This window comes from Arenibacterium sp. CAU 1754, assembly GCF_054482635.1.
On the sequence record NZ_JBTLRG010000001.1, the window covers coordinates 1056063 to 1168952 of the forward strand.

The 112890-nt window shown below is 62.0% G+C and carries 109 protein-coding genes, 2 tRNA genes, 3 pseudogenes and 1 riboswitch (2 of these 115 running past the window's edge); of the genes and pseudogenes, 55 read left to right on the forward strand and 59 right to left on the reverse strand.

All coding sequences use genetic code 11. From position 1 onward, the window contains the following. The 6 genes in view from ACXYMO_RS05085 to ACXYMO_RS05110 are tightly spaced (at most 32 nt apart) and all read left to right on the forward strand, a layout consistent with a single transcriptional unit that may run on beyond the window. Positions 1–656: the end of a UxaA family hydrolase gene (locus ACXYMO_RS05085; RefSeq protein ID WP_458877570.1), read on the forward strand. Its footprint begins 835 nt before the window's first position; only the last 656 of its 1491 coding nucleotides appear in the window; its start codon lies off the left edge, out of view; the stop codon is at positions 654–656. Positions 657–688: 32 nt separating this feature from the next. Continuing rightward, positions 689–1753: a Gfo/Idh/MocA family protein gene (locus tag ACXYMO_RS05090; protein ID WP_458877571.1), complete on the forward strand. Its 1065-nt coding sequence runs from the start codon at positions 689–691 to the stop codon at positions 1751–1753. An 11-nt stretch (positions 1754–1764) separates the two neighbouring features. Beyond that, entirely contained in the window at positions 1765–2658 is an 894-nt protein-coding gene (locus ACXYMO_RS05095; protein ID WP_458877572.1) for an NAD(P)-dependent oxidoreductase, read from the forward strand. Then, positions 2655–3377 (forward strand): SDR family oxidoreductase, encoded by a 723-nt coding sequence (locus tag ACXYMO_RS05100; RefSeq protein WP_458877573.1) that lies wholly within the window; start codon positions 2655–2657, stop codon positions 3375–3377. The genes ACXYMO_RS05095 and ACXYMO_RS05100 overlap by 4 nt, the downstream gene beginning before the upstream one ends. Before the next feature lie 3 nt (positions 3378–3380). Continuing rightward, positions 3381–4289, forward strand: a complete 909-nt coding sequence (locus tag ACXYMO_RS05105) for a DMT family transporter (RefSeq protein ID WP_458877574.1) — start codon at positions 3381–3383, stop codon at positions 4287–4289. Between the two features lie 15 nt (positions 4290–4304). Next, positions 4305–5393, forward strand: coding sequence for a mandelate racemase/muconate lactonizing enzyme family protein (locus ACXYMO_RS05110; protein ID WP_458877576.1), 1089 nt, complete (start codon positions 4305–4307; stop codon positions 5391–5393). Between the two features lie 12 nt (positions 5394–5405). On the opposite strand, the gene ACXYMO_RS05115 is transcribed toward ACXYMO_RS05110, so the two are convergent. Together ACXYMO_RS05115 and ACXYMO_RS05120 are read right to left on the reverse strand one after the other, a co-directional pair. Further along, positions 5406–6140 carry an SDR family oxidoreductase gene (locus ACXYMO_RS05115; RefSeq protein WP_458877577.1) on the reverse strand — a complete coding sequence of 245 codons (735 nt, stop codon included), beginning with the start codon at positions 6138–6140 and terminating at the stop codon, positions 5406–5408. A gap of 72 nt (positions 6141–6212) precedes the next feature. Continuing rightward, complete coding sequence (locus ACXYMO_RS05120; protein ID WP_458877578.1) at positions 6213–7994, reverse strand: IlvD/Edd family dehydratase; 1782 nt, start codon at positions 7992–7994, stop codon at positions 6213–6215. A gap of 120 nt (positions 7995–8114) precedes the next feature. Between ACXYMO_RS05120 and ACXYMO_RS05125 the strand changes: the two genes are divergently transcribed. The 4 genes from ACXYMO_RS05125 to ACXYMO_RS05140 are packed head-to-tail and all read left to right on the forward strand — an operon-like array spanning position 8115 to position 10352. Beyond that, positions 8115–8597, forward strand: a complete 483-nt coding sequence (locus ACXYMO_RS05125) for a hypothetical protein (protein ID WP_458877579.1) — start codon at positions 8115–8117, stop codon at positions 8595–8597. Further along, positions 8594–9307, forward strand: a complete 714-nt coding sequence (locus ACXYMO_RS05130) for an AzlC family ABC transporter permease (protein WP_458877580.1) — start codon at positions 8594–8596, stop codon at positions 9305–9307. The genes ACXYMO_RS05125 and ACXYMO_RS05130 overlap by 4 nt, the downstream gene beginning before the upstream one ends. Next, complete coding sequence (locus ACXYMO_RS05135; protein WP_458877581.1) at positions 9304–9633, forward strand: AzlD domain-containing protein; 330 nt, start codon at positions 9304–9306, stop codon at positions 9631–9633. Before ACXYMO_RS05130 ends, ACXYMO_RS05135 begins: the two co-directional genes overlap by 4 nt. Positions 9634–9650: 17 nt before the next feature. Beyond that, on the forward strand, positions 9651–10352 hold the full coding sequence (locus tag ACXYMO_RS05140; RefSeq protein ID WP_458877582.1) for an RraA family protein: 702 nt from the start codon (positions 9651–9653) through the stop codon (positions 10350–10352). Here the strand turns inward: ACXYMO_RS05140 and ACXYMO_RS05145 are convergent. Genes ACXYMO_RS05145 through ACXYMO_RS05155 form a run of 3 tightly spaced genes read right to left on the reverse strand, consistent with a single transcriptional unit; the run spans position 10349 to position 12953 of the window. Next, positions 10349–11245 (reverse strand): phytanoyl-CoA dioxygenase family protein, encoded by an 897-nt coding sequence (locus ACXYMO_RS05145; RefSeq protein WP_458877583.1) that lies wholly within the window; start codon positions 11243–11245, stop codon positions 10349–10351. The genes ACXYMO_RS05140 and ACXYMO_RS05145 overlap by 4 nt on opposite strands. Before the next feature lie 10 nt (positions 11246–11255). Continuing rightward, positions 11256–12179 carry an NAD(P)-dependent oxidoreductase gene (locus ACXYMO_RS05150; RefSeq protein WP_458877584.1) on the reverse strand — a complete coding sequence of 308 codons (924 nt, stop codon included), beginning with the start codon at positions 12177–12179 and terminating at the stop codon, positions 11256–11258. A gap of 12 nt (positions 12180–12191) precedes the next feature. Next, the gene (locus ACXYMO_RS05155) at positions 12192–12953 is read right to left on the reverse strand and encodes an SDR family oxidoreductase (protein WP_458877585.1); all 762 of its coding nucleotides are present in this window, start codon (positions 12951–12953) and stop codon (positions 12192–12194) included. Positions 12954–13072: 119 nt separating this feature from the next. Here ACXYMO_RS05155 and ACXYMO_RS05160 point away from each other — a divergent pair, with 119 nt between their 5' ends. From ACXYMO_RS05160 to ACXYMO_RS05185, 6 genes are read left to right on the forward strand one after another with little or no spacing between them, the layout of a single operon-like run. Continuing rightward, complete coding sequence (locus tag ACXYMO_RS05160; RefSeq protein ID WP_458877586.1) at positions 13073–14110, forward strand: L-idonate 5-dehydrogenase; 1038 nt, start codon at positions 13073–13075, stop codon at positions 14108–14110. Continuing rightward, complete coding sequence (locus ACXYMO_RS05165) at positions 14104–14706, forward strand: LysE family translocator (RefSeq protein WP_458877587.1); 603 nt, start codon at positions 14104–14106, stop codon at positions 14704–14706. Before ACXYMO_RS05160 ends, ACXYMO_RS05165 begins: the two co-directional genes overlap by 7 nt. Positions 14707–14751: 45 nt before the next feature. Next, positions 14752–15669, forward strand: a complete 918-nt coding sequence (locus ACXYMO_RS05170) for a dihydrodipicolinate synthase family protein (RefSeq protein WP_458877588.1) — start codon at positions 14752–14754, stop codon at positions 15667–15669. Continuing rightward, the gene (locus ACXYMO_RS05175) at positions 15657–17045 is read left to right on the forward strand and encodes an FAD-binding oxidoreductase (RefSeq protein ID WP_458877589.1); all 1389 of its coding nucleotides are present in this window, start codon (positions 15657–15659) and stop codon (positions 17043–17045) included. The genes ACXYMO_RS05170 and ACXYMO_RS05175 overlap by 13 nt, the downstream gene beginning before the upstream one ends. A 9-nt stretch (positions 17046–17054) precedes the next feature. Next, positions 17055–18206: a fumarylacetoacetate hydrolase family protein gene (locus ACXYMO_RS05180; protein ID WP_458877590.1), complete on the forward strand. Its 1152-nt coding sequence runs from the start codon at positions 17055–17057 to the stop codon at positions 18204–18206. A gap of 37 nt (positions 18207–18243) precedes the next feature. Further along, positions 18244–19173, forward strand: coding sequence for a sugar kinase (locus ACXYMO_RS05185; protein ID WP_458877591.1), 930 nt, complete (start codon positions 18244–18246; stop codon positions 19171–19173). Between the two features lie 30 nt (positions 19174–19203). On the opposite strand, the gene ACXYMO_RS05190 is transcribed toward ACXYMO_RS05185, so the two are convergent. From ACXYMO_RS05190 to ACXYMO_RS05235, 10 genes are all read right to left on the reverse strand, one after another. Continuing rightward, complete coding sequence (locus ACXYMO_RS05190; RefSeq protein WP_458877592.1) at positions 19204–20142, reverse strand: 2-hydroxyacid dehydrogenase; 939 nt, start codon at positions 20140–20142, stop codon at positions 19204–19206. Positions 20143–20226: 84 nt separating this feature from the next. Continuing rightward, positions 20227–21066, reverse strand: coding sequence for a phosphogluconate dehydrogenase C-terminal domain-containing protein (locus ACXYMO_RS05195; RefSeq protein ID WP_458877593.1), 840 nt, complete (start codon positions 21064–21066; stop codon positions 20227–20229). 15 nt (positions 21067–21081) lie between these two features. Beyond that, positions 21082–22440 carry a four-carbon acid sugar kinase family protein gene (locus ACXYMO_RS05200; RefSeq protein ID WP_458877594.1) on the reverse strand — a complete coding sequence of 453 codons (1359 nt, stop codon included), beginning with the start codon at positions 22438–22440 and terminating at the stop codon, positions 21082–21084. Then, entirely contained in the window at positions 22437–23684 is a 1248-nt protein-coding gene (locus ACXYMO_RS05205; protein WP_458877595.1) for a ribulose-bisphosphate carboxylase large subunit family protein, read from the reverse strand. Before ACXYMO_RS05205 ends, ACXYMO_RS05200 begins: the two co-directional genes overlap by 4 nt. Further along, a complete protein-coding gene (gene nanR / locus ACXYMO_RS05210; protein ID WP_458877596.1) occupies positions 23681–24397 on the reverse strand; it encodes a transcriptional regulator NanR in 717 nt (238 codons plus the stop codon). Before nanR ends, ACXYMO_RS05205 begins: the two co-directional genes overlap by 4 nt. Positions 24398–24486: 89 nt before the next feature. Beyond that, a complete protein-coding gene (locus tag ACXYMO_RS05215; RefSeq protein ID WP_458877597.1) occupies positions 24487–25251 on the reverse strand; it encodes a hydroxypyruvate isomerase family protein in 765 nt (254 codons plus the stop codon). Next, positions 25248–25898, reverse strand: coding sequence for a 3-oxo-tetronate 4-phosphate decarboxylase (otnC, locus tag ACXYMO_RS05220; RefSeq protein WP_458877598.1), 651 nt, complete (start codon positions 25896–25898; stop codon positions 25248–25250). Before otnC ends, ACXYMO_RS05215 begins: the two co-directional genes overlap by 4 nt. After that, complete coding sequence (gene otnK, locus ACXYMO_RS05225; protein ID WP_458877599.1) at positions 25895–27178, reverse strand: 3-oxo-tetronate kinase; 1284 nt, start codon at positions 27176–27178, stop codon at positions 25895–25897. The genes otnC and otnK overlap by 4 nt, the downstream gene beginning before the upstream one ends. Before the next feature lie 43 nt (positions 27179–27221). Continuing rightward, the gene (gene ltnD / locus ACXYMO_RS05230; protein WP_458877600.1) at positions 27222–28127 is read right to left on the reverse strand and encodes an L-threonate dehydrogenase; all 906 of its coding nucleotides are present in this window, start codon (positions 28125–28127) and stop codon (positions 27222–27224) included. A 207-nt stretch (positions 28128–28334) separates the two neighbouring features. Further along, positions 28335–28424, reverse strand: a tRNA-Ser gene (locus ACXYMO_RS05235). Positions 28425–28629: 205 nt separating this feature from the next. Between ACXYMO_RS05235 and ACXYMO_RS05240 the strand changes: the two genes are divergently transcribed. From ACXYMO_RS05240 to ACXYMO_RS05270, 7 genes are all read left to right on the forward strand, one after another. Further along, a complete protein-coding gene (locus tag ACXYMO_RS05240) occupies positions 28630–29724 on the forward strand; it encodes an SPOR domain-containing protein (RefSeq protein WP_458877601.1) in 1095 nt (364 codons plus the stop codon). Next, positions 29708–30907: a D-alanyl-D-alanine carboxypeptidase family protein gene (locus ACXYMO_RS05245; protein WP_458877602.1), complete on the forward strand. Its 1200-nt coding sequence runs from the start codon at positions 29708–29710 to the stop codon at positions 30905–30907. Before ACXYMO_RS05240 ends, ACXYMO_RS05245 begins: the two co-directional genes overlap by 17 nt. Then, positions 30904–31539, forward strand: coding sequence for a dTMP kinase (gene tmk, locus ACXYMO_RS05250; RefSeq protein WP_458877603.1), 636 nt, complete (start codon positions 30904–30906; stop codon positions 31537–31539). The genes ACXYMO_RS05245 and tmk overlap by 4 nt, the downstream gene beginning before the upstream one ends. Then, the gene (locus ACXYMO_RS05255; RefSeq protein WP_458877604.1) at positions 31536–32648 is read left to right on the forward strand and encodes a DNA polymerase III subunit delta'; all 1113 of its coding nucleotides are present in this window, start codon (positions 31536–31538) and stop codon (positions 32646–32648) included. The genes tmk and ACXYMO_RS05255 overlap by 4 nt, the downstream gene beginning before the upstream one ends. Before the next feature lie 18 nt (positions 32649–32666). After that, positions 32667–33476 (forward strand): TatD family hydrolase, encoded by an 810-nt coding sequence (locus ACXYMO_RS05260; protein WP_458877605.1) that lies wholly within the window; start codon positions 32667–32669, stop codon positions 33474–33476. Then, complete coding sequence (locus ACXYMO_RS05265) at positions 33476–34279, forward strand: MBL fold metallo-hydrolase (protein ID WP_458877606.1); 804 nt, start codon at positions 33476–33478, stop codon at positions 34277–34279. Before ACXYMO_RS05260 ends, ACXYMO_RS05265 begins: the two co-directional genes overlap by 1 nt. A 76-nt stretch (positions 34280–34355) precedes the next feature. Then, positions 34356–35288 (forward strand): AEC family transporter, encoded by a 933-nt coding sequence (locus ACXYMO_RS05270; RefSeq protein ID WP_458877892.1) that lies wholly within the window; start codon positions 34356–34358, stop codon positions 35286–35288. Between the two features lie 105 nt (positions 35289–35393). Here ACXYMO_RS05270 and ACXYMO_RS05275 read toward each other — a convergent pair whose 3' ends face one another. The 3 genes from ACXYMO_RS05275 to ACXYMO_RS05285 all read right to left on the reverse strand — a co-directional run bounded on the left by ACXYMO_RS05275 (position 35394) and on the right by ACXYMO_RS05285 (position 40163). Then, positions 35394–38609 (reverse strand): efflux RND transporter permease subunit, encoded by a 3216-nt coding sequence (locus tag ACXYMO_RS05275; protein ID WP_458877607.1) that lies wholly within the window; start codon positions 38607–38609, stop codon positions 35394–35396. Further along, complete coding sequence (locus ACXYMO_RS05280) at positions 38602–39579, reverse strand: efflux RND transporter periplasmic adaptor subunit (protein ID WP_458877893.1); 978 nt, start codon at positions 39577–39579, stop codon at positions 38602–38604. The genes ACXYMO_RS05275 and ACXYMO_RS05280 overlap by 8 nt, the downstream gene beginning before the upstream one ends. A 173-nt stretch (positions 39580–39752) precedes the next feature. Beyond that, on the reverse strand, positions 39753–40163 hold the full coding sequence (locus ACXYMO_RS05285) for a LysR substrate-binding domain-containing protein (protein WP_458877608.1): 411 nt from the start codon (positions 40161–40163) through the stop codon (positions 39753–39755). Between ACXYMO_RS05285 and ACXYMO_RS05290 the strand changes: the two are divergent. The 9 genes and pseudogenes from ACXYMO_RS05290 to ACXYMO_RS05330 form a co-directional block, all read left to right on the forward strand. Further along, a pseudogene (locus ACXYMO_RS05290) lies at positions 40087–40326 on the forward strand (fructose-1,6-bisphosphate aldolase); the annotation flags it as partial. The gene ACXYMO_RS05285 and the pseudogene ACXYMO_RS05290 sit on opposite strands and share 77 nt — an antisense overlap. 23 nt (positions 40327–40349) lie before the next feature. Continuing rightward, the gene (locus tag ACXYMO_RS05295) at positions 40350–41816 is read left to right on the forward strand and encodes a form I ribulose bisphosphate carboxylase large subunit (RefSeq protein ID WP_458877609.1); all 1467 of its coding nucleotides are present in this window, start codon (positions 40350–40352) and stop codon (positions 41814–41816) included. Positions 41817–41828: 12 nt separating this feature from the next. Further along, positions 41829–42218: a ribulose bisphosphate carboxylase small subunit gene (locus tag ACXYMO_RS05300; RefSeq protein WP_458877610.1), complete on the forward strand. Its 390-nt coding sequence runs from the start codon at positions 41829–41831 to the stop codon at positions 42216–42218. Between the two features lie 73 nt (positions 42219–42291). Beyond that, entirely contained in the window at positions 42292–43224 is a 933-nt protein-coding gene (gene cbbX, locus ACXYMO_RS05305) for a CbbX protein (protein ID WP_458877611.1), read from the forward strand. A gap of 195 nt (positions 43225–43419) precedes the next feature. Further along, positions 43420–44118, forward strand: a complete 699-nt coding sequence (gene rpe, locus ACXYMO_RS05310) for a ribulose-phosphate 3-epimerase (protein ID WP_458877612.1) — start codon at positions 43420–43422, stop codon at positions 44116–44118. 19 nt (positions 44119–44137) lie between these two features. Then, on the forward strand, positions 44138–44695 hold the full coding sequence (locus ACXYMO_RS05315) for a thioredoxin family protein (protein ID WP_458877613.1): 558 nt from the start codon (positions 44138–44140) through the stop codon (positions 44693–44695). Beyond that, entirely contained in the window at positions 44692–45342 is a 651-nt protein-coding gene (gph, locus tag ACXYMO_RS05320; RefSeq protein WP_458877614.1) for a phosphoglycolate phosphatase, read from the forward strand. Before ACXYMO_RS05315 ends, gph begins: the two co-directional genes overlap by 4 nt. Further along, positions 45339–46031 carry an HAD family hydrolase gene (locus ACXYMO_RS05325; RefSeq protein WP_458877615.1) on the forward strand — a complete coding sequence of 231 codons (693 nt, stop codon included), beginning with the start codon at positions 45339–45341 and terminating at the stop codon, positions 46029–46031. Before gph ends, ACXYMO_RS05325 begins: the two co-directional genes overlap by 4 nt. Positions 46032–46125: 94 nt before the next feature. Further along, positions 46126–46608 carry a type II 3-dehydroquinate dehydratase gene (locus tag ACXYMO_RS05330; protein WP_458877616.1) on the forward strand — a complete coding sequence of 161 codons (483 nt, stop codon included), beginning with the start codon at positions 46126–46128 and terminating at the stop codon, positions 46606–46608. Between the two features lie 60 nt (positions 46609–46668). Here ACXYMO_RS05330 and ACXYMO_RS05335 read toward each other — a convergent pair. After that, positions 46669–46755: transfer RNA gene (locus tag ACXYMO_RS05335), tRNA-Leu, on the reverse strand. A 171-nt stretch (positions 46756–46926) separates the two neighbouring features. On the opposite strand from ACXYMO_RS05335, the gene ACXYMO_RS05340 reads away from it, so the two are divergent. Continuing rightward, complete coding sequence (locus ACXYMO_RS05340; RefSeq protein ID WP_458877617.1) at positions 46927–47601, forward strand: DsbA family oxidoreductase; 675 nt, start codon at positions 46927–46929, stop codon at positions 47599–47601. A gap of 34 nt (positions 47602–47635) precedes the next feature. Then, positions 47636–48301 (forward strand): annotated as a pseudogene (gene lipB / locus ACXYMO_RS05345) (lipoyl(octanoyl) transferase LipB); the annotation flags it as partial. Between the two features lie 64 nt (positions 48302–48365). Here lipB and ACXYMO_RS05350 read toward each other — a convergent pair. From ACXYMO_RS05350 to ACXYMO_RS05360, 3 genes are all read right to left on the reverse strand, one after another. Then, positions 48366–48737, reverse strand: a complete 372-nt coding sequence (locus ACXYMO_RS05350) for a hypothetical protein (RefSeq protein WP_458877618.1) — start codon at positions 48735–48737, stop codon at positions 48366–48368. A 111-nt stretch (positions 48738–48848) separates the two neighbouring features. Continuing rightward, positions 48849–50630: a bifunctional helix-turn-helix transcriptional regulator/alpha/beta hydrolase gene (locus ACXYMO_RS05355; RefSeq protein WP_458877619.1), complete on the reverse strand. Its 1782-nt coding sequence runs from the start codon at positions 50628–50630 to the stop codon at positions 48849–48851. A 199-nt stretch (positions 50631–50829) separates the two neighbouring features. After that, on the reverse strand, positions 50830–51768 hold the full coding sequence (locus ACXYMO_RS05360; RefSeq protein ID WP_458877620.1) for a cation diffusion facilitator family transporter: 939 nt from the start codon (positions 51766–51768) through the stop codon (positions 50830–50832). Between the two features lie 73 nt (positions 51769–51841). Between ACXYMO_RS05360 and ACXYMO_RS05365 the strand changes: the two genes are divergently transcribed. Beyond that, positions 51842–52270: a MerR family transcriptional regulator gene (locus ACXYMO_RS05365; protein ID WP_458877621.1), complete on the forward strand. Its 429-nt coding sequence runs from the start codon at positions 51842–51844 to the stop codon at positions 52268–52270. An 18-nt stretch (positions 52271–52288) separates the two neighbouring features. On the opposite strand, the gene ACXYMO_RS05370 is transcribed toward ACXYMO_RS05365, so the two are convergent. After that, positions 52289–52633, reverse strand: a complete 345-nt coding sequence (locus ACXYMO_RS05370) for a hypothetical protein (RefSeq protein WP_458877622.1) — start codon at positions 52631–52633, stop codon at positions 52289–52291. A gap of 271 nt (positions 52634–52904) precedes the next feature. After that, positions 52905–53321, reverse strand: coding sequence for an HIT family protein (locus ACXYMO_RS05375; protein ID WP_458877623.1), 417 nt, complete (start codon positions 53319–53321; stop codon positions 52905–52907). A 273-nt stretch (positions 53322–53594) separates the two neighbouring features. On the opposite strand from ACXYMO_RS05375, the gene ctaD reads away from it, so the two are divergent. The 3 genes from ctaD (at position 53595) to ACXYMO_RS05390 (ending at position 56390) form a co-directional block, all read left to right on the forward strand. After that, complete coding sequence (gene ctaD / locus ACXYMO_RS05380) at positions 53595–55268, forward strand: cytochrome c oxidase subunit I (RefSeq protein ID WP_458877624.1); 1674 nt, start codon at positions 53595–53597, stop codon at positions 55266–55268. A 75-nt stretch (positions 55269–55343) separates the two neighbouring features. Next, positions 55344–55895, forward strand: coding sequence for a hypothetical protein (locus ACXYMO_RS05385; RefSeq protein WP_458877625.1), 552 nt, complete (start codon positions 55344–55346; stop codon positions 55893–55895). Positions 55896–55910: 15 nt separating this feature from the next. Next, entirely contained in the window at positions 55911–56390 is a 480-nt protein-coding gene (locus ACXYMO_RS05390) for a DUF2244 domain-containing protein (RefSeq protein WP_458877626.1), read from the forward strand. A gap of 17 nt (positions 56391–56407) precedes the next feature. On the opposite strand, the gene ACXYMO_RS05395 is transcribed toward ACXYMO_RS05390, so the two are convergent. Continuing rightward, positions 56408–56875, reverse strand: coding sequence for a GatB/YqeY domain-containing protein (locus tag ACXYMO_RS05395; RefSeq protein WP_458877627.1), 468 nt, complete (start codon positions 56873–56875; stop codon positions 56408–56410). 188 nt (positions 56876–57063) lie between these two features. Here ACXYMO_RS05395 and carA point away from each other — a divergent pair, with 188 nt between their 5' ends. Together carA and ACXYMO_RS05405 are read left to right on the forward strand one after the other, a co-directional pair. Then, positions 57064–58227: a glutamine-hydrolyzing carbamoyl-phosphate synthase small subunit gene (carA, locus tag ACXYMO_RS05400; protein WP_458877628.1), complete on the forward strand. Its 1164-nt coding sequence runs from the start codon at positions 57064–57066 to the stop codon at positions 58225–58227. Between the two features lie 98 nt (positions 58228–58325). Further along, positions 58326–60215, forward strand: coding sequence for a glycosyltransferase family 2 protein (locus ACXYMO_RS05405; protein WP_458877629.1), 1890 nt, complete (start codon positions 58326–58328; stop codon positions 60213–60215). Here the strand turns inward: ACXYMO_RS05405 and ACXYMO_RS05410 are convergent, their stop codons facing one another. Beyond that, complete coding sequence (locus ACXYMO_RS05410) at positions 60216–60869, reverse strand: GntR family transcriptional regulator (protein WP_458877630.1); 654 nt, start codon at positions 60867–60869, stop codon at positions 60216–60218. 102 nt (positions 60870–60971) lie between these two features. Here ACXYMO_RS05410 and ACXYMO_RS05415 point away from each other — a divergent pair, with 102 nt between their 5' ends. Further along, the gene (locus tag ACXYMO_RS05415; protein ID WP_458877631.1) at positions 60972–61616 is read left to right on the forward strand and encodes a pyrimidine 5'-nucleotidase; all 645 of its coding nucleotides are present in this window, start codon (positions 60972–60974) and stop codon (positions 61614–61616) included. A gap of 70 nt (positions 61617–61686) precedes the next feature. Then, positions 61687–62883 (forward strand): UbiH/UbiF family hydroxylase, encoded by a 1197-nt coding sequence (locus ACXYMO_RS05420; protein WP_458877632.1) that lies wholly within the window; start codon positions 61687–61689, stop codon positions 62881–62883. Between the two features lie 10 nt (positions 62884–62893). Here the strand turns inward: ACXYMO_RS05420 and ACXYMO_RS05425 are convergent, their stop codons facing one another. Next, positions 62894–64021: an aminotransferase class V-fold PLP-dependent enzyme gene (locus ACXYMO_RS05425; protein ID WP_458877633.1), complete on the reverse strand. Its 1128-nt coding sequence runs from the start codon at positions 64019–64021 to the stop codon at positions 62894–62896. A gap of 200 nt (positions 64022–64221) precedes the next feature. Here ACXYMO_RS05425 and ACXYMO_RS05430 point away from each other — a divergent pair, with 200 nt between their 5' ends. Both ACXYMO_RS05430 and ACXYMO_RS05435 read left to right on the forward strand, forming a co-directional pair. Beyond that, positions 64222–65319, forward strand: coding sequence for a Hint domain-containing protein (locus ACXYMO_RS05430; protein ID WP_458877634.1), 1098 nt, complete (start codon positions 64222–64224; stop codon positions 65317–65319). Between the two features lie 432 nt (positions 65320–65751). Beyond that, on the forward strand, positions 65752–66975 hold the full coding sequence (locus ACXYMO_RS05435; RefSeq protein WP_458877635.1) for a Hint domain-containing protein: 1224 nt from the start codon (positions 65752–65754) through the stop codon (positions 66973–66975). Here the strand turns inward: ACXYMO_RS05435 and ACXYMO_RS05440 are convergent. Further along, on the reverse strand, positions 66896–67354 hold the full coding sequence (locus ACXYMO_RS05440; protein ID WP_458877636.1) for an Lrp/AsnC family transcriptional regulator: 459 nt from the start codon (positions 67352–67354) through the stop codon (positions 66896–66898). The two genes, ACXYMO_RS05435 and ACXYMO_RS05440, sit on opposite strands and share 80 nt — an antisense overlap. After that, positions 67351–67806 carry an Lrp/AsnC family transcriptional regulator gene (locus ACXYMO_RS05445; protein ID WP_458877638.1) on the reverse strand — a complete coding sequence of 152 codons (456 nt, stop codon included), beginning with the start codon at positions 67804–67806 and terminating at the stop codon, positions 67351–67353. Before ACXYMO_RS05445 ends, ACXYMO_RS05440 begins: the two co-directional genes overlap by 4 nt. Positions 67807–67937: 131 nt before the next feature. Here ACXYMO_RS05445 and ilvC point away from each other — a divergent pair, with 131 nt between their 5' ends. The 3 genes from ilvC to ACXYMO_RS05460 all read left to right on the forward strand — a co-directional run bounded on the left by ilvC (position 67938) and on the right by ACXYMO_RS05460 (position 70677). Continuing rightward, positions 67938–68960 carry a ketol-acid reductoisomerase gene (gene ilvC, locus ACXYMO_RS05450; RefSeq protein ID WP_458877639.1) on the forward strand — a complete coding sequence of 341 codons (1023 nt, stop codon included), beginning with the start codon at positions 67938–67940 and terminating at the stop codon, positions 68958–68960. Positions 68961–69059: 99 nt separating this feature from the next. After that, entirely contained in the window at positions 69060–69971 is a 912-nt protein-coding gene (locus tag ACXYMO_RS05455) for a DMT family transporter (protein ID WP_458877640.1), read from the forward strand. A 148-nt stretch (positions 69972–70119) separates the two neighbouring features. Continuing rightward, on the forward strand, positions 70120–70677 hold the full coding sequence (locus ACXYMO_RS05460) for a VPLPA-CTERM sorting domain-containing protein (RefSeq protein ID WP_458877641.1): 558 nt from the start codon (positions 70120–70122) through the stop codon (positions 70675–70677). A 75-nt stretch (positions 70678–70752) separates the two neighbouring features. Here the strand turns inward: ACXYMO_RS05460 and glmM are convergent, their stop codons facing one another. From glmM to ACXYMO_RS05505, 9 genes are all read right to left on the reverse strand, one after another. Continuing rightward, positions 70753–72093 (reverse strand): phosphoglucosamine mutase, encoded by a 1341-nt coding sequence (glmM, locus tag ACXYMO_RS05465; RefSeq protein WP_458877642.1) that lies wholly within the window; start codon positions 72091–72093, stop codon positions 70753–70755. A gap of 13 nt (positions 72094–72106) precedes the next feature. After that, a complete protein-coding gene (gene folP / locus ACXYMO_RS05470; protein ID WP_458877643.1) occupies positions 72107–73105 on the reverse strand; it encodes a dihydropteroate synthase in 999 nt (332 codons plus the stop codon). Further along, positions 73102–74022 carry a dihydroneopterin aldolase gene (locus tag ACXYMO_RS05475; RefSeq protein ID WP_458877644.1) on the reverse strand — a complete coding sequence of 307 codons (921 nt, stop codon included), beginning with the start codon at positions 74020–74022 and terminating at the stop codon, positions 73102–73104. Before ACXYMO_RS05475 ends, folP begins: the two co-directional genes overlap by 4 nt. 100 nt (positions 74023–74122) lie before the next feature. Beyond that, positions 74123–75499 (reverse strand): multicopper oxidase family protein, encoded by a 1377-nt coding sequence (locus tag ACXYMO_RS05480; RefSeq protein ID WP_458877645.1) that lies wholly within the window; start codon positions 75497–75499, stop codon positions 74123–74125. A 61-nt stretch (positions 75500–75560) separates the two neighbouring features. Next, entirely contained in the window at positions 75561–76205 is a 645-nt protein-coding gene (locus ACXYMO_RS05485) for a cell wall hydrolase (protein ID WP_458877646.1), read from the reverse strand. A gap of 126 nt (positions 76206–76331) precedes the next feature. After that, positions 76332–78881, reverse strand: coding sequence for a putative PEP-binding protein (locus ACXYMO_RS05490; protein WP_458877894.1), 2550 nt, complete (start codon positions 78879–78881; stop codon positions 76332–76334). A 153-nt stretch (positions 78882–79034) separates the two neighbouring features. Beyond that, on the reverse strand, positions 79035–81281 hold the full coding sequence (gene glyS / locus ACXYMO_RS05495) for a glycine--tRNA ligase subunit beta (protein WP_458877647.1): 2247 nt from the start codon (positions 81279–81281) through the stop codon (positions 79035–79037). Further along, positions 81281–81820 carry a DUF6446 family protein gene (locus ACXYMO_RS05500; protein ID WP_458877648.1) on the reverse strand — a complete coding sequence of 180 codons (540 nt, stop codon included), beginning with the start codon at positions 81818–81820 and terminating at the stop codon, positions 81281–81283. Before ACXYMO_RS05500 ends, glyS begins: the two co-directional genes overlap by 1 nt. Then, positions 81817–82746 carry a glycine--tRNA ligase subunit alpha gene (locus ACXYMO_RS05505; RefSeq protein ID WP_458877649.1) on the reverse strand — a complete coding sequence of 310 codons (930 nt, stop codon included), beginning with the start codon at positions 82744–82746 and terminating at the stop codon, positions 81817–81819. Before ACXYMO_RS05505 ends, ACXYMO_RS05500 begins: the two co-directional genes overlap by 4 nt. 209 nt (positions 82747–82955) lie before the next feature. Between ACXYMO_RS05505 and ACXYMO_RS05510 the strand changes: the two genes are divergently transcribed. Continuing rightward, positions 82956–84716, forward strand: a complete 1761-nt coding sequence (locus ACXYMO_RS05510; RefSeq protein WP_458877650.1) for a serine protease — start codon at positions 82956–82958, stop codon at positions 84714–84716. 125 nt (positions 84717–84841) lie between these two features. Here the strand turns inward: ACXYMO_RS05510 and ACXYMO_RS05515 are convergent, their stop codons facing one another. The 6 genes from ACXYMO_RS05515 to metZ form a co-directional block, all read right to left on the reverse strand. After that, positions 84842–86428: a 5-guanidino-2-oxopentanoate decarboxylase gene (locus ACXYMO_RS05515; RefSeq protein WP_458877651.1), complete on the reverse strand. Its 1587-nt coding sequence runs from the start codon at positions 86426–86428 to the stop codon at positions 84842–84844. Beyond that, a complete protein-coding gene (locus ACXYMO_RS05520; RefSeq protein ID WP_458877652.1) occupies positions 86428–87876 on the reverse strand; it encodes a TrkH family potassium uptake protein in 1449 nt (482 codons plus the stop codon). Before ACXYMO_RS05520 ends, ACXYMO_RS05515 begins: the two co-directional genes overlap by 1 nt. A 62-nt stretch (positions 87877–87938) precedes the next feature. Beyond that, on the reverse strand, positions 87939–88694 hold the full coding sequence (locus ACXYMO_RS05525; protein ID WP_458877653.1) for a hypothetical protein: 756 nt from the start codon (positions 88692–88694) through the stop codon (positions 87939–87941). Between the two features lie 143 nt (positions 88695–88837). Next, positions 88838–89632, reverse strand: a complete 795-nt coding sequence (locus ACXYMO_RS05530) for a hypothetical protein (protein WP_458877654.1) — start codon at positions 89630–89632, stop codon at positions 88838–88840. 132 nt (positions 89633–89764) lie between these two features. Further along, the gene (gene folE2 / locus ACXYMO_RS05535; RefSeq protein WP_458877655.1) at positions 89765–90868 is read right to left on the reverse strand and encodes a GTP cyclohydrolase FolE2; all 1104 of its coding nucleotides are present in this window, start codon (positions 90866–90868) and stop codon (positions 89765–89767) included. A 209-nt stretch (positions 90869–91077) separates the two neighbouring features. Continuing rightward, the gene (metZ, locus tag ACXYMO_RS05540; protein ID WP_458877656.1) at positions 91078–92268 is read right to left on the reverse strand and encodes an O-succinylhomoserine sulfhydrylase; all 1191 of its coding nucleotides are present in this window, start codon (positions 92266–92268) and stop codon (positions 91078–91080) included. A gap of 61 nt (positions 92269–92329) precedes the next feature. After that, positions 92330–92406, reverse strand: a riboswitch (SAM riboswitch). Positions 92407–92551: 145 nt separating this feature from the next. On the opposite strand from metZ, the pseudogene ACXYMO_RS05545 reads away from it, so the two are divergent. Continuing rightward, positions 92552–93255, forward strand: a pseudogene (locus ACXYMO_RS05545) (glutathione S-transferase N-terminal domain-containing protein). An 18-nt stretch (positions 93256–93273) separates the two neighbouring features. Here the strand turns inward: ACXYMO_RS05545 and ACXYMO_RS05550 are convergent. The 3 genes from ACXYMO_RS05550 to ACXYMO_RS05560 all read right to left on the reverse strand — a co-directional run bounded on the left by ACXYMO_RS05550 (position 93274) and on the right by ACXYMO_RS05560 (position 95518). Beyond that, positions 93274–93759, reverse strand: a complete 486-nt coding sequence (locus ACXYMO_RS05550) for a hypothetical protein (protein WP_458877657.1) — start codon at positions 93757–93759, stop codon at positions 93274–93276. Positions 93760–93995: 236 nt separating this feature from the next. Further along, the gene (locus ACXYMO_RS05555) at positions 93996–94607 is read right to left on the reverse strand and encodes an inner membrane-spanning protein YciB (protein WP_458877658.1); all 612 of its coding nucleotides are present in this window, start codon (positions 94605–94607) and stop codon (positions 93996–93998) included. A gap of 8 nt (positions 94608–94615) precedes the next feature. Further along, positions 94616–95518: an EamA family transporter gene (locus ACXYMO_RS05560; RefSeq protein ID WP_458877659.1), complete on the reverse strand. Its 903-nt coding sequence runs from the start codon at positions 95516–95518 to the stop codon at positions 94616–94618. Between the two features lie 42 nt (positions 95519–95560). On the opposite strand from ACXYMO_RS05560, the gene ACXYMO_RS05565 reads away from it, so the two are divergent. Next, complete coding sequence (locus ACXYMO_RS05565) at positions 95561–95734, forward strand: hypothetical protein (RefSeq protein WP_458877660.1); 174 nt, start codon at positions 95561–95563, stop codon at positions 95732–95734. A 20-nt stretch (positions 95735–95754) separates the two neighbouring features. Here the strand turns inward: ACXYMO_RS05565 and ftsY are convergent, their stop codons facing one another. The 3 genes from ftsY to ACXYMO_RS05580 are packed head-to-tail and all read right to left on the reverse strand — an operon-like array spanning position 95755 to position 99542. Next, a complete protein-coding gene (ftsY, locus tag ACXYMO_RS05570) occupies positions 95755–97164 on the reverse strand; it encodes a signal recognition particle-docking protein FtsY (protein WP_458877661.1) in 1410 nt (469 codons plus the stop codon). Between the two features lie 48 nt (positions 97165–97212). Continuing rightward, the gene (locus ACXYMO_RS05575) at positions 97213–97860 is read right to left on the reverse strand and encodes a lysoplasmalogenase (RefSeq protein WP_458877662.1); all 648 of its coding nucleotides are present in this window, start codon (positions 97858–97860) and stop codon (positions 97213–97215) included. After that, the gene (locus tag ACXYMO_RS05580; protein ID WP_458877663.1) at positions 97857–99542 is read right to left on the reverse strand and encodes an NAD(P)H-dependent oxidoreductase subunit E; all 1686 of its coding nucleotides are present in this window, start codon (positions 99540–99542) and stop codon (positions 97857–97859) included. Before ACXYMO_RS05580 ends, ACXYMO_RS05575 begins: the two co-directional genes overlap by 4 nt. 221 nt (positions 99543–99763) lie before the next feature. Here ACXYMO_RS05580 and ACXYMO_RS05585 point away from each other — a divergent pair, with 221 nt between their 5' ends. Beyond that, the gene (locus ACXYMO_RS05585) at positions 99764–100894 is read left to right on the forward strand and encodes an alkane 1-monooxygenase (RefSeq protein ID WP_458877664.1); all 1131 of its coding nucleotides are present in this window, start codon (positions 99764–99766) and stop codon (positions 100892–100894) included. Then, complete coding sequence (locus tag ACXYMO_RS05590; protein WP_458877665.1) at positions 100884–101216, forward strand: hypothetical protein; 333 nt, start codon at positions 100884–100886, stop codon at positions 101214–101216. Before ACXYMO_RS05585 ends, ACXYMO_RS05590 begins: the two co-directional genes overlap by 11 nt. Positions 101217–101223: 7 nt before the next feature. Here the strand turns inward: ACXYMO_RS05590 and xseA are convergent, their stop codons facing one another. Next, positions 101224–102783 carry an exodeoxyribonuclease VII large subunit gene (xseA, locus tag ACXYMO_RS05595; RefSeq protein ID WP_458877666.1) on the reverse strand — a complete coding sequence of 520 codons (1560 nt, stop codon included), beginning with the start codon at positions 102781–102783 and terminating at the stop codon, positions 101224–101226. Positions 102784–102866: 83 nt separating this feature from the next. On the opposite strand from xseA, the gene purD reads away from it, so the two are divergent. Next, positions 102867–104138, forward strand: a complete 1272-nt coding sequence (gene purD / locus ACXYMO_RS05600; protein ID WP_458877667.1) for a phosphoribosylamine--glycine ligase — start codon at positions 102867–102869, stop codon at positions 104136–104138. 1 nt (position 104139) lies between these two features. Here the strand turns inward: purD and ACXYMO_RS05605 are convergent, their stop codons facing one another. After that, complete coding sequence (locus tag ACXYMO_RS05605) at positions 104140–105006, reverse strand: FG-GAP repeat domain-containing protein (protein WP_458877668.1); 867 nt, start codon at positions 105004–105006, stop codon at positions 104140–104142. Beyond that, the gene (locus ACXYMO_RS05610; protein WP_458877669.1) at positions 105006–105329 is read right to left on the reverse strand and encodes a 2Fe-2S iron-sulfur cluster-binding protein; all 324 of its coding nucleotides are present in this window, start codon (positions 105327–105329) and stop codon (positions 105006–105008) included. Before ACXYMO_RS05610 ends, ACXYMO_RS05605 begins: the two co-directional genes overlap by 1 nt. A 127-nt stretch (positions 105330–105456) precedes the next feature. On the opposite strand from ACXYMO_RS05610, the gene ACXYMO_RS05615 reads away from it, so the two are divergent. Next, positions 105457–105819, forward strand: a complete 363-nt coding sequence (locus tag ACXYMO_RS05615) for an OB-fold nucleic acid binding domain-containing protein (protein WP_458877670.1) — start codon at positions 105457–105459, stop codon at positions 105817–105819. 110 nt (positions 105820–105929) lie between these two features. Continuing rightward, the gene (locus tag ACXYMO_RS05620; protein ID WP_458877671.1) at positions 105930–106601 is read left to right on the forward strand and encodes a Crp/Fnr family transcriptional regulator; all 672 of its coding nucleotides are present in this window, start codon (positions 105930–105932) and stop codon (positions 106599–106601) included. Between the two features lie 454 nt (positions 106602–107055). On the opposite strand, the gene ACXYMO_RS05625 is transcribed toward ACXYMO_RS05620, so the two are convergent. The 6 genes from ACXYMO_RS05625 to rpiA all read right to left on the reverse strand — a co-directional run. Next, positions 107056–108489: a Do family serine endopeptidase gene (locus tag ACXYMO_RS05625; RefSeq protein ID WP_458877895.1), complete on the reverse strand. Its 1434-nt coding sequence runs from the start codon at positions 108487–108489 to the stop codon at positions 107056–107058. 233 nt (positions 108490–108722) lie between these two features. Beyond that, positions 108723–108917 carry a DUF2065 domain-containing protein gene (locus ACXYMO_RS05630; RefSeq protein ID WP_458877672.1) on the reverse strand — a complete coding sequence of 65 codons (195 nt, stop codon included), beginning with the start codon at positions 108915–108917 and terminating at the stop codon, positions 108723–108725. Positions 108918–108926: 9 nt separating this feature from the next. Next, positions 108927–109808 (reverse strand): protease modulator HflC, encoded by an 882-nt coding sequence (gene hflC, locus ACXYMO_RS05635; RefSeq protein WP_458877673.1) that lies wholly within the window; start codon positions 109806–109808, stop codon positions 108927–108929. After that, entirely contained in the window at positions 109808–110968 is a 1161-nt protein-coding gene (gene hflK, locus ACXYMO_RS05640; protein WP_458877674.1) for an FtsH protease activity modulator HflK, read from the reverse strand. The genes hflC and hflK overlap by 1 nt, the downstream gene beginning before the upstream one ends. Positions 110969–111038: 70 nt before the next feature. Beyond that, the gene (gor, locus tag ACXYMO_RS05645; protein WP_458877675.1) at positions 111039–112400 is read right to left on the reverse strand and encodes a glutathione-disulfide reductase; all 1362 of its coding nucleotides are present in this window, start codon (positions 112398–112400) and stop codon (positions 111039–111041) included. Positions 112401–112436: 36 nt separating this feature from the next. After that, on the reverse strand, positions 112437–112890 hold the 3' portion of the coding sequence (rpiA, locus tag ACXYMO_RS05650) for a ribose-5-phosphate isomerase RpiA (RefSeq protein WP_458877676.1). 335 nt of this gene lie beyond the right edge of the window; the window shows 454 of its 789 coding nt (coding positions 336–789); its start codon lies beyond the right edge, outside the window; it ends in the stop codon at positions 112437–112439.

The following is a 112890-nucleotide window of genomic DNA, read 5'->3' on the forward strand; positions in this document are numbered from 1 at the left end:
CCTGTGATCTTCTGGTCGCGCAGGGCGGAACCGGCGTTCTGGCCGAAACGCCCGAGATTTATGGCGCCGAACACCTGCTGACCGCCCGCGCCGCCACCCGCGAGGTGGGCGACAAGCTGATTGATCTGATCCACTGGTGGGAAGATTACACCGCCCGCAACAAGGGATCGATGGACAACAACCCCTCGCCCGGGAACAAGGCGGGCGGGTTGACCACCATCCTTGAAAAGTCGCTGGGCGCAGCGGCCAAGGGCGGCACGACCCCGCTGAACGGTGTCTATAAATACGCCGAACCGGTCACGGCCAGGGGGTTCACCTTCATGGACAGTCCCGGCTATGACCCGGCCAGCGTCACGGGACAGATCGCGTCGGGCTGCAACCTTGTGTGTTTCACCACGGGGCGCGGATCGGCCTTTGGGGCGAAACCCTCGCCGTCGATGAAGGTCGCGACCAACACCGAAATGTACACCCGCCTGAGCGACGACATGGACGTGAACGCCGGACGCATCCTGAGCGACGGCGCCAGCGTCGAAGAGGTCGGGCGCGAGATATACGATATGTGGCTGCGCATGGCCTCGGGCGAGCAATCGAAATCCGAACAGCAGGGGCTGGGCGATTACGAATTTGTCCCCTGGCAAATCGGCGCGGTGATGTAGTCGGCCCTGATGACACGACTGGAGCCTTGTGAATGACATCTCCCCTTCCCTTATGCGTGATAGGTGGCGGATCAATCGGAATGCGCCATGTCGAAGTCTCCCAGGCCTCCGGGCGCATTCACCTGACGGCCGTTGTCGAACCCGCGCCGCAGCGCCGTGCCGAACTGGTGGCGATGGGCCTCCCCGCCGTGGCCGATATCGATGCCGTGCCACGGGACACCCGCGCGTGCATCATCGCCACCCCGACCCAGGATCACCATGCCACCACCCTGCGCGCGCTCGAGCGGGGGTGGGCCGCAATCGTTGAAAAACCCACCGCCGCGACGCTGGATGAGGCCCGCGCGCTGGTCAGCGCGGCCAAGGACAAGGGCCTGCCCCTGTTCACCGGCCATCACAGGCGCTGCCATCCCTTCAGCCTTGCCGCCCGCCAGGAAATTTCCCAGCTGGGCGATCTGGTGGGGATTCAGGGCCTTTGGTCTGTCCGCAAGCATGACAGCTATTACGATGTCGACTGGCGCCGCCAGCCCGGTGCCGGTCCGCTGATGAGCAACCTCACCCATGAAATCGATCTTCTGCGCTTTCTCGTCGGCGAAATGACCGAGGTTTCGGCGCTAATTTCCTCCGCCCGGCGCGGGTTTGTCATCGAAGATACCGCCGCGCTGGCCTTTCGCTTTGACAACGGCGCCCTGGGGTCTTTCCTGATTTCGGATACCGGCGCCTCGCCCTGGAGCTTTGAGGCCGCCAGTTCCGAAAACCCTGCCATCGCCGCCTCTGGACAGGATTACATCCGCATCGTCGGCACGGCCGGCGCGCTTGAATTTCCGTCCCTGACCCGCTGGGGCCGCTCGGCCCCCGGCGAAATCGAATGGAGCACGCCGCTGTCCCGCGTGGCCGGGCCCGCGTTCGACCGGGTCGATCCGCTGCTGGAACAGGTCAATCGTTTTGCCCAGGTTGCAGGCGGCGGTTCGGACGATGTTCTGTGCACCGGCGCGGACGGCATTGCGGCCATGGAAATGACACTGGCCGCAGCTCTGTCAGGGCAAACCGGACGACCTGTCCTGGCGGGCGAGGTGCCCGGCGATTATCGCGGCGCATGAAAGGAAAAAAGATGAGCAAACCAACAATCGGCTTTATCGGACTGGGCCTGATGGGCCGGGCCATGGCGGAATGCCTGCAAAAGGCGGGGTATGCGGTGACCGGGCTGGGCCATCGTGATCGGACGGGCGTCGAGGCGGTTGTCGAGCGCGGCGGGAGCGAGGCCAAGACAGCCCGCGACCTGACCCGCGATTGCGACATCGTCATGATCTGCGTCGGCACCTCGGATCAGGTCGAAAGCCGCGTTTTTGGCGAAGACGGCGTTCTGGCAGCCGCCAAGGAAGGTCAGATCATCATTGATTTCGGCACCTCGCTGCCCGCCTCGACGCTGAAGGTCGGCGCGGCACTGGGTGACAAGGGCGCGATTTATCTGGATGCGCCGCTGGGGCGGACCCCTGCCCATGCCAAGGATGGGTTGCTCAACATCATGTGCGCGGGGGACCGCACCGCTTATGACCGGGTGAAACCTGTTCTGGATGTGCTGGGCGAAAACGTGTTTCATCTCGGAAAGCTGGGCAATGGGCACACCATCAAGCTGATCAACAACTATTTCGCCATGACCACCGCCTGCGCGATGGCCGAGGCCTTTGCCATGGCCGGGGCCGCCGGGATCGAACGCCAGGCCCTGTACAAGGTCATGGCGGCAGGCCCCAACCATTCGGGCATGATGGATTTCGTGCGCAACTTTGCCGTCGAGGGCCAGATCGATCTGGCCTTTTCGGTAGAAAACGCCGCCAAGGATGTCGGCTATTACCGGACGATGGCCGCCGATCTGGGCAAGGTCAGCCGCATGTCCGGTGCCGCCGATGCGACCCTGCGCGAAGTTCGCGATGACGGTCAGGGCGATTTGATGGTGCCCGAACTGGTTACTTGGATGGAAGAACACCTTGGGAGTGAACAGAAATGAGAGTGAAGGGTAAACGGGCCTTCGTGACCGCAGCCGGACAAGGGATCGGGCGGGCCTCGGCCGAGGCTTTGACCCGCGAAGGTGCGCATGTGATTGCCACCGATCTTAACGGTGACTTGCTGGCCGGGATCGACACCGCCGAAAGTTTCGCGCTGGATGTGCTGGACAAGGACGCGCTGACCAAGGCGGTTCATGATGCGGCACCTGACATCCTGGTGAACTGTGCCGGGTTCGTGCACGCGGGAACGATTCAGGACGCCAGCGACGAAGATTTCGACTTTGCCATGAACCTGAACGTCAGATCCCAGTTCCACGCCATTCAGGCAGCGCTGCCCGGCATGCTGGACCGCGGCGCCGGGGCGATCGTCAACATCGCCTCGGTCGCATCATCGCTGATCGGCGTGCCCAACCGGTTTGTCTATGGCACCTCCAAGGCGGCGGTGATCGGGCTGACAAAATCGGTTGCGCGCGATTTCGTCACCACCGGTGTTCGCTGCAACTGTATCGCGCCCGGCACGGTGGACAGCCCATCGCTGCACGACCGTCTGCACGCAACGGGAGACTACGAACAGGCGATGAAGGACTTTGTTGCCCGCCAACCGATGGGCCGGCTGGGAACGGCCCAGGAAATGGCCGACCTCGTGGTATATCTGGCCAGCGACGAAAGCCGCTATATGACCGGACAGTGTGTCACCATCGACGGCGGGATGACGTTGTAACCGATGGGAAGCGGTGTTCTTCCCCGCGAGGACAGAACCGCCGCCGGCGTCATGCTGATGGCGCTGGCGGTCGTCTTTTTCACCTGTATCGACACCTCGGCCAAATGGCTCAACATTGCCGAGTTTCCGGTCCTTCAGATCGTCTTTGCCCGCTATGCCGGGCATTTCATCTACGCACTTGTGCTTTATGTCCCGCAAGAGGGGCTTGCCACGTTCCGCTCCAACGCGCCGGTCAAACAGCTCATGCGCTCATCCTTTCTGTTCATCGGCACGATATTCAACTTTCAGGCGCTCAAGTTCCTGCCGATCACAATCACCACAACCATTGCCTTTGCCGGGCCGATCGTCGTGACCCTGCTGGCCATTCCCCTGCTGGGTGAAAAGGTCGGGCTGCGCCGCTTGTTGGCCGTCTGCACCGGGTTTCTGGGCGTGGTGGTCGTGGTGCAACCCTGGGGGGCCGAATTTCATCCGGCCATGTTCTACAGCTTGGCCACCCTGCTCTTTGCATCGATGTATTTCATCATGACCCGGATGCTGGCCGGGATCGAAAGCAACGCGACGCAACAGGTCTGGTCCAGTGCCCTTGCGACGATGGTTCTGGCGCCGTTTGCGTTCAACGTCTGGGTGATGCCGGAAACGGCCACGCAATGGGCCGTTCTGATGCTGATCGGGGCCTTTGGCGCGCTAGGGCATATCTGTGCGACGACCGCCCACCGCTGGGCCGATGCCTCCATCCTGGCGCCGATCATCTACAGCCAGATTTTCCTGGCGGCGGTGGCCGGTATCCTGATCTTTTCGACTTACCCGACAATCTGGACGCTGGGGGGCGGCATGATCATCATCGCGTCGGGCCTCTACATCTGGAACCGCGAACGTGGACTGCGGCGCCGCGCTCCGAATTTCGTTCGCTAGCCACAGGAGCCGGTCATGAGCAAGATCACATCAATTCAAGTCGAAGCCTTCAAGCTTCCGTTAAAGGAAGTACTCGTCGATGCGATGCACGGAGATCACACGCATTTCGAACTGATCACGGTGCAAATTCTGACGGCGTCGGGCGTCACCGGAACAGGGTACACCTATACAGGCGGCAAGGGTGGCCAGGCAATCAAGGCCATGCTTGAAACCGATCTCGTGCCCTTTCTGATCGGAAAGGACGCCAGCGAAATCAAAACTCTTTACGAAGCAATGTTCTGGCACGTGCATTACGTGGGCCGCGGCGGCATTGCGTCTTTTGCCATTTCAGCGCTCGATATCGGACTATGGGACATTCGGTGCCGCACGATGGGTCTCCCACTTTGGAAAGTGGTGGGCGGGGCCTCGGATCAATGCCGCGCCTACCGTGGGGGCATTGATCTGGGCTATTCGCTGCCCAGGCTGCTTGAAAGCATCCAGGGCTACCTGAGCGAAGGGTTCAACGGGGTCAAGATCAAGGTCGGCCACAGCGACCTGAACACCGATTTCGAACGTGCCCGTGCCGTCCGTGATCTGATCGGACCGGACGTCGCCTTTATGGTGGACGCCAACTATGCTCTGAACATCGAGAGAGCCACAGAGGCGGCACGCGGTTTTCAGGAGTTCGACATTTTATGGTTTGAAGAGCCCACCAACCCGGACGACTATCTGGGATATGGACAGATCGCACGCGAGACCGGCTGCCCCTTGGCAATGGGCGAGAACCTTCACACGATTTACGAGTTTCAGCACGCTTTTCGGGATGCCAACCTGTCGTTCATACAGCCGGATTCATCCAATTGCGGCGGCATCAGCGGATGGCTCCAGGTCGCGAAACTGTCACGGGATCATGATATTCCAGTCTGCAGCCACGGCATGCAGGAATTGCACGTCAGCCTTGTTTCAGCGCAGCCCAATGCCGGTTGGCTTGAGGTCCACAGCTTTCCGATCGACGACTATACCCACCGTCCACTGGTGATCCGGGACCACATGGCCGTGGCACCCGCGACGCCGGGCACCGGGGTTGAATTTGACTGGGACAAAATTCGCCAGTCCTGCCTGTAGTCGGCCTGTGCGTTAACCGCGCCCGATAAAGGGCATGTTGGTTGCCATCACGGTCATGAACTGCACATTCGCGCCCAGCGGCAGGGACGCCATATGCAAAACCGAACTGGCCACGTGTTTGACGTCCATCACCGGTTCTATTGCTATTGATCCGTCGGCCTGTGGCATGCCGGTTGTCATCGACTGGGCCATGTCTGTCAGCGCGTTGCCGATGTCGATCTGCCCGCAGGCAATGTTGAACGGCCGCCCGTCCAGCGACGTGGTCCGGGTCAGGCCGGTGATCGCGTGTTTTGACACGGTATAGGCCACCGACCCCCAGCGCGGCACATAGGCCGAAACCGACCCGTTGTTGATGATCCGTCCGCCTTGCGGGTTCTGATGGCGCATCACGTGAAACGCAGCGCGCGCGCAGATGAAGCTGCCCGTCACGTTGATGTCGATCAGGTTGCGCCACTGGCCGACGTCAACCTCGTCAACGGGCGCGCCCTTCATGCTGACACCCGCGTTGTTGAACAGGGCATCCACGCGCCCCCAGGTATCGCGCGCCTTGGCAAATGCGGCATCGACCTGCGCCTCGTCAGTCACGTCACACGGCAGGATCAGAGCATCACCGTGCCCATCGGCGGTTTCCTCGAGCGTCTCGGCCCGGCGCCCGATCAGGCCGACGGTCCACCCCGCCTCAAGAAAGGCATGGGCAGTCGCGCGCCCCACGCCGCTCCCGGCGCCAGTGATGATAATGCTGTTCATCCGTCTTTCTCCCGAATTCAGGCGTCGCTCCGCTCGCCCACAGGGCGCTGTCAGATGGCAGGCGACCGTTTCCTAGTGGTTGTCGCGCGGCAGGTCCTTGCCTACCTTCTGATAGGCTGTCGCCAGTTCCAGACATCCACCATCTGCCAACTGGCCCACGTGCTTGCGATAGATTTCTTGCCAAGGCGTCTGGCTGACGATTTCCGGCGGTGTCCAGGCGGCTTTTCGGGCCTCCCATTCCGCGTCCGGGACCAGCGCATTGATGACAGAGCTGTTCAAATCCAACCGCACCGTGTCGCCGGTTTTGAGATAGGCCAATCCGCCGCCCACGACGCTTTCGGGCGAGGCGTTGAGGATCGAGGGGCTTTCGGATGTGCCGGACTGACGCCCATCGCCAACGGTGGGCAGATGGTTGACCCCCTGCCGGATCACGGCGTCGGGCGGCTGCATGTTCACCACCTCGGCCGAGCCGGGATAGCCGACACAGCCAACACCGCGGATGAACAGAATGGTCTTGGCGTCGATCTCAAGGCTGGGGTCATTGATGCGGTCGTGGTAGTCCTCGGGACCCTCGAAGACCACGGCGCGCGCTTCGTAGACGCCCTCGTTGCCGGGTTCCGACAGGAACCGCTCCTGAAAGTCCTTGGAGATCACGCTGGTTTTCATCAGGGCGCTGTCAAACAGGTTGCCCGACAGAACCTTGAACCCTGCGTTCTTGCGCATCGGGTCATCATAGGTGGTGATGACCTTGAGATCTTCGCTTTCGACGCCGTTCAGGTTTTCGCCCATGGTTTTGCCGGTGGCGGTCATGACGCCCTCGTGCAGGCGGCCCGCCTTTTGCAGCTCGCCCATCACAGCCGGAACGCCGCCCGCGCGGAAAAAGCTTTCGCCCAGGTATTCGCCCGCTGGCTGCATGTTCACCATCAGCGGCACGTCAAAGCCAATAGTTTCCCAGTCCTTGACGTTCAGATCGACGCCGATGTGGCGCGCGATGGCCTGAAGATGCGGCGGTGCGTTGGTTGATCCTCCGATCGCACTGTTGACGACGATCGCGTTTTCGAACGCCTCGCGCGTCAGGATGTCTGATGGTTTCAGGTCATCATAAACCATCCCGACAATCCGCTTGCCGGTTTCATAGGCCATCGTCATGCGTTCGCGGAACGGGGCCGGGATCGCCGAGTTCCCGGTCAGCGACATGCCCAGCGCCTCGGCCATGGCGTTCATCGTGCTCGCGGTGCCCATGGTGTTGCAATGGCCCAAGCTGGGGGCCGAGGAACAGACACGGCTCATGAATTCGTCATAATCGATTTCGCCCGAGGCCAAGAGGCGGCGGCTTTGCCAGACGATCATGCCCGAACCTGCGCGTTCGCCCTTCCACCAGCCGTCCAGCATGGGACCGCCGTTCAGCGCAATGGCAGGCAGGTCGACAGTCGCCGCGCCCATCAGCATGGCCGGGGTCGTCTTGTCACAGCCCGTGGTCAAAACGACCCCGTCGATCGGATAGCCGTGCAACACCTCGACAAGGCTGAGATAGGCAAGGTTGCGATCCAGCGCCGCGGTCGGCCGCTTGCCGGTTTCCTGGATCGGGTGGACCGGGAATTCCATCGGAATGCCGCCCGCCTCGCGAATGCCGGCCTTGATCCGGTCCATCAGGAACACGTGGATCTTGTTGCAGGGGGCGATGTCGCTGCCGGTCTGGGCGATCCCGATCACCGGGCGTTCGGATTGCAATTCCTCACGCGAATATTCCTGGTTCTGATACCGCTCGACATAGAGGGCAGTCATGCCAGGATTGTTGGGATTGTCGAACCACTCTTGCGAGCGGAAACGCTTGTTGGCCCGGGTATCCGACATCTTTATCCTCCCTGAGATCTTATTGGCGCAGCAGCACGAACACGACGCCCCTTGTGACACCATTTCAATTTGGTATACCAAATGCAAGGGCAAAGAGCGCCCGGTCTGGGAGGACTGTTCATGATCAATCGTAAGCTTCTGGCAGGGCTCGCTTTTGCGACCGCCCCCCTTGCGATACCGTGTTGGGCCGGGGTTGATCTGGCTACGGCCGATGCTTGCATCGTACAAAGCACCGAGTCGGGCCAAAACCCGGCCGCCTGCATTGATGACGCCCATGCCGCGTGTCAAAGTGCCCCGTCCGACACGCCCGCTGTCGCCACTCTGTGCTATGTCGAAGCCAAGACCGCGTGGACCCAAGGCATCAAAACGGTGATGGCCGACGTGACAGCCAAGGCGCCTGAAACCATTGCCACCATCGCGAGGATCGAGGTCAAATACGACATCCTTGCCAACCTGGTGCAATGCGACCGTATCGAGGAACTGGCGCTGGCCGCCAGCGGCGCCCCCGAACAGGATATCGTGCTTCAGAAATCGCGCTGTACCGCTGCCGCGTCGGGCCTTGCTTATGTGCGGCTGAAGTGGCGCGCCGGTCAGCTGCCATGACACCGCGCCGGGCCTTTTGGCGCGGGTATGTCGATTGCGCCCCCTTCATCCTGATCGTCGCCCCCTATTCCGCGCTGTTCGGCGTCGTGGCGCGCGATGCCGGTCTGGACGTTGTGCAGACCATGTCGATGTCGGTACTGGTCATCGCCGGGGCCTCGCAATTCACGGCCCTTGCGCTGTTGCAGGATCAGGCACCGGTGTTCATCGCCCTGTTCACCGCGCTGGCCGTGAACCTGCGCATGGCGATGTATTCCGCCGCGCTGGTGCCGCATGTGGGCCACGCCCGGTTCGGCCTGCGCGCGCTGATGGCCTATCTGATGGTCGATCAGGCCTTTGCCGTGGCCGTGCGCACCTATGAGGACCGCCCCGATATGTCCCCGGCGGCCAAGGTCGCCTATTACTTTGGCTGCATGGCGCTGATTTGTCCGTTCTGGTACGGGTTTACCTTTGTCGGGGCCGTGGTGGGCCAGACCATTCCGGCGTCCTTCTCTCTCGATTTCGCGGTGCCGGTCTGTTTCATCGCGCTGACCGCGCCGCTGATCAGATCCGCCGCGCATATGGCGGCGGCGCTGGTGTCGCTGGTCGCGGCGATTGCCTTTGCCTGGGTGCCCTGGTCGCTGGGGCTGATCATCGCCGCCCTTCTGGGCATCGTGGCCGGGGCGCAGAGTGAACTTTTCCTCGCCCGCCGCGCGCAAAGGGCAGCGTCATGATTTCGGATACGACATTCTGGGTCCTGACCGTGTTGCTGGGGATCGGGACCTTTGCGATCCGGTTTTCCTTTCTCGGTTTGCTTGGGGGGCGTGAACTGCCCGACTGGGCCGTCCTGCATCTGAAATACGTGGGCGTTGCCGTGTTCCCCGCGCTGATCGCGCCGCTGTTGCTGTGGCCCGATGCGACGGGCGGGCAGACCGACCCGATCCGCCTGTTCGCGGCTGGCGCGGCCTTTGTCGCCGGTCTGCGCCTGTCGGTGATCTGGGCCATCGTCGCGGGCATGGGAACGCTTTATGCCCTGCAATACCTGTTCACCTTAGTCTGACCTTTGGGAGACCCGATATGATCAAAGAACCCCCGGTGCTAACACTGCGCACCACTTTTCCCCGCCCCACCGCCAATCAGATCGCGGCCTTTACCGATGTGCCGACCGGCTTTGTCTGTGACGCGATGGGCGGACAAGGCGCACTGGACAGCGCGATCCAACCCATCGGTGGCGGGCGTGATATCGACTGTCGTGCCGTGGGTCCTGCCCTTGTCGCCGACAATGGCCCGGCCGAAATCCTCGCGACCATGGGCGCGCTGCATGTCCTGCGACCGGGTGACATCGTCGTGGCCGCCGTGCACGGGCATCGCAATTGTTCGGCCTCGGGCGATCAGTTCTGCGGCATGCTGAAAAACAAGGGCGCCGCCGGGTTCGTTACCGATGGGGAAATGCGCGACTATGACGGCATCGTCGCGGTCGGCCTGCCCGCCTGGTGCACGGGTCTCAACCCCAACTCCCCCTATTCCAACGGTCCGGCCAGGGTGGGGTTCGATGCGGTTGTCGGTGGCCGCCAGATCAACAGCGGCGATCTGATCGTGGCGGACCGCAACGGCGTGGTCGTGGTGCCATTTGACGACATCGACAGAGTGATTGCCCGGTTGGAGGAGGTGAAGACGCTCGAAGGCGACCTGGAGGCCAAAGTCGCCAAAGGCTTCTGCGAGGTGGCCGCCATTCAGGACATGATCGACGATGGCCGCGCCGTGGTGATCGAGGACTAGCCCTTGGAAAAGGCGCTTTTGGCGCCTGCGCTTTCCTGTGTTCGAAAGATCGACCCGGTGTCGGGCGCGGGCGGCAGCGGCATGCGCACCGGCACGTTTTCAAGACGCGGTTCCAGACAGGGCGCGCCGGTGATGACGCGCTCTTGCAGGTCCTCCCAGAACCCGCGCTGACCCAGCGCATGGATATAGGACGACGCGCCAAGGATCGGCCAGGCATCCGCCGCCGCGCATTCGTAAAACAGGATCAGGCGGTTGCGGTCGCTCAGGTTCGGGGCCGATCCGTGCAGGATGCGGACGTGGTGTACGGTCATGCTGCCGGCCTTGCCGGTCAGCGTCACGGCCTTGTCCGGTTCGAACAGCGGATCGTCCGGATCGATGGCCCCCGCGAAAAAGCCGTTGGCCTGATGGCTCAGAACCGGCCCCTTGTGGGTCCCGGGGATGACCATCAGGGGGCCGTTTTGCGCATCCACTTCCTCGAGCATCAGGCCAAACGCCAAGAGGCTGTCGTTCGTGGCCGGATAAAACGCCCAGTCCTGATGCCATTCCACCGCGCGTCCGCCCCCCGGTGCCTTGGTGTTGAGCTTGGATGTGATCAGGTTCGTATCCGGCCCCAGCAACCCGGTCAGCACCTCGGTCATTTTGGACTCTCTGAGAACCTCCCAGAAATACGGGTTCCGTTTATGGGGCAGCTTGATCCGCGTCAGGCGCGGCGCCGCGGCGCTGTGACCGGCATCAAGGTCATAGACCTCGTCGCTTTCGCTCACCTGCCGCGATGCATCGATCAGCCCATAGGTAATGTCGCGCAGGCGCGCCAGTTGCTCGGGCGTCACGGCATCCTCGATCATGAGATAGCCGTGTTCGTCGAAAAACCGCTTTTGTGCCGCGCTCAGCATGGCCGCCCCCTTATTTAGCGCCTTTCCTGACTTCTTCTTCCATGTCCATGCCGTTCAACCGGGCCACATGATCGGTGAGCGAGGGGACATAATCATCCGCATGGCCGGTTGCCTCGACATGCGCGAAATAGTGCCGCGCCGAGGCGGCCATGATATTCACCACACCGGCATCTGCGGCCATCGCGTTGACGTATTTCAAATCCTTGTTCGCATTGGCGATCGAGAATTTATGCACATCCAGTTCCCGGCCCACCGCATAGCGCATGAAGGTTTCAAAGAACCCGTTGCTCAGCCGGCTGGAGCCGATCACCTGGTTGAACTGCTGCGGCGTGATCCCCGCCGCCGCGCCAAGGTTGACCGCCTCGGCAAAAAGCGAGGCATAGCCCATCGAGATGAAGTTCATCAAAAGCTTCATCTTGTGGCCGTTCCCGGTGGGGCCCACGTGGTTGATGTTGCCCGCCCAGCATTCGATCACCGGCATCACCTTGGCCACGATGGCATCGTCCCCGCCCACCATGGAATCGAGCGTGCCCTCTTCGGCCTCTTTCGGGGTGCGCCCCAATGGCGCGTCAACCAGATGTCCCCCCTTGGCGGCCAGGTCCTCGGCCAGGGCAAGGGTCGATGTGGGGTCGGCCGTTGTCGTGTCGATCACGATCAAACCGTCCCGCGCGCCTGCCAGGATGCCGTCGGGCGCGCGAAAGATCGCTTCGACCTGTGGGGAATTGGACAGGCAGATGTGGATGATATCGCAGGTTTCGGCCATGGCCTTGGCGGTCGGGGCCTCTTGTGCGCCCATTCCCACCAGGCTGTCGACCGGCGTGCGGTTGCGGTGCCCTTTGACCCACAACGGATAACCGCCTTGCAGGATGTTCTTGGCCATACCGTGGCCCATGAAACCGACACCGATAAACCCTACGACTGGTTTGTCGCCCATAACCGTTCTCCCTCAGAGACTTGCTGAAATACCGCCATCCACAAAAAGCGTATGACCGTTCACGAAACTCGACGCATTCGAGGCCAGAAAGACGCAGGCGCCCACCAGTTCCTCGATCTGGCCCCAGCGCCCGGCCGGAGTGCGTTTTTCCAACCATGCGGAAAATTCCAGGTCGCTGACCAGTGCGGCGTTCAGCGGCGTATCGAAATAGCCCGGCGCAATGGCGTTGCAGTTCAACCCGTGTTTGGCCCAGTCGGTCGCCATGCCCTTGGTCAGGTTGCCGATGGCCCCCTTGGACGCGGTATAGGGCGCAATCCCTGGGCGGGCCAAAGCGGTCTGAACGCTGGCTATGTTGATGATCTTGCCCGCACCGCGCCCGATCATATGGCGCGCGACCGCCTGCCCGACATAGAAGGCCGAATAGACATTGGTGCGCATCAGCCGATCAAACGCGTCGGCCGGGAAATCCTCAAGCGGGGCACGATGCTGCATGCCCGCGTTATTGACCAGAATGTCGATGGGACCATTCTGTGTCTCGTATCCGTCAATCGCGGCTTTGACCGCTTTGTCATCTGTCACGTCAAATACCAGGGTTTCGACATCGAACCCCTCGGCGCGCAGCGTATCCGCCGCCTCGGCCAGCCGATCCCGGTTGCGCGCGTTCAGAACCAGCCTGGCCCCTGCCTGCCCCAGCCCGCGCGCAAGGCCAAACCCGATACCCATGGATGAACCGGTCACCAATGCGGTGCGGCCGGCCAGATTGAATGATTGCATATCACCTCCCAGAACGCGGGTGTCAGAGTTGACAACGCCCTGCAAACCCGCCTTGATAAAAATGGTATACCATTCTAGGGGCATTGCAAGTCAAACCCCCTGCCGGAAGGATTCAGCCTATGAAAGCTCTTTACGCACATGCGGCACATGATCTGCGCCTGGCTGATTGCGCGCCCGGCACGCCGGGTCCGGGACAGGTGCGCATCACGCTGGAACGCGGCGGTATCTGCGGGTCGGACTTGCATTATTACAACCACGGCGGGTTCGGCGCGGTGCGGCTGCGCGAACCGATGATACTGGGCCACGAGGTTGCGGGGCGTGTTTCTGAACTGGGCGACGGCGTCAGCGATCTGGCCGTGGGCGACTTGGTCGCCATCTCGCCCTCGCGCCCCTGCGGCCACTGCACGGAATGCCTGCGCGGATTGCCCAACCAATGCCTGAACATGCGGTTTTACGGCTCGGCCATGCCCTTTCCCCACATTCAGGGGGCCTTTCGCGAAGGTCTGATTGCCGACGCGTCGCAATGCGTGCGCGCAAATGGCCTGTCCGCGGCCGAGGCGGCAATGGCCGAACCCCTGTCCGTGGCCCTTCATGCGGTGCGCCGGGCCGGTGAAATGCTGGGGCGGAGTGTTCTGGTCACCGGGTGCGGCCCGATCGGCATTCTGGTCATTCTGGCCGCGCGGCGGGCCGGGGCGGCAGAAATCATCGCCACCGACATTGCCGACACCGTTCTGGAAATTGCCCGTGCTGCCGGGGCGGACCGGGCGCTCAACACTGCTGCCGATCCCCACGCGCTGGCCCCCTATACCAATGACAAGGGCACGCTGGATGTGTTGTTTGAATGCTCGGGCGCCCAGCCTGCGCTGGTATCAGGCATCGCCACCTTGCGACCGCAAGGAAAGATCATCCAACTGGGCCTGTCGGGCGACATGAGCCTGCCGATGATGCAGATCACGGCAAAGGAGCTATCGCTTATGGGGTCTTTCCGCTTTCACGAGGAATTCGCCATTGCGGTGCGGATGATGGAACAGGGGCTGATAGACGTGAAACCGCTGATCACCCACAGCTTTCCGCTGGCCGATTATGAAACCGCCTTTGCCACAGCCGGTGACAGGTCGCGTGCGATGAAGGTCCAGCTGGAGTTTGGTGCATGCTGACCTTTGCCGCGGCGGTTCTGTTCCTAATCATCACGCCCGGCCCAGGCGTGATGACCACCGCCGGGTTTGGCGCGGCCTATGGGTTCCGCCCCTCGCTGAAATACGTGCTGGGCCTGTTCCTGGGCACCAACCTTGTGATGCTGGCCGTGGTCAGCGGACTGGCCGCCATCGTTCTGGCCATCCCGTGGCTGCGCACCGCGCTCATGATCGGCTCGGTCGGGTACTTGCTGTATCTCGCCGCGCGCATCGCCTTTGCGGGGTCGAAAATATCCTTCATCGCGGCCACCACCGCGCCCGGCGTTCTTGGCGGCATCCTGTTGCAGGCGATCAACCCCAAGGCTTACGCGGTCAATACCTCGCTGATGACGGGGTTCAATTTCGCACCCGACAACCTGGTGTTTGAAATCCTGTCCAAGGCCCTGATCATGAACGCCATCTGGATCCCGATTCACCTGACCTGGCTTTGGGCCGGGGTGGCGCTGCACCGGCTTGACCTGTCCGAGCGTACACAGCGGTCGATCAACATGCTGATGGCCCTGTCGATGCTGGGAGTCGTGGCCCTGGCGATCTGGTCCGCATCCGGGATAGCAAAATGAAGCCCTCTCTTTCCTTTTCGGCAACCATACGGACATGACGTTCACATGACTGACCACACCTATTCGGGCATCTGGCCCGTCGCGCCAACCCCGTTCAACGACGACGGCAGCCTTGACCTTGATGGTATGAAACGCGTTCTGGACTGCATGATCGACCAAGGCGTCGACGGCATCTGCATTCTTGCCAATTTCTCCGAACAGTTCCTGATTTCCGATGCCGAGCGGGACACCCTGACCCGCCTGTCGCTAGAGCATGTGGCCGGGCGCGTGCCGGTGATCGTGACGATCAGCCACTATGCCACGCCCATCGTGGTCGAGCGGGCGAAACTGGTGAAATCGCTGGGCGCCGATATCGTGATGATGATGCCGCCCTATCACGGCGCCCTACTCAAGGGCACGCCGGAACAGACGTTCGAACAGTTCCGCGCCGTGGGCGAGGTTGGCATCCCGATCATGTTGCAGGACGCGCCCCTTTCGGGCGTGGACCTGCCCGTGCCCCTGTTGGTTCGTATGGCCAACGAGATCGAGATGCTGAAACTGTTCAAGATCGAATGCCCCCAGGCCGCCGCCAAGCTGCGCGCGCTGATTGCCGCGGGCGGGCCCGCAATCGAAGGACCGTTCGACGGCGAAGAGGCGATTACCCTGCTGGCCGATCTGGATGCCGGGGCGACCGGCACCATGACCAGCGCCATGATCCCCGATCTGATCGGGCCGATTGTGCGCGATTTTCTGGCCGGCAACCGGCAGGCCGCGATTGACGGGTATGCCCGTGTTCTGCCGGCAGTGAACCATGAAAACCGCCAATGCGGATTCCGGGCCGCCAAGGCCGCCATGGTCGAAGGCGGCGTGATCGCCTCGGAATTCTGCCGCCATCCGATTCCGGCGCTGCATCCCGACACCCGCGCCATGCTGTTGGAGCTGTTGCGCCCCTTGGACCCCATGGTGCTGTCATGGGGCAAGTAAGGGATGTGAAATCTGCCTTGAACGCCTTGCAGGGCATTCTTGGCGACCGGTTGGTCACGGCGACTGCCGACCGCGATCTGCACGGGCAGAACGAAACCTATTACCCCCAAACGCCGCCCGATGCGGTGGCCTATCCAGAAACCACGCAAGAGGTGTCGCAGATCCTGCGCATTTGCAACGAAACCGGCTGTCCGGTGGTCGCCTATGGCGCGGCCAGCTCGCTTGAGGGGCAGCATCTGGCGGTCGCAGGGGGCATCAGCCTGGACATGAACCGCATGAACCGGGTGCTGGCCGTCAATGCCGAGGATCTGAACGCCGTGGTCCAGCCGGGCATCACCCGCATAGCGCTGAACGAGGAGTTGCGCACAACGGGACTGTTCTTTCCGGTCGATCCGGGCGCCGATGCCTCGATCGGGGGTATGACCGCCACCCGCGCCAGCGGCACCACCGCCGTGCGCTATGGCACGATCCGCGAAAACATTCTGGCGCTTGAAGCCGTGCTGGCCGACGGCACCATCATCCGCACCGGCACACAGGCGCGTAAATCGTCCACCGGGTACGATCTGACCCATCTGCTGGTCGGCTCCGAAGGCACATTGGGCATCATCACCGAAATCACCCTGCGCCTGCAGGGCATCCCCGAGGCGATCTCGGCCGCGACCTGCCGTTTCGCATCGGTCGAGGATGCGGTGAACTGCGTGATCCTGACGATCCAGTCGGGTCTGCCCATGGCCCGGATCGAGTTGCTGGACGAGATGATGGTCAAGGGGTTCAACGCCTATGCCAAGGCAGGTCTGCCCGAACAACCGCACCTGTTTCTGGAATTCCACGGCACGTCCGCCGCTGTTGCCGAACAATCGCAAATCTTCGGCGAAATCGCGCGCGACTTTGGCGCCGAAGGCTGGCAAACCGCCGAAACGACCGAGGCGCGCAATGCGCTTTGGGCGATGCGGCACAAGGCGCATTATGCTTCGGCCGCGCTGGGACAGGGCAAACACCTTTGGCCCACGGATGTCTGCGTGCCCATCTCGAAACTGGCCGAAGCGGTGACACAGGCACAACAAGATGCGGTCAGGCTGGGCCTGACCAGCACCATCGTCGGCCATGTGGGCGATGGGAATTTTCACGCTGGCATCAGTGTCGACCCCGACAACCCCGACGAAATGGCCCGCGCCGAAGACTTTACCAAGGCACTGGCCGAAACCGCGCTGCGGCTGGGCGGGACTGTCAGCGGTGAACATGGCGTGGGACTGGGCAAACAGAAATACATGGTCGCCGAACATGGCCCGGCCCTTGCGGTCATGCACGCGATCAAGGCCAGCCTTGATCCCATGAACATCCTCAACCCCGGCAAGATGCTGCCCCCCGCCGAATAGGAGACTGCGATGCTACCCCATTCCAACCCTCATCCTGACGCCACCTTTGTCGGGCGCGTCTGGCGGCCCGGCATCGGCCCTGCGGTTGTGCGGCTTGATCGCGACGATGTGACGGACATCACCAGCCGGGACATCCCCACGATGCAGGCGCTGCTTGAACATACTTCACCCGCCGATGCGGCCCGCGCCGCCCAGGGCGAGTCGATCGGCACGCTGGGCGACCTGGTTGCGGGCTCCACCTCATCGGCCGGCGCGGATGACCTGCACCTTCTGGCCCCGGCCGATTTGCAGGCGATCAAGGCCAGCGGTGTCACATTCGCGGAATCCATGGTCGAACGCGTAATCGAGGAACAGGCCGCAGGCGATCCCGACCGCGCCGAGGCGATCCGGCAAAAGGTCAAATCGGTGATCGGCGACAGCCTGTCGGGCATCACCCCCGGCTCATCCGCCGCGACGCAGGTCAAAGAGGTGCTGTTGGCCGAAGGGCTCTGGTCGCAATACCTTGAAGTCGGGATCGGCCCCTACGCCGAGGTGTTCACCAAATGCCAGCCCATGGCCGCCGTTGGCTGGGGCGCGGCCGTGGGCCTGCACCCGATCTCCAAATGGAACAACCCGGAACCCGAAATCGTGCTGGCAATCAACGCGCGCGGCGACATTGTCGGCGCGACCCTTGGCAACGACGTGAACCTGCGTGACGTCGAAGGGCGGTCGGCCCTTTTGCTGGGCAAGGCCAAGGACAACAACGCCTCGTGCGCGATTGGCCCCTTTCTGCGCCTGTTTGACGCCGAATTTTCGCTGGATGTCGTGCGCAAGGCCGAGTTGTCCATGCGGGTCGAGGGGGAGGACGGGTTCGTTCTGGACGGCGCGTCCTCGATGACCAAGATCAGCCGCGACCCCGCAAGCATCGTTGCCCAGACCATTGGCCGGCATCACCAGTACCCCGACGGCTTCTTTCTGTTCCTTGGCACCATGTTCGCGCCGGTCAAGGACCGCGATGGCCCGGGTCAGGGGTTCACCCATCACGGCGGCGACGTGGTCACCATTTCCGAACCGACGCTGGGCGCATTGGAAAACACGGTGCGCCTGTCGACGGAATGCCCGGAATGGACCTTTGGAACATCGGCGCTGATGCGCAACCTGTCCGGTCGGGGGCTGTTGTGACCACCCCGCGCCCGAAATCCGGGGACATGGCCCCGTCATGACCCGGAACCGTTTTCTCTGCATCGGTGAATGCATGGTCGAACTGGCCCAGCTTGACGGCGACACCTATCGCCGCGGTTTTGCCGGGGACACCTTTAACACCGCCTGGTATGCGCGGCGTCTTTTGCCGCCCGACTGGCAGGTCGGCTATGCCAGCTGTATCGGAACCGACGCCGTCTCGCACGAAATGGCGCAGTTCATGCGCGATCAGGGCATCGACACCACATCCTTGCGCGCCGTCCCGGACCGGACCGTCGGCCTTTACATGATCAGCATCGACAAGGGCGAACGCAGCTTTTCCTACTGGCGCAGCCAGTCGGCGGCCAAATGCCTGGCCGAGGATACAGCTTGGCTCACCGAGACCCTGCAAGAGCGCGACGTGATCTATTTCTCGGGCATTACGCTGGCCATCCTGTCACCGGCGCATCGCGCAAACCTGCGCGACGCCATCGCAGCGGCGCGCGCCGGTGGGGCGCTGGTCGCGTTCGACACGAACCTGCGGCCGCGCCTGTGGGAGGACACCGCAACGATGAAGGCCGAAATGACCCTTGGCGCCGCGGTCGCCGATGTGGTGCTGCCGTCCTTTGACGAAGAAACGCAACTCTTCGGGGATGCCACGCCGAAGGACACCATTGCGCGCTATCGCGACGGCGGGGCCAATGTTGTCGCCGTCAAGAACGGGGGAGAGGCGCTGACCCTGTGGGACCGCGCAGCAGGAACCTTGGACCTGCCGGTGCACAACGTCGCTCAGGTGGTGGACACGACCGCCGCCGGGGACAGTTTCGGTGCGGCCTTCGTGGCCGGGATCGCCACGGGGACACCGCGCGAGGAGGCCGCGGAGCAGGCCATGGCGTTGGCCGCAAAGGTCATACAGGCCAAGGGCGCTCTGGTGCCCGGTATCTTCGAGGGTGGCAGCGCAAGCTCCTGATCATAGGCAGGCTGTCGCCCCCTCCAAGGATCAGTTGACGGGTGTCAAAAGCGCACTCCCGGCAAGAAACGCCGACACGTTGTCGCGCTGAAGCTGGCCCATGGCGGCGCGCGTTTGCACCGTGCCCGACCCCTGATGGGGTTGAATGACCACGTTGTTCAGCTTGTAAAACCGCGGGTCGATGTCAGGTTCGTTCAGGAACACGTCCAACCCGGCGCCAGCGATCTTGCCTTGTTCCAGCGCTTCCAGAAGCGCGGCTTCGTCCACGGTCGTCCCGCGTGAAATATTGACCAGAACACCGCGCGGCCCCAAGGCCTCGATCACCTCGGCCGAAACGAATTTCTCGGTGTCTGCCCCGCCCACAAGGGCGATCACCAGATAGTCGACGGCCTTGGCCAAAGACACCGGATCCCCGTGATAGGTCCAGCCGGGGGTCTCTTTTTCCGAGCGGGCGAAATAGTGGATATCCATTTTGAAGGCCGCCAGACGGTCGGCAATCTCGCGCCCGATCCGCCCCAGGCCGACAATCCCCGCCGTGGACCCGCTGACCTTGCGGTTCAGCGGGTATTCGCCCTTGGCTTTCCACTGTCCCGAATGCGCCCATTCCGACGCCTGCAACATTTCGCGCTGCTGCATCAGCAACATGGCCACGGCCAAATCCGCCACATCGTCGTTCAGAACATCCGGCGTGTTGGTCACCTTGACCGACCGGGCATCCGCCGCAGCCACGTCAATGGCATCATAGCCGACCCCGTAATTCGCGATCAGACCCAGATTGGGCAGCAAATCCATTTCGGCGGCCCCAAACGGGTGGTGCCCCTTATAGGCCAGCGCCGTCACGCCCTGGCGCGTGGGTTCACCCATGTTGCCCACCTTGGACGGATGATCCAGGAACACAGGCTGAAACGTGTCGCTCAGCGCGGAAAGATCGGACTCGCTGTAGGGGCCGATAACGAGGGTTGCGGTCATGGCGTGCTCCTTCGGGATAGGGTGAAAATGGTATACCAAACGAATAGGCGATTGACGCAGCGTGTCAACCGCCCTGCCCTGCGCCTAGCCCGCGCAGATCGATTCAACCGATTTTTTCACCGCATCGAGGTTGAAGACATTATCAAGCCAATTGTCCTGAAAGATCACCGTCTTGGCCTGATCAATCGCCATCAAGGCCCCGTCCGAAAATTTGCCCTCGGGGAAAATGCCGAAGGCAATCGCCAGTTCGATTTTGAGATGACCCAGCACGAAATCATGCGCCGCCGCCTCGGGCACACCCATCGAAACCGCGCGGTCCGTCGCGTCGCGCAATGCCAGCGACAGGGTCGCGGCAACGGTTTCCGACAGGGCCGGTTCAAGAACGGCGATGTTTTCAAGTGTGCAGCGGTGCGACCGGGCCACCGGGGCATAGATCACCTTGGCGATTTCCTCGCACAGTGCGTAATGCTGCTCCGGGCCCTGGATCAGTGCGCAGACAATCCCCTGCGGCATGGCGATTCCGCCGAAATAGTCCTTTTGCGCCGCGATATCGGGCGAGGTGTCAAAGATGTTGGGATGACACGGGTGGGTGCAGAAATAGGTTACATCCGCGCGTTCGGGCATCTCGCCTGCATAGGGTGCGGCGGCATCCAGCACGATGATCGAGGTGCCGGGTTTGACCTTGTCGATGAACGTATGGGCGATCTTGCCGATCAGCCGGTCGGGAACCGCCATCAGAACCACATCCGCCCCGGCCAAAGCGACGTCCTGATCCACGGCTTCTGCCCCGACCTCGGCCAACAGACGCGCGCGTCCTTCGTCCGATATCTCGACATGGTCGATGTCGAACCGCGACGCCTTGAGGTTCTGTGCCAGACGCACCCCCATCTTTCCGCCGGCGCCCAGCAAAGCCACTTTTGTCATGTTCCCATTCCTTCCTTATGCGGCGCCACCGCCGCGTTTTATCCAACCGAAATAATCTTCGCTGCCCATTTGCCCGCCCTTCAACGCCAGTTGCAGACCGGCAAGGGCGGCGTCATCCGAATGCGCCGCAAGCAGGGCCGCCCCGGGCGTTGTCGGCGCCAGAGCCGTAAAGGCGAACAGGTCCAGCTGACGCGCGGCATGGCCCGAGGTATCGCCACCCGAAATCACTGCGCGGCGAATGCCGGTTTCGCGCAAAAGCCGCGCTAGAATGCGTCCAAGGGCCGACCCGATCCGCGCATTTGCGACATCTTCGGGCACCTGCGCGCGATTGGCTGCGGCGCGCATCGCCTGCACGGCGGGATCGTCCGGACCACGGGCGGAAAAGATCAACGGATCGCGCCCCTGCGTCAGGGCTGTGCGCGCCGCGTCGATGACGCGCTCTTCCTCCCCCGGCGAACTGGTCACCACCGTGGCTGCATCCAGCGAAATCGGTTCGAACCCGTTGTTTTGGGCCCAATCGATCTGGCCACGGGTCACTGGCGACACCGATCCCGAGACCGCCAGCATCTGCCCGACCGGGCCTGCCGATCCGGCGGCGGGTGGCGGATCAATCAGACCTGCATCCTGCCAGTGGGCCACCAGCGCAAATTCGATACCCTGCGATCCGACACAAAAAATCTGCCGCCCCGTCTGGGGCCAGATCAGACCACCGCAGGCTGACATATGCGCGCGGGTCATGCTGTCCAGACAAATCACCTCGGCGCTGTTTTCTGTTTCGCGCTGCAGGCACGCGGCCGCGTCGCGGTTCAGATCCTCAAGCGTGATCATGCCAAACCGCCGCCCGGTCTGTTGCCCCAAATGCCGCGCCACATCGGATTCCTGCATCGGCGTCACCGGATGGCGCGCCATGACCGGGTGCCGGTCCAGCCGGAAAACCCCATCGGGTGCGCCGGCAAACAAATGTCCAAAGGCCTGATAACGCCGCATTTCGGGCGCTGCGATCAGGCAGGGCACCCACGGCCCGCCCACGATTGGCGCGCCAATGTCGATGGCCTTGCCGATGGAGCCGACATGGGGTGCGGAATCCAGCGTCGAGCAAACCTTGTAATGCACAATGGGCGCGCCGGTGTCGCGCAGGAACCCGAAGGCGGGCGGCAGGTTCCGATCCATCCATGCCGGACCGTGCGCGCGGGCCGTGCTTGCGATGCCGATGGCGCGTGCGTCGGGAAACCGGGCCAGTTGAGCGGGCGTCGGAATGTCCAGAAACAGCACCGAGGGCAGCCCCGCGAATTGCAGCACCTCCATCGTCGCGGCGGATCCGGTGAAATCATCCCCGTACCACGCCACCAGAAACCCGTCAGGCAGGGCCGTCATTTGCGATAAGCCTGCAATGCCCGGTCCAGTGCGGGATGGGTGGCGGCATACTCCTGCGCCGGGATACCGGCAATCGCCGCCTCCCATGCCTCGCGCAGGGACCGGACGCCGGCCACGGGTCCGTCCGGGTGCGCCATGATCCCGCCGCCGGCCGCATAGATGCAATCGGCACTGCCGAGCCGTCGATAGGTTTCAGGAGGTTGGATCGCGGACTGGCCGGATGAAAACACGGGCATTGCAACACAGGGGTGGTCGTCGAATAGCGGGGTCAGCAGGGATTTCGCCGAGGCGATGACACTGTCATCCGCTTCGCTGAACTTGTTCTGCAGACCGTTGACATGCATGTGGTCCGCACCCGCGATCCGCCAGAATTTCGACCACGCCGGATAGGACCATCCAAGGGCCGGATGGCGGGACAGATACCCCCAACCGTTACGATGCGCATGAATGGGCAATTCGGAATGGCGCGACAGGCCCAGCATCCCGCTCAGCCCGACCGAGTTCAGACTGACCATGACGCAGGTCCCGCCAAGGTCGCGCACCAGATCGTGACGGCGGCGCATATCGTCCACCTCGCCCGTCAGGTTAAAGGCAAACATCACCTTTTTCCCGGTCCGCTCCGCATGATCGTTCAGCACGCGCATCACCGCGCGGGCGCGGTCTTCAAACGGGCAATTGGGCCCGTTGGCCTGCAATTCGTCGTCCTTGATGAAATCGATCCCCGCCTGAGCAAGTGTGCCGGCCAATACAGCGGTTTCTTCGGGGCGAAATCCGACCGACGGCTTGACGATTGTGCCAATCAATGGCCCCGCCTGCACCCCGGCCAGACGCCTTGTTCCCTCTATCCCAAATCGCGGTCCCGGCCCCGCCTGGGCAAAGGCCTGTGGCAGGCGGATATCCAGCAGGCGCAGACCCGAGAATTGTTTCAGTTCGAACAGGTTGCCCGCGACCGTTGCCATCAGGTTCATCAGGTCAGGACCGACATTTCCCATGGGCCAGGACAGGGTTGCACGGGCCTGAACGACCCGCCCGCCCGATTGGCTGCCGGGCAAGGACGGCCCATCAACGGTCCCCATGATCTCAAGTGACACCACCCGCGCGGCCGAGCGGTCACGCAATTCCGGTGTTTCGCCGGGCACCGATACAAAGGTCCCCGAGGATTGCTCGCCCGCCATTGCGGCCACGGCCGCCGCCGGGTCCAGCGCGGTTTCGATCAGGTAGTCCGCTTCGATCCGGTCGGTCATTGCGCGTTCTCCTGATGATAAAGCGCGTTGGCGCGTTCCAGATGCGCCCGCATGCACGCCGCCGCGCCTGCGCTGTCGCCGCTTTCGATCGCCTCCAGGATTGCGCGGTGCTCGGCCAGCGTCAGCGCCTCAAGCCCGCGCTTGCGGACCTGCTCCACGTGAAAGGCGCGCATCCAGGTGAACACCCCATGCGAAATCGTTTCGAAAATCGGATTGCGGGAAATCGCCGCGATCTGGCGGTGAAACCGACCATCCCATTCCAGAAAGGCCTCGGGGTCATTTCGCGCTGTGGCCTGCCGATCCAGAATGTCGCGCAGGGCAGCCAGATCCGTCTCGGACCGGCGCTGCGCCGCGATCCGCGCCATCTCCGCCTCAAGCGTGACACGCGCCTCTTTCAGGTGATCCAGTGATGTGTCCGAATGCTTGAGCAAATGCTGCATCGACGTGCCCAGCTGATCGACCAGCCCATCCAGCGAGGGCGCGGCGATGCGTGGGCGTTCGCCATGGCGAATGTCGATCACGCCCATGTGCTGAAGGCTTTGCATCGCTTCGCGAATGGCCGGTCGCCCAACATCATATCGGGTCATCAGCTCACGCTCGGACGGCAGGTGGTCACCGGGCGCGAGACCGTTTTCACGGATCAGAGTCAACAGCCGGTGCTGCACCTCGTCCGAGAGTTTTCGGGGGCGAATTGATTCTGGTACACTCATCATACCAGTTTGATAGCGTGACCAACGCCCCTTGACCAGCGCCGTTGCACGGGGCCGATCAATCTCTTTACACTCGGTTTAAATTCAGAAGGTTACGACCTGTATTTACCAAGCCAGTTTAAGGTCTCTGCCGTATCGCCCTGCACCTTGTACTCGGCACCGATGGGACGGTCCCACCCCATCCGGGCCACTTCACCCAGAACGTGGGCGTAGTCGAGTTCGCCGTGATCGGGTGTGCCCCGGTCCGGAACGGCGGCGATCTGGATATGCCCGATGATCGGCAACAGCCGGCGCAGACGGCGCGTCAGATCGCCTTCCATGATCTGCAGATGGTAACAGTCGAACATCAAGGCGAGGTTCTCTTGTCCCAGCTCATGAATGATCGCGGCGGCCTGTTCGGATGTGGACAGGAAATAGCCGGGCGCATCGTAGTGGTTCAAAGGCTCGATCAGGATGGTGATTCCCAGCGGCGCGGCGGCGGCGCAGGCATAGCGCAGATTGGCGCAGAAGGTGTCATGTGCGCGGGGTCCGCCGGAAAATCCGGGCATGACATGCACCATCCCCGTGCGGGTTTCGACCGCATAGGCCAATGCCTGGTCGATCGCGGCGCGGGCCTCCTCTTCGCGCCCGGGCAGCGCAGCAAGACCGTTTTCGCCGATGGCCGTGTTGCCCCGGCTTGTGTTCAGCCCCAGCATTTCAAGCCCGGTGTCCTCCAGCGCGGCGCGCACATCCGCGACCGGCTGATCATAGGGCCAGTGGCATTCGACCGCATCGAACCCGGCCGCATGGGCCGCGCGAATTGCATCGGCCAATGGCCTGTCATTCCACAAGAAACCCAAGTTTGCCGAAAACTTCATCCGTCCCACTCCACGTCGAATTTGGTGACAAGGGCCCGGACCTGCGCCTGGCTCAGCATGCGGGGAGACAGTCCGCGCGTCAGCAAGGCCAATCGCGCGGTATCTTCCAGTTCCTCGATGGCGTTGCAGGCGGCCTCGACGTCCTTACCCGCCACGACCGGGCCATGGTTGGCCAGCATCACCGCAGACCGTTTTCCGGCCAGCCCGCGCACCGCCTCGCCCATGGCGGGATCGCCGGGCAGGAAGAAGGGCAACAGTTTCACCTTGCCCAGTTTCATGATCCCATAGGGGGTCAGCGGCGGCAGGAAATTATCCGCGTCCGCATCAGGCATCATCGACAGGGCGACGGAATGACACGAATGCAAATGCACCACCGCCCCGGCGGTGCTGCGCGTGTCATAAAACGCACTGTGCAGTGGCATTTCCTTGGTCGGCGGGTCCCCGTCGATCAAAGTGCCCTGCCCGTCAAACCGACTGAGCCGACCAGGGTCGAGCCGCCCAAAGCTGGTTCCCGTGGGCGAGACCAGCAACCCGCCATCGGGGGTTCGGGCCGAGATATTTCCGGTGCTGCCCCCGGTGAGGCCCCGGTCGAACATGGATTTCGCCAACAGGCAGATCTGTTCGCGCAGGCGGGCTTCCTCGCTCATGTCGCCTCCAACCTGCTCAATGCCTCGGCAAAGAATGTTTCGCTGCCGAAATTGCCGGATTTCAGCGCCAGCGCAATGTTCTGCCCGTCGGTCCGGGCAAAGCACCACGGCACACCGGGCGCGATTTCCGCCCCGATTTCCAGGCGATCGACGCCCAGCGCCTGTGTCACCGCGCCTGAGGTTTCGCCCCCCGCCACGACAAAGCGGCGCACACCCAGATCGCGCGTGGACACCGCCAACCGGGCCAGTGCGTCCTCGACCACGGCACCGGCGCGCGCGACACCAAGCTGACCTTGCGCCGCACGAACCGTTTCCGGATCGGCGGTCGCATAGATCATGGGCACCGCTGTTTCGGGTTGCGCGGCCAGCCAGTCCAGCGCGCCCTGCACCCCGTTTTTGGCCAGATCCACCGCGTCGAGTTTCAGCGCCGGTCCCTGCCCCTGAAACGCGGCCACCTGCGCGCGCGTCATGGCCGAACAACTGCCCGACAGGACAATGGCGCGCGGCCCGACATCGGGGCGCGCAAGCGCGGCCATGTCACCGGGCAAGGTGCCGTCCTGCATCCAGAGGGCGGGCAATGGCATGGCCACGGCGCTGCCGCCGGTCATCAATGGCATGTCCTTGCAGGCCGTTGCGATCACGCTCAGGTCCTCATCCGCCACGGCATCGACCACCACATGCGCCACGCCCGCGCCTGCGAGTTCCGCCAACCGGGCCGACAGGGCCGCCGGTCCCTGCGCAACGGTCAGGCGATTGGCAAGGTCAACCGGGCGTGTCACCTGCGGAGCCAGAAGCCGCATCAGGTTTGAATCCCGCATCGGTGTCAGCGGGTGATCTTTCATCGGGCTTTCGGCCAGCGGCTGTTCCCCCACGAAAAGCTGCCCCATGAAAATGCTGCGCCCGTTTTCGGGGAAGGCCGGGCAATAGATTGTCTGCTGCACGTTCAGGTCCTGCATCAGCGCCTCGGCAACGGGGCCGATGTTGCCCTGCGGCGTGGAATCGAAGGTTGAACAGTATTTCCAGAAAAATCGCTGTGCACCGGCCCGTTTCAGCCAGTCCAGCGCCGCACGCGCCTGCGCGACCGCCTCGGCCACAGGTTCGGTGCGAATCTTGAGGGCAATCACCTCGAATGCGGCAGGGTCCTGCGGCGGCCCGTCGGGCACACCGATGCGCAGGGACACCCGCACGCCCGAGCGCGCCAGAAGCCCGGCCAGATCGCTTGCCCCGGTGAAATCATCCGCGATGCAGCCCATGAATGTCGTCTTGTCGGGGGGTGTCATCTGTCCTGCCTTCGTCCTTTGCGGGCTGTCATCTTTCGCGGGGTCATTCCGCATCTCCTGGCAGTGTCAATCCGGCGTTGCGGGCATAGACCTTGGCCACTGCAGCATCGTCCTCGCGCCCCAGTCCCATGCCCGAGGCGGCGAGGAACTGCTGCAACGCCGCCGCGGTGACCGGCGCGGAAAAGCGCGCCTTGCGGGCGATGTCCAGAACGATCCCCAGATCCTTGGGCCAGATGTCGACGGCGGAGTGCGGCGCATAATCGCCCTCGACAACATGGGGCAACCGGTTTTCCAGCATCCACGATGTGCCCGCGCATTGCGGGATGACCTTGTGAACCATTTCCGGCGAAATGCCTTGTGTCATTCCGAATGTCACTGCCTCGGCCATCGAGGCGATATGGACACCGGCCAGCAACTGGTTGACGGCCTTCATCGCCGATCCCGGCCCGGCCGCATCCCCCAGTTCGAACACTGTTTCCGAAACCGCATCCAGCACCGGGCTTGCTGCGGCAAAGGCCTCGGGCGTGCCGGAGGCCATGATAGACAAGCGTCCCTCGGCGGCCTTGACGGCCCCGCCGGATATCGGCGCATCGAGATAATGCACGCCCGCCGCCTGGCATCGCGCTTCCATGGCGCGGGCGAAATCGGGCGCGACCGTGGGACAGGCCACAACGACGGCCCCCGGCTTCATCCGTGCCACAACGCCATCGGGGCCGAACAACGCCGCCTCGCTTTGTGCTGCGTTCAGCACCACAAGCACGACGGCATCCAGCGTCGGTGCGATATCGGGCAATGCCCCATCCGCACCCCCCTGATCGCGAAAGCGCGCGACCGCATCCGTATTGATATCAAACCCGTGGGTCACACCCCCGGCCCGCAGCAGCGAACAGGCCATTCCGAAACCCATCGAGCCCAACCCGATCACGGCGACACTCATTTTTTCTGACATTTCCATCCCTCCGGCTTGATTGACACAGGGTCATTCACCCGGCCCACATGTTTGCGCAAACCTATACCAGGAAGCTGGATATGTTAACGAAAACGTATCGCCGCCTGTTCAACATGACTCGAAGGCGCTCAACGAGTCTGCCGACATTCGACATCAGACGAACGGGCCAACAACTTAAAAAATACGCGAAAACCGGCTGGGGCATGGTGGCGGGGAGACAGGGATTCGAACCCTGGGGACGCTCTCACGCCCAACGGTTTTCAAGACCGCCGCATTCGACCACTCTGCCACCTCCCCGCTTGGACGCCGGATGTATGCGCTTGGCGCCCGGCAGGCAAGCAAAAACAGGGGAATTCTTGCCGAGCGCGAAGCAGTACACTTTCCATGTTGATCCTCTGGCGTTATGGTGCGCGAAAGGCGGTAATTCGCCAAACAGCAATACGACCGGAACAACCGGCAAAAGGGCAGTACACGGCCCCTGAACAGGCAAGGGACTTCGAAGATGAGCGAAGCACAAAATGTCAACAGACCCGCCAAACGTCTGGCCGGGCTGATCTTGGCGACGGCAACACTGTCCGCCTGCGCCGAGGGGGAAACGTTTTCGTTTCTTCAGCCCAAGGACAATCCGGCCATAACCGAGGACGAGGCCACCGCAAGCACGCGCGCACCGACCAAGCTGATTGAACGCGATGTCGAGGCGCCGGATGTCTTTTCGGCCACCGAGGCTGGGTTGTGGGATGGCCGCCCGTCGCTGGGCGGTGTCTGGGTTGCCCACCCGGATGTTGACGAACCGGAACGCGTCATGATCCGCAATACGGCCAATGGCAAATCCGTGATCGGCGCCCTGTTCCGCCGGGAACGCGATATTCCCGGCCCCCGCATTCAGGCCTCGTCCGACGCGGCCACCGCCCTTGGCATGCTGGCCGGTGCGCCGGTGCAGCTGAGCGTGATCGCCTTGCGCCGCGAAGAAGTGACCGAAGAACCCGAAACGCCGGCCCCCGAAACGGTTGAAACCGTGCCCGAGACGACCGAGGTTGCTGAATCCACGCTCGACCCGATTGCAGGGGCGGAAGCCGCGATTGATGCCGCCGGCGCGCAGACCGCCAGTGTCGGCGAGGCCGCCGTTGCCGAAGAACCGATCATCACGGAACCCGCACCAAAGAAAACTTGGTTCGGGCAGAAGCTGTTCGGCCGGAAAAAGGTGGATGACGCGCCGCTGGACGCCATCGGGGCCACAACGGTCGTTGCAACCGATATCGCGGCAACCGAACTGCCGGCCGCAACCGCGGCAGCGCCAACCGCCGCACCGGTGGCGGCACCGGCCCCCGCACCTGCGCCCAAACCGAAGCCCAAGAAATCTTCGCTCGACAAACCCTTCATCCAGATCGGTATTTTCAGCGTCGAATCCAACGCCAATCGGACCGCCGACCAGATCCGGCGCTCAGGCATCGTCCCAACGGTCTATGAGCAATCTTCGAACGGCAAGAAATTCTGGCGCGTCGTCGTCGGACCCGCGCAATCAAAATCAGAGCGCGCGACCCTTTTGAAGAAAGTCAAAAACACCGGATTCTCAGACGCCTATGCCGTCACCAACTGACAGGAGCCCACTTAAGGTGATTTCCGCCAAACGACTTTTTGCTGCCGCCCTTGTTCTGATCCTTCCTGCGCTGCCCGTGTCGGCCTTTGATACGCAGGCCAAGGCCGCTTATGTGATGGATATCAGCACCGGCACCGTTCTTCTTGACAAGAACGCCGATGAACCGCTGCCGCCCGCGTCGATGTCCAAGCTGATGACGCTGTACGTGGCGTTCGAGGCCATCCGCGACGGCCGCCTGACGCTGGACGAACGCCTGCCGGTGTCCGAACACGCGATGAGCTACAAGGGATCGACCATGTTCCTGAACACCCAGGACAAGGTGCGGGTCGAGGACCTGTTGCGCGGCATCATCGTTCTGTCCGGCAACGACGCCTGTGCGGTGATCGCCGAGGCGCTCAGCCCCGATGGCAGCGAGCCGGGTTTCGCGCGCTACATGACCAAACGCGCCAAGCAGATGGGCATGATGAATTCCACTTTCACCAATTCCAACGGCTGGCCGCAGGCCGGGCACCGCATGTCGGTGCATGATCTGGCCATTCTGGCCGAACGTCTGATCAAGGATTTCCCGGAATTCTATCCGCTGTTCGCGGAAGAGGAATTTGCCTTTGACGGACGTGCGCCCAGCAATACACAAAACCGCAACCCTCTGTTGCAGCTTGATATTGGCGCGGACGGTCTGAAAACCGGCCACACCGTCGAGGCCGGTTATGGCCTTGTCGGCTCCGCCAAACAGGGTGACCGGCGCGTCGTCTTCGTGATCTCGGGATTGGATAGCGTGACCCGCCGCGCAGAGGAGGCCTCGGCCATCGTTAACTGGTCGTTTCGCCAATTTGCCGAAAAGATCGTTGCCCGCGCCGGAACGCCCATCGCCCAAGCCGAAGTCTGGATGGGGCGGGAGCAATCGGTAGGGTTGGTGCCTGCCGAGGACATGAAGATCCTGATGCCGGTTCTGGGCGGCGACGACATCGCGGCCGAGGTGGTTTACTCCGGGCCCATTCCCGCGCCGATCCAGCAGGGTCAGCAACTGGCCGAACTGGTCATCACCCGCGATGAACTGCCCGAAATGCGCTTGCCGCTGGTGGCCGAGAATGCGGTGCCCACCGGCGGGTTTTTCGTCAAGGTTCGCACGGCGGCCAACCTGCTTTTGACGCGGTTCGCGAACGGCCCGGCGAACCCGTCGTGACACCGTCGCAAGTGGCCGGTCTTTTCATTTCCTTCGAAGGTATCGACGGGTCCGGCAAATCGACCCAAGCGCGCCTTTTGGCAGAAACCCTGCGTGGCGAAGGGCGGGACGTGGTGTTGACACGGGAACCCGGCGGCTCGCCCGGGGCCGAGGAAATCCGCGCCCTCGTGCTCGAAGGCGACCCGGACCGCTGGTCAGCAGAAACCGAGATTTTGCTGTTCACAGCCGCCCGGCGCGACCATCTGGAACGTACCATCGAACCAGCCCTGGCCGCAGGCAAGATCGTGATCTGCGACCGGTTTGCCGATTCAACACGAATGTACCAGGGCCTGTCGCGCGGCGATCTGCGCCCGGTCGTGGACCAATTGCACGCCTTGATGATCGGGCGCGAACCGGATCTGACCATTCTCATCGACATGGACCCGGAAACCGGCCTTGACCGCGCCCTGTCGCGCAAGGGCCACGAAGAACGGTTCGAGGATTTCGGCCCCGATCTGCAACGCAAGATGCGCGGCGGATTCCTTGCTCTGGCGGATGAGTTTTCCGACCGGTTCCACGTCATCGACGGCGGGCGCGCCATTGAAACCGTTGCCGCCGAGGTGCGCGCGACAGTAGCACTGGCCCTGCCATGAGCGATGATTTCCCCCCTCCCGATCAGGCCCCTGGTGCGCCGCACCCGCGCGAAACGCAGCGCATTTTCGGGCAGGATGCAGCGCAGGCGGCGTTCCTTGATGCTTTTTCGTCCGAGCGGCTGCACCACGGCTGGCTGCTGACCGGCCCGCGCGGCGTGGGCAAAGCAACGCTTGCCTGGTCCATCGCGCGGTTCCTGCTGGCCACACCGGCACCAGCAGGGGATGACATGTTCGGCGCCCCGCCCACATCGCTGCATATCGACCCCGAACATCCCGTGGCCCGCCGCATGGCCGCCGGGGGCGAACCCGGACTGGTCTGCATCACCCGGTCCGTCAACACCGACACCAAACGCATGCGCGACCAGATCGTCGTGGATGACGTGCGCAAGCTGAACCGGTTCTTTGGCCTGTCGGCCACCGACGGCGGGCGCCGGGTGGTGATCGTCGATGCCGCGGACGAGATGAACACCAGCGCCGCGAACGCCCTGCTGAAAATGCTGGAAGAACCCCCCGCCCGCACAACACTGTTGCTCGTCTCCCACCAGCCTTCGCGCCTGTTGCCGACGATCCGGTCGCGCTGTCGCACCCTGCGCCTGTCGCCGCTGAACGCGACCGACATGCAGGCCGCCCTGGAACAGACAGGGGCGGACCTGCCCGCCAACACTGATCATCTGGCCGCGCTGGCCGGTGGGTCGGTGGGTGATGCGCTGCGGCTGATCTCGCTGGGCGGGCTTGAGATCTATGCCGAACTTGTCGGCATTCTGGGCACCTTGCCCCGTCTCGACCGGCCCCGCGCGCTGGCGCTGGCCAATGCCGCCGCCCAGCGTGGCGCGGCCGAAAAATTCGAACTGCTGCTTACCCTGATCGACATTGCGCTGGCGCGGCTCGCCCGCACCGGCGCCACCGGCACACCGCCCAGCCCCGAGGCCGCGCCGGGCGAGGCACAAACCTTTGCCCGGCTTGCCGCCGACCCGCAAAAGGGACGCGCCTGGGCTGAAACTTCGGCCCTGATCACAGCCCGCGCCCGTCACGGACAGGCGGTGAACCTTGACCCCGCCGCCCTAGTCCTAGATACGGTTTTCAAGATGCAGGACACCGCCGCGGGCTGACCCCGCACACAGGGGCCAATGACAGACCAACCGCAGATAACCGACAGCCACTGCCACCTCGATTTCCCCGATTTCGAAGGCCAGCTTGACACCATCATCGCCAATGCCGCCGCCGCCGGTGTGACACGGATGGTGACCATCTGCACCCGGCTGAAAAACGAACCCGCAGTGCGCGCCATCGCCGAAGCGCATGACTCGGTCTTTTATGCCGCCGGCACCCACCCGATGAGCGCCGCCGAAGAGCCACTCGCCTCGGTCGACGAATTGGTTGCCCTGGACAAACACCCGAAATTCGTCGGCATCGGTGAAACCGGGCTTGATTACCATTACACTGCCGACAGCGCCGAGATTCAGCAGAAATCGCTGCGCATTCACATTGCCGCTGCGCGCGAAACCGGCCTGCCGCTGATCATCCACGCCCGCGCCGCAGATGACGACATGGCCCGCATCCTGTCCGAGGAATATGCCAACGGCGCCTATTCCTGCGTGATGCACTGCTTTTCCTCGTCCGCCGGCCTGGCCCGCGCCGCGCTGGACCTTGGGTTTTACCTCTCGATGTCCGGGATCGCCGCCTTTCCCAAAAGCCAGGAGTTGCGGGATATCTTCGCCGCCGCGCCGGTGGACCGGATCCTTGTGGAAACCGACGCCCCCTATCTCGCGCCGCCGCCCCATCGCGGCAAACGTAACGAACCGGCCTATACCGCCCACACCGCCCGCGTCGGGGCCGAGGTGTTTGGCATGGACTACGCCGACTTCGCCGCCCGGACGCAGGCCAACTTCGAGCGTCTTTTCACCAAGGTCGCCCGATACAGAAAGGCCGCCGCCTGATGGACCAGATGCGCTTTACCATTCTGGGCTGCGGATCTTCGGGCGGCGTGCCGCGCCTTGGCGGCCATTGGGGCGATTGTGACCCCGACAACCCGAAAAACACCCGTCGCCGCTGTTCGCTTCTGGTGGAACGCATCGGGGAACAGGGCACGACAACCGTGCTGATCGACACCACGCCCGATTTGCGCAGCCAACTGCTTGATACCGCCACCGGACGTCTGGACGGGGTGGTCTACACCCATTCGCACGCCGATCATGTGCACGGCATCGACGATCTGCGCATGATCGTTTTCAACATGCGCGCGCGCCTGCCCGTCTGGGCAGATGGCGACACGCAAAACGCGCTCCTGTCCCGCTTTGGCTATGCCTTCGTGCAACCCGAAGGCTCGCCCTACCCGCCAATCCTGGACATGAAGACGATCAAAGGTGGTTTCGAAATCCCCGGTGCCGGCGGCCCGATCGCAATGCAGCCCTTTACCGTTGGCCATGGGTCGATCGACTCGCTGGGGTTCCGCATCGGATCCCTGGCCTATCTGCCGGATGTGGCCGAAATCTATGAAGAGGCCTGGGTGCACCTTGAAAACCTTGACTACTGGATCGTCGATGCCCTGCGCCGCAATCCGCATCCAACCCATGCCCACCTGGAAAAGACGCTGGACTGGATCGAAAGGGTCAAACCGAAAAACGCGATTCTGACCAACATGCATATCGATCTGGACTATGAAACGGTCTGTGCGGAAACCCCGGATAACGTCAGCGCCGGTTTTGACGGCATGACCATCACGCTCCCGGCCCATTCGTGACCACACCCGGCTTCATCTTGCCAAATAAACTCCCGCCGGAGGCTCCCGAAGCTGGCCTGCCATGCCGGACCCCGCCATGTTTCAAAGCCTGATCGACGTCATTCTGCCGGTCTTTCTGGTCATCGGGGCCGGTTATGCCGCCACGCGCGCGGGATATTTCAGTTCTGCCCATATCGAAGGGCTGATGAAATTCACCCAGGGCTTCGCCATTCCCTGCCTGCTCTTTCGCGCCATTTCGAATATCGATCTGGCCGAGAGTTTCGACCCCAGATTGCTCGGGGCGTTTTATGCGGGCGCAATCCTGTGTTTCATCTTCGGCATGACCGGCGCCCGCCTTCTGTTCAAGCGGGACTGGGAGGATTGCGTCGTCATCGGCTTCTGCTGTCTCTTTTCCAACTCGATCCTGCTGGGCCTGCCGATCACCGAACGTGCCTTTGGCGCGGATGCCCTGACCGGCAACTTTGCCATCATCGCCTTCCACGCCCCGTTTTGTTATGGCGTCGGCGTGACGGTGATGGAGTTCGTGCGCGCCCGCGGCAAATCGGTTCGTGCTTTTGCCGGGTCGGTTCTGACGGCCATGTTCAAGAACGTGCTGATCATCGGCATCGGCCTTGGGTTTATCGTCAATCTGACCGGGGTCAGCATCCCGGCCGTGGCCGATGACGCGCTGGGGCTGATCACCCAAGCCGCTCTGCCCTGTGCGCTGTTCGCCCTGGGGGGCGTGCTGGTGCAGTATCGTCCCGAGGGCGATCTGCGCGCCATTGCCTTTGTCTGTTCTGTGTCGCTGATCCTGCACCCGACACTGGTCTGGACATTCGGGTCGGCCCTGTCGCTGAAACAGGATTTCTTTCGCTCGGCGGTCATGAACTCGGCCATGGCGCCCGGCTTCAACGCCTATATCTTTGCCAATATGTACGGGCGCGCCAAACGTGTCGCGGCCTCATCGGTGCTGATTGCAACCGGGGCCTGTATCTTCACCGTGTGGTTCTGGCTCAATATGCTGGGGTGACACCCCACGTCTCACTTTTCGCAGTCCGATCCGGCCGCTTGCCTGTTGTGTCATTGGTCAGGCCGCTGCCCCCACCCTCAATCGGGCGGAGGCGTGACTGTTCAATCAGGTGCGGAACACCCGGTAGATGGCCGGGATCACCAGAACCGTCAGGATGGTCGAGCTGAGCAAGCCAAACAGCAGCGACAGCGCAAGACCCTGAAAGATCGGGTCGGCCAGGATCACCACTGCCCCGATCATCGCGGCAACCGCGGTGAGCAGGATCGGTTTGAACCGGATTGCCCCGGCCTCGATCAGGATATCGACCTTGGTCTTTCCGGTCTCATCCGCATGGCGGATGAAGTCCACCAGCAGGATCGAGTTGCGCACGATGATCCCCGCCAGCGCGATGAACCCGATCATCGATGTGGCCGAGAACGGCGCGCCCCACATCCAGTGCCCGGCCATGATGCCAAGGAAGGTCAGCGGAATGGGCGTCAGGATCACCAGCGGCAGCTTGAAAGACCCGAACTGTGCCACCACAAGGATGTAGATGCCCAGCAGTGCCACGGCAAAGGCCGCGCCCATGTCCCGGAAGGTGATCCATGTCACCTCCCATTCACCATCCCAGAGCAGGGTGACGGTGCTTTCGTCCTCGGGCTGGCCGTTCAGGCGGATTTCAGGCTTGGTGCCCTCTTCCCAATCCATCGAATCCAGCACATCCGCGACCGCCAGCATGCCATAGAGCGGCGCTTCGAAATCGCCTGCCAGTTCGGCCATGACCATTTCGGCGGCACGCCCGTTGTGGCGGAAAATCGGATAGGAGGCGCGCTCTTCGACAACCTCGATCACATCGCCCAGTTCGACAACACCCCGCGCGCCGGGCAGAACGTTAGCCGGGATCGGCGTGGACAGGAACCGCTCGTCCAGCACCCGGTCGGCCCGGTCGCGCTCCACCACGATGGGGATTGGATAGCGGCCTTCGCCGCGGTGGGAATATCCGACGGTTTGCCCCGCGTTCAGAATGGCCAGCGTCGCGAAGACATCGCTTTCCTGAACCCCGAAGAATTCCAGCTGGTCGGTCGAAATCGTCGCCCGCAAGCGGCGTGGCCGTTCGCCGAAACTGTCATCCACATCGACGATGAAGGGTACCGACTGGAATGCCTCGCGAATACGCGTCGCGGCGACCCGCCGGGCCTCGGCATCGGGTCCATAGACCTCGGCCAGCAAAGTGGCGATGACCGGCGGACCGGGGGGCGGTTCGACCGTTTTCAGGCTGGTGCCGGGCGGGACATCCAGCGCGGAAATACGCGCGCGGATATCCAGCGCAATGTCATGGCTGGTGCGGTCCCGCTCGCCCTTGGGGGTCAGCAGGATTTGCACCTCTCCCAGTTGCGGCTCCGAACGCAGGTAATAGTGGCGCACCAACCCGTTGAAGTTGAACGGTGCCGCCGCTCCCGCGTGGGTCTGGGCCGAAATGACCTCGGGCAATTGCAGGACCTCACGTGCGACAGCCTGCGCCACCGCATCTGTGGTTTCCACCGCCGCCCCTTCGGGCAGGTCGATCACCACCGACAGTTCCGACTTGTTGTCAAACGGCAGCAATTTGACCGTCACGTCCTTGGTATAAAGCAGCCCAAGCGAGCCGAAGGACAGCACCACCGCAATGAGCAGGAACAGACCGCTGCGCAGCTTGGTCGCCAACAGCGGACGCGCCACGGCCGAATAGACCCGGCCCATGGTCCCGCCCTCATGCCCGGCAGCGTCGTCATGGGCGTGCACAGGGGCGTTTCCGGCGACCTTGACCATCAGCCAGGGGGTGATGATGACGGCCACGAAGAAGGAAAAGATCATCGCCGCGCTGGCGTTGGCCGGAATGGGGCTCATGTAGGGGCCCATAAGCCCTGATACGAACAGCATGGGCAGCAGGGCCGCAACCACGGTCAGCGTGGCCACGATGGTCGGGTTGCCCACTTCGGCCACGGCGCGCACCGCCTTGGTCACGCGGTCGGCGTCATCGGGCATGGCCCAGTGGCGGGCGATGTTTTCGATAACGACGATGGCATCATCGACCAAGATGCCGATAGAGAAGATCAGCGCAAACAACGACACCCGGTTCAGCGTATAGCCCATGGTCCAGGCCGCAAACAACGTCAGCAGGATGGTCACCGGGATCACGACGGCCACAACGATGCTTTCGCGCCAGCCGATGGTGAACAGAACCAGCGCCACGATGGACACGGTCGCCAGCCCCAGGTGGAACAGCAATTCATTGGCCTTTTCATCCGCGCTTTCGCCATAGTCGCGGGTGATCTCCACATGGACCGAATCCGGGATCAGCTGATGTTCCAGCGCATGAACCCTGTGCAATATTTCCTCGGCCACGACGACCGCGTTGGCCCCGGCCCGCTTGGCCACGGCGAGTGTCACGGCCGGCGACCGATGAATATTGCCATCCGCATCGCGGGTGACATTGGCAACGATCTTGTCCGAGGTATCCGGGACAAAGCTGACATCGGCCACGTCGCGCAGATAGACGGGGCGCCCGTCGCGGGCGGTCATCAGCAGGTTCGCCACGTCGGCCGGGGCCTTCAGCGTTTGACCGGCAACCAGCGCGATCTGCTCGCCTGCGTCGCGGATCAGCCCGGTTGAAAAGGCCCGGTTGGCGCCTTCGACCTTTCCGGCCAGTTGTTGCAGCGTCACACCATAAAGCGCCAGCCGCTCGGGGTCGGGCGCGATGCGGATCGCTTCGGGGGATTCTCCGACCAGATAGGTCAGACCGACATCGTTGATCTTGGCCACCTCGACCTGCAATTCCCGCGCGATGCGGGTCAAGTCATTGGCGCTGATGCCCTCGGCCCCGTGGGCCGGGGTCAGGGTCAGGGCAACGATGGCGACGTCATCAATGCCACGCCCGACGATGAGCGGTTCCTGAATCCCCACGGGGATGCGGTTCATGTTGGCGCGTACCTTGTCATGAACCCGCAAGATTGCAGTGTCCGCCGGGGTGCCCACTTCGAACCGGGCGGTGACCATCGCGTAATCGTCGCGCGATGAGGAATAGACATGTTCGACCTCGTTGATGCCCTTGACGATGGTTTCCATCGGCTCGGTCACCAGTTTCACAGCATCCTCGGCGCGCAGACCCGGCGCCTGAATGTGAATGTCGACGAGGGGCACGGAAATCTGCGGCTCTTCCTCGCGCGGCAGGCTGATCAGGGCGACCAGACCCACGGCCAGGGCGGCCAGGATCATCAGCGGCGTCAGGGCAGACCGGATGAAGGTGCGGGTCAGTCCCCCGGCAATGCCCAGCGGGGTCGTGTGCTTTTCGGACTCACTCATGATGCATCAACACCGTTTCACCCGCGCTGAGGCCAGACAGAATTTCAACCACCTCGGCGCCATCCACCTTGTGATGCTCCCCGACGATGACCGTACGTTCGACCGGCGTGCCGTCAGCACCAGCCACGGTCAGAAAATCCAGCCCCAAACGGCTGCTTACCGCGTCTGCGGGCACCATCAGCACCTCGTCGCTGCCCACTGGCAACCGAACCAGGACCCGCGAGTCCACGAACCGCGTGTCCAGCCCCGGCACATCCACATCCGCAATAACCCGGCCGTTTTCGATCTGCGGGTAAATCTTGACCAGAACGCCAGTCTGGCTGTCCATGCCGGCGCCGATCTGGATATCGGCCCCTTCCTCAAGGAAATGCGCATGGCGTTCGGGGACGGCGAGGCGCAGGAAGAACCCGCCGCCGCCGATCACCGCAATCGCCTCGCCCGGCATCACGACCGAGCCTGAAGTTACCGGCACATCCAGAACCGTGCCCGCGATGGGGGCCAGAACCGTGCCCTCGGTAGCCTGTTGTTCTATCACGCTGCGTTCGGCGTTGGTCGCGCCGATACGCCCTTCCAGAACATCCACCTCGGTGCGCAACGCATCCAGTCGCTGGGTGGTGATCACCCCACGCTGCAACAGGTTTTCACCGCGCGTCAGTTCGGTCTGGGCATTTTCCAACTGCGCCTGATAGGCGCTGAGTTGGGCATCGATTGCCCCCAGTTGCAGCGACAGCTTTTCATCGACGACCGTGGCGATTGCCTGCCCCTGTTCCACGTGGGTGCCTTCGGCAATCTCGACTGCAATTAGTGTCCCGCCCAGCCGGGCCCGCGCCGGGATGCGGTCGCGTGCCTCGATCCGGCCAAAAACCGCCTTCCACTCCGTGATTGTGGTTGGTTCAACGGTCACCGTGTCCGCGGCCCAGGCCGTGACCGGAAGCAGAACCGCCAATGCCACGCCGAAAAGCTGATTTATCATCACATCATCCACCCTTTGTCCGGGATGTTAACACATTCATTGTTATGAATATGAATAATCCCGCGCGCGTCCCTTTTCAACCCGCCCCAATTGAGGACGGAGATTTACGGCACTATGCCTGCCCGCAAGGATACACAGTATGATTTCAATCAATAAAGGGGAGAACCCTATCAAGTCGCGGACCGCACCCCGTTGCGCCCGACCAGGCGTGATACTTCCTCTTCTCGCAGCATGACCCGCGCGCCTTCGACAATGTCGCTCCAGACCGTGTTCATTGCGCCGGACAGGGTTAGATCCCGACGATGCAGGACGAACCACTGCCGCTCGATCGGCAGGCTTTCGGCCTGGATCAGCGCCAAACGGCCAGACGTCAGTTCGTCAATCACCGTATGGGCCGAAATCAGCGCGACCCCCAGATCGGCAATCACCGCCTGTTTGATCGTCTCGTTCGATCCCATTTCGGTATAGCTGAAGGTCTGTCCGCCCCCGATCCGGTCCAGATAGCGGATGGCCATGACCGCGCAGTTCCGCAAGGTGGCAACCGAGAAAGCCACGGAATTTGACCCGCGCAAATTCCTCATCCCGGCGATGGACGAATTGGAAACCCTGTGCCGTGACCGGTTCGAACGCTTCGGCACCGCCGGTCATGCCAGCCAGATCAAACCCGTCAGCATGGACGAAATGGCCAGCCGCTATGTCAGCGGCGCGCTGGACCCCCAGACCAAAACCGCAGTTGCGGCCTGAAACTTAAAAAAGGAGACGAGGCCATGAATAAGCAAAGCAATCCAAAAGAGCTCAAAGGCAAGGAACGGTACGCAGCAGGCGTTCTGAAATACGCCCAGATGGGATATTGGGACGGCGATTACGACCCCAAGGACACCGACGTGCTGGCCCTGTTCCGGATCACGCCACAAGAAGGCGTTGACCCGATCGAGGCAGCAGCCGCCGTTGCCGGGGAAAGTTCGACAGCAACCTGGACCGTGGTCTGGACCGACCGACTGACCGCCTGCGACCAGTACCGCGCCAAGGCGTATCGGGTCGAGGAAGTGCCGAACAACCCCGGTCAGTATTTCGCCTACGTGGCCTATGATCTGATCCTGTTCGAAGAAGGCTCGATCGCCAACCTGACCGCGTCGATCATCGGCAACGTCTTCAGCTTCAAACCGCTCAAGGCCGCGCGCCTTGAAGACATGCGTTTTCCCGTCGCCTACTGCAAAACCTTTGCAGGCCCGCCCACCGGTCTGGTGGTCGAGCGCGAGCGCCTGGACAAATTCGGCAAGCCGCTTCTGGGCGCAACGACCAAACCCAAGCTGGGCCTGTCGGGCAAGAACTATGGCCGCGTGGTTTACGAGGGGCTCAAGGGTGGGCTCGACTTCATGAAGGATGACGAGAACATCAACTCACAGCCCTTCATGCACTGGCGTGACCGGTTCCTCTACTGCATGGAAGCCGTGAACAAGGCCAGCGCGGAATCCGGTGAGGTCAAGGGCCACTACCTGAACATCACCGCCGGCACGATGGAAGAGATGTATGCCCGCGCCGAGTTCGCCAAACAGCTGGGCAGCGTCATCGTGATGGTCGATCTGATCATCGGCTGGACCGCTATCCAGTCGATCAGCAAGTGGTGCCGCGACAACGACATGATCCTGCACATGCACCGCGCGGGCCACGGCACGTACACCCGCCAGAAGAACCACGGCATCAGCTTCCGCGTGATTGCCAAGTGGCTGCGCCTGGCCGGTGTCGACCACCTGCACTGCGGTACCGCCGTGGGCAAACTGGAAGGTGATCCGCTGACGGTTCAGGGTTTCTACAACGTCTGCCGTGAAACCCATAACGAGATCGACCTGCCCCGCGGTCTGTTCTTTGAACAGGACTGGGCCGATATCAAAAAGGTCATGCCGGTGGCATCGGGCGGCATCCACGCCGGTCAGATGCACCAACTGCTCGATCTCTTTGGCGACGACGTCGTTCTGCAGTTCGGCGGCGGCACCATCGGTCACCCGATGGGCATTCAGGCCGGTGCCACGGCGAACCGCGTCGCCCTTGAGGCGATGGTCCTGGCCCGCAACGAAGGCCGCGACATCAAGAACGAAGGCCCCGAAATCCTGCGGGCGGCGGCCAAGTGGTGCAAACCGCTTGAGGCGGCGCTCGAAACCTGGGGCAACATCACCTTCAACTACACGTCGACCGACACGTCCGACTTCGTGCCGCTCGAAACCTCGGCAATGTAAGGAGACCTCAAGATGCGTATCACACAAGGATGCTTTTCGTACCTGCCTGATCTGGATGACGCCCAGATCACCGCGCAGGTGGAATACATGCTGGAAAAGGGCTGGGCCGTCAGTATCGAATACACGGACGATCCCCACCCCCGGAACACCTATTGGGAAATGTGGGGCCACCCCATGTTCGACCTGCGCGACGCCAAGGGCGCAATGATGGAGCTGGACGATTGCCGCAAGGTGCACGGCGACAGCTACATCCGCATGCAGGCCTTTGAAGACACCCGCGGGTTTGAAACGGTGATGATGTCCTTCATCGTCAACCGCCCCAAGGACGAGCCGCGCATTCACATGCAGCGGACCGAACATGAGGGCCGCAGTCAGAAATACGCGTGGGACGTCCGCGCCTGACTTGCTCCCCCCGCGCCGTGCCTTCCATCCTGTCCGGAAGGCGCGGCGCACCCCCTGATCGAGGCTTGATAACATGAACGCAGAAACAGACACCCCGAAACCCGCGACCGTCGATCTGGCTGCCGAGTATGAATCCTCGGGCGTGGCCGACGTGTTGCGTGAACTGGACGAGGAACTGATCGGTCTGGCACCGGTCAAACAGCGCATCCGCGAAACCGCCGCCCTGTTGCTGGTGGACCGCGCGCGCCGCGACATGGGCCTCAGCCAGGAAACCCCGACCCTGCATATATCGTTCACCGGCAATCCGGGCACCGGCAAGACCACCGTGGCGCTGAAAATGGCCGGGCTGTTGCATCGTCTGGGATACGTGCGCAAGGGACATCTGGTCAGCGTTACCCGCGACGATCTGGTGGGCCAGTACATCGGCCACACCGCGCCCAAGACCAAGGAAGTGCTGAAAAAGGCGATGGGCGGCGTGCTGTTCATCGACGAGGCCTATTACCTCTATAAGCCCGACAACGAACGCGACTATGGGCAGGAAGCCATCGAAATCCTGTTGCAGGTCATGGAAAACAACCGCGACGATTTGGTGGTCATCATGGCCGGCTATGCGGACCGGATGGACAAGTTCTTTTCCGCCAACCCCGGGTTCCGGTCGCGCATCGCGCACCATATCGAATTTCCCGACTACACGAATGCCGAGTTGGGTGAGATCGCGCACTCGATGCTGGATGATCAGAATTATGTGCTGGATGCGGGCGGACAGGCGGCGCTGGATGACTATATCGCGCTGCGCCGAAAGCAGCCCCATTTCGCCAACGCCCGGTCGATCCGCAACGCGCTGGATCGCGCGCGCTTGCGCCAGGCCAACCGCCTGTTTCAATCGAATGCCGGGCCGCTGGATGCCACCGCGCTCAGCACGATCACCGAGGATGATATTCGCCCCAGCCGCGTGTTTCAGGGCGGGTTGGACGTGGATCGCACCGAAACGGAACCCGCTGATTGAGCGTAATTGCGGATCTGACGTAGAAGCAATGCGCGCAGTGACATTTCGCGGCTTTACCGCAGGGCGATCAGGTCCGACAATGCGCCAGACAGCTTTGCCGCACCGGATGTGGACCGGGCCCTTTCGCGGGCGCCTCAGCCGGGGCGTCGACCTCTGGGCCCATCATGACGACCCTTGCCAGACAGGAGAACAGACATGACCTTTGACCGTTCCATCAAGATCGCCCCGTCGATCCTTTCCGCCGATTTCGCCAACTTCGGACAAGAGATCCAGGCGATCGAGGCACAGGGTTGCGACTGGGTTCATGTGGATGTGATGGATGGGCATTTCGTGCCCAACATCACCTTTGGTCCGACCACCTGCGCCGCCATCCGCCCACATGTGAAAACGGTGATGGACGTGCATCTGATGATTTCCCCGGTGGATGCCTATATCGACGCCTTCGCCGAAGCGGGCGCAGATTTCCTGACCGCCCATCTTGAGGCCGGCCCCCACATCCACCGCACCTTGCAGGCCATTCGCGCGGCCGGATGCAAGGCCGGTCTGGCATTGAACCCCGGCACCCCGGCCGAGGCCGCCGCCCCCCTGCTCGATATGGTTGATCTGATCTGCGTGATGACCGTGAACCCCGGGTTTGGCGGTCAGAAGTTCATACACAGCCAGATCGACAAGATCAGAACGCTTCGCACGATGATCGGTGACCGTCCGATCCACATCGAAATCGATGGCGGCGTCGACCCGACCACCGCCCCCCTGGTGGCCGAGGCGGGCGCCGATGTTCTGGTCGCCGGATCGGCGGTGTTCCGGGGTGGGTCGGTGGCCGATCCCGCGCCCTATGGGCACAATATCACCGCCATTCGCAACGCCGCCACCTCGGCCTGCAAAGCCGCCTGAACCCCGAAGGAGCCGTACAATGGCCGTTTCGCCCCCTGTCTGCGATTTTGGCTGGAAAGCCCCCGATTTCACTCTGCCCGCCACCGACGGGCGGCAGGTCAGCCTGTCGGATGTGGCCGGGCCGAACGGCACGCTGGTCATGTTCATCTGCAACCATTGCCCCTATGTTCTTGCCGTGCTTGACCGGATCATCCGCGATGCGCGCGATTTGCAGGCGCTTGGGGTGGGCGTGGTGGCGATTTCGGCCAATGACGCGGTCAGCTATCCCGCCGACAGCTTTGACAACATGAAGAAAATGGCCCAAGAGCGCGATTTTCCCTTTGCCTATCTTTATGACGCAAAACAGTCCGTCGCGCGCGCCTATGACGCCGCCTGCACGCCCGATTTCTTCGGCTTCAACGCCGATATGGAACTGCAATATCGCGGACGTCTGGATGCCTCGCGCCGCGAAGAAGGCCCCGCCGATCTGCGCCGTGATCTGTTCGAGGCGATGAAACAGGTGGCTGAAACGGGCAAGGGCCCCGAGGATCAGATCGCCTCGATGGGCTGTTCCATCAAATGGAAAGAAGAAGCATGAGCGCCGCAATCGTTTTCGACCTCGACGGCACCCTGATTGACAGCGCGCCCGACATTCATGCAGCCGTCAACAAGATGCTGGACGAGGAAGGTCTCGCCGCGCTTGATCTGGCCACGGTGACCTCGTTCATCGGCAATGGGTTGCCGCATCTGGTGATGCTGACAATGCAGGAAACCGGGCTGGACAAGGGCCGCCATGATGCGCTGACACAACGGGTGCTCGCACATTACAACGCAGACAGCAGCACGTTGACACGCCCCTATCCGGGTGTCCACGAGACGCTGAAATTCCTGCTGGATGCAGGCCACCATCTGGGGCTGTGCACCAACAAACCGGTCGTCCCCACCCGCGCCATTCTGGACGACATGGCTTTTGATCAGTTTCATGCGGTGATCGGCGGCGACAGCCTGCCCCGGCGCAAACCCGATCCCGCACCGCTGCACGCCGCTTTTGAGGCTTTGACTGATGGACCGAGGTTCTATGTCGGTGACAGCGAGGTGGATGCCGAAACCGCCGACCGCGCGCATGTGCCGTTCCTGCTGTTCACCCAAGGCTATCGCAAGACCCCGGTCGACGCGCTGCCCCACGCAGCGACATTCGATGACTTCGCGGTCCTGCCGGATCTGATCGCCGAGATGTTGAAATGACGCCAAAGGCGCTGGTGTTCGACGTTGACGGAACACTGGCCGAAACCGAAGAGGCCCATCGCCGCGCCTTCAACGAGACCTTTGCCGAGGCTGGTCTGGAATGGACCTGGAGCGTCGAGGATTACACCCGGCTGTTACGGACCACAGGAGGCAAAGAGCGGATGCAAGCCTTTCGCGACCAAATGGGCACTGGTCCGGATGACGATGGAATTGCCCGCTTGCACCGGAAAAAGACCGCGCTCTATGGCCGGATCCTTTCCGGAGGCGGTCTGACGCTGCGCCCCGGCGTGGCCGATCTGATTGCCCATGTCCGTGATCTGGGCCTTCGCGTGGCCGTCGCCACCACCACCAACCGCCCGAATGTCGATGCCCTGTGCATGGCCACATGGGGCATTCCGGCCGAGACCCTGTTTGACGTGATCGCCGCCGGGGATGAGGTGTCCCACAAGAAACCCGCACCCGATGTTTTCCTGTTGGCGCTGGAACGTCTGGGGCTGAGAGGTCCGGAAACGCTGGCCTTTGAGGACAGCGCCAATGGGCTGCGGTCGGCCAAGGGGGCCAATATGCCGGTTGTGGTCACACCATCCGCTTATACCCGGCACGAGGATTTCACGGAGGCGGACTGGGTCGTGCCGTCGCTTGCCCTGCGTGATCTGCCAGATCGTCTGAAACGGCTGCTTTCTCTCTGACGGGGCGTGCGGGACGAAAGGGATTTCCATAATCGGCTGGCAAGGGCCGGGCGACGCTCTTACGGTTTGCGCATATGCAAGATCGGAGCGAGCAATGACAAAGAACCTTACCGTTTTGAACGGCCCAAACCTGAACCTTTTGGGCGAGCGGGAACCCGAAATCTACGGATCAACCACGCTGGCGGCGATCGAGGCCAGCTGTCAGGCGCTCGCCCCGATACTTGACGCCGAAATCGATTTTCGCCAGACCAACCACGAAGGCATCATGGTCGACTGGATACAGGAGGCAAGGCTCAGCGCCGATGCGCTGATCATCAACCCCGCCGGCTTGTCGTTTCATTCTGTTCCAGTGCTGGACGCTCTGCGGATATTTTCCAAACCGATCGTCGAGCTGCACATTACCAACATTCATGCGCGTGATGAGGCACATCGCCATTCGATCATGTCCGCCGCCGCGACAGCAGTGATCTGCGGGATGGGTGCCTATGGCTATGTCGTTGCCCTGCAATCCGCCGCGCGACTGGTCGGGGCGCTGCCCGACGCCCTGCCCGACCCAATACGCACCGGCCCCGTTTGACACAGGAGGCGCGTACCCACGACAGGCGTCAGAGATTTCCACAGTGTTCCTGGGAGAGTTTGGTGCGGCCGAGAAGACTCGAACTTCCACGGGTGTTACCCCACAGCGACCTCAACGCTGCGCGTCTACCAATTCCGCCACGGCCGCAAACCAAGGCTTGGTGAGGCAGGGCTATAGACCGCGCGTCAATCAATGTGAAGCCGAAAATTGACCTTGGCACCCAGGCGATCACGATTGTGCCATTCCGCCGGGTCCGGGTTGCATTTCAACAGCCCAGCGCCAAGTCTCGGCAGGCCCGACAAACAAAAGGTGCCGCGGATGAGCACACCCCAGACAAACAAACCCGACACAGGCCCAGTGGTCCAGGTCGACATCGTATCGGACGTGATGTGCCCCTGGTGCATTGTCGGCTTTCGCCAACTGGAACAGGCACTGGCGGTCACGGGCATGGGCGCGCGGGTCCGCTGGCATCCGTTCGAGTTGAACCCGACGATGCCGCCCGAAGGGCAGAACCTGGCCGAACATATCGCCGAAAAATATGGCGCAACGCCCGAGCAATCCGCGCAGAACCGGGCCCATCTGGTCGCGCTGGGTCAATCCTTGGGCATTGAGTTCCGGTTCTCGCCCGACAGCCGCATCGTCAATACGTTTAAGGCCCATCAACTGCTGGACTTTGCGCTGGCCCAGGGGCTGCAGCACCCTCTGAAGCTGGCCCTTTTTCACGCCCACTTCACCGACGGGCGCGATGTCTCGGACCAGGACGTTCTGGTGGATGTCGCCGCATCGGTCGGGATTGATGCCGATGCGGCGCGGCAGGTTCTGGAGAGCGACGGCCTTGCCGACAGCACACGTGAGAAACAGGCATTCTGGACGCAGCGGGGAATCAGCGGGGTGCCCGCCATGGTGTTTGACGAGAAATACCTGATGACCGGCGCCCAGGGGGTCGAAAACTACGCCGAGCTGCTGCGCCGGTGCCTGGCCGAGGCCGCCTGACCCCTTTCCCCTCGCTGCGCCGGACGCTAAGCAGGCTGCCATGGAATGGATCACCACAGACGGGCTGACCGATTACGCCGAGGCGCTTGATGTCATGGAGGCGCGCGTGGCCGAGATTGCGGCGGGCACGGCGGAGGAATGTATCTGGCTGCTGGAACACCCGCCCCTTTACACCGCCGGAACCAGTGCGAAACCCGAGGATCTGACCGACCCGGACCGGTTTCCAGTGTATGAGGCGCGGCGCGGCGGGCAATACACCTATCACGGTCCCGGCCAGCGGGTGGTTTACGTTATGCTGGATGTAGGCAAGCGGGGGCACGACGTGCGCCGGTTTGTGCAACAGCTGGAAACCTGGGTGATCGACGCGCTGGATCAGTTCAACGTCACCGGCCATATCCGCGAAGGGCGCGTCGGCGTCTGGGTCGAGCGGGATGACAAACCGCTGACCCCCAGCGGGGCCAAGGCCGAGGACAAGATCGCCGCAATCGGTATCCGCCTGCGCAAATGGGTCAGCTTTCACGGCATTTCCATCAACGTCGATCCCGATCTGGAGCACTTTTCAGGGATCGTGCCCTGCGGCATTACCGAACACGGGGTCACCAGCCTTGTCGATCTGGGTCTGCCGGTGACCATGGATGATCTCGACGTGGCGCTGAAACGCACGTTTGACCCGGTTTTCGGTGACATGCACGCGGTGTGATCCGTGCCGGGGCTATGGCACCAGTTGTCCCCGGATCATGTCTCTTGATCCCTAGGGGCGCAGATCAGGATTTTGGCTGATCGCTGACAAGCCACGCCTGCCCGTTGGCAATCGCCTCGCAAATATTGCCATTGCGCATCTCAGTGTCGACGCCGCTGGCAAAACTGGCCCGCAGGTTGAATATGCATGTCCCGTTGCCGTCATCCAGATTAAAGGCCCTGGCCGCGCCCGGAGCGATAAAACCGGCGCCGGGCATCAGGTCCACCCGGGATGCGCCCGCTGAGGCTGGTGCGGCATAAAACCCGATGACAGGCGTTTCGCCCAAATTCTGCACGACGAGTGTGCGTGATTTGCCATCGCCGCTGGTCGGCGTGTCACAGGCCGACAGGCTGACACAGGACGCCAGCGCCAAGAGGCGGGCAACAGATAAGGTCATGAAAAACTCCTGAAATAATGGGCATTGGTTCAAAGAGCAGAACCAATGGGCAATCGTGTACCCGATTTACCCGTCTGACAAGGACGCAGCTGCCGGGACCGCCGGACCCGCTCAGGCCCGGGCCGCTGTGTCGATCACTTCGCGGATGGCATCGAAAACAAGATCGGGGCGTTCAAAGAACAGCAACTGGCCTGCGTCCTCGATCACGCGGACCTCGACATTGGGGCGGTTTTTCATCGCGGCAACAGCATCTGCCACGTTGTTGACCGGATCATGCGCCCCGGCGACATAGATCACACGGGTGTCCAGCCGGTCGATTTCGCGGCTCCAGTCGCGCACGACATAATGGCTGTCGGTGGCAAAGCCGATGTGACCCTGTTCGATGGAAAAGGACAGTCCGGTTGCGAACAATTCGGCCAGATCCAGACGGGTCATCACCTGATGCTCCTGCGAGCCGGACTTGAACAGAGCCTCGGTGAAATCATGCACTTCCTTGCTGTCGATCTGGGCAATACCGGCGCGCAGCACCGTGGGCAGCAAGGCTGGCGCGAACCGGGCGGTATAGGCCACGACCCGCTGGCGCGGGGCCATCCGGGCCAGTTGGCTGAGCCGCACGATCGGGGAAACGCCGCAATCGCCGACCATGCCCGCAACCCGTTTGCCCAGGCGGCAGGTCAGGATGTGCCCGAAGAGTGCCCCGCCAAGATGGCCGAAGATGACCGGGCGTTTCACGCCGGTCTTCTCGATCAATTCGATCAGGTGGTCGGTAAAGAAGTCCAGCGCCTGATCGGCACGCGCCACCGGCTGCGAACGGCCAAAGCCCGGCCGCACCGGCGCGATCACGCGCAGCTTGCGGCGCTTGAATTCGGATTGAAAGAAATGCAGCGGCGCGGTGCCATCCAGCATCCCATGCAGGAACAGCACCGGATATCCGTTTTCGGGCCCCATGTGGATGACCTGCATGTCCAGCCCGGTGGACATGCGCATGATCTCGTCCCGCAGGGCGGCGTTTTCCTCGTTGACCGGGCGGGTGCTGCCCTCCTGATTGATCAGGAACACCACCAGCCGGATCAGATCGACCTGCCCCGGCGCGCCCGTCTTGGCCAGAACCGCCTTGGCCTGGTTGCGCACCGTGTGTTCGGACCGGCCCGATTGAGCCGCGATTTCACGCAGGCTGTGCCCGGCCAGCAGGTTGCGCACGATATCGACTTCGGCGCGTGACAGGGCAAAGGAATTGACCAGCATCCGTTCGGCCTGATCGCTCCAACGGTATTCAAGCGCTTCCACCATCACCATGGGGCGGGTTGCGCCCGCGGGTGTCGTCACCGGGGTCACGCGCGCCATCAGGTGGCGAGGCACGATCCCGGTCGACAGAACGACCGGGGCGGCTGTGTCCTTGCCAAGCTGAACCTCGCCCAGCAACGTGTCGAGCAGGTCGGCGGAATTGGCGGTCAGTTGTTCGCGCAGCCCGTCAAGGTGCAGCGCGCCTTTCAAAACGTTGCTGGCGGCAGTGCTTGCCGCGACCACCTGACCGGCGGCATCGATCAAGAGCGCAAAGCCGGACGCGGCGCTAATTTGATCCATGATGCTGGATTGCGGGGTCTTGCGGCCGATTTGTTCGAGGATCTGATAGGCGCGGGTGAAATGCGCCTTGAGTTCGGGATCAATGCGCAGGTTGTCGCCATCCCCTGTCCCGTCGATGGTATCGATGTTCTGGGCTGTCAGAACGGCCTGAATATGATCGTCCCAGGCATCCATGAATGCATCATAGAGTTCAGGACGGATGACCGTTTCATAAATCGCGGCGATCACGCGATCGCGCGTATCCGCGTCCGGATCGAATATTTTGAGACTGTCCCTGATGGTCCGCTCCCAACGCCATATTGTGTTCACTGTTTAAAGCGGCATTTTTACCAACAATTAAAATTTTGACCCATATGGGTCATGTAGCCTTCATGATCAATCCGTAGTGTGACCCCATCGTTCCTTTCGTGAGTGACGAGTTTTATAAATCTATTTAAGGGTCGGGTTTACCCCCGGCCAAATTTTTTCACAAAGACCGCCGCTTCGGGTCACACCGAAGCGGCTTTTTTCATGTGATCGGGCGGTCGCGATGCCCGAAACGGGATGGCGCCTTGCACATGTGTAGCGCACATTCCAGTTCGAGCGTTGAATGCCAGATGCCGAAGCGGTCACACAGCATGTCCTTGACCGCATCCTTGATCCGGTCGGCTTCGCTCCATTCTCCGGTTTCGATGGCCAGATGCGCATCCAGCGCCGGCACATGTTCATGCATCTGCCACAGGTGCAGATGATGCACGTCCAGGACACCGGACATGTCGCTGATCGCGCTGGCGACGGTTTCAGGGTCGATGCCCGGCGGGCTGGCCAGCATGAGCACCCGTATCACGCCGCCGATTTCGACCCAGACGTGCCACAGGATATAGGCGGCGATCATCAGCGTGACCAACGGATCGACCCAGGTCCACCCTTTCAGAATGACCAGCGTCCCCGCGACGATCACCGCGACCGAGCCCATGGCGTCGGCCAGATTATGCAGGAACGCGGCGCGGATGTTCATGCTGTCCTTGGACATGGAATAGGTCAGCGCGGCAGTCGCCAGATCGACCGAGAGCGCGATGACCGCCACCCAGACCACCAGCCAGCCGTCGATGGGTTGCGGGTCAAGGGCGCGCAGGATGCCTTCGTAGATTAGATACAAGGCCAGCACGATCAGCGTGGTATAGTTGATCAATGCGGCAACCACCTCGGCCCGCGCATAACCAAAGCTCATCGTGGCGCTGGAGGGGCGGCGCGATATGCGGCGCGCGAAAAAGGCGATGATCAACGCCACAGCGTCGGAAAAGTTGTGCAACGCATCCGCGATCAGCGCCAGTGACCCCGACAGGATGCCGCCAATGATCTGCGCCAGGGTCAGCCCCATGTTGACCGCCACCGCCCAGGCGACGCGGGCATCCCCCGTTGCGGGGTCTATGTGGTGGTGATGATGGTGGGCGTGATCGTGGGGCATTGGGCCCTCCTTGCTGAGCGACCGGGTTTATGTAATCCCTCTAGTCGCTAGAGGTTCAAGAGGAAAATGCGCCATGTTTTCAATTGGCCAACTGTCGCGGCGGACGGGCGTCAAGATCCCCACCATACGGTTTTACGAGGACAAGGGCCTGATGCCCCTGCCCGAGCGAAGTGCCGGCAATCAGCGCCGATACGACCAGGCGGCGCTGGACCGGTTGGCGTTCATCCGCCACGCCCGCGATCTGGGGTTACCCCTGACCGATGTGGCGGCGCTGATTTCGCTGGACGGGGCGAGCGGGGAAAAGCTCAATCAGGCGCATGAGATCGCGCGCCGCCAGCGCGACGGGCTGCGCGCCCGCATTGCGCGGCTGCAGCGCCTTGAGGCGGAACTGGACCGGATCACCAACGCCTGCGACGGGCACCACGCTCATGGACAATCCGCCCATATCTGCGCCGTGCTGCACGCATTTTCCGACCACGACGATTGCAGCGGCGCACATTAGGCCGGTGTGGGCGGCGGTCTAGAAGTTGATGAACATCCCGAGACAGGTCAGATCGTCGGTGCGGTGAAAACCGACCGGCGGCACCGGAACGGTGGTGTCATTGATCACAAGCGCGGGCAAGTTGACCGTGAATGTCGCCGGCAAGGCGATGGGTTTGAGAGACAGCGTATTGATCCGCGCGTATCGCAAGGTCATCCTGTCGCCATCCACCCGGGACCCAAACCCCTGATATTTAACGAATTTTTCCTGATATTCGCGGTAGAAGGCAAGGTTGATCAGGTCCTCGCCCTCGAGCCCCGTGATCGAAACCGGATCATCGGCAAAGGCGATCTCGGCGTCATAGGGATTGAAAAAGCGCAGCACGACGCCGCAGGGCTGTACGCCGCTGCGTTCGAGCGGATAGCAATTGGTGTGAATGCGAACTTAGGCGCCCTCGGCCAATGGGAATTTCGCATAGAGCGCCATGCCCTGACGCGGCAGGAAACGGGGCGCGTTATCGACAACCTCGGCCCGGCCATGCGAGGTGTGTAATAGGGCCATTTCACCGGCGTCACGCAGATGAACATGGTGACAAAGATCAACGCCGCCAGCACCAGTACGGCCAGAACAGCGATGCCCGTGCGTTTTCCTAAGGTCAGTCCAGCGCGGCGCGGATTTTCCCAGCGATAGCCGCAATCTGGTCCATATCGCCCATGTTGCCCGGCGGGCGCAGGCGGACACCTTCGTGCCGGGGCAGAACGTGGAAATGCAGATGGAATACCTCTTGCCCGCCCGCGGCCTCGTTGAACTGCTGGATGGTCACGCCATCCGCGCCCAGCCCCTTGATCACGGCATGCCCCATCTTCTGCACCGTTTTCATCACGGCGGCCAATTGGTCGGGGCTGGCGTCCAGCACATTGCGGCAAGGGGTTTTCGGAATCACAAGGCAATGACCATCGGCGCGGGGCATGATGTCCATGAATACCAGCGTGTCATCATCCTCGTATACCCGGGTCGAGGGGATTTCGCCGCGCAGGATTTTGGCAAAGATATTGTCGGAATCGTATTGCATTGCCCTGTGGTCCTTTGGTTATGCCGTCGCTTTGTTGTGCGGCGCGGCACTCATATGGTCAAGCGCCGGGGTTGCGCAATTTATCCGGTGCACGGCAGAATCCGGCAATTTCGGCTGGCATAAGGCATGAGACTTTTAGGGGGGCGCGGCAATTTATCTTGATCCAGATCAACATCCACCATTGAAGCACCCCCGTTGTCATTCTAAAACCTGAATGGATACACGTGCATCGGGGCTCCCTTTGTGCGTTCACAGTTTAGCAGGAGGCACCAAATGGCAGACGCAGCCATTCATGGTCACGAGCATGAGAACCAGCGCGGTTTCTTCACCCGCTGGTTCATGTCCACCAACCATAAAGACATCGGTATTCTGTATTTGATCGTTTCGGCCTTTGTCGGCCTGATCTCGGTCGCGTTTACGGTTTACATGCGGCTTGAGCTGATGGAACCAGGCGTTCAGTACATGTGCCTGGAAGGCGCGCGCATGTTCGCCGATTCTGCGGCAGAATGTACGCCCAACGGGCACCTTTGGAACGTTCTGATCACCGGCCACGGCATCCTGATGATGTTCTTCGTGGTTATTCCGGCCCTCTTTGGCGGATTTGGCAACTATTTCATGCCGTTGCAGATCGGCGCGCCGGACATGGCGTTCCCGCGGATGAACAACCTGTCGTTCTGGATGTATGTTGCCGGCACCACGCTGGCGGTATGTTCCGTGCTGTCGCCCGGTGGCAATGGCCAGCTGGGCTCCGGTGTGGGCTGGGTTCTCTACCCGCCGCTGTCGGTCAACGAAGGCGGCATGTCGATGGATCTGGCGATTTTCGCGGTCCACGTTTCGGGTGCTTCTTCGATCCTAGGCGCGATCAACATGATCACCACCTTCTTGAACATGCGTGCCCCGGGCATGACCCTGTTCAAGGTACCGCTGTTCTCGTGGTCGATCTTTGTCACCGCATGGCTGATTCTGCTGTCGCTGCCGGTTCTGGCGGGCGCGATCACCATGCTGCTGATGGACCGCAACTTTGGCTTTACCTTCTTTGATCCTGCCGGTGGCGGTGACCCGGTCCTGTACCAGCACATCCTGTGGTTCTTTGGCCACCCGGAAGTGTACATCATCATCCTGCCCGGTTTTGGTATCATCAGCCACGTGATCGCCACCTTCAGCCGCAAACCGGTGTTCGGCTACCTGCCGATGGTCTGGGCCATCATCGCGATTGGTGCTCTGGGCTTTGTCGTGTGGGCGCACCATATGTACACGGTCGGCATGACGCTGAACCAGCAGGCTTACTTTATGCTGGCCACGATGGTTATCGCGGTGCCTACAGGCGTGAAAGTGTTCAGCTGGATTGCCACCATGTGGGGCGGGTCGATCGAACTCAAGACCCCGATGCTGTGGGCCTTTGGCTTCCTGTTCCTGTTCACCGTTGGCGGTGTGACCGGGATCGTTCTCAGCCAGGCTGCCGTGGACCGGTACTATCACGACACCTACTATGTGGTTGCGCACTTCCACTATGTGATGAGCCTGGGTGCCGTGTTCGCGATCTTTGCAGGTATCTATTTCTACCTGCCCAAGATGAGCGGCCGCATGTACCCCGAGTGGGCAGGCAAGCTGCACTTCTGGACAATGTTCATCGGTGCGAACCTGACCTTCTTCCCGCAGCACTTCCTGGGTCGTCAGGGCATGCCGCGCCGTTACATCGACTATCCCGAGGCATTCGCCTACTGGAACCAGTGGTCGAGCTGGGGCGCGTTCCTGTCCTTTGCGTCCTTCGTGTTCTTCTTTGGCGTGATGTTCTACACCCTGCGTAAGGGCGCGCGCGTCACCGAGAACAACCCGTGGAACGAGTATGCCGACACGCTGGAGTGGACCCTGCCCTCTCCGCCGCCCGAGCACACGTTCGAAATCCTGCCCAAGCAGGAAGAATGGGACAAGGGCCACGCGCACTAAGCGCGGGAGCTGAACGAAACAGGCAGAGGGCTCCGACAGATGTCGGGGCCCTTTGTTTTTGGAACCGGAAAAGACATGACTATCGTTGCCCTGTCCCTGATTGTCCTGATCGGCCTGCCGCTTGCGGCTCAGTTGTTTGCCGGGCGTGTACACCTGCTTTACTGGAGCGGGGCAGCGGCCTTGTTTCTGGTCAACCTGATCACTCTGGTGCCGGGCGCCCGGATGGGCCATCGCTCGATCATGCTGTCCCAGGCGGATGGCGCGGGCGGGTTTCACACCACGCGCTATGTTCTGTCACAGGGGTATTTCTCGACCAGCATGGACATCGGTCTTTTTTGTCTGGGCCTGATCGTTCTGGCCCTGCAGAAACGGGGGGCGTTGTATTACCCGCGTATGACACAGGCGGTGTTTTGGGGATTCTATGTGGCGGCGGTCATTCCGCAGCTTGGTGTCTACACCTTGATGCGACGTGGAGAGGCACTGCACCGGTTCACCGAATTTGCCGGAAAGCTCGCGCAATATGAAAAGATCAGCGCCTTTTCCCTTGTGCTTATATACCTCAGCATGATCGTTTTTGTCGCGCTGCTGGTCTTGTCGCTGTTGCGCCGTTTCAATCTGAAAAACTGATCTTATATTTACGCTATGCCTTACGAATGGTCCCCGAGTTCCGACCCCGATCAAACGCTGACCCTCTGGCCGCACCAGTCGCTGCCGCCCAAGGGGTTCGTGGCCTTTATCGGTGTCACCTTTGCTCTGATCGTGCTGCCGTTGTTCCCGCTTTTGGGGACGGTTCTTTTGTGGGGGCTTTTGCCGTTCCTGATGCTGGCGGTGGCCGGCATGTGGTTTGCGCTGTCACGCAACCGGCGCAATGCACAAATCCTTGAGGTTCTGACGTTGACCGAGGAACACGCGCATCTGGTCCGTCACAACCCCAAGGGCGGCACGCAGGAATGGGATTGCAACCGGTACTGGGCCACGCCCGAGATGCATGACAAGGACGGCCCCGTGCCCCACTATGTCACGCTGCGCGGTGGCGGGCGCGAGGTTGAGATCGGGGCATTTCTGTCCGAGGACGAGCGGATCGAACTTTACAATGACCTGCTCCGCAATCTGCGGCGCTGATCGCCCCGGACCAGTCGTCAGCCCGAGCAGAGCTGATTCTTGACCATCGGGCCGACTTTGCCGAAATCCATCTGACCGGTGTATTTGCTTTTGAGCGCGGCCATGACCTTGCCCATGTCGCGGATCGAGTCGGCGCCGGTCGTTTCGACCGCGACGCGCACGGCTTCGGCGATTTCGTCGTCGTCCAGCTGACGCGGCAGGAATTCCTCGATCACACCGATTTCTTCGCGTTCGCGTTCGGCCAGATCAAGGCGCCCGCCCTCTTCATAGGCACGGGCGCTTTCCTGGCGCTGTTTGGTCATTTTCCCAAGGATGGCAAGGACCTGTGCGTCGCTGACGCCGGTGTCTTCACCGCCATCGCCCCGTGCGGCAATGTCCTGATCCTTGATCGCTGCATTGATCAGGCGCAGAGTCGACAAACGCGTTGTCGCCTTGTCCCGCATTGCCTGTTTCAGGGCCGCATTGACCCGTGCGCGCATATCCATTTCTTCGTTCCATCCCCATGGATCGTCCAGTCCCCGACAATACCCAATGAAAATGCCCGGCACAACCGTTACCGGCGCGGCATCTGCACGGGAATTCCGGGACGCGGACAGCGGCTCTTCTGTGGCCTTGACCCCGCCTGTCTGCGCTCTTAGAAACCAGTGAATTTGCCCCACAGGAGAGTCGCGCCATGCCCGCCGCAGCCCAGCCCAAGCCCACCGCATGTCTGGCCCTGGCGGACGGAACATTGTTTTACGGCACCGGCTTTGGCGCCACGGGTCAGACCGTGGCCGAACTGTGTTTCAACACCGCCATGACCGGATATCAGGAGATCATGACAGACCCGTCCTATGCCGGGCAGATCGTGACCTTTACCTTTCCCCATGTGGGCAATGTGGGCGTGAACCCGGATGACGATGAAACCGGAGATCCGGTGGCCGAGGGTATGGTCGTCAAATGGGACCCGACCACGCCCAGCAACTGGCGCAGCGCCGAGTCGCTCAAGGAATGGCTGACCCGGCGCGGCCGGATTGCCATTGGCGGTGTCGATACCCGGCGCCTGACCCGCGCGATCCGCCAGCAGGGCGCGCCGCATGTGGCGCTGGCCCATGACCCCGAGGGCAATTTCGATGTAGCGGCCCTTGTCGCGGCAGCGCGTGATTTTGCCGGGCTTGAGGGTATGGACTTGGCCAAGGACGTGACCTGCGCGCAATCCTACCACTGGAATGAAATGCGGTGGGCCTGGCCGCAGGGCTATACCACCCAGACCAACCCCAAGCACAAGGTCGTCGCCGTGGATTACGGCGCCAAGCGCAACATCCTGCGCTGCCTTGCCAGCGCGGGCTGCGACGTGACCGTTCTGCCCGCTACCGCCACCGCCGAAGAGGTGCTGGCCCACAAGCCCGATGGCGTGTTCCTGTCCAACGGCCCCGGCGATCCGGCGGCGACAGGGGTCTATGCGGTCCCCATGATTCAAAAAGTCCTGGAGCAGACGGACATCCCGGTGTTCGGCATCTGCCTCGGGCACCAGATCCTGGCGCTGGCGCTGGGGGCCAAGACGGTCAAGATGAACCACGGTCACCATGGCGCCAACCATCCGGTCAAGGACCTGGAAACCGGCAAGGTTGAAATCACCTCGATGAACCACGGGTTTGCCGTGGATGCACAATCCCTGCCGGACGGTGTGGTTGAAACCCACCGGTCGCTGTTTGACGGATCGAACTGCGGAATCCGCATGGCCGATCGCCCGGTCTATTCGGTCCAGCACCACCCCGAGGCCAGCCCCGGCCCGCAGGACAGTTTCTACCTGTTCGAACGGTTCGCCGATGCGATGGCGGCCAGAACCCCGGCCTGAGCAGATGTGCCACGCCCCGGGGCGTGGTCTGTCACGGTTAACCTTGTCTTAACCATAGCGGCGCAAGTCTGACGCAAGTTATTGTGTTGGAAGGCGAAATGGAATTGCAATCGCTCCGGCTGGTTGAACCGCACCGGGATGCCCCTGCCCTACCCCGGCACCGGCCTCTGGGCCGCATGCTGGTGGAACGCGGCGCCATCACGCCCGATCAACTGGTCCGGGCGCTGCACCTTCAAATGCGCCTGGGCGCGCCACTGGGCGAAATCCTGATGGCCGAAGGCTGGGCCGACCGCGACATCATTCTGGACACGCTGGCCACACAGCACGCAATTGAGCGCGCCGATCTGATTAACACGCCGCCCGACCCTGCCCTGTCGGCCCGCCTGCCCCATGACATCTGGCTGACACATCGGGTGGTGCCGTGGCGGCGCGTCGGCGACACCATTCTGGTCGCCACCGCCCGGCCAGACCGGTTCGCCGAGGTGGCCACACACCTGCACGACCGGTTCGCGACCGTCACTCCGGTTCTGGCCCCCGAAGAGCAGATCATGGCGGTCCTTGCCCAACAATACGCAGAGCCCTTGGCCCGCGGGGCAGGCAACCGGGTCCCGCTGGAGTTCAGCTGCCGGTCGTGGCAATCCGCGCCGCCCCTTGTCCTGCCGATGTTGCTGCTGGTCTGTCTTGTCGCCCTGCTGGCGGCCCCGGTGGTCGCCTTTGGTGTGCTGAGCCTGGTGGCGATTGTCACGCTGTCGATGTTTGCAGTGCTGCGATTGACGGCCTTTGCCTCCAGTGTGGCCAACAACCGTCTGCTCACCGCCCCGCAGGCACCATTCGCGCCCGGGGAACAGGATCGCAGATTGCCAAAGGTGTCGGTTCTGGTGCCGCTGTTCCGCGAAAAGGAAATCGCCAATGCGCTGGTAACTCGGCTGGGGCGGCTGACTTACCCCAAGGCCCTGCTGGATGTGATCCTTGTGCTTGAGGAACATGACACGCTGACACGCGACACCCTGGCGGCCACCCAATTGCCCCCATGGATGCGGGTGATCGAGGTGCCTGCCCATGGCGACCTGACCACCAAACCGCGCGCGATGAACTATGCGCTGGATTTCTGCGCAGGGGAAATCATCGGCGTCTGGGATGCCGAGGATGCCCCGGCCCCCGATCAAATCGAACGCGTGGTCGAACGCTTTGCCCATGTCGACAAGGATGTGGTCTGCCTGCAGGGCATTCTTGATTACTACAACCCGCGCAGCAATTGGATCGCGCGCTGTTTCACCATCGAATATTCCAGTTGGTTCCGGGTGATCCTGCCGGGCATTGCCAAGTTGGGGCTGGTGGTGCCGCTAGGCGGCACGACCCTGTTTTTCAAACGTGACAAGCTTGACGAACTGGGCGGGTGGGATGCCCATAACGTGACCGAAGATGCCGATCTGGGCATGCGGCTGTGCCGCGCCGGGTACCGGACAGAGATGATCAACACCGTCACCCACGAAGAGGCAAATTGCCGCCTGTGGCCCTGGGTCAAGCAACGCTCGCGCTGGCTCAAGGGGTTCATGGTGACCTATCTGGTGCACATGCGCCGCCCGCGCGCCTTGCTGCGCGATCTGGGTCTGTGGCGGTTCCTCAGCTTTCAGGCGTTTTTCATCGGCACGCTCAGCCAGTTCTTGCTGGCCCCGGTTTTATGGTCCTTCTGGCTGATCCTGTCGGGGTTGCCCCATCCGGTGCAAACACTGGTGCCGGTACCCGTCGTTCTGGGGATTGGTGCCCTGTTCGTGCTGACCGAGGCATTGTCGATGGTCGTGGGCGCGCTGGCCGTGTCACGCCCCGAACGGCGGTTCCTGATCCCGTGGGTCCTGACCCTGCCGCTCTATTTTCCGCTGGGCACGCTGGCGGCCTATAAGGCGCTCTATGAACTTGTGGTCAAACCGTTCTACTGGGACAAGACCCAGCATGGGCACCACAGCCCGGCAGACCCCGCCACCCCCTGATCAGGCGTTATGTTCGCGCTGGTTGGCGTCCTGTTTCAGACGGGTCATGAAGGCGACCGAAATATGATCCTGCAGCGCCTTTTCGGCGCCGTCCTCATCGCGGGCCGCAATGGCATCGACGATGGCCTTGTGTTCGCCCTGTGCAATTTCTCCGCGCCCCTGCGCAGCCAGCGACGTGGTCGCCATGAGCGCCATGGTTCGGTGTACGAGATCCAGTTGCTGCACCAGGTACCGATTATGCGAGGCCAAGTGTATTTGCTTGTGAAACCGCCGGTTGGCCCGCGCCAACGCGGCCGGGTCGTTGACCAGCGTGTCATCCGCTTTCACCATTTCACGCAGAACGGTGATTTCCTCTTCATTGGCATGGCGCGCGGCAAGGCGCGCGGCCAGCCCCTCCAATTCACGCCGCACCACGTAAAGCTCGGCCATCTGGTTGTGATCCAGCGACGCCACGATGAGCGAGCGGCCATCCCGCGCCAGAAGCGACTGGGTTTCCAGCCGTTGAAGCGCCTCGCGGATGGGGGTGCGCGACACGCCGAACCGGTCGGCCAGATCGCTTTCCACCAGCCGGTCGCCGGGTTTGTATTCGCCCATGTCGATCGCTTCGAGGATCAGGGAATAGGCGTCGGTCTGGGCGGGTTTGGTATTTGACATCGGCAATCCGGAATGCGTGCGTTCTGCCCTGTCTACAGGGCGGGACGGACTGCGATCAACCCTGCCGTTGAAATGCCCGGTCCCGTGCCCTAGACCAATGGCATGGTCAAAGATGCATTTCATCATGTGGACGCCTGGGTGTTCGATCTGGACAACACCCTTTATCCGCCGCACGCGCGCCTTTTCGATCAGATCGAGGTGCGCATGACGCAATACGTGATGGACGCGCTGGGGGTCGGCCTGGACGAGGCCAACCGCCTGCGCAAGGAATACTGGGCCACCTATGGCACAACGCTGGCCGGGCTGATGCGGGTACATGACGTGGACCCTGCCCCCTATCTGACCGACGTGCATGATATTTCGCTGGACCATCTGGAACAGGATCCCGATCTGGCCGCGCATATCGGCGATCTGCCGGGGCGGCGGATCGTCTATACCAACGGCACCGCACCCTATGCGGAACGGGTGCTGGCCGCGCGCGGCTTATCGGGCCTGTTCGATGCGGTTTATGGCGTCGAACACGCCGGGTTCCGTCCCAAACCCGAACGCGCGGCATTCGAGACCATTTTTGCGCTGGACGGGGTCGCGCCGACCCGGGCCGCGATGTTCGAGGACGATCCGCGCAACCTGGCCGCGCCGCATGATATGGGCATGCGCACCGTGCACGTCGCCCCTGACCCGCACGAGGCCGACCATATCCACCACCACACCGACGATCTGGCGGATTTCCTGAAACAACTGCTTTAGGGCGGACAGCATGTCGCTTGGCCAAAGGGGTGCACGCGCCCTAGGTTGCAGGGTGACGGAGAGCTGAGACATGGCCGACACCTGTGACATTCTGATTTCCGGCGGCGGCATTGCGGGCCTCAGCGCCGCGGCGGTGTTTGGCGATGCCGGGTTTGACGTGATCTGTGTCGATCCCGCCCCGCCCGTGACCGAGCGTGAGGCCGAAGGATCGGACCTGCGTACTACCGCGTTTCTGCAACCGGCGCGCGGGTTGCTGGAAACCTGTGGGCTTTGGGATCGGCTGGCCGGGCATGCAGCCCCCTTGCAGATCATGCGCATCGTCGATGCTGGCGGGGTTGAGCCAGAGTCGCGCGTCGTGCGCGAATTCAATGCCGCCGACATCTCCGAACAGCCCTTTGGCTGGAACCTGCCCAACTGGCTGTTGCGCCGCGAAATGGTGGCGCGGCTGGGCGAGTTGCCGAATGTCGATTTCCGCCCCGGCACGGCCACAACCAGCCTGTTCACCCGCCTGGGTGAGGCGCGCGTGGGGCTCAGCGATGGCAGCCGGGTGCGCACGCGCCTGGTGATTGCCGCCGACGGGCGCAATTCGCCCATGCGCGAAGCCGCCGGGATCGGCGTCACCACCAAACGGTACGGCCAAAAGGCGCTGGCCTTTGCCGTGACCCACCCGATCGCGCATCAGAATGTTTCGACCGAAATCCACCGCAGTGGTGGACCCTTTACCCTTGTCCCCCTGCCCGATTTCGACGGTCAGCCCTCGTCCGCCGTGGTCTGGATGGAACGCGGACCCCGCGCCACAGAGCTGGCCGCGATGGAGACCGATGCCTTAGAGGCAGCGATGAATGAACGGTCCTGCGGCGTGTTGGGTCCGCTTCGCCTTGCCTCGCGCCGGACGCTCTGGCCGATCATCAGCCAGCACGCCGACCGGCTTTCGGGTCAGCGACTGGCCCTGATGGCCGAGGCCGCACATGTGGTGCCCCCCATCGGGGCGCAGGGGCTGAACATGTCGCTGGGCGATTTGCGATGTCTGCTGGATCTGGCCATCGCCCGCCCCGAGGGATTGGGCGATGCGCAGATGCTGGATGCCTATCACAAGGCGCGGATATCGGACATTCGGATGCGGGTGCAGGGCATCGACCTTTTGAACCGCACCTCGATGGCAGAGGCCCAGCCGCTGCGCGATGCGCGGGCGGCGGGGCTGAATGCGCTTTATGCGCTGGCGCCGGTGCGCCATACGCTGATGCAGATGGGTCTGGGCGTGCGCTGATACGGCCCCGTTACAGGACGGTATCGACCACCCGTTTCAGACGTTCAAGCGTCCCCGGCACATCATAAAGCTTGTCCAAACCGAACAGACCGATGCGGAAGGTGCGGAAATCCTCGGGCTCGTCGCATTGCAGCGGCACGCCGGCCGCGATCTGCATGCCTTTGGCGGCAAAGCGTTTGCCGGTCTGAATGTCGGCGTCGATGGTATAGCTGACCACGACACCCGGCGCGCCGAACCCGTCGGCCGCAACCGAAACAATGCCCTTTTCGCGCAGCATTGCGCGCACACCGTCGCCCAGTTGCCATTGCGCGGTACGCAACCGGTCAAACCCGTATTTGCGAGTTTCCAGCATGGTATCGCGGAAATCGCGCAAGGCATCAGTAGGCATCGTCGCGTGATAGGCGTGGCCGCCATTTTCATAGGCCGCCATGATGTCGCGCCATTTTTTCAGGTCGATGGCAAAGCTGTCGGATGTGGTTTCCTCAAGCCGCTTCAACGCCCGGTCGGACATCATCACAAGGCCGGCAGAGGGTGACGCGCTCCATCCTTTTTGCGGGGCGCTGATCAGAACATCGACACCCGTGGCCTTCATATCGACCCAGACACAGCCCGAAGCGATACAGTCCAGCACCATCAGCGCGCCGACCTCGTGCGCGGCGGCGGCCATTTCGGTGATGTAGTCATCCGGCAGGATGACCCCGGCCGAGGTTTCCACATGCGGTGCAAAGACGATTTCGGGTTTGTGATCGCGGATCGCGGCCACCACATCGGCAATCGGCGCGGGCGCGAAAGGCGCCGGGCTGGAATTGCCGGTCTGGCGGGCCTTCATCACATGGACATCCCCGGTCAGACCACCGGTTTCGATGATCTGACTCCACCGGAAGGAAAACCAGCCATTGCGCACGACCAGCACCCGGGCGCCCCGGGCGAACTGGCGCGCGACCGCCTCCATCCCATAGGTCCCACCACCGGGCACCAGGGCGACGCCATCGGCGTTATACACCTCTTTCAGCATCGAAGAGATATCCCGCATCACCTGCTGAAAGGTTGCGGACATGTGGTTCAGTGAACGGTCGGTGAAAACGACCGAGAATTCTTCCAACCCATCCGGGTCGACCGTATCCAGTAGCGCAGGCATGAGTTCCTCCATTGGCTATCCCACAGTGCTACCCCGGCACGGGGAAATTGGCAAAGCGGCACAATGACATTTTCGCAACAGGGTTCCATGCCGCGAATCAGACACAAATTTTACACTAAACAGCCACAACTTTTACGGGTAGCCTGAAGACTGAGGCAGAAAAAGCAGGTGGGAAAACCCACCGCTGGCAGTAAAAAAAAATGGCAAGTACAACGATCCTGTTGAACGGGTTCTCCATCATTGGGGATCCGCGAACCAACTCGAATGCCAGCAATGGCGGAGAGTTGATGATCCATGACGGCGAAGCCGTTTTCGAAAGCAACGACATCATCGTGTTGTTGGCCGAAAACGCCGATCCTGACGGATCGCTGAACGAAGACAGTATAATCACGGGGATGATCGTCTATGACAACGCCTCGGATTACTACAATGACATTCCTCTCTACACCTATACGACCGATCCGGGCGACGAAGTCGATGTGTCCGACGGGCGCAATTTCATGGGTGACACCTATCTGCAGATCGACGCAAGCCCGCTGACGTCAACCGATCCGGGTGCACCGGTTCTGGGCGATATGACCATCGCGGCCGGCATCGACATTCTGACCATTCTGGAAAACACCAACGGGCCGCTTGAGGTTGCCAAATTCCAGAACATCGATCTGGACAACGATGGTATCATCGACGTCGGCGGCGACGGGCAGTTTTCATCGGATGTGAGCCTGCTGGCCGTGGTCTGTTTCGCGCGCGGCACCCTGATCGAGACCCCGGCAGGGCCCCGCCCGGTTGAATCGCTCAAGGAAGGCACGATCGTCAACACGCTGGACAATGGACCCCAGCCGCTGCGCTGGATCGGGTCGCGGCGCATCGATGCCTCGGGCGAGCATGCTCCGATCTGTTTTCAGCGCGGCGCGATGGACAATGTCCGCGACCTGCTGGTTTCTCCGAACCACCGGATGCTGGTGCGCGGCGCGCAGGCCGAATTGCTGTTCGGCCTGAATGAAGTTCTGGTGGCTGCCAAACATCTGGTCAACGACACCACCATCCGCCCCGTGCCGATGCGCGAGATCGAGTATTTTCATTTCATGACCGATCAGCACGACATCGTCTTTGCCGAAGCCTGCCCCTCCGAAACCCTGTATCCAGGCCAACAGTCGCTGGCCATCGTCACGGATGAGGAACGCGAAGAGATCACGGCGCTGTTTCCCGAACTGGAATTGTCGGATTACTCGGCCCAGCTGATCCGCCCGGAACTGTCGAAATACGAAGCTTATGCAATGGTGCGCCGCACCGCATAAAGCGATCCACACTTTCGGTAGACGTGCGATTATTCGCGGTGCGCATCCACCAAATCCAGAAATTCAGACACCCGTGCCAGCGCGCTGCGTTTTGCAGATGCGGCGCTACTTCCTTTGGATATGCCTCTGAACGCAAACACGCGGGCGGGCGTACGCGCCAAATCATTGTTTTAGATGCCAAATTACCGCACCCCAACTTGGGCCAGGTTGAACATTCTGCGCCAAATCTGCTGCGATCCGACTAAGTGAGCGCAAAAGTATCGGATCAGGTACAGGCGGATAGCCCCACCAGATCGACGTTTCTTTCTCGGATATCAAAAGGCCAATCCGAATCCCTTCGGACAGGTTTGACCCGGCACCTGTCGCGCACGTGGGTCATCGACCCCACGAAAAGCGGCCTGAACGCCGCGCAAGTTATGAAGGAAACGAACCATGGCAACGGCAACTTTTGCGGTCACAGGTTCCGATGTTGTAGAAGGCGGGACGATCGGCACGAACTCGACAGGCGGGTCGAATGGTCTGGGCGAGGTCACGTTTTCCGGCGGCGCGGCCATTTTCGAAGCGGACGATATTGTCGTCATTGAAGTGGTCGATGTCAGTGCCGATGGCGAAATCGTCAACGGCAGTGCGATTTCAGACATCACCGTCTTTGACACCTATCAGGACTACCTGGATTACGTGAACGGCGGCAGCACCGCCAGCGGCCTGATCAAATACAATTACGAGCCCCAGAACCCCGGCCAGACGGCAACGGTGCAATCGGACATTTCCGGGCTGGGCGACAGCTATGTCCGGTTCAACGCAAATGTCCTGTTGCCTTCGGACGGCGGGCCAACACTGTCCAACACGCTGACCATCGCGCCGGGGACCAACCTGGCCTATGGCGGCGAAGGGTCGGTGACCATCGACCGGGTGCGCGATTTCGACCTTGATTACGACACCGTGATCGACGCGGGCACGAACGAGGAAGGCAACGCGAACTTTTATGTCGGCGACTATGTCGAAATCCTGAACGGCGGGCCTGTCTGCTGGACGGCGGGATCGCAAATCCTGACGGATCGCGGCCCTCGCAATGTGGAAACGCTCAGCTTTGGCGACATGGTGCAGACGCTGGACAAGGGCGATCAGCCGGTACGCTGGATCGGCCGGCGCAGGATGCCCGCACTTGGCAAATACGCCCCGGTCCGGTTCGAAGCGGGCGCAATCGGCAATCCGACAATTTTCGAAGTTTCGCAAAACCACCGTATTCTGCTCTGCGGACCTATGGCCGAACTGCTCTACGGCGAGCATGAGGTTCTGGTGGCGGCGAAACACATGATCAACGATAGTACCATCCACCTGCGGACCGCGGGATGGGTCGAATACGTGCACGTCCTGTTCGATGAGCATCAGATCGTGATGGTGGATGATGTCGCCAGCGAAAGCCTGATGCCCTGCGCCGAGAACATCAAGGACGACTGGGCCGAACCACGCAGCGAATTGCTGGACATCTTCCCCGACCTTGCCGACCTGATTGAGCAGCCGCACCAAAGCGCCCGGATTTGTCTGAATTCATCCGAAGCGCGGGTGTTGCTGGCTAACCCAATGGGCCGGGGCGTCGCTCCTCTGACAACAGGACATTTGCCTCGACCTCACCCGCGCCCGGCAGGGTCATGATCCTACGGCGCAGGACACGTTCGAAATCGGGCAGGTCGCGCGCCACGACCCGCAGGCGATAATCATACAGCCCCAGAACATGTTCGACGGTCTGCACCTCGGGGATGGCGCTGACCGCGCGTTCGAAATCGGCCAGGCTCGCCTGACCTTTACGGGCCAGCTTGACGCCCAGAAACACGGTCACGCCAAATCCAAGCGCCTCGGCGTTCAGGCGCAGGCGCCGTCCTGTGATGATGCAGGCCTCTTCCAGACGTTTGATCCGCCGCCACGTCGCAGGCTGTGACAGGCCAAACCTGCGCCCCAGCGCCCCGGCGCTTTGGGTGACGTCCTGCGCCAGTGCGCGCAACAGGGCGCGGTCGATATCATCCAGCGCGATCATACCGGCAATGCCTCGTTCGATTTGACGCGCGCGATATGCATCAGGGCCTCGATATCGGCGATATGTGGCAGGGTCAGGATGCGGTCGCGGTAAAGCTGCTGGTAGTGGGGCATGTCGCGCGCGATCACCGACAGGCGCACGTCGACGCGGCCCAGAAACGTCTGGATTTCGAGAACCTCGGGCACCTCACGCGCAGCGGCGAGGAATTCGTCAAAAGCGCGCGGCTGGGTCTTGTCCAGCGTAAAGCGCAGCGATACTTCGACCGCATAGCCGAAAGCGGCCCAGTCAATGACCGCCTCCTGCCCGACGATGACGCCGCTGGCCTGCATCTTTTCAAGCCGCCGCCAGCAGGTCGCGGTGGTCACGCCACTCAGATCCGCAAGGTCCGCCGTGGGCAGTGACGGATCCGCCTGCAGGTGGCGCAGAATGCGCCGATCCACATCATCAAGCATGATTTTTGCACATTCCCTTACTATTGCGAATTGCATGAGCACAAATACCAAAATAATCGCACTTCTTGCAATGCCATTCCCTGACAGGACCGTTAAAACCGACCCCAGAGAAAACCGAGAAAGGAAATATCATGCGCGTTTATTATGACCGCGATTGCGACATCAACCTGATCAAGGACAAGAAGGTTGCCATTCTGGGCTATGGCTCGCAAGGGCACGCCCACGCACTGAACCTGCGCGACAGCGGCGCCAAGAACGTTGCCGTCGCTCTGCGCGAAGGCTCGGCCTCGGCCAAGAAATGCGAAGCCGAAGGCCTGCAGGTCATGGGCATCGCCGAAGCCGCCGCCTGGTGCGACGTGATCATGTTCACCATGCCCGACGAACTTCAGGCTGAGACCTACAAGAAATACGTGCACGACAACCTGCGCGAAGGCTCGGCCATTGCATTCGCCCACGGCCTGAACGTGCATTTCGGCCTGATCGAGCCCAAGCCCGGCGTCGACGTCATCATGATGGCGCCCAAGGGCCCCGGTCACACCGTGCGCGGCGAATACACCAAAGGTGGCGGCGTGCCCTGCCTCGTGGCCGTCAACAACGACGCCACCGGCAAAGCGCTGGAAATCGGCCTGTCCTATTGCTCGGCCATCGGTGGTGGCCGTTCGGGCATCATCGAAACCAACTTCCGCGAAGAATGCGAAACCGACCTGTTCGGCGAACAGGCGGTTCTGTGTGGCGGTCTGGTCGAACTGATCCGCATGGGTTTTGAAACCCTCGTCGAGGCCGGTTATGCGCCCGAAATGGCCTATTTCGAGTGTCTGCACGAGGTGAAGCTGATCGTCGACCTGATCTATGAAGGCGGCATCGCGAACATGAACTACTCGATCTCGAACACCGCCGAGTATGGCGAATATGTTTCGGGCCCGCGGATCCTGCCCTATGAGCAGACCAAGAAGGCGATGAAAGAAGTTCTGACCGACATCCAGACCGGCAAGTTCGTGCGTGACTTCATGCTGGAAAACGCCGTTGGCCAGCCGTCGTTCAAGGCGACCCGTCGCATCAACGACGAACACCAGATCGAAGCCACCGGTGAAAAGCTGCGCAGCATGATGCCGTGGATCTCGGCCGGCAAGATGGTCGACAAAGAAAAGAACTGATCGCGGGCAGTGGGGTGCATCGCCACCCTACGACCTGTATCGAAGCGATTGCGATTGACCCCGGCCCCACGCCGGGGTCAATTGCGTTTGTGAGGGCCCATGACGCAAACACCTGAAATAACGACCAAAAGCTGGCTGATGGTGCTGATCCTGGGCTTGGTCTGGGGCGGCACCTTCATGGTACAGGCCCTCGCATTGGAGCATATGCCGCCGTTCTGGGTCTCTGCCGGCCGGATCAGTTTTGCTGCCCTCATCACCGTGGCCATCTGGCAGGCGCGCGGGGGCCGGATATTCACCGGGTCGGAACAGGCATGGCCGTTGCTTGGGGTTGTGTCGCTCTTTTCCTCGGCCGTGCCGTTCATGTCGCTGGCTTGGGGACAGCAATTCGTGACCTCGGGGTTTACCGGCGTTTCGATGGCCGCCGTGGCGCTGATCGTGTTGCCGCTGGCGCATTTCATGGTCCCCGGCGAACGGATGACACCCCGCCGCGTGGTGGGGTTTCTGGTCGGATTTGCCGGGGTCGTCCTGTTGATCGGGCCCGGCGCCTTTGCCAGTTCCGGGGCCAGCAATGAACTGGTCGGGCGACTGGCCTGCCTTTTCGCGGCCAGTTGTTATGCGATCACATCGATACTGATGCGCCGGTTGCCGCCAATCGATCCCTTCGGTCTGGCTGCGGCGACGATGGTCTTTGGCGCGGCTCTCGTGATCCCGCTGGCCTTTGCCGTGCATGGGGCGCCACCGGCCCCAGCGCCCGCCGGGCTTTTCTACCTGGCGGTTCTGGGTCTCTTGCCGACCGCCGCGGCCAACCTGTTGCGGATCGTCGTGATCCGTTCGGCCGGACCTGTGTTCATGAGCCTGACCAACTACATGGTGCCGCTGTGGTCTGTCCTGCTGGGCGCCGTGGTTCTGGGCGAGGCGCTGCCCCCCTCCCTGTTCCTGGCGATGGCCTTTATTATGGGCGGCGTGGCGCTCAGCCAGTATGGTGCATTACGGCGTTTGTTTTTCGGGTGACAGTTCGGAAACGACACCAAAGATTCCCGGATCATTGCCCACAGTTTGGAAACGATGATCGGCCTCTCACACGAGAAACGCGATAAAGATTGCCCGCCCGTCAACCATAGCCCAAGGTTCCGGCATTTATCGCAGTGGAGAAACCGATATGAATTCCATCAAGGGCGCACTGATGGGTGTGGCTGCAGTGTTCATGGCGAGCATGGCCAACGCATCCCCCTTTACCTTGTACTATGACGTTCAGGCCAACGGCAGCAACTGGGACTATGATTTCCAACTGGTTCTGGACAACAACGACAGCAGCTTTGTTGCGGGGCAAAGTTTCGACTGGTTCATCATCGGCGATGCCCAATCGAGCGCGTCACCCTTTTCTGAAGGCTTCACATTTTTCACCGATGTTCCTTCAGGCTGGACCGCGACCTCCTCAAGCGGCGGCCACAACGGACCGACCCTGTGTTTCGTACCAAGTTGCGCGTCGCCCTATTGGTTGCCTGCCGAAGGGGATCAGTTGACGTTTTCAGGATCATCTTCGACCTATCTGGCCGAAGGCGATCTTCTGTGGTCGAACATCACCGGCTCCAACACGACCCAATTCGCATCAGCCGTAAAAGGCCTGCCATCACCGGTGCCCCTGCCGGCGGGCTTGCCTCTTCTGGCCTCGGGCGCGGTGTTGCTGGGCCTGCTGCGCCGACGCAAAGCTGCCTGACCAAGACAGCTCAGATACAGGAAACGGCCCGCACATGTGCGGGCCGTTTTCATTTTGCGCCATATTCTTGTCTGGTCAGACTGCGGCTTCGACCGCGCTAACGACCTGATCCACGGCCTTGTTCAAAATCGTTTCATCTTCGCATTCCGCCATCACCCGGATCAGCGGCTCGGTCCCCGATTTGCGGATCAGCAACCGCCCCTTGCCCGCAAGGGCGGCCTCGGCATCGGCGATGGCCGATTTGACCGATGCCTCATCCAGCGGCTGCTGGCCATTGGTGTAACGCACGTTCTTGAGCAGTTGCGGCACGGTTTCGAACTGGCGGGCCAGGTCGCTGGCCGGTTGACCCGAGCGCACCATTTCGGCCAGGAAATGAAGCCCCGACATCAGCCCGTCGCCGGTGGTGGCATAATCGGTCATGACGATATGACCCGACTGTTCACCCCCGAGATTAAAGCCGCCTTCGCGCATGCGTTCGACCACATAGCGGTCGCCGACGGCGGTCCGCTCAAGGCGCAAACCCTTTGACTCAAGATGGCGTTCCAGCCCGAGGTTGGACATCACTGTCGCCACCAGCGCCCCGCCCTCAAGCCGACCGTCTGCCGCCCAGCGCGTCGCCAGCAACGCCATGAACTGATCGCCGTCGGCCACCTTGCCGGTCTCATCAATCATGATCACACGGTCCGCGTCGCCATCCAGACAGATGCCCACATCCGCGCCTTGTGCGACCACCATTTCGGCCGCCGCCTGCGGCTGGGTCGAGCCGCACCCGCGGTTTATGTTGTGCCCGTCGGGCGCAACGCCCATCGGGATCACCTCGGCGCCCAGTTCCCACAGGATTTCGGGCGCGGCACGGTGAGCGGCACCGTTGGCGCAGTCTATCACGACCTTGAGCCCGTCGAGCCGCAGATCCCGCGGGAGCGAGGATTTGACCCGCTCGCCATAGCGGAACCGCGCATCGTCGATCCGTTTGGCGCGGCCGATGTTTTCCGCCTTGGCCGGTTCCACCCCGGCTTCGATCAGCGCCTCGATCTCCATTTCGGCCTGATCGGACAGCTTGAACCCGTCCGGGCCAAAAAACTTGATCCCATTGTCGATGGCCGGGTTGTGGCTGGCCGAAATCATCACGCCCAGGTCGGCCCGCATCGACCGGGTCATCAACCCGACGGCCGGGGTCGGCACGGGGCCCAGCAGCAGAACATTCATGCCGGTGCTGGTCAGACCGGCGGTCAGTGCGCTTTCGAACATGTAGCCCGACAGGCGGGTGTCCTTCCCGATGACCACACGGTGCACACCGCCTGCGTCGCGGCGGAAATACCGCCCGACCGCGGCGCCGATGCGCAGCGCCATGTCGGCCGTCATGGGGGGCGTGTTGGCGGTGCCCCGCACGCCATCTGTTCCGAATAGTTTGCGCATACCTGCCTCTTGTCTATCTGACCGCCTGCCACAGCCGGACGGCCTGGGCGGTTTCGCTCACATCGTGCACCCTAAGGATTTGCACGCCTTGGGCCAAAGCTGCAAGCCCCACGGCGATAGAGCCCGGCGCGCGCTGATCGGCCTGGGGCGCATTGCCGATGGTCCCGATAAAGCGTTTTCGCGACACGCCCAGAAGGATGGCGCAGCCCAGCCCGTGAAACAGGCTGAGGTTTTTCAGCAGGGTCAGGTTGTGGTCCTGCGTCTTGCCAAAGCCGATGCCCGGATCGACAATGATCCGGCTGCGCGCGATCCCGACCTGTTCGGCCAGCGTGATGGCCCGTTCAAGGAAGTCATACACATCCAGCAGGACATTGTCATAACGCGGATCGTTCTGCATGGTCGCCGGATCGCCCTGCGCATGCATCAGGCAGACCGGCAGCCCCTGCTCGGCGCAATAGGGGCCAAGCGCCGGATCAAAAGTGAACCCGCTCACATCATTTACCAATGTGGCGCCTGCATCGATGGCCGCGCGGGCAACGGCCGCCTTGCGCGTGTCGATCGAGATCGCCACGGCGCTGCGCGCCCGCAGGGCCGCGATGACCGGCGCAGTGCGCGCGATCTCCTGCGGCTCCGGGATCAGATCGGCGCCCGGGCGGGTGGATTCCCCGCCAATGTCGATCATGTCCGCTCCGGCGGCAATCATGTCTTCGGCGGCGTTCAGCGCCGCATCGGGGGAATTGTGACGGCCGCCGTCGGAAAAGCTGTCGGGGGTGACATTCAGGATCCCCATGATCTGTGGTTGCGACATGTCGAGCCCGGCGATTGGCGCGCGCGGCGCACTCAGCCGGGCCAGCACGTGATCGGGGATGTCATCGGCGTCCAGGATGCGCGATCCGCCGGCCCGGTCGATACATTCGGCACAGGTGAACCACAGCGCCCCGCCCGCCAGCACATGCGCCCCGTCCGGTCGCCAGGACCCCTGTTGCACCAACGGTCGGTAATAGGCGGTCACAACGCGCTCTGTTCGACAGGGATGGCGCGCAGCGGCACACCGGGGTTGTCGGGCAGATCGGCACCGATCACCATCATTTCCCCCGCCTCGAACGTGGCGGCGAACCATGCCGCCAGCGCCACCGCGTCTTTTGGTTGGGCAGAGGGGCCATCGACTGCATCCAGAACAATCTTGGAGGGAGCCCAGACGCTGATCTGGCCGTTTTTCATCGCCCAGTCCAGCTCGGTCCTTGTACTGACCACGACACAGCGCAGGTCACGCGCGGCCAGAACCCAGGCGTTCTGTTCAATCGTCAAAAGGTCGATCCGGCGTTGCGTCATGCGGTGACCGGTTTGCGGCGCGGCGCAATCAGGAGCACCGACGCACAGGATCAGCGGGCGTTCGCGGGCGGCCATCTGGTCGATCCAACCGCTGAGGTAGGGCGATGCAATGGCGGCGTTGGACAGGTACATCAGGCGCGGGTGCGGGCGTTCTTCTTCGTGCGGGGCGGGTGTGTCGCCAACCCGCGCGCGCACGATTTCAACGCCCAGCGCGCCAGGCCCGCGATCCAGCTTTTCGATCCGCACAAAGGCGCGCTCGGCCTGGGGTTCCAGCAGGATGCGTTCGGCCACCCGTTCGGCCAGCGTCTCAAGAAGGTTCAGACGTTCCTCGGCCAACTCGATTGCAATGGCCTCGGTCACCCGGTCATAGCTGAGGATGCGGTCCACATCGTCATCGATGGGGCCGGCGAGCGGACGCACTTCGACCACGACATTGAAACAGATGCGCTGGGATTTTCCGCGCTCGGCCTGAAAGGCGCCGATATCGACCTCGACCACGTGATCGCGCAGCGAAATACGGTCGAGCGGCATGTCTTCGGCAGTGGCAATGGACCGTTCCGTGGGGTGCTCAAAGGCAAGGCGGATTTCTGTGCTCATGGGCCGGGGCCTTTGACTGGTGCGTTTGCGGGCAAGTTATCCCGCGCGCCGCCTTCTAACAGGCCCGGACGCGCCGCACCAGCAATTGAAAACGGCGCTCTCAGGTGACGCGGAACCACGTGGTCATACCCGCCATGGCATGGCCCAGCATGTGACAATGCAAAAGCCAGTCGCCGGGATTGTCCCCCAACAGCGCAATCTGGCGCGTCGCATTCGGCTGAACCAGTAGTGTATCGCGCCACGGCCCAAGCGTGCCATCATCGGAAATGGCGCGAAAATGGTGCCCGTGCAGGTGCATAGCATGCGGAAATGCAGTTTCATTAACCAGGGCAATGCGGTGCAGCGTGCCCTTTTCGATGCTCAGAAACGGGTCTTTCGCCCGATCCACGATGCCATTGAGGGCCCAGAATTTACCAAGCTCGGCCAGTTCGCGGGGCTGCATCGTAATCCCGCGCAGTTGCGACGGCGGAAGGCCGCGCATGGCGCCACCCTGCATCGTTAGAGTGTGCAGCGGGGCCGCGACCGCGTTGGTCAAGGCGGGCATTGCATTGGGCGCCAGTGGCGCAGGATCGGGGCGGCGGGCCTGTGCCCCCGGCCCCACATTGAACTGCATCAGCCCGTATCCGCCATCGCGTTCCACGCTCAACAGGTCGGCGGACTCGCCAGCCTCGGCGGTGACGTCGACAATCAGATCGGCCCGCTGCGCCGGGGCCAGCGTGAACGCGCCTGTCACACGAACCGGGGTTTCCAGCGGCATACCGTCCAGCGCAACGAGCCATCCCTCAAACCCGCTCAGACCGACATCGAAAATGCGCGCGTTGGCCGCGTTGATCAGGCGCAGGCGCAACCGGTCGTGGCGGCGCACATCCGTGGCCGGATCGAACTGACCATTGACCGAAGCAATGTTGCCCAAGCGCCCCGCGTGGCTGAGATCGTGGAAGTTTTCGAACGGTTCGGCAATGGCAAGGGTGTCCTGGTCCAGCCGCCAGTCATCAATGGTCAGCGCCAGGTCATGATCTACATCCGGGGCGTCCGGCTCTTCCACGATCAGCGCGCCATATAGGCCGCGCGCCACCTGTTCGAAGGATCGGTTATGGGCATGATACCAATAGGTGCCCGCGTCGGGCGCAACAAAATCATAGGTGAATTGTTCCCCCGGCGGCACGGCGTCCTGGGTCAGGCCCGGCACGCCGTCCATGGCATTGTCGATGCGGATGCCATGCCAATGGACACTGGTGGCCTGAGGCAGCAAGTTGGCAAGGTGTCGACGAACGCGCGCGCCCTGGGCGACGCGGATTTCCGGGCCGGGGGTCGTTCCGTCAAACCCCCAGATTTCCGTTTTGGGATAATCGCTTGGCGCCAGTTGTTGATACGCGATCTGAGCGGTCAGCGTAGCAAACTCATTGGCTGTCGCCAGACGCGGCAGCGCCATGCCTGCCGCCACCGATGCCAGAAACTTTCGCCGCGTGAATGTCATGTTCGTCCTCCACCCCAACATAGATAGGGCGGCAGGAGGGTCCTGTCACGCGGCCTGCGGATTATTCGCTGCTGGCCGTGCGATAGTTGTGGCGATAAAACAGATGCACACCAATGGCGGCCGTTTTGGTGTAGACCCGCGCCCAGGACGGACGAACCGAGGTCGTATGGTAGTGCGTTGCACCGCCAGTCAGACCGCTGACCATTCCGTCGATCGCCGCCCGCGCCACTTTAGACACGCGCTCGAATGCCTTGGGTTCCGCGATCACCTCTTTGTGGCCATCGCAGGTATAGGTGAACTGGCACTGGTACTTGCGCCCTGTCCCCTGATTGATCACACTGCAGAGCGTGCCGGGGAAGCGGGCGCTTTTGACCCGGTTCAGAATGACCTCGGCCACGGCGAACTGGCCTTTGACGGTTTCGCCACGGGCCTCGAAATACAGGGCCTCGGCCAGGCAGCGCCATTGCGCGTCGCCCTTGGCAGCGGGCTGTTTGTCGAGCCATCCAAGTGTGAAGTTGACGGTCTGCGGACGCATCTTTTCCTGCGGACCCGACGCCGTAAGCAGCGATTTCAGGTGGCGGTCTGGCAGTTTGCCCAGACTGTTCTGCTCACGCTGGAACAGATCACGCAGATCGGCCTCGGCACTGGCCGGACCACTCAGGAAAATACTCACCACCATCGCAACCGCGATATAGAAACGTTTCATCTTTAACCCCCTGGGCCGACTGGCACGGCCCAATTGCTCAGCGCATTGCGGACCGCTTAGCGCAGCTGGCCGAAAAGGTCCAGTTTGCCAAAAATTGCAAGGGTCGAAATGACGTTGGGTCAGTTTTTATTTGCGGTTCAGGGGCCGCCACTTCCACAACATTTTGGCGAAACCCGGCTTATCATTGCCTATCTTGTGTGTAATCGCCAATTGTGCGGCAGCTAGTCGCGCCACCGGAACCCGGAAGGGTGAACAGGACACGTAATCGAACCCTGCCTCACGGCAAAAAGCGATTGATTCGGGGTTGCCGCCATGTTCGCCGCAGATCGACAGGGTAATGCCCGGCGTCGCTTCGCGCCCGCGCTCGGCCCCAAGGCGCAGCAACTCGCCCACGCCTTCCTGGTCCAGGATATGAAATGGATCCTCAGGGAAAACGCCCTGTTGCACATAGGTGGACATGAACCGCCCCGCATCGTCACGCGACAGGCCATAGGTCATCTGCGTCAGGTCATTGGTCCCGAAGCTGAGGAAGGAACAGAACGGCGCGATGTCATTGGCGCGCAGCGCGGCGCGCGGCGTTTCGACCATGACGCCAAGCCGGTAATCGAAATCGCGGCCCTTTTCGCTGCGCACAGCGGCGGCCACCGCATCGACGCGCGCCTTGACCAGTTCAACCTCGCGCTTGGCTGAAACAAGCGGGATCATGATTTCGGGCACGACGGGGTCCCCATCGCGACTGGCCTCAAGCGTGGCCTCGAAAATGGCGCGGGCCTGCATGTCGTAGATTTCCGGCACCGTCACCCCCAGCCGCACGCCCCGCAAGCCCAGCATGGGGTTGTATTCGGCCATTTCCTGCACCCGGCGAGTCACGTCGCTGACCGGCAGGTCCAGCGCCTCGGCCAGTTCACGCTGACCAGTGCGTGAAGTGGGCAGAAATTCATGCAAAGGCGGATCAAACAGGCGGATGCAGACCGGTTGGCCTTCCATGATGCGGAACAGCTGACTGAAATCGTCCCGCTGCATGGGCAGCAACCGTTCCAGGACGGCAGCACGGCCTGAACTGGTCTCGGCAAAGATCATCTCGCGCATCACGGTCAGGCGACCGGGTTCAAAGAACATATGCTCGGTCCGGCACAGCCCGATCCCCTGCGCATCGAAATTGCGCGCCGTCTGGGCATCGTCCGGCGTATCGGCGTTGGCGCGGATGCCGATGTCGCGCTCGGCGTCGGCCCAGCCCATCAGCGTCTGGAACGCATCGTCCAGCGCCGCTTCGAGCATCGGAGGCTCACCGGCCAGCACCTCGCCCGAGGTGCCGTCGATGGTGATGATGTCGCCCTCACTCAGAACCCGGCCATCGGGGGCGGTGACCTGGTGATTACGAGTGTCGAACTGCATCGCCGAGGCCCCAACGATACACGGCAGGCCCAACCCCCGGCCGATCACTGCCGCGTGGCTGGTGATACCGCCCTTTTCGGTCAGAACGGCGGCGGCCGCATGCATGCCGCGAATATCCTCGGGCGATGTCTCGCGACGAACCAGTACGCAGGCTTCGCGCCGGGCGGCGCTGGCCTGTGCCTCGGCCGAGGTGAACACGATGCGCCCGGTGGCAGCGCCCGGACTGGCGGCGATGCCCTTGCCCAGCACATCGCGCGGCGCGTCAGGGTCGACCTGACGGTGCAGCAATTCGGTCAGCATGTTCGGCTCGACCCGCATGACGGCCTCTTGCGGGCTGATGATGCCGTCCTGTGCCAGGCGCACCGCGATACGCACGGTTGCACGGCTGCTGCGCGGCACGCGCACGCCGTCCAGAATATGCACATGGCCGTTTTCGATGACGAATTCGACCTGCATCTCCTCGCGCAGTTTTTCGCGCATCAGGGCGGCGTGGGCCTTGAGCTCGGCAAAGGCCTCGGGCGCGACGTCTTCAAGCGAGGGACCGCGCGGATCGGATTCCAGATAGAGCGCCTCGGCCCCGGCCCCCAGCGCATCCCGCCCCTGGCTCTGGCTGAGATAGCGACCGGTCAGTTGCGGCTGGCCGGTCACGGTATTGACCAGCTGCAATACGCCTGAGCCGCATTCATCCTGCCCCAGACCGGGAATCATTTCCTGCACCACAAGGCCCAGACCGGCATCGGCCGGCGCACCCTTGGCCTGGCGCAACAGGCGTGCAGTGGTGCCGTCCCATGCCCGTGCCATGGACTGCAGGATACCGGACAGCTGATCGCCGCGATCCTGCGGGAACTGTTCGTCGGTTTCATCCTCGTAGACGCGCAGCATTTCGGCCACGCCCGCAGGCCCATTTGCGTCGACCTCATCAAACAGATCGGGATCTAGGCGGGCCACATGCACGGCATAGGACTGGATGAACCGCATATAGAGCGCGGCGGCGGCCTCGGCGCCCAAATCCTTGCTGAGCGCGGCAAACCGTTCGTCGTTCATGCCGATGTTCAGAACCGCCCCTGGACCGCCCCAATCGGGGTCCTCGGACGAGGGACGCACGCACAACAACGCATCCGGGTCGAACTGTTCGACCACGGCGGCGATATCGGGCAACTGGCCGTCGGCGATCCGGTGCACCGCGTCAAAGGACAGGGCTACGGTGCGGGGCACCGGCAGGTCCAGACGCACAAGGCGTTGCAGGCATTTGGCGCGCCCCCCATGCGTGGCGGCAGCCATATTGGCCTTGGACGTGATCAGCGTGGTATGCGGATTATTCTGCACTGCGGCACCTCATGACTGCCTTGCAGCATAGGCACGGGCGCGTCCGGTGCAAGAGAAAGCGACATGGGTGAGACAACCGCCCCGCCGCAGCGGCGGGGCGTGTCGCGATCAGCCTTCGATGCGGCTCAGATCAGCCACGCTGGAACAGGTTGCGCGGATCTGGCTGAGCAGGTTCAGGCGATTGCGCCGCAGCGTTTCGCTGTCTGCGTTGATCTTGACCGTCTCAAAAAACGTATCGATCGGGCCGCGCAATTCGGCCATGGCAGCCATCGCCGCCGGAAAATCCTGCGCCGCAAGCGCGGGTTTGATCACTGTCTCGGCCTTGGCCAGCGCCTCGAACAGCGCTGTCTCGGACGGATCCTCGGCAAATTTGGGATCGGCGCCAAAGGAATATTCGACCCCGTCCTTTTCCTCGGCCTGGGTCAAAATGTTGTTGGCCCGCTTGAACCCCTGCAACAGGTTTTCCCCATCTTCGGTTTTCAGGACGTCATTCAGCGCACGGGCGCGTTTGACCAACAGGGTCAGATCGTCACTGCCCGGCATGGCGATACAGGCGTCGATGATGTCATGGCGCACGCCCTGATCGCGCAGATACCCTTTGAGTCGGTCATGCAGGAACACCAGCAGATCGGTCGACAAATCCGGCACCTGGTCGCCAATCGTCCGCAAGAGCGAGCCATCGGAGGTGTCCGGCGCGTCTTCGCCCTTGAGCCGGTTGATGACCGTTTCAAGCGCCGCGCCAAAAACCCCGTGATCAGCGATTTCCTGAAGCACACCCTTGAGGGCCGCTATTTCCTTTTCGTCCGCCCCGTCGCTGAGGTGGATCTTGTGCTTGAGCAACTGCGCATCGATGAACCGATCCAGCGACAGGCGCAGATCGTTGTCCAGGATCAGGCGGATCACCCCCAGCGCGGCACGGCGCAGCGCAAACGGGTCCTTGGAGCCGGTCGGCTTTTCATCGATCGCCCAGAACCCGGTCAGCGTGTCCAGCTTGTCAGCCAGAGCCACGGTCACCGACAGCGGCCCGGTCGGCACATCGTCGGACGGGCCAAGGGGGGAATAGTGGTCTTCGGCAACGGCGGCGATTTCAGCGTCATAGCCCGCGGCCAGCAGATAATAGCGCCCCATCAGCCCCTGCAATTCTGGGAATTCGTAAACCATTTCGCTCGACAGATCCGCCTTGGCCAGTTTGGCGGCGGTCTCGGCCTTTTCGGCGTCCGCGCCGGCGACCTTGGCCAGATCATGGGCCAGATCGGAAATCCGGTCGATCCTGTCGCCCTGGCTGCCCAGCTTGTTGTGAAAGGTCACGTTGTCCAGTGATTTGGTCCAGGCCGAGATATCGCTGCGCGCCACGCGCAGATCGTTTTCCCAAAAGAATTTTGCATCCGACAAGCGGGCCGCCAGCACCTTTTGGTTTCCGGCAAGGATCGTCGCGCCATGATCTGTGGTCTCGCGGTTCGCCACGGTGATGAACCGTTCGATCCGTCCGGTCTGCGGATTGCGCACCGAAAAGAACTTCTGATGCTCGCGCATCGAGGTTTGCAGCACCTCTGGCGGCAGGTTCAGGAATTCGTCGCCGATATCCCCCATCAGCACGACAGGCCATTCGACCAGCCCTGCCACCTCGGCCAATAGCCCCTTGTCCTCGACAAGCTCAAGCCCGGCCGCAAAGGCCAGGTTGGTAGCATCGGCCCAGATGTGATCGGCCCGCTCTGCCGCGGACAGAACCACGTGGGCGCGTTTCAGCTTGGCCTCGTAATCCTCGAACGAGGATACGGGGAAGCGCCCTTTGGACATGAAGCGGTGACCTTCGGTGGTGTCACCCGCTTCGATCCCGTCAACGGACATCGGAACGATCATCGGGCCGGTCTCATCGCTCAGGATGCAGAGGATGGAATGCAGGGGCCGCACCCAGCGCAGGCTGCCGCTGCCCCAGCGCATGGACTTCGGCCAGGGGAAATTGCGGATCACGCCGTCCAGCACCTCGGCCACGATATCGGCGGCCGGGCGGCCCGGTTTGTCGATCACGGCAAACAGCATCTTGCCCTTTGGCGTGTCGCGTTCTTCCAGTTGATCGCGGGTCAGCCCGGCACCGCGCAGAAAGCCCTCGATCGCCTTTTCAGGCGCATCGACACGCGGGCCTTTGCGCTCTTCGCGCAGGGCGGGCGAGGCTGCCAGCAGCCCCTCGATGGCAAGGGTCAGGCGTCGCGGCGTGGAAAACGCGGCTGCCCCGGCATAGGTCAGTCCCGCCTCGACCAGACCATCGGTCACGCGTTTCTTCAGGTCCTCGGCGGCACGCGTCTGCATGCGGGCGGGGATTTCCTCGGAAAAGAGTTCAATCAGAAGATCGGGCATCAGTTGGCCTCCGGTGCGGCACTGGGAAGGGGCGGGCATTCCTCGCCCACCACGGTGCCGTCATATGCTTTTTCGCCGCAGTCATTCAGTTCGTGCCAGACATAGCCGCGCCCGTCGTCGGTGATCGCGACGATGCGATCCACGCCGAAGTGGACGTTTTTCTGGCCCAGAAAGGCCAGCGCGGTGCCCTCTTCCAATTCCTTGCCTAGGGCGGCGGCATCGAAACAGTCAAACCAGCCCGGCGCATTGCGCGGTTCCGCCTTGTCCGCCATCACATAGGTGTCGCGCAACAAATCGTGGGGCAGCGAGGTGGTGAAACAGGCGCGATACCGGATCGGGGAACTGTCCGCGTCGATCGCCTGAAAATTGTCATAGATGATGGGTTCGGACTGAGCGTCCTGCAGGGTCACAAGTTGCACATCCTCACCGGCCCGGGCCGGGACCTCGTAGTAAAACCCATAGACCTGAAGGTAATACATCGCCCCGCCGGCAATCGCGGCGGACAGAACGATCATGATTGCAAATATCTTTCCGGTCACGCCGCATACCCGCCTGCACTGGTTTGAACAAAGGCATCGGCGCATTGCTTGGCCAGCGCCCGCACCCGCCCGATATAAGCCTGACGTTCGGTGACCGAGATCACCCCGCGCGCGTCCAGAAGGTTAAAGATATGGCTGGCCTTGATGCACTGATCATAGGCCGGGTGCGCCATGACGATCCGCTTGCCGGTCTTGGGGTCCTCGGCGGGGTGGCTGAGGATGGCGGTGCATTCCGCTTCGGCCTCTTCGAAATGGCGCAGCAGAACATCCGTGTCGGCCACGTCGAAATTCCAGCGTGCGTATTCTTCCTCGGTCTGTTTGAATACGTCGCCATAGGTCAGCGGGATCGATGTCTGCGGATCGTTGAACGGCATGTCCATCACGTGTTCGATGCCCAGCACATACATCGCCAGACGTTCCAGACCATAGGTCAACTCGCCCGAAACCGGGTTGCAGTCATGTCCGCCGACCTGTTGGAAATAGGTGAACTGGCTGACTTCCATGCCGTCGCACCAGACCTCCCAGCCCAGACCCCATGCACCCAGCGTCGGGCTTTCCCAGTCGTCTTCGACAAAGCGGATGTCGTGCAGTTCCATGTCGATCCCGATCGCCTCGAGCGAGCCGAGATAAAGCTCCTGAAGATCGGGCGGGCTGGGTTTGATGAGAACCTGGAACTGGTAATAATGCTGCAGCCGGTTGGGGTTCTCGCCATAGCGCCCGTCTGTGGGGCGGCGCGAGGGCTGTACATAGGCCGCCGCCCAGGGCGCACTGCCCAGCGACCGCAGGGTCGTGGCCGGGTGAAAGGTCCCTGCCCCGACCTCCATGTCATAAGGTTGCAGGATGGCGCATCCCCTGGCCGCCCAATAGGCCTGAAGACGCAGGATGATTTCCTGGAACGAGCGGGGAGCGTTCTCATGTGCGGTCATGGTGATGTTCCTTGCCCCGGCGGGCTGAATGCGCGTGCGTGTGGCAGCCCGTCGGGCCGGTTTTCATTTGCGCCATTCCTATGCCTGTGTCCGGGTGGGGTCAACGGCACAACAGGTGGCGATTTCCGACGTCAAAGGGCATGGCATTTGAACCGATTTCCTGATTATGTGCGCCAAACGCGTGGCAGATCGAGAACACGAGAGGCAAGATGAAGAGTTTTATTGCAACGGTATTTTTTGCACTGGCACTAATGGTGCGCCCCGCAATCGCCCAGCAGGCCGCAGATGAGGTCGTCTGGGTCCAGATCGAAGCCCATCCCAGCCTGCGGGTCGCACAGGAACGGGCACAGGTTTACGCAGGAACCCTGGCGGATGTGAACGGCTTTGCCCTTGGGCGCGGCTGGTACGGGATTGTCCTGGGGCCCTATACGCGGGCCGATGCGGAACGCGTGTTGCAGGTGTATCGCGCCGAACGGCAGGTGCCCCGCGACAGTTTCATCGCGTTCAGCCAAAACCTGGGACAGCAATTCTGGCCCGTCGGTCAATCTGGAACGAACCGCGCCGCCGCCGCGGCCCCGGTTACAACGCAGCCTGCCGCCCCGGTCGAGAGCGAAACCGCCGCCGCCCCTGCGCCCGAACCGCAACCGTCGGACGAAACCCCGGCCGAAGCGCGCCGGAGTGAAGGCCAGCTCAGCCGCGAGGACCGCAAGGATTTGCAAACTGCGCTCAAGGCGGCAGGGTTCTATACCTCGTCGATCGACGGGGCCTTTGGCGCCGGAACGCGCCGGTCGATGCGCGATTGGCAGGTCGCCAAGGGGTATGAACCCAGCGGCGTTCTGACCACATTGCAGCGCAAGGTTCTGATGGATGACTATAACGCCCCGCTGATCAGCGTCGGCATGGCCATGCAGCGGGACACTGGCGCTGGCATCGAGATGCAAATCCCGGCCAAAGAGGTCAAATTCGCCCGCTACGAAGCGCCATTTGCCCATTACGACAGCACCGGCGATCTGGGCGCGCGCGTCCTTTTGATCAGCCAGCCGGGCGATCGGACAACGCTTTATGGCCTGTATGAAATCATGCAGACGCTGGAAATCGTTCCGCTGGACGGACCGCGCCAGCGCGAGCGCAATGATTTCACGCTGGAAGGGCGCAACACGGATATCGTTTCCTATACCGAGGCGCGCCTGAGCGATGGTCAGATCAAGGGGTTTACCCTGATCTGGCCCGCAGGTGACGAACCTCGCCGCCTGCGCGTGCTTGAGGAGATGAAGGCCAGCTTCAACACCATCGACGGCGTTCTGGACCCGGCCACCGGTGACGGCGCCGTTCAGGACATCGATCTGGTGTCGGGGCTTGAGGTGCGCAAACCGCGCATTTCGCGCTCGGGCTTTTATGTCGATGGCAAGGGGGCGCTGGTGACCACGACCGAAGCGGTGCAGAACTGTACCCGCATCACCGTGGATCACGATCATCCGGCCGAGGTCATTGCCAGCGATGACACCCTGGGCGTGGCCATCCTGCGCCCGTCCGAGCCGCTGGCCCCCATGGCCATTGGCGCCTTTCGCAAAACCGGGTTGAGGCTGCAATCGGATGTCGCCGTGTCGGGGTATTCCTATGAGGGAACGCTGGGCGCGCCGACGCTGACCTTTGGCGTGCTCGAGGATGTCAGCGGTCTGAACGGCGAAATGGAGCAGTCGCGCCTTGCGCTGAGCGCGCTGCCCGGCGATGCCGGCGGTCCGGTCATCGACGTGCGCGGCGGAGTCGTCGGCATGTTGCTGGCCCAGCCCGACAACGGCCGCCAGTTGCCAGACAACGTCAGCCTTGCTGCCGATGGCGCGGCCATTCGCGCCCTGCTCGAAGGGGCAGGACTGACCGCCACCCTGAACGAGGTCGAAGCATCGATCCCCCCGGCCGAACTGAGCCGGATTGCCGATGGAATGACCGTTCTGGTCAGTTGCTGGGACTGACCTGACCACAGGACACCGAAAGCGCCCCCGGTAAGTGTATTGCCGTGGGCGTTTCTTTTTGCAGACCTGTGTTGCGCACCCAAGCCGCCTCGCTGGCGGTGCGACACCGGGGGAATTGGCCCGCGTCAGCGCAGAATCTGCGGCGTCACATGGATCAGCGTCGGGCCATCCGCGCCAAACGCCGCCCGGACGGCATTTTGCATCTCGTCCAGGGTGGACGGGGCCGTGGCACGGGCCCCAAATGCCTCGGCCAGTTTGCAGAAATCCGGGTTGCGCGCGATCACCGCGTTGGGTGCGATCTGGGCGGCTGTCATGCTGTCTTCGATCTCGCCCAGCTTGCCATTGTCCCACAGGACAACCGGAATCGGCAGGCCCAGTTCCACCGCGACGCCCAGTTCCTGCATTGAGTATTGAAACCCGTAGTCGCCAGCGATTGCCATGGTTGGAAGACCCGGACGGCCCATCGCCCCGCCAATGGCGGCAGGCAGCGCATAGCCCAGCGTGCCGAACCCGTAAGGGTGATGCCAATGGCCGGGCCGGTCCATATCCCAGACCTCTTTCGCGACATAGGCAAACTGGGTCATGTCGGAATAGATCATGGTCCCGTCCGGCACCGCGTCGCGCAGGGCATCGCAGATGGGCACGATGCCGGGGCGTTCGGCATCCGTTTGAGCGCGCCAGCGGGCACGGGCGGCGCTGACCTCTTCAGGCGTCCAGTCGAAACAGACCGGCATGTCATCGACGCCGGACAATTGCCGGAAGAACCTGTGCGAAGTGGATTTGAACCGCATCGCCTGCCCCATGGGTGCAGAGAGAACGCCGTGATCAATGTCCACCCGTACCAGTTTGGCCGTATTACCTAGATGGCTGCGCCACAGATCGACTTCGGCCATTTCGGTGCCGACAGCGATGACCAGGTCCGCCTGAGCGATGACCGTCGCGCTGTCAGGGCGCGCCAGCGTACTCCCGAACAGAAACGGATAGTCGGACGCAACGATGCCACGGCCTGCATAAGTGGTGAACACGGGGATCGGGCACCGCCCTAGCAGGGCGCGAATGTCGTCAGTTGCATCGCGCGCGCCGCCCCCAAGGATCACCAATGGTTTGCGCGCCTTGGAAAGCATCCGCGGGATCACGGGAAACAGGGACTCGTCGATCTGTTCTCCCCCATCGCTCAGCCCCATGTTTTCGGCATCACTCGGGTCCGCCACCGCCTCAAGCGCCGCAATGGGGATCTGAATGTGCTTTGGTCGCGGGCGCGCCGAGTGCATCTCAAGAAAAGCGCGGTTGATCAGCTGATACGCCGCCTCGGACGTGCGGGCCTCTTCCGACCAGTCACAGACGCAGGCGGCCGCCCCCTGCTGATCCTTCATCTGGTGCAACTGGCCCTTCGTCGCGGCCGTTTCGTCCAGACAGCTTGAGATGACCAGCATCGGCACGCTGTCGGAATAGGCCTGCCCCATCGGCGTCATGATATTGCACAGACCGGGGCCGGTGATGACATAGGCCACACCCGGCCGCCCCGTGGCCCGGGCATAGCCATCGGCCATGAACCCGGCGCCCTGTTCGTGGCGGGCCAGCACGTGGGTGATCCCGGCTTCTTCTATGCCGCGATACATCTCCTGGTTATGGACACCCGGGATGCCAAAAATCACATCGACCCCGCGGTCCTTCAGCATATGGGAAATCTGCGCACCCAGGGGTCTTTTCATCACGCTCTCCAGAATTGGACCGTCAGGATGGCATAGACCGCAAGCAGTTCCAGCCGCCCGATCAGCATAGCGATGGACAGGATCCATTTGGCCCCGTCATTGAGACTGCCGAAATTGCCCGCCGGACCGATGACGTCGCCAAGTCCGGGGCCGATGTTGGCAACGGCCGTCGCCGCTCCCGAAACCGCGGTCGTCAAATCCAGCCCGGTCAGCGCCAGGCCCCAGGCGACAATGCCAAGCGTCACGACAAAGAAGACGAAAAAGGAAATGACCGAACTGAGCGTATCCGGATCGACCGAACGCCCCGCATAGCGCGGCACGAACACGCCGTGGGGCGAGCGGATGCGCTGTATCTGAACGCGGATGGAGGCGAACAAAATCTGATAGCGGAAAATCTTGATCGAGCAGGCGGTCGATCCCGCACAGCCCCCGATCAGACCGATGAAGAAGAACAATGATACGAGGAACGGCCCCCAGCCCATGTAGTCGACGCTGGCATAGCCGGTTCCCGAAATGATCGACGTGATATTGAACAGGGCCTCGCGCAGGGATTGTTCCCAATGGTGTGGAAAAATCGTGGTCAGCACCGCCGTCGTGACCACGACCAGCACAAGGATGGTCGCCAGAAACCCACGCACCTGGCTGTCGATCCACAGGCTGTTTGTCTGACCGTTGATCAATTGCACATAACGGACGAATGGCAGCGCGGCGAGAATCATGAAAACCGAGGCGACATATTCCATGTTGCCCGAAAACGTCCCGAAGGATGCGTCGTAATTGGAAAATCCGCCGGTCGATACTGTGGTCAGGGCATGGACGGTCGCATCGAACACGCTCATGCCCAATGCCGAATAACACAGCATGCAGGCCAAGGTCAGCATGATGTAGATCACCGAAATCTGGCTGGCGATCTCCGTGGCACGGGGCAGGATTTTGCCAAAGGTATCGAACGCCTCGGTCTTGAAAATCTGCATGCCGCCAACCCGCAGTTCGGGCAGGAACACCATGGCGACGACGATGATCCCGATCCCGCCCAGCCATTGCAGAATGCCGCGCCACAAAAGAATACCATGAGGCAGGTCGTCCAATCCGGATAAGACCGTCGACCCGGTCGTGGTTAGGCCGGACATGGATTCGAAAAACGCATCCGTGAAACTGAGCCCGGTTGCCCCCAGCATGAAAGGCAAGGTCGCAAACACCGGCAGGGCCAGCCAGACACCGGTGGTGAGCAGGAACGTCTGCTGGATGGTCAGCCCTTGTTGCACACCGTTCGAACAGCTCAGAGCGATCAGTCCGCCGACCAGAACGGTGATCAGGCCACTTTCCAGAAAGACCCACCAATGGCCGTTTGCCTGCGCCAGATCGACAAGCATGGGCACGGCCATCGTGGCGCCAAGAATGGCAACCAGAAGGCCGATCACATATCCAACAGGGCGCAGGTCCAACATGGGCGAAGCGTTGGCGCGGGCGGGCGGCGGTGTCAAGGTGGCACCCCGCGCGGCGTGGTGGTTCAGTCCAGATCGCGTCCTTCGACCAGAACCCCATAGAGCGTGGTCAGGATCGACAGGCCCAGCGCAAAGTTGAACCAGTTGATGAGAATGAAAAGCACAAGCCCGAAGATCCCCGCTCCGCTGACTGAATCCCCCAGTTGGCTGATGAGCGAGGTGAAAATGCCCAGTAGGATGAAATGCCAGAAATAGCCCCGTGTCGCGTCCAGCGCACCGCGAATGGTCAGGGGCTTATCAATCGCCGCGGCAGGCAGGATCAGCGACATGCGAAAGACCATGACGACGAGAACGATCATGACGATTGCAAAGAGGATACCGCCAATGACGGCACCCGGCCCGAGGAAGGACGACATGTACAGGATCAGCCCCGCAGGGATGAGCAGCCCAATGAAGACCAAACCGATCCGGAGACTGGCCATAAAATAGCTCCAGATCAACCGACCGTTCACCGCCGGCATGAAACCCTCGGGCTGTTCCGCCAACAACCCGTACCGATGCCATGCCACGGCCGCCCAAAAGAACGCCAGCATCACGATGAGCGTCGCCGCCAGGATGGCAAGCCACATGCGCCCGGTCATACCAGCGTTCTCCAAGCTTGCTCCAAAAAACGCCTGAATTTCGGGGCCCGCGATCAGGTACCCTGCGCCAAAGGCCAGTATCATGCCAAGAAAGTAGGGAATGAACGTGATCCGGACACTGGTCCAGAAATCGTGAAAGATCATCTTTGCGGCATGAACAAGGACATTGAATGCGAACATATGGGGTCTGTCTCCGTAACGGTTTCAGACAGAATATACCCGCACGCTGAACCGAACAGCACAGGATGTGCGCAGAAATCGAATTGAGCCGCCGTGACGCCAAAGTGCAACAGCTATCTGCGCCGGGTTCTGCGGTTAGGTCCTCACTCAGGGTGGTCTGTCCCCTGCGCCACGACATGTCCGTTCAGGGCGCGCCCCTCTGCCAGAATCCAGTAGAGCGTCGTCAGGATCGACAGGTTCATCGCAAGATGGAACCAGTTGACAAGCACCATCAGGGCAAAGCCGAACACGCCCGGCGAAATCATGTGATCCGAAAGGTAATCGATCAGGCCACCGGCAAAGACAAGCGTCGCAAATGTCCAGAAATGTCCGGCAGTCGCGGTCCACGCCGCGTGACTCCCGAAAGGTGCATCCAGCGCCACCGCAGGCAAGACAAGGGCAAACCGCAAGACAACCGCAGCCAGCGCAACCACCGACATGATCAGCAAAAGAACACCAAGGCCTTCGTTGAACTCGATCGAGACGGCCAGCCCAATGAGCACGCCAACAGGCAGCATCAGCAGCAGCAGCGCCAGCAACAACAACCGGATGGACGCCCTTACGTAAGCCAGCGTCAGGGTGGCCCGGATCGGCGGGAAAACTGTCTTGGGCCGTTCGTCCAACAGGACGAAACGATGCCACCCGACACCGGCCCAGCAGAGGGTAAAAAGAACAACCGGAAAGCCCAGAAAAAAGGCGGTGAAAAACGATCCGTCAAAACGCTCGATGTTCAACCGCAGCCGGATCACGTTTTCAAAGGGTATACCCAGCACGAAAACGGCGATCCCGACAAGCAGCGCCACACCTATCAGGAACGGTATCCCCGTCAGCCGGATCGTTGCCCAGACATCATCGAACAGTGCCTTGAAAGCGTGAATGATGATCTCAACTGCAAACACGAATATACCCCAGAACTGACGTAAGGGTAACGCGGGCCGCAAAACGGGTTCAATCGGGCCATGGAACGGGGGATCGGATTCGCGCGAAGGTGAAACACCGATGCAACACCGCAACCCATACGTGCATCCGGTTTAGCCGACGTGAAACAGGGTTGAAAACAGTTTTGGATCCAGGTTTTGCGCTGCGAATGTCTCACCTTCGACCAGAACCGACACGGCATCATGGCTGTGCAGGCTTTCCTGGTGACTGGCGATGATACGGAAATCACCGATGCGGTGATCCGCGTGGAGCTGTTCACAGAACAGGCGCGCGGCATCCTCGACAAAAATCGGGTTGGCGGCGTTCAGCTCGGCAAAGGCCTGTTCGTCCTCGCGCTTGACCATCACCTGGGTTTCGGTCGGCACAGCGTGCCGGCAAGCATCGATCAGGTCTTCGAACCAAAGACATTGTGCGTCCGATTCCAACTGAACCGAAATCCGCGCAACCGATCGTTGCGAATGCGGCGTCGCCAACTGACCGCGCGATGCGCGCGCATGCTCGCTCAGTTCCAGGGAACAGGGACAGGTCGAGGAATAGACATAATCGAGGTGCATGATCTTCTGGCGCACCCCGTCGGTTTCGGCCAGTTCCAGCGCGATGTCGTAATACTGATATCCTGACAGACCCGACCGCAGGCTTTGAACCTTCATCGGGAAGGAAAACCGCATCTGGATACGGGCGTCAAAGCTCTCAAGATCGGCCTTGTAATCGTCTAGCGCCGCCTCGATCACCTCAAAGCTAAAGGTTTTTTCGGAATGCGCATAGAAACTGCGCATGATGCGGGACATGTTGATGCCCTTCTTGTCGGCCTCAAGGCTGACGGTGCCGGTGACGGAAGTTTCCAGCATCAGATCGCCATTGTCGCGGGTGTGAAAGTTCACCGGCAGGCGAAAGTTGGAAATGCCGACGTGCTGGATAAGCCGTTTGGCCCCACGGATCAGGCTGGACGGGCCATTCTGCAAATCAGGCAGAGAGTTCTTGTATCCCTCATCAACGCGGAAATCATGCGGATAGTCCCGCGAATAGGCCGGGTATTCGTTGGGGATCGACCCCGGGATCAGACGGGCCAGTGCCGGGTCCAATGCCGTCAACTCCGCCTGCGATGCGGTTTTGGCCCAAGTCCGCAGCACGTCAAGCGCGGCCTCGGCATCGGTCTTGTCCGGCGTATTTTCCGGTGGCGGAGTGTGAATGTTCATTGATTTACCCTCGACGTCCATATGAATATGTAATCTTTGAGTCAGCATTTTTCCACTGCTTAAAGATTGTACGGCGCCAAACCGTCGTCGGATCACAGAAATATGGAGTATGCCGGGCCGCCAAAGATTGGGGACGCGCCCGATTTCAGCCCAAGGCGCCCGATGGGGCCAGCCACCCAGAGCAGTGTCCCGCTCCGGGCCCGGTCAATTTATGGCTGACCTGCAACCGCCAGCGCCTGCTTGATATCGGCGAGCAGATCACCGGCATCTTCCAGCCCGACCGACAGGCGCACAAGGCCCGGCGCGATGCCAAGTGTCTTTTTCTGCGCGTCTGACAGACGCTGGTGGGTCGTCGTGGCCGGATGGGTGATGATCGATTTGGCATCGCCCAGGTTATTCGAGATCAGGATGATCTTGAGCGCATTCAAAAACGCAAAAGCCGCCTGCTGGCCGCCTTTCAGGTCAAGCGACAGAACCGTGCCGCCCTTGCCCATCTGGCGCGCGCACAGATCGTGTTGCGCATGTCCCGCAAGCCCGGGATAGATCACCCGATTCAACCCGTCGTGCTGTTCCAGCGCGGTTGCGATGGACTGGGCACTGTCTGCCTGCGCATTGACGCGCAACTGCATGGTTTCCAGACCCTTGAGCATGATCCACGCGTTAAACGGGCTCATCGAACCGCCGGTGTGCTTCATGTAGGGTTCAACGGTTTTGCGGATGAATTCGCGGCTGCCCAGGATGACACCGCCCAGCGCCCGGCCCTGCCCGTCGATATGCTTGGTCGCCGAATAGACCACCACATCGGCCCCCTGCGCGATGGCATCGGAAAAGACCGGTGTCGCAAAGACATTGTCGATGATGACTTTTGCGCCGACCGCATGGGCCAGATCGGCGACGGCGGCAATGTCGATCACCTCAAGCGTAGGGTTGGAGACGGATTCAAAGAACACCGCTTTCGTCGCGGGGCGGATGGCGGCGCGCCACTGATCCAGATCGGTGCCATCGATGAATGTCACCTCGACCCCATAGCGCGTGAGCACCTCTTCGAGGATATAGAGGCAGGAGCCGAACAGCGCCCGGGCCGACACGACATGATCGCCCGCCTTCAGCATCGAGGTCAGCGCGCCATTGACCGCCGCCATGCCGCTGGCAGTGGCAAAGGCATCTTCGGCCCCTTCCAGCGCGGCGATACGCTCTTCGAACATGCGCACGGTCGGGTTGCCATAGCGGGCATAGATGAACTCGTCCTCGCCCGTCTGGATGAACCGCGCCTCGGCGGCTTCGGCCGTGTCATAGACAAAGCCCTGCGTCAGGAAAATGGCTTCGCTCACCTCGCCATACTGGCTGCGGCGGGTGCCACCGTGCACGGCGGTGGTGCGTTTGTTCCAGCTATCGCTCATATCGTCCTCCGGCCCGTATTTCAGGGCGCAACAAAAAACCCCAGACGCGGTCAAGCGAAAGGGGCCTTTCATCCTGACCTTTTAGCGGTGTGTTTATCGTGGCCCGCAATCCGGTAACAAATCGCCACGTCTTCTGAGGCTGCATTTACCTGCGCCACCGCTGTCGCGTCAACCTTGGAAATACGACCGGTAGTCACGGGGTGTAGCACATCCCGCGATGCCCCCGCCCTTGCCCAGCCTGTAAAAATCTTCATGATCCGCGTCACAACCAGAGGTGCGCGACATGACCAAGACAATCGATCTCTATTTCTGGCCCACGCCGAACGGGTGGAAAATCTCGATCGCACTGGAAGAGATGGGGCTGGCCTATGGCACCCACCTTGTGAACATCGCCAAGGGCGAACAGTTCAACCCCGACTTTCTGAAAATCGCGCCTAACAACCGAATGCCGGCAATTGTCGATCCCGAAGGCCCCGATGGCGCACCGATTTCCATTTTTGAATCCGGAGCGATCCTGCAATACCTCGCACGCAAGACAGGCCGGTTCTATGGCGCGACTGAACGCGAGCGGATCATCGTGGATCAATGGCTGATGTGGCAGATGGGCGGCGTCGGCCCGATGGCGGGTCAGGCGCATCATTTCATCAAATATGCCCCGATGATGGACCCGCCCCAGGACCTGCCTTATCCCAAGGACCGCTATCGCGGCGAAGTCGCGCGGCTTTATGGCGTGCTCGACAGGCAACTGCGGATAACGAATTCGTGGCAGGCGACTATTCTATCGCCGATATGGCGATCTGGCCCTGGGCAAGCCTGTGGAAAGGCCAGCAACAGATGCTTGGGGACAAACCGAACCTGGCACGCTGGCTGGACACGGTTGGCGCGCGCCCGGCGGTCAAGGCGGGTCGCGCCCTGGCGGCGGAACTGCGCAGCGATCTGCAGAAGGACAAGACCGCGCAGGACTTACTGTTCAAGCAGAAAGTCTAAGGCCGGTCAGGTGCCCTCTTAGTCCCCGTGCAGGGGCAGGGTCAGTACCAGAACGATCTCATAGAACACATGCAGGGCCAGGGGCGCCAGGGCCAGCATGACAATCCGCCCATCCAAGGGCACATGGGCGGCGATCAGCGACTCGTTCAGAACCAGCAGCGTAAAGGCGACCAGCGCGTAAAGCTTGAGCAGGTGGCGGCGCACGACCATGGGGCAGATATCCTGTTCATCCGGCGCAAAGTGGTTCAGCACGTCCTCGTCCCCGGCGATGCCCAGAGCCATGACCAGCACATAAAGCGCACAGGCCCCTGACAGGATGCGTTGCGACACGATCGGATCGGCCAGCCATATCTGCACCAGCGCAAGGGCCGCGGCACCACCGATTCCCCAGAACATGGCTGGTGTCGCGGTTCCCGTGGACGGGCCATGCGCGCCGACGCTCGCAGGCAAGTTGCGCCACATCAGGTACGTTTCGGCAACGACCAGGGACAGGACAAACGCCATGGGGTCAGGAATGTCAGAAAACGAAGGCACCTGCCGCAGTGCCGTCCATACGGATATCAGAACAAGCGCAGGTAACAGCCGACCCGCAGGTACAGGCCGCATATTCCGCAGCAATATCCAAAATAATATCCAATAACGTTTGATCATGCCCGCACCCTGCCCGCGAATCCGGGTGGAAATCGGGCGGATTGTGGCAATTCACGGGGCACAGGGCCTTTGCGCCCTGTTTTGGACCGTCAGGCGTTGTCGGGCGGGTCGATCATATGGCTTTGCAGCGCCACGATCTGCCACCACAGGAACGCAAACAGCGCAACCGGAAAGCCGAAGGTCTCGATCTTGACCCAAAGATCCGTGGACATGTTGCGCCAGACCAGTTCATTGGCGACGGCCAGACCTGCGAACCCGAAACACAGCCGCCGGGTCAGGATCATCCACCCTTCGCGGCGCATCGGGATCATTTCTTCCATTACATAGGCCAGATAGGATTTGCCCTGCAAAAGGCCGATGCCGAGTATCCCCGCAAAGGCACTGTAAACGATCGAGGTTTTCATCTTGAAAAACCGCTCGTCATTGAACCAGGCGGTCAGCGCGCCAAAAAAGATCACCATGAAGGCGGTAAAAACCTGCATCCTGCTCAGCTTTCCGGTGAGGTGCCACAGGATACCCATCGCCACCAGCATGATCGGAACAAAGATCACGGTCGATACGATGAAGCCCGAATAATCGGTGCCCGCAATGGTATAGACGTTGTCACGGATGCGCTGGTAGATCAGGAAAAACAGAATGGGCGGACCCAGTTCCAGCACCTGTTTCACAACGACGTTGACGTCTTTTTTCTGCTCGCTCATGTGGGCTCCTATCCTCCCATCTCAACTATCACAGCGCCCAGCGCAATCAATGCCATCAATGCAATGCGGCGCGGCCCGACCGTTTCCTTCAGCACCAGCCACCCGATCAGCGCGGCAAATACCGTCGATGTCTCGCGCAGCACCGCCGCCTCGCCCACCTTGTCCAGCCGGGTGGCCATCATGACCGACCCAAAGCTGAAAAACGCCACGACCCCGCCGATCATCCCCCGTTTCATCAGGGGCCAGACCTCCGGCCGGTCCGCCATGTTGCGCCAGCGCAGATAGGCCAGCGGCGGCATGAACAGCCCGTCGATCATGAAGAACCACGCCAGAAACGTGAAGGGATTGGCCGTCGCACGTATGCCATAAGCGTCATATGTGGTGTAAAGCGCCACAAACAACCCGGTCAGCACCGCCAGCCCCAGCGCCAGGTTCAATGTGTCGCGGGCGCTTTCCAAGTAAGCCAAGTTGTAGGCCGCCAGCCCGAAGATACCCGCCAGCAGCACGGCAACGCCGAGCCACTGGGCCACCGTGAACGTTTCCTGAAACAATAGATAGGCGCCGATCACAGTGAACAGCGGCCCCATTCCGCGCACCACCGGATAGACAACCGTATAGGCCCCCTTGGTATAGGCCTGCGCCTGCAACAGCTTGTAACCCACGTGAATCACGAAAGCCCCGGCAAAAATGGGCCACATGTGCGGTTCCGGCCAGGGCACCACGAACAGGGCAAAGGGGGCCGCCATCACCCCATAGGAAAAATCGATCGCCCCGCGCGACAGCCAAGGATCGTGCCGCCCCTTTTGGAGGGCGCCGAACACCGCATGCAGGAAGGCCGCCAACAGGGCCAGCGCGAGGGCCAGCTGGTGCCCAGCCTGCGTTCCTTCCAGCGAGACAAGCCAGTTGCTCATGCCCTGCCCCGCGAGGCATGAACCAGGATGCACCACTGTGCGTTGCCCCTTTTCAAGACGGGAGAAGAGCTTTTCATTTGGGATATTTTCATCGACGAACTGACCGGATCGTTTTCACGTGTGTCGACGGGGGCGCGGCTGATGGCGGCGCTTATCGTGGTCGCGGTGTTTGCCGTGATAAAACAGATCAAAGCGCACATCAGCCAACGGGAATGATCCGCCATGCGCGCGGGGTTTCACGCATCTACGTCCAGCCCGGTCAGTGCGGCGGCAAATTCCTCGGGGTCGAAGGGGGCCAGATCGTCGATCTGTTCGCCCACGCCGATGGCATGAATCGGCAGACCGAACTTGTCAGCCAGCGCAACCAGAACACCACCCTTGGCCGTTCCGTCCAGCTTGGTCATGACAATGCCGGATACGTCCGAGATCTTGCGGAAGATTTCAACCTGGCTCAGCGCATTCTGACCCGTGGTGGCGTCCAGAACCAGCAAGGTGTTGTGCGGCGCGGTTTCGTCCTTCTTGCGGATAACGCGAACGATCTTGGCCAGTTCCTCCATCAGGTCGGCCCGGTTCTGCAAGCGCCCGGCAGTGTCGATCATCAAAAGATCGGCCCCGTCTTCCTGCGCCTTGGTCATCGCATCAAAGGCGAGGCTGGCCGGATCGGACCCTTCGGGCGCGGTCAGCACCGGCACCCCGGCCCGGTCGCCCCAGACCTGAAGCTGTTCGACAGCGGCGGCGCGGAACGTGTCGCCCGCCGCGATCACCACTTTTTTTCCGGCGGCCTTGAACTGGCTGGCCAGCTTGCCGATGGTCGTGGTCTTGCCCGACCCGTTCACGCCCACCACCAGAACGACCTGAGGGCGCTTGGGATAGATCGGCATCGGTTTGGCCACGGGTTCCATGATCCGGGTGATTTCGCTGGCCAGAAGCTGCTTGATCTCATCGACGGACAGTTTCTTGCCAAACCGTCCCTCGGCCATGTTCGCCGTGACACGCAGCGCGGTATCCACACCCATGTCGGCGGTGATCAGCAACTCTTCGAGCTGCTCCAGCATGTCATCGTCCAGCGTGCGGCGTACAACCGTCTTGGGCTGGGCCCGTTTCAGCAGGCGGCCCAGGAACCCCGGCTTGTTGCCGGTGGTTTCCGGCGGATCGGTGGGCATCGGGGCTTCGGCCGGGGTTGGGTCGGGGTAGAATGTTGGCGATTGCGGCAATTCCATCGGCCCCGGGGTCGGGTCAACCTCGGGGGTTGGCAGCGGCTCGGGCGTGGGTTCCGGCGTCGGGGCCGGTTCGGGGGCCGGGTGCGGATCGGGCACCGGCACGACCTCGGGCTCGGGCTCGGGGATCGGCGTTGGCTCGGGCGTCGGCGCAGGCTCGGGGACCGGTTCGGGCGCCGGTTCCGGTACGCGCTGGGGTTCGGGCTCGGGCTCGGGGATCGGCTGCGGCTCGGGCGTAGGGGCCGGTTCGGGGGCCGGGGCCGGTTCGGGTGCGGGTTCTGGTTCCGGGGCAGGTTCAACCGGTTCGGCAACCGCCTCGATCTCGACGACCTCTTCCTCGCCGCCATCCTCGACAATCGCATCCAGCCCTTCCTCGATCTTCGAGGAGGATTTGAACAACCGATCCTTGAGCTTTTTGAAAAACGCCATTCTCGACTCCGCTGGTGTTATTCATCACCTAATGCGGATTGGCCGGGTTTAAAAGCCTTGCGAGAAGGCGAAAAAGAACCCCGCCTGTGCGCCCCAGTAGAGCACCCAGATGACATAAGGGGTAAACCGCAGGAAGGAATGGGCCGGGGGCAGCAGGAATTTCTCGCTTGCCAGCACCAGATCCGAGATAATGAAGGACACCGCCGCGGGCATCACCCAGACCAGCGGCCCCTTGCCCGGCAGGGTCAGCGCGGCAAAGCCCATGCCCAGGATGATCGGCACATATCCCAGAACCGGGCCGCGCAGATCCCCGGCGCGGCGGGCCAGAACCGGGGCCATCACCACGCCAAGAACTGCCAGTGCAATCGCGATATAAAGGGCGGGCGTCTCAATCAGCCGCGCCCAATCGCTGGATGCCTGGAACAGGAATAACACGATATAGGCCACGTGCCCGGCGGCAAAGGCCCCGACCCCGGCCATGAAGGCCCCGTCGCCATCGCGCGACAACAGCCAGTCGCCCAGCGCACAGAGCGCCAGCGCCACACCCGAAAGAGGGGCCCCTGCCAAAAACGCCCCAACGGCCAGCGCCGCCACTGACAGGGTTTTCAGAACCGACCGGACCAGCCCCACGGGCCGCGCCGCCAGCGGCAGATAGGCCAGCGCGGCAAGGGCGGCGATGATGAAGGGAGCGCTCATAGCTCGTCCGGGAAATGTTTCATGGTCAGGCGGATCGGGTTCGGCGCGGCCTGACCCAGGCCACAGATGCTGGCATCGGCCATGGCGGTGCACAATTCCTCAAGCAGCGGCTGATCCCATTGATCCGCCTGCATCAGCTTGACCGCTTTTTCACAGCCCACCCGGCAAGGCGTACATTGGCCACAGCTTTCGTCCTCGAAAAACCGCAGCATGTTCAGCGCGGCGGCCCGGGCGCTGTCCTGATCGGACAGGACCACAACGGCGGCCGACCCGATGAAAGTGCCCAGCGGTTGCAGCGTATCGAAATCCAGCGGCACATCGTTGATCGACGCCGGCAACAACCCGGACGACGGGCCACCCGGCTGATACGCCTTGAATGTGTGCCCCTCGGCCATACCGCCACAGGCCTCGATCACCTCGGTAATCGTGGAGCCAGCGGGCAGCAGATGCACACCGGGGTTTTTCACCCGTCCGGACACGGAATAGCTGCGCAGCCCCTTGCGGCCTTTATGTTCGACATTGCTTAGAATTTCGGGACCTTCGCGGCAGACGCGCGCCACCCAATGCAGGGTTTCCACGTTATGAACCAGCGTCGGTGCATTGAATATCCCGACCTGCGCCACGAAAGGCGGGCGGTGACGCGGCATGCCGCGCTTGCCTTCGATGCTCTCGATCATCGCGCTTTCTTCGCCGCAGATATAGGCCCCGGCGCCCCGGCGCAGGTCGATGTAGTCCGGTCCGATGATGCCCGCACTTTCCAGTGCGGCGATTTCGCGGCGCAGAATTTCCAGAACCGCCGGATATTCATCGCGCATATAGATGTAACAGGTGTCGGCCTCGACCGCCCAAGCGGCGATCAGCATTCCCTCTAGGAAAACATGGGGTTCACGCTCAAGGTAATAGCGGTCCTTGAAGGTGCCCGGCTCGCCCTCGTCGCCATTGACAGCCAGATAGCGGGGGCCTTCATTGGCCCGCACAAAGCCCCATTTCTTGCCACTGGGGAACCCCGCGCCGCCCAGCCCCCGCAGACCCGAGGACAGGATTTTTTCCTGCACCTCTTCCCAATCGCCATTCACGCGCAGATCCAACAGCGTTTCGTACCCGCCAAGGGTGCGATAGGCCGCAAGCGCCTGATAGTCGGGGATGTGAGCGTGCGTGTCATCCGCAGCAATGGCCGCCTGCACCTTTTCAGGTGTGGCGTGGTCGATGTGGTTGTGCCCGATTTCAAGAACCGGCGCAGTATCGCACCGCCCCATGCACGGCGCGCGCAACACGCGCACCTGCGAGCGGTCCAGCCCCTGCTCCAACGCTGATTTCAACGCTTGCGCCCCGGCCATTTCACAGCTGAGAGAGTCGCAGACCCGGATGGTCAGCGCGGGCGGCGGGGTTTCGCCCTCTTTCACCACGTCGAAATGGGCGTAAAACGTCGCCACCTCGTAAATCTCGGCCATGGACAGGCGCATTTCCTCGGCCAGCGCCCGCAGGTGCGCGGCAGAGAGATGGCCATATTCATCCTGGATCAGATGCAGGTGTTCGATCAAGAGATCGCGGCGGCGCGGCGCATCGCCCAACAAGGCGCGCACCTGGTCCCATGCGGCATCGTCCAACTGCCGGCCCTTGGGCGTGTGACGCCCCTTGCCCTTGCCCGATTTCCACACACCTTTGCGTTCGTCCAGCGCCATTTGCTGCGTTCCTTCCTGCGTTGTGCCCCGTCTATAGCGCGCCCCGAAACCGTGAGGGGAACCAAAAGCGACATGGCAAAGCGGCTTTGCGTTGCTATTTCTTTCCGATAGGTGACGGCGTGCTGTCTATTTGACACCACATGTGCGTCATCGGAATGTAACCTCAATGTCCGGCTGACAGGGTCGTCAGGCGGGACGCGCAATGCAATGGGAACTTTGGTATGCTCTGGTTTGCCCTGGCCAGCCTTTCACCCGTCGTCGTTCTGACGGCCGCCTGCCTGTTGGGCGGGGCATGGGGGTTTGTCGCCTGGGCTTTTGTCACTGTTTTCGTGTTGGCCATCGACCGGCTGACGCGGGTGCGCCTTCCCATGCGCGAGGACGACGCAACGCTGCGTGCCGGGCGGGTCCTGTCGACCGCCTTGGCGGTGGTGCATTTCCCTTTGCTGGCTCTAGGTGTCTGGGCCCTGTCGGGGCACGCGGCGCTGGGGCCTGTGCAGGGCGTGGCGCTGGGGCTGGGGCTGGGGACCTATTTCGGGCAGGTCTCCAATTCCAACGCGCATGAGCTGATCCATTCTGCCGCAAGATGGCCGCGCCGTTTGGGCATTGCCGTCTTCTCATCGCTTCTGTTTGGCCATCACGCGTCGGCCCACCCGCTGGTACATCATGTCTGGGTAGCCAGCGACCAGGACCCGAATTCGGCGCGCAAGGGCGAAAGTTTCTACCGGTTCTGGCCGCGCGCCTGGATTGGATCGTTTCGCGCCGGGCTGGCGGCCGAAAACCGGCGCCGTCAGGCGACCGGGCGGGCATGGCTGTCCCATCCCTATCTGGCCTATGGGCTGGGTTCGGCCCTGTCCGTCGTCCTTGCCGGGATCATCGGTGGATGGCGCGGTGTGCTGGTCCTGATCGCGCTGGCGGTCTTTGCCCAGATGCAGCTGATGGTATCCGACTATATCCAGCATTATGGCCTGCGCCGGCGGATCGGCCCTAACGGGCGGCCCGAACCGGTCGGCCCGCAACATTCCTGGAACGCCGCGCCGTGGTATTCGGTCGCCATGATGCTGAACGCCCCGCTCCATTCGGACCATCACGCCCACCCCGCCCGTCCCTTTCCAGCGCTCCGGCTGGACCGCGACACCATGCCGATGCTGCCCTATTCTTTTCCACTGATGGGGGCGATTGCCATGGTCCCGTCACTGTGGCGGCGGATTATGGACCGCCGCGTGGCGCGCTGGTGCCCGGCAACTGGCGCAGACGGGACCGATCTGTCAGACTCAACCCATGTTGCGATCAATCCTGATTCTTCTGACCCTGACGGCATCGCCCCTCTTCGCGCAAACTCCGATGGGGGCTGAGGCGTTTGACTCCTACACCCGCGGAAAGACCCTGTTTTACGGTGACAACGGCCAGACCTATGGTGTGGAGCGTTATCTCGATGACCGCCGCGTGATCTGGTCGTTTCTGGATGGCAAATGCAAGAACGGCGTCTGGTACGAGGATCAGGGCCAGATCTGTTTCCTGTACGAAGACCGCACGGACCCGCAATGCTGGACCTTTTTCCAGACACCGGGTGGATTGGTCGCGCAGTTTGAAAACGACCCCCGGTCGACCGAATTGTATGAGGCCGAGGACATCGGCGAAGAGATGATCTGCTATGGTCCAGACGTCGGGGTTTGATCCGGCGTCAGAACAGCGTTCCCTGATCAGGACCTTTTTTCGCCTTCGGGGCTGATTTCGCCGGCTTGGTGGCGGTTTTTCCGCCCACGGTCACCCGCCCATCCGAGAACTGGATTTCCAGAACCGGCGCTTTTCCGGCAGCCTTGGCCGTGGTGACCAGATCGCCATCGGCCCGCACCACCGCATATCCGCGTTCTAGCGTCGCCTGATAGCCAAGGGTCGACAGCATCCGGTCCGCCGACGTCAGCCGGGCGTTCAACCGCTGCATCTGGGTCTGCCCCGCCACCGCCAGACGACGGCTGAGCGCGGCAAATGCGTCCTGTCGGCGCTGCAACTGGACCTTCACCTGTTGCGGCTGCAACCGAACCACGCGGGACTGGAACGCATCGCGGCGCGTGGCCAGCCCCCGGCGCAGTGCCGGGGCAAGGCGCGCGGCCTGTTTCTCAAGTCCGGACCGTTCGGTCGCGATCATCCGGCGCAGGGTCGCGGGGCGCAAACTGCCCGAGGTTTCGGACAGGCGCAGGCGGCGGCGCTGCACGCCCTGCCCCAAGGCCGCTGGCAGGTTTTCCGACGCCCGGTCCAGCCTTTGGCGCGCGTTTTCCAACAGGCTGTCGCCCTTGGGCAAAGCCCGGGCCAGATCAGCCAAACGCTGACGGCGCTGCGTCACCATCACATTGGCCGACCGGATCAGCCGCGCGCCTTGACCATCGACCCAGGCCAGCAACTCCATCCGAACCGGCACCGCCAGTTCGGCCCCCGCCGTCGGGGTCGGTGCCCGCTGATCCGACACGAAATCGATCAGCGTGGTATCGGTTTCATGCCCGACCGCCGAAATCAGCGGAATTTGCGAGGCCGCCGCCGCGCGGGCGACGATTTCCTCGTTAAAGCCCCACAGATCCTCGACCGACCCGCCACCGCGCGCCACGATGATCAGATCGGGCCGGGGCAGCGCCCCACCGGCGCTTAGCGCATTGAACCCTTCGATGGCGCGGGCCACTTCGGGGGCGCAATTGGCCCCCTGCACGGCCACCGGCCAGATCAGAACCTTGCGCGGAAATCGGTCGCGCAGCCGGTGCAGGATGTCCCGGATCACCGCACCCGAGGGCGAGGTAATCACCCCGATGATATCGGGCAGATACGGCAGGGGTTTCTTGCGGGTCGCATCAAACAGCCCCTCGGCGGCCAACTGTTTCTTGCGCTTTTCCAGGAGGGCCATCAGCGCCCCCTGCCCGGCGACCGCCACCTCATCGACATTCAGGTTGTATTTCGACTGCGCCCCGAATGCAGTCAGCCGCCCGGTGACGACAACCTCCAGCCCCTCTTCGGGCACCACCGAGAGATTCGCCACCTGCCCTTTCCACGTGGTGCAGGCCAGAACGTTCCGGTCATCCTTGACGTCATAATAAAGATGCCCCGAGCGCGCCTTGAACACGCGCCCGACCTCACCCTTGACCCGGATCCGGCCAAATTCATTCTCAAGCGTGCGTTTTACCGCACCCGAGATTTCGGACACGGTAAATTCGGGCATGTTCTGCCCCGGGGTCGGGTCATCGAGAAGATCGGACATTTGGGTGCCTTGTTTCGCCTGTCCGCACAGCTTAGAACGCCGCCAGACCGAGGCCAAGTGCAGACAGAACGGAGATTGCGCCCATGAATATCCTCATCCTAGGAAGCGGCGGGCGCGAACACAGCCTAGCCTGGGCCGTGCTGCAGAACCCCAAGTGCGACAAGCTGATCGTCGCGCCAGGCAACGCCGGGATCGCCGCCATCGCCGATTGCGCGACTCTGAACATCAACAACGGCGGCACGGTGGCCAATTTCGTCGAGGAAAACGCCATTGATTTCGTGATCATCGGCCCCGAGGCCCCGTTGGCCGCCGGTGTCGCGGATCGGTTGCGCGACGCGGGCGTTCTGGTCTTTGGCCCGTCCGAGGCAGCCGCGCGTCTTGAGGCGTCAAAAAGCTTTACCAAGGAAATCTGCGATGCCGCCGGCGCACCCACTGCCGCCTATGGACATTTCACCGATGCCGACGCCGCCAAGGCCCATGTGCGCGCCAAAGGTGCCCCCATCGTGGTCAAGGCCGACGGTCTGGCCGCGGGCAAGGGCGTGATCGTGGCGATGGACGAACAAACTGCGCTGGATGCCATCGACGATATGTTCGGCGGCAGTTTTGGCGGCGCGGGCGCCGAGGTCGTGATCGAGGAGTTCATGGAGGGCGAAGAGGCGTCCTTTTTCGTGCTGTGTGACGGTGAAACCGTGCTGCCCATCGGCACCGCGCAGGACCACAAGCGCGTTGGCGAGGGCGACACCGGCCCCAACACGGGCGGCATGGGGGCCTATTCCCCGGCGCCGGTTCTGACGGATGAGATCGCGCAAAAGGCGCTGGATGAAATCGTCCAGCCCACGATTGACGAAATGGCCCGCCGCGGCACGCCCTATCAGGGGGTGCTTTATGTCGGGCTGATGATCAAGGGCGGCCAACCCCGGCTGGTGGAATACAACGTCCGTTTTGGTGATCCCGAATGCCAGGTGCTGATGATGCGCCTTGGGGCACAGGCGATGGACCTGATGCATGCCGCCGCCGAGGGTCGGTTGAAGGAAAAGACTGTCAACTGGGCCGACGATCACGCCATGACCGTGGTCATGGCGGCCAATGGCTACCCTGGGTCCTACGAAAAAGGCAGCGTGATCCGCGGTCTTGACGCCCTGCCCGAAACCAGCAGCGAAATGTGCTTTCACGCCGGGACCAGCGAAAAGGATGGAAAGATCATCGCCACGGGAGGCCGGGTCCTGAATGTCACCGCACGCGGCGCAACCCTGGCCGAGGCGCGCGACCGCGCCTATGCGATGGTTGAGGCGATCGACTGGCCCGACGGGTTCTATCGCCGTGACATCGGCTGGCGGGCGCTGGACGGAAAATAACTCAGCGGCAGATCAGTGCCGTTTTCAGACTGTCGGGGCCGCTATAAGCCCCGATGTCGCGCCGGACCAGCGCATAGCCCACCAACCGGGTCGATATCACCCGCGTCCAGTCGGTGTTGGCGGTGATCATTTCATAGTCGCGCCCGCATTTGCGCAGACCGCCCTCAATGAATGGCCGCCCGATCCAATGATTGGTCAGCCCCTTCAACGTCGTGACCGGCACCAGCCGATCCCCGTCAAATCGCCAGACCCGAAGGATCTTGGCCAGGTGCGGACGGTCGACATAGGCCAGCTCGACCTTGCCGTCGTGGTCCAGATCGGCCACCCCGACCGGGGCCAGCCACCGGTTCGCGCGCCCGATATAGGGCGTCGCCGCCAACAGATGCGGCGCGGCATCCGCTGAAAACACCGCCAGCCGCGCGCCTTCGGTGAAACTCGACTGCACAACCACCACTTCGGGAAGGTCGTCGCCGGTCACATCCACGATGCGCGGCGCGATGTCTTCGAAAATATGGCTGTCCTGGCTGATCCGTGTCGCGGCGCGGCCCCGGTCGGCCCAATGCAGGGTCAGTGCGTTCCATTCCGGCGTGTCGCCCAGAATGCCATGGCCATAGACGGGGGCGCCCGGCACGGTTTCGAAACAGGCGCGGACCAGAACCTGGCCATCGCCCTCGCTGCAGACCTGCCTGGGGGCAGCGTGGACCGATGCGGTCGAAACCGCCAGCCACAGGCACGCGACCGACACCGCGCGGCGGGCAAGACCGGGCCACAGGCGAAACGCCCGACGCCGCGCCCTGTCCGCAAAAGACACCACATTACCGGAAAGCAGGCCCTTGGACCGTGCGCACCGGAAATGCGCGACTCTCATCAGATTTGCTTTTCGGGCATATGCACGACCAGACCATCCAGATCGTCGGTCACCTTGATCTGGCAGGTCAGACGCGACCGCGCCGGATCGGGCTCATAGGCGAAATCCAGCATGTCCTCTTCCATATCGTCCTTGGCCGGCAGCTTTTCCACCCAGGCCGGATCGACATAGACATGACAGGTCGAGCAGGCGCAGGCGCCGCCGCAATCGGCCTCGATACCGGGTATGTTGTTGTCGCGCGCGCCTTCCATGACGGTCAGCCCGTTGGCCACATCCACCACGTGTTCTTTTCCGTTGTGCTCGATATAGGTAATCTTTGCCATGCTGCCGCGTTCCCTTTTCGATCTGATGCAAATCTCTCTAGACAAGGGATTTAGGGCATGCCAGCCCGATTTGCGACCCTTGCCCGGGGAACTGGACAATATTCATATATGTTCTATTTTTGTTCTCATGCATGTCTATTCCCCTTCCCGCCCAGGCAGATGGCCGCGGCCGCCCGCCTGCCTGATGGCGCGGCGATTGGATGAACCGCCCCAGGGCGCGCGTGTCACCGTGGCCGGTCTGGTCATCCTGCGCCAGCGCCCCGGCACTGCCAACGGGGTGATCTTTGTCACGCTCGAGGATGAAACCGGCGTCGTCAACGTGATCGTCTGGCGCGCCATGTACGAACGGTTCCGCCGCGCGGTGATCGCAGGGCGCATGCTGCGCGTGACAGGCCGGTTGCAGCGTGCCCACGAAGTGACGCATGTGATCGCCGAAGAGATCGAAGATATCTCGCCCCTGCTCGACCGGTTGCTTCAGCCCGTTCCCTGACCGGCCCCGCGGCCCCAAAGCAACGTTCGGGGCGATCTTTCATGATACTGCATGGACTTGCCCCCCCTTGCCCACCTAGTGTGATCTTTGCCAGTTAGGAACGCGGCCAAATGCACGACAAACTGCCAAAAACCGGTTTCCTGTCCAGGGCGTCAGACGCGCTCAGGGACATGCTTGATGCTCTTGCCCTTGAAATCAGCCTGTGCCCCGGCGAGGTCCTTTTCGAACAGGATGATGAGGCGAGCGCGCTGTTTGCGTTGACCAAGGGCACGCTCGAGGTCAGCGTTCTGTCCCCGGACGGGCGCAAGCTGACACTGAACGTGATACGTGAAGGCGCGTTGTTCGGCGAAATCGCCCTGTTCGATCCCGGTCGGCGCACCGCGACCGTCACCGCGATCGACCCCTGCACCGTGCGCTGTGTCCAGTATGCTGATGTGATGGAACAGGTGCGCAAGGCGCCTGATCTTGCCATCGACCTGATCCATCTCGCAGGACAGCGCATGCGCTGGATGGACCGTCAGATCATCGAGTATGTCTTTCTTCCCATGCCCGCCCGACTGGCACGCAAGATACTCTACCTCTGCGAGCGCTCGGATGGTCCGCCCGCGACGCTGACCCTGACACAGGCGGAACTGGCAGAATTTGTCGGCGCCACGCGTGAGGCCGTGTCCAAAACCCTGTCCTCCTGGAAACGCAAGGGGATCATCTCCTCGACCCGAGGCACGATTTCCGTGCGCGACCACGCCGCGTTGCAGGCGCTGGCCGAGCCGGATCCGACCTGACCGCGGACCCAATAATTGAAAATTTGAAAAATCTCACTGTTACGTGATCTGCTTCACATACCTGACGCAAAAATCATGTAAGATAGAAGTCCTAAGTCGCCTGACCCGGCGACCGACACAAAAGAAGCGCAGCCGTAACGGCCTTGTTGTCCTCGTATCAGTACATTCCGGCAGTGCCGACGTTATAGGCGTGTTTCACCCATTTGTATGGAATGTCACTGACATTGCCCGGCCCCAAACCGCGCATCCTGCAAAGGGGCTCCCGCCGGGAATTCGGCGGCATGGAACCGAGGCGCGCCGACCATTTTGTCGGCTTTGCCACCCTCAGAAGTGGCCACCTTATGAACGTTTGAAAGAGTGATACCATCACCTAAACCGTTTCAAAAAACAAAGGCCATGTGCACATGCACATGGCCTTATTTCTTGCGGGACCCCGTCAAAGGCGGGCGCCGGATTACTCTTCCAGCGACAGCGCGACAAAGCGCGGATCACCGCCGCGCCGCACCAGCAGCAACAGCGATTTGCGCCCGGCGTCGCGGGCCTCGCTGATACGAGCATCAAGGTCGGCCAGCGATTCCACTTTCTGCTGGCCTGCCTCGGTGATCAGATCGCTCGTGCGCAAGCCCTTTTCAAAGGCTTCCGAGGCTTCATCGACCGTCACCACCAGCAAACCTTCAACATCGTCGGCAAGGCCAAGTTCCTGACGTTTGTCATCGGTCAGGGTTGTCAGCGTCAGACCCAGGATGGTTTTCTCCTGCACCTCGGGGGCGGGCGTGTTACCCTCCTGGGCGGGCTGGTTTGCACGTTCCGCGTCCTCGCGGCGGCCCAGCGTGACCAGAACGGTCTTGGTGCCCCCTTCACGATAGACGACCACGCGCACCGATTTGCCGACGGTGGTGTTGCCCACCTGACGGACAAGGGCGCGGGTATCGGCCACATCGACGCCATCAAAGCTCAGGATGACATCGCCCGACAGCAACCCGGCCTCTTTCGCCGGACCGTCCGGTACGTCCGTAATCAGCGCGCCGGTTGCCTTTTCCAGCCCCATCGCCTCGGCAACGTCGTCGGTCACGTCCTGAATGCGCACACCCAGCCAGCCGCGACGCGTTTCGCCGAATTCCTTGAGTTGGTCGACCACCTTGGTCACCACGTTCGACGCCATCGAGAACCCGATCCCGATCGAGCCGCCATTGGGCGACAGGATCGCAGTGTTCACGCCGATCACCTCGCCATCCATGTTGAACAGCGGGCCGCCCGAGTTGCCCCGGTTGATCGCCGCATCGGTCTGAATGTAGTCGTCATATGTCCCGCTCAGCGCCCGGTTGCGGGCCGAAACGATCCCGGCAGAGACTGAAAACCCCTGCCCCAGCGGGTTGCCCATTGCGATGACCCAGTCACCCACGCGGGCGATGTCGCTGTCACCAAAGTTGACGAAAGGCAGCGGTTCTTCGGCTTCGACCTTGAGCAGGGCAATATCTGTGTTGGGGTCGGTGCCCACCACCTTGGCCGGCAATTCCTGACCCGAGAAGAATTCGATCAGGATCTCGTCGGCCCCGTCGATCACGTGGTTGTTGGTCACCACATACCCGTCTTCGGAAATCACGAACCCCGACCCAAGGGCGGACGACCGGCGCGGACGCCGCGGTTCACCCTCATTGTCGCGGTTCTGGAAATCGCGAAAGAAATCTTCGAAGGGTGACCCCTCGGGCACGATGCCCTGTGGTCCGGTCCGCCCTTCGACCACGGTCGTCGTGGTGATGTTCACTACCGACGGGCTGATCTTTTCGGCCAGCGGCGCCAGGCTTTCGGGACGCGCCTGCGCAATCACGGTCTGCGCCAGCACGAAAAGCATGGTCAGAACGCCAAGCAGGAAGATACGGGCCTGCATGCCCAGATGATCGGTACGGGCTCTGGTGAGCGTGACTGCCTGTGACTGCAATAGAATTCTCCTCGTAAATCCTGCCATTCGGACCCGAGATCGGGTCGCGCTTTGTGTGCTATTCGCAATGTAGTGTCTTTCACGGCCAGCGCAAAGAGTGTTGCGGGTTTTCCGCCACCGTTGACACGAGTGTGAAAGGACATTGCGCCCGGAAATGGCAAAGGGCGTTGTCCGCGTCGGGATCACAACCCGATCAGGTCGGCCATCCACAACAGGATGATCCCCGTCGCAACGGCGATCAGCCCCACCTGCCGGCGGGCCGGCAAGGGCAGTTCGGCCAGCATCTGCAGCATCCGCTCAACAAGCGAAGGGGCCAGCGCATAGGCCAGCCCCTCCACAATCAGCAACAGCCCAAGGGCCAGAAGGATGAACGCCATACCGGGCGTTTACCGCGACTGCACCGCGCCGGTGGGCGATTTCAGATAGTTGAAGAATTCGGAATCCGGCGTAATCACCATCGACGAATTCTTGCCCTTCAACGCCCGGCTATACGCGGTCAGAGACCGATAGAACGCAAAGAATTCCTGATCCTTGCCAAAGGCTTCGGCGAAAATGTTGTTACGCAGCGCGTCGGCCTCACCACGGATGATTTCCGACTCCCGCTGCGCTTCGGACACAAGTTCGACCACGGTCCGGTCGGCCTGTGCACGGACCCGCTGGGCGGCTTCGTTACCGCGGGCGCGTTCATCGGTCGCTTCGCGTTCCCGCTCGGCGCGCATCCGATCGAATGTCGCAGCAAGGTTTTGCGACGGCAGGTCGGTCGATTTCAGGCGCACGTCGATGATATCGATGCCCAGTGCACGGGCCTCGGCGATCGCGTTGTTGCGAATGCGCAGCATCAGCGCGGCCCGGTCTGAACTCAGGATATCGTTCGAGGACACCGAGCCCAGCACCTCACGCGTTTCCGCGCGCAGGATGGAATCCAGACGATTTTCCGCAGTTGCGATTCCGCCGACACCAACGGCCTGACGGAACTTGGTCACATCAGAAATCCGATAGCGCGCAAAGGCATCCACGACCAGACGGCGATCATCCAGCGGTGTCACCTCAAGCGGGTCGACGTCGCGGCTGAGAATGCGGTCGTCATAGCGCACAACCTCCTGGATCAGCGGAAGTTTGAAGGCCAGGCCCGGTTCTTCCTTGACGGCGACGACGCGGCCGAATTGCAGGACCAGCGCCCTTTCGCGCTCATCCACGATAAAAATGCTCGACAGCGCAACGATGGCGGCCACGAACAGAACGGGCAGGATAAAGGTCGTTTTACGCATCACTTATTCTCCTCGCCCGAATTTCGGCGCAGCTCATTCAACGGCAGATAAGGCACAACGCCCTGCCCCCCGCCCGAGACAGACTCGTCGAGAATGATCTTGTCAACATCGCCCAGGACCTCTTCCATTGTTTCGAGGTACAGACGTTTGCGGGTCACTTCGGGGGCTTTCAGGTATTCCTCAAGAACGGCGCTGAAACGGCTGGCTTCACCCTGGGCTTCGTTGACCACGCGGGCGCGATAGCCTTCTGCCTCTTCCATGATCTGCGCCGCTTCACCGCGGGCCTCGGCGAGAACGCGGTTGGCATAAGCATCCGCTACGTTCTGCAACCGGTCACGTTCCTGCTCGGCGGCCTGAACATCGCGGAAGGCATCGATCACCGGCTCGGGTGGGTCAGCCTTGTCAAAGTTGACGCGGATGATGTTCACACCGCTGTCGTAGCTGTCCAATGTGAACTGGATCAGGTCATGCAACTGGTCGGCAATCACGCCCCGGTCCCGGTTCAGGATCGGCGCCAACTGCGACTGTGCGATGATTTCGCGCATCGCCGATTCCGAAACCGCACGGATCGTCGGGCGCGCATCACGCAGGTTGAACAGAAATTTCGCTGGATCGTTGATGTTCCAAACGACCTGGAAATCGATATCCACAACGTTTTCGTCTCCGGTCAGCATCAGGCCCGCTTCCGAACCGCGTGCACCTACACCGATATCTTCGGTCTGTTCGCGGGTGACCGGGATCACCTCGGCGGTCACGACCGGCCAAGGGGCAAAATTCAGGCCAGGCTCGCCAATGGTGGAAAATTCACCCAGGAACAGTTCCACAGACAATTCTTCGGGTTTGACTGTGTAAAAGCTTTGAAACGCCCATACGACCCCTGCCGCGACAAGGCCCAGCAACACGGCACCGCCGGTGGGCATGGAACTGCCGCCGCCGCGTTGGCCGCCGCCGCCCTGTCCGGAACCGCCGCGCCCGCCCATGAGCACGCGCAACTGTTCCTGGCCCTTTTTCACCAGTTCATCGATTTCCGGAATCTGAGGCCCGTTCTCGGGACGACGGCCACCACCGCCTTCGCGATCTCCGCCACCATTGTTACCTCGATCTCCTCCGCCGCCGGATTGGCCTCCGCCGCCCCAGGGGCCGCCGCTGTTGCCCGCCATACTGTCAATTTCCCTTTTTTGACCGCTTACTGCGATATGTCCTTATAACCTGTATCCGCGTATCGGCAATTCAAGCCGTCCGCACAGGCGATTTCATTGTCACGATCTCTTCGGACATGGTCGGGTGTACGGCCACGGTCCGGTCGAAATCTTCTTTTGTTGCACCCATCTTGATCGCGATCCCGGCCAGCTGGATCATTTCGCCCGCGTTTGGCGCGACGATATGACAGCCCAGAACCTTGCGGGTGGCCTGGCTGACCACCAGTTTCATCAGCACCCGGTCCGGCCGTCCGGCAAAGGACGATTGCATCGGTTTGAAGCTGGTCGCATAGATCTCGACCGGTTCCTGTTCGCGGGCCTCTTCCTCGCCCATGCCGACGGTGCCCAGTTCGGGCTGGGTAAAGACCACGCTTGGGATCAATTCGTGATCGACCGGCGTCGGGTTGCCCTTGAACACGGTTTCGACAAAGGCCACGCCTTCGCGGATCGCCACGGGCGTCAGGTTGACCCGGTTTGTCACATCGCCAATGGCATAGATCGACGGCACTGCCGTCTGGCTGAACTGATCCACGATAATTTCGCCCTGACGTCCGATCGCGACGCCCAGTTCCTCCAGGCCCAGACCTTCGGTATTGGGGTTGCGCCCGGTGGCGAACAGAACCTGCCCGAACACCTTTTCATCGCCGTTCGTGGCCTTGACCCGGATGCCGTCATCGACCTTGCGCATTTCCAGGACATTGGTACCGGTGCAGATGTTGATGCCCTGCTGTTCCATCTCGGTAGCGATCAGTCCGCGTGCCTCGTCATCAAAGCCGCGCAGAATTTGCGCCCCGCGATAATATTGCGTGACCTCGACCCCCAGACCGTTCAGTACGCACGCAAATTCGCAGGCGATATAGCCGCCACCGACGATCAGGATCGACTTGGGCAGGTCCCCAAGGTGAAAAATCTCGTTCGAGGTAATCGCGAGATCGCCGCCCTCGATGTCATCGGGCACGGAGGGACGCCCGCCTGTGGCGATCAGGATGTGCTTGGCAGTACGTGTTTCGCCCGTGGACAGCGCGACGGTATGCGCATCCTTGACCGTGGCGCGCGCGTCGAACGTGTCGACCCCGGAATTGGCCAGCAGGTTGCGGTAAATCTGTTCCAGCCGGTCCAGTTCGGCGGTCAGCTTGCCCTGGAACGCGGGCCAGTTGAAACTGCCCTGATCGATGCGCCAGCCATAGTTTTGCGCCTCTTCCACCATCCGGCCATAGCCGCTGGCGAAAACCATCAGTTTCTTGGGCACGCAGCCGCGGATCACACAGGTTCCGCCGTACCGGTCCTCTTCGGCAAGCGCCACCCTGGCCCCGGTTTCACCGGCCGCCACACGCGCGGCGCGCACGCCACCGGACCCGCCACCTATGACGAAGAGATCATAGTCAAAGCTCATGTCAGGAATTCCTCAGTCGGGCTGTCAACGGCGCCTTCAGTCGGCCAGATCGGTGAACAGGTTGTCGCTTTCCACAAAGTCCATCCGGTCATGTTCGATCGTACCTTCGTTGATATCGCGCAGTTCCACACGGCCATCGCCGTAACCGACCACAACCACGTCACAGATATCGATGAACAGCCCGTTTTCGACCAGCCCCGGAATCTGGTTTAGCACCAGCGACAGCTGGCGCGCATTGCCGATCCGGTTCAGGTGCAGGTCCAGAATATAATTCCCCTCATCCGTGATGAAGGGACGGTCGCCATTCATCCGCAACGTCGAATTGCGGCCCAGAACGTCCATCGAAATGAGGATTTCTTCAACCAGCGCCTGCGTTGTTTTCCAGCCGAAAGGGATCACCTCGACCGGCAGAGGGAAGGCCCCCAGCGTTTCGACCTCTTTGCCGACGTCTGCGATAACGATCATTTGATCCGAAGCCGTGGCCACGATC

Excerpts from the sequence above, each read along its gene's own strand:
- ACXYMO_RS05460 (WP_458877641.1), top strand. The coding sequence starts at position 70,120 with ATGAATTCCATCAAGGGCGCACTGATGGGTGTGGCTGCAGTGTTCATG.
- ACXYMO_RS05275 (WP_458877607.1), bottom strand. The coding sequence starts at position 38,609 with ATGAGTGAGTCCGAAAAGCACACGACCCCGCTGGGCATTGCCGGGGGA.
- ACXYMO_RS05420 (WP_458877632.1), top strand. The coding sequence starts at position 61,687 with ATGGCCGACACCTGTGACATTCTGATTTCCGGCGGCGGCATTGCGGGC.
- ACXYMO_RS05440 (WP_458877636.1), bottom strand. The coding sequence starts at position 67,354 with ATGATCGCGCTGGATGATATCGACCGCGCCCTGTTGCGCGCACTGGCG.
- ACXYMO_RS05425 (WP_458877633.1), bottom strand. The coding sequence starts at position 64,021 with ATGCCTGCGCTACTGGATACGGTCGACCCGGATGGGTTGGAAGAATTC.
- glyS (WP_458877647.1), bottom strand. The coding sequence starts at position 81,281 with ATGCCCGATCTTCTGATTGAACTCTTTTCCGAGGAAATCCCCGCCCGC.
- ACXYMO_RS05375 (WP_458877623.1), bottom strand. The coding sequence starts at position 53,321 with ATGCAATACGATTCCGACAATATCTTTGCCAAAATCCTGCGCGGCGAA.
- ACXYMO_RS05140 (WP_458877582.1), top strand. The coding sequence starts at position 9,651 with ATGATCAAAGAACCCCCGGTGCTAACACTGCGCACCACTTTTCCCCGC.
- ACXYMO_RS05270 (WP_458877892.1), top strand. The coding sequence starts at position 34,356 with ATGTTTCAAAGCCTGATCGACGTCATTCTGCCGGTCTTTCTGGTCATC.
- ACXYMO_RS05455 (WP_458877640.1), top strand. The coding sequence starts at position 69,060 with ATGACGCAAACACCTGAAATAACGACCAAAAGCTGGCTGATGGTGCTG.
- ACXYMO_RS05090 (WP_458877571.1), top strand. The coding sequence starts at position 689 with ATGACATCTCCCCTTCCCTTATGCGTGATAGGTGGCGGATCAATCGGA.
- ACXYMO_RS05185 (WP_458877591.1), top strand. The coding sequence starts at position 18,244 with ATGACCCGGAACCGTTTTCTCTGCATCGGTGAATGCATGGTCGAACTG.
- ACXYMO_RS05585 (WP_458877664.1), top strand. The coding sequence starts at position 99,764 with ATGCTCTGGTTTGCCCTGGCCAGCCTTTCACCCGTCGTCGTTCTGACG.
- ACXYMO_RS05175 (WP_458877589.1), top strand. The coding sequence starts at position 15,657 with ATGGGGCAAGTAAGGGATGTGAAATCTGCCTTGAACGCCTTGCAGGGC.
- ACXYMO_RS05330 (WP_458877616.1), top strand. The coding sequence starts at position 46,126 with ATGACAAAGAACCTTACCGTTTTGAACGGCCCAAACCTGAACCTTTTG.
- ACXYMO_RS05095 (WP_458877572.1), top strand. The coding sequence starts at position 1,765 with ATGAGCAAACCAACAATCGGCTTTATCGGACTGGGCCTGATGGGCCGG.
- ACXYMO_RS05485 (WP_458877646.1), bottom strand. The coding sequence starts at position 76,205 with ATGAAACGTTTCTATATCGCGGTTGCGATGGTGGTGAGTATTTTCCTG.
- ACXYMO_RS05165 (WP_458877587.1), top strand. The coding sequence starts at position 14,104 with ATGCTGACCTTTGCCGCGGCGGTTCTGTTCCTAATCATCACGCCCGGC.
- ACXYMO_RS05100 (WP_458877573.1), top strand. The coding sequence starts at position 2,655 with ATGAGAGTGAAGGGTAAACGGGCCTTCGTGACCGCAGCCGGACAAGGG.
- ACXYMO_RS05505 (WP_458877649.1), bottom strand. The coding sequence starts at position 82,746 with ATGACCGCACATGAGAACGCTCCCCGCTCGTTCCAGGAAATCATCCTG.
- ltnD (WP_458877600.1), bottom strand. The coding sequence starts at position 28,127 with ATGTCAGAAAAAATGAGTGTCGCCGTGATCGGGTTGGGCTCGATGGGT.
- ACXYMO_RS05615 (WP_458877670.1), top strand. The coding sequence starts at position 105,457 with ATGCATGTCTATTCCCCTTCCCGCCCAGGCAGATGGCCGCGGCCGCCC.
- ACXYMO_RS05150 (WP_458877584.1), bottom strand. The coding sequence starts at position 12,179 with ATGGGCGACAAACCAGTCGTAGGGTTTATCGGTGTCGGTTTCATGGGC.
- ACXYMO_RS05350 (WP_458877618.1), bottom strand. The coding sequence starts at position 48,737 with ATGACCTTATCTGTTGCCCGCCTCTTGGCGCTGGCGTCCTGTGTCAGC.
- ACXYMO_RS05155 (WP_458877585.1), bottom strand. The coding sequence starts at position 12,953 with ATGCAATCATTCAATCTGGCCGGCCGCACCGCATTGGTGACCGGTTCA.
- ACXYMO_RS05510 (WP_458877650.1), top strand. The coding sequence starts at position 82,956 with ATGAAGAGTTTTATTGCAACGGTATTTTTTGCACTGGCACTAATGGTG.
- ACXYMO_RS05625 (WP_458877895.1), bottom strand. The coding sequence starts at position 108,489 with ATGCAGGCCCGTATCTTCCTGCTTGGCGTTCTGACCATGCTTTTCGTG.
- ACXYMO_RS05475 (WP_458877644.1), bottom strand. The coding sequence starts at position 74,022 with ATGAGCACAGAAATCCGCCTTGCCTTTGAGCACCCCACGGAACGGTCC.
- ACXYMO_RS05145 (WP_458877583.1), bottom strand. The coding sequence starts at position 11,245 with ATGCTGAGCGCGGCACAAAAGCGGTTTTTCGACGAACACGGCTATCTC.
- ilvC (WP_458877639.1), top strand. The coding sequence starts at position 67,938 with ATGCGCGTTTATTATGACCGCGATTGCGACATCAACCTGATCAAGGAC.
- ACXYMO_RS05285 (WP_458877608.1), bottom strand. The coding sequence starts at position 40,163 with ATGAGGAATTTGCGCGGGTCAAATTCCGTGGCTTTCTCGGTTGCCACC.
- ACXYMO_RS05180 (WP_458877590.1), top strand. The coding sequence starts at position 17,055 with ATGCTACCCCATTCCAACCCTCATCCTGACGCCACCTTTGTCGGGCGC.
- ACXYMO_RS05260 (WP_458877605.1), top strand. The coding sequence starts at position 32,667 with ATGACAGACCAACCGCAGATAACCGACAGCCACTGCCACCTCGATTTC.
- ACXYMO_RS05525 (WP_458877653.1), bottom strand. The coding sequence starts at position 88,694 with ATGTTCGCATTCAATGTCCTTGTTCATGCCGCAAAGATGATCTTTCAC.
- cbbX (WP_458877611.1), top strand. The coding sequence starts at position 42,292 with ATGAACGCAGAAACAGACACCCCGAAACCCGCGACCGTCGATCTGGCT.
- rpe (WP_458877612.1), top strand. The coding sequence starts at position 43,420 with ATGACCTTTGACCGTTCCATCAAGATCGCCCCGTCGATCCTTTCCGCC.
- ACXYMO_RS05170 (WP_458877588.1), top strand. The coding sequence starts at position 14,752 with ATGACTGACCACACCTATTCGGGCATCTGGCCCGTCGCGCCAACCCCG.
- ACXYMO_RS05395 (WP_458877627.1), bottom strand. The coding sequence starts at position 56,875 with ATGGATATGCGCGCACGGGTCAATGCGGCCCTGAAACAGGCAATGCGG.
- ACXYMO_RS05620 (WP_458877671.1), top strand. The coding sequence starts at position 105,930 with ATGCACGACAAACTGCCAAAAACCGGTTTCCTGTCCAGGGCGTCAGAC.
- ACXYMO_RS05430 (WP_458877634.1), top strand. The coding sequence starts at position 64,222 with ATGGCAAGTACAACGATCCTGTTGAACGGGTTCTCCATCATTGGGGAT.
- ACXYMO_RS05300 (WP_458877610.1), top strand. The coding sequence starts at position 41,829 with ATGCGTATCACACAAGGATGCTTTTCGTACCTGCCTGATCTGGATGAC.
- ACXYMO_RS05190 (WP_458877592.1), bottom strand. The coding sequence starts at position 20,142 with ATGACCGCAACCCTCGTTATCGGCCCCTACAGCGAGTCCGATCTTTCC.
- ftsY (WP_458877661.1), bottom strand. The coding sequence starts at position 97,164 with ATGGCGTTTTTCAAAAAGCTCAAGGATCGGTTGTTCAAATCCTCCTCG.
- ACXYMO_RS05110 (WP_458877576.1), top strand. The coding sequence starts at position 4,305 with ATGAGCAAGATCACATCAATTCAAGTCGAAGCCTTCAAGCTTCCGTTA.
- ACXYMO_RS05610 (WP_458877669.1), bottom strand. The coding sequence starts at position 105,329 with ATGGCAAAGATTACCTATATCGAGCACAACGGAAAAGAACACGTGGTG.
- ACXYMO_RS05160 (WP_458877586.1), top strand. The coding sequence starts at position 13,073 with ATGAAAGCTCTTTACGCACATGCGGCACATGATCTGCGCCTGGCTGAT.
- carA (WP_458877628.1), top strand. The coding sequence starts at position 57,064 with ATGCCCGCCGCAGCCCAGCCCAAGCCCACCGCATGTCTGGCCCTGGCG.
- ACXYMO_RS05120 (WP_458877578.1), bottom strand. The coding sequence starts at position 7,994 with ATGTCGGATACCCGGGCCAACAAGCGTTTCCGCTCGCAAGAGTGGTTC.
- ACXYMO_RS05580 (WP_458877663.1), bottom strand. The coding sequence starts at position 99,542 with ATGGCGCTGGACGAACGCAAAGGTGTGTGGAAATCGGGCAAGGGCAAG.
- ACXYMO_RS05480 (WP_458877645.1), bottom strand. The coding sequence starts at position 75,499 with ATGACATTCACGCGGCGAAAGTTTCTGGCATCGGTGGCGGCAGGCATG.
- xseA (WP_458877666.1), bottom strand. The coding sequence starts at position 102,783 with ATGTCCGATCTTCTCGATGACCCGACCCCGGGGCAGAACATGCCCGAA.
- ACXYMO_RS05630 (WP_458877672.1), bottom strand. The coding sequence starts at position 108,917 with ATGGCGTTCATCCTTCTGGCCCTTGGGCTGTTGCTGATTGTGGAGGGG.
- otnC (WP_458877598.1), bottom strand. The coding sequence starts at position 25,898 with ATGAGCGAGGAAGCCCGCCTGCGCGAACAGATCTGCCTGTTGGCGAAA.
- metZ (WP_458877656.1), bottom strand. The coding sequence starts at position 92,268 with ATGAGCGATAGCTGGAACAAACGCACCACCGCCGTGCACGGTGGCACC.
- ACXYMO_RS05385 (WP_458877625.1), top strand. The coding sequence starts at position 55,344 with ATGACTATCGTTGCCCTGTCCCTGATTGTCCTGATCGGCCTGCCGCTT.
- ACXYMO_RS05265 (WP_458877606.1), top strand. The coding sequence starts at position 33,476 with ATGGACCAGATGCGCTTTACCATTCTGGGCTGCGGATCTTCGGGCGGC.
- ACXYMO_RS05195 (WP_458877593.1), bottom strand. The coding sequence starts at position 21,066 with ATGACAAAAGTGGCTTTGCTGGGCGCCGGCGGAAAGATGGGGGTGCGT.
- ACXYMO_RS05315 (WP_458877613.1), top strand. The coding sequence starts at position 44,138 with ATGGCCGTTTCGCCCCCTGTCTGCGATTTTGGCTGGAAAGCCCCCGAT.
- ACXYMO_RS05515 (WP_458877651.1), bottom strand. The coding sequence starts at position 86,428 with ATGAAAAGACCCCTGGGTGCGCAGATTTCCCATATGCTGAAGGACCGC.
- ACXYMO_RS05115 (WP_458877577.1), bottom strand. The coding sequence starts at position 6,140 with ATGAACAGCATTATCATCACTGGCGCCGGGAGCGGCGTGGGGCGCGCG.
- purD (WP_458877667.1), top strand. The coding sequence starts at position 102,867 with ATGAATATCCTCATCCTAGGAAGCGGCGGGCGCGAACACAGCCTAGCC.
- ctaD (WP_458877624.1), top strand. The coding sequence starts at position 53,595 with ATGGCAGACGCAGCCATTCATGGTCACGAGCATGAGAACCAGCGCGGT.
- ACXYMO_RS05415 (WP_458877631.1), top strand. The coding sequence starts at position 60,972 with ATGGTCAAAGATGCATTTCATCATGTGGACGCCTGGGTGTTCGATCTG.
- gor (WP_458877675.1), bottom strand. The coding sequence starts at position 112,400 with ATGAGCTTTGACTATGATCTCTTCGTCATAGGTGGCGGGTCCGGTGGC.
- ACXYMO_RS05575 (WP_458877662.1), bottom strand. The coding sequence starts at position 97,860 with ATGAGCGCTCCCTTCATCATCGCCGCCCTTGCCGCGCTGGCCTATCTG.
- ACXYMO_RS05410 (WP_458877630.1), bottom strand. The coding sequence starts at position 60,869 with ATGTCAAATACCAAACCCGCCCAGACCGACGCCTATTCCCTGATCCTC.
- ACXYMO_RS05255 (WP_458877604.1), top strand. The coding sequence starts at position 31,536 with ATGAGCGATGATTTCCCCCCTCCCGATCAGGCCCCTGGTGCGCCGCAC.
- otnK (WP_458877599.1), bottom strand. The coding sequence starts at position 27,178 with ATGACACCCCCCGACAAGACGACATTCATGGGCTGCATCGCGGATGAT.
- ACXYMO_RS05360 (WP_458877620.1), bottom strand. The coding sequence starts at position 51,768 with ATGCCCCACGATCACGCCCACCATCATCACCACCACATAGACCCCGCA.
- gph (WP_458877614.1), top strand. The coding sequence starts at position 44,692 with ATGAGCGCCGCAATCGTTTTCGACCTCGACGGCACCCTGATTGACAGC.
- ACXYMO_RS05295 (WP_458877609.1), top strand. The coding sequence starts at position 40,350 with ATGAATAAGCAAAGCAATCCAAAAGAGCTCAAAGGCAAGGAACGGTAC.
- glmM (WP_458877642.1), bottom strand. The coding sequence starts at position 72,093 with ATGCGCAAACTATTCGGAACAGATGGCGTGCGGGGCACCGCCAACACG.
- ACXYMO_RS05130 (WP_458877580.1), top strand. The coding sequence starts at position 8,594 with ATGACACCGCGCCGGGCCTTTTGGCGCGGGTATGTCGATTGCGCCCCC.
- ACXYMO_RS05240 (WP_458877601.1), top strand. The coding sequence starts at position 28,630 with ATGAGCGAAGCACAAAATGTCAACAGACCCGCCAAACGTCTGGCCGGG.
- ACXYMO_RS05135 (WP_458877581.1), top strand. The coding sequence starts at position 9,304 with ATGATTTCGGATACGACATTCTGGGTCCTGACCGTGTTGCTGGGGATC.
- ACXYMO_RS05555 (WP_458877658.1), bottom strand. The coding sequence starts at position 94,607 with ATGAGCGAGCAGAAAAAAGACGTCAACGTCGTTGTGAAACAGGTGCTG.
- ACXYMO_RS05445 (WP_458877638.1), bottom strand. The coding sequence starts at position 67,806 with ATGCTTGATGATGTGGATCGGCGCATTCTGCGCCACCTGCAGGCGGAT.
- ACXYMO_RS05560 (WP_458877659.1), bottom strand. The coding sequence starts at position 95,518 with ATGAGCAACTGGCTTGTCTCGCTGGAAGGAACGCAGGCTGGGCACCAG.
- ACXYMO_RS05490 (WP_458877894.1), bottom strand. The coding sequence starts at position 78,881 with ATGGCTGCCGCCACGCATGGGGGGCGCGCCAAATGCCTGCAACGCCTT.
- nanR (WP_458877596.1), bottom strand. The coding sequence starts at position 24,397 with ATGATGAGTGTACCAGAATCAATTCGCCCCCGAAAACTCTCGGACGAG.
- hflK (WP_458877674.1), bottom strand. The coding sequence starts at position 110,968 with ATGGCGGGCAACAGCGGCGGCCCCTGGGGCGGCGGAGGCCAATCCGGC.
- ACXYMO_RS05245 (WP_458877602.1), top strand. The coding sequence starts at position 29,708 with ATGCCGTCACCAACTGACAGGAGCCCACTTAAGGTGATTTCCGCCAAA.
- ACXYMO_RS05340 (WP_458877617.1), top strand. The coding sequence starts at position 46,927 with ATGAGCACACCCCAGACAAACAAACCCGACACAGGCCCAGTGGTCCAG.
- ACXYMO_RS05405 (WP_458877629.1), top strand. The coding sequence starts at position 58,326 with ATGGAATTGCAATCGCTCCGGCTGGTTGAACCGCACCGGGATGCCCCT.
- ACXYMO_RS05215 (WP_458877597.1), bottom strand. The coding sequence starts at position 25,251 with ATGAAGTTTTCGGCAAACTTGGGTTTCTTGTGGAATGACAGGCCATTG.
- ACXYMO_RS05605 (WP_458877668.1), bottom strand. The coding sequence starts at position 105,006 with ATGAGAGTCGCGCATTTCCGGTGCGCACGGTCCAAGGGCCTGCTTTCC.
- ACXYMO_RS05520 (WP_458877652.1), bottom strand. The coding sequence starts at position 87,876 with ATGTTGGACCTGCGCCCTGTTGGATATGTGATCGGCCTTCTGGTTGCC.
- ACXYMO_RS05435 (WP_458877635.1), top strand. The coding sequence starts at position 65,752 with ATGGCAACGGCAACTTTTGCGGTCACAGGTTCCGATGTTGTAGAAGGC.
- ACXYMO_RS05205 (WP_458877595.1), bottom strand. The coding sequence starts at position 23,684 with ATGACCGACCGGATCGAAGCGGACTACCTGATCGAAACCGCGCTGGAC.
- ACXYMO_RS05200 (WP_458877594.1), bottom strand. The coding sequence starts at position 22,440 with ATGACGGCCCTGCCTGACGGGTTTCTGGTGGCGTGGTACGGGGATGAT.
- folE2 (WP_458877655.1), bottom strand. The coding sequence starts at position 90,868 with ATGAACATTCACACTCCGCCACCGGAAAATACGCCGGACAAGACCGAT.
- ACXYMO_RS05325 (WP_458877615.1), top strand. The coding sequence starts at position 45,339 with ATGACGCCAAAGGCGCTGGTGTTCGACGTTGACGGAACACTGGCCGAA.
- ACXYMO_RS05365 (WP_458877621.1), top strand. The coding sequence starts at position 51,842 with ATGTTTTCAATTGGCCAACTGTCGCGGCGGACGGGCGTCAAGATCCCC.
- ACXYMO_RS05125 (WP_458877579.1), top strand. The coding sequence starts at position 8,115 with ATGATCAATCGTAAGCTTCTGGCAGGGCTCGCTTTTGCGACCGCCCCC.
- ACXYMO_RS05550 (WP_458877657.1), bottom strand. The coding sequence starts at position 93,759 with ATGGCGTTTGTCCTGTCCCTGGTCGTTGCCGAAACGTACCTGATGTGG.
- hflC (WP_458877673.1), bottom strand. The coding sequence starts at position 109,808 with ATGCGTAAAACGACCTTTATCCTGCCCGTTCTGTTCGTGGCCGCCATC.
- ACXYMO_RS05590 (WP_458877665.1), top strand. The coding sequence starts at position 100,884 with ATGGGGGCTGAGGCGTTTGACTCCTACACCCGCGGAAAGACCCTGTTT.
- ACXYMO_RS05105 (WP_458877574.1), top strand. The coding sequence starts at position 3,381 with ATGGGAAGCGGTGTTCTTCCCCGCGAGGACAGAACCGCCGCCGGCGTC.
- ACXYMO_RS05390 (WP_458877626.1), top strand. The coding sequence starts at position 55,911 with ATGCCTTACGAATGGTCCCCGAGTTCCGACCCCGATCAAACGCTGACC.